The following is a 115,343-nucleotide window of genomic DNA, read 5'->3' on the forward strand; positions in this document are numbered from 1 at the left end:
GTGGCGTCCACGTTGGTGGGGTTGATAATTTGCAGCACGTCCCTACCCTCCTCCACACGGCCGTGCAGCAGCAGCCAGCGCGGGCTTTCGGGCACCCGAAACAGGAACAGCAGAAACGCCACCGCCGGCGCGGCCTGCACGCCCAGCATCAGGCGCCACGAGTGGTCGCCCACGAACCGGGCCAGCAGGTAGTTGGAGAGGTAGGCGGCCAGAATGCCAAACACGATATTAAACTGAAACAAGCCCACCAGCCGGCCCCGCGAGTCGGCGGGCGAAATCTCGGAGATGTAGAGCGGGGCCGTCACCGACGAGGCCCCTACCCCCAGCCCGCCCAGGAAGCGAAACACCAGAAACGCCACCCAGGCCGGGGCCAGCGCCGCGCCCACCGCCGACACCAGGTAGAGCACCGCAATCCAGCGCAGCGTTTGGCGGCGGCCCAGCCGGTCGCTTGGCAGGCCGCCAAACATGGCACCCAGCACCGTGCCGATGAGGGCAATGGAAATGGTGAAGCCGTGCTCCACGGCGCTCAGGTGCCAGAGCTGCTGAATGGCCTTTTCAGCCCCCGAAATCACGGCCGTGTCGAAGCCAAACAGGAAGCCCCCGAGCGCCGTGACAATGGACCAGAAAAGAACTTTGCGCTTAAGCATGGGGGTAGGAGCCAAAAAATGCTGCCCCAAAAGTCGGCTCTACCCCGCGCCCAGGCTTGCTGGTTTGTTTCAAATACTTGCAGGAATCTTACAAGTCATTTATTTATCGTCAATCGTTTGATAGTTAGCATACTACCTAATAACTCCTACCCCCTCGCCAGCGACTGACTTCCACTAATCCTGCGACACTTGCAGAATTTCATCAGGTGCGTGACGTGAGGTGCAGGGCGCGAAACTCGGAGGGCGACACCTGGTACTTGGCCTTGAAGGCGGTGGAGAAGTAGGAGGGTGACGAGAAGCCCGTTTGGTAGGCCACTTCGGCAATGGTGCCGCCTTCCTGCAGCAGCAGCAGCCGGGCTTTGGTGAGCCGAATGGTCTGCAGGTAGTCCGTGACACCGGTGCCGAGCAGGGCCTTCACCTTGCGGTAGAGCTGCATCTGCGACACGCCAAGGCTGCGGGCAATGTCGTCCACGCTCAGGCCCGGCTGGTCGAGGTTGGCCTCGATAATGGCGGTGAGGTCGGCCAGAAACTTCTGGTCCACGCGCTGCGGGGCCACGGTGGCGGTGTCCACGCTCAGCTCGCGCCGGAAGTGCTCGCGCTGCTGGTCGCGGTTGCGCAGCAGCGTGCGCAGGCTTTCGAGCAAAAAGGTCGGGTTGAAGGGCTTGGTGAGGTAGAGGTCGGCCCCGGCCTGCACGCCGGCCACCTGCTGCTCGGGCGCGCCGTGGGCCGTGAGCAGCACCAGCGGAATGTGCGAGGTGCGCCAGTCGCCCTTGAGCGCAGTGGCCACCTGCAGGCCGCTGAGCTCGGGCAGCGCCACGTCGCACACAATCACGTCGGGAATCGCCTCCGTGGCCAGGCGCAGGCCGGTGGCCCCATCGGCCGCGGTGCTCACCTGAAAATATCCTTGCAGCCTCTCCACCAGGAAGTTGCGCACCTCGTCGTTGTCCTCAATGACGAGCACGGTGGCCGTGGCGGGGGTAGGGGCCACCGGAACGCCGGGCTCGGCGGCGTCCTCTTCCAGCTCAAGGCCTACGTGGGGGGTAGGGGCCGCGCTGGCTTCCTGCCAGCCCGCCGGGCGGGTCAGGGGCAGCGTTATGTCAAAGGTGCTGCCCTGGCCCGGCTGGCTCCGAAACGAGAGCGTGCCCTGGTGCAGCCGCGTGAGGCCCTCGGCCAGCGCCAGGCCCAGTCCCGAGCCATTGGCCGACGGCTGGCGGCCCTGGTAAAACCACTCCAGCACGTGCGCCTGGTCGGCCTCGGCAATGCCCCGGCCGTTGTCTTCCACGCTGATGCGCACGGCGTCGGCGGCTAGCACGGGCTGCATGCTCACCGTAATCCGGCCGCCGTCGGCGGTGTATTTGAAGGCGTTGGAAAGCAGGTTGAACAGCACTTTATCCAGAATGTCGCTATCAAACCAGAGACTGATAACCGGCTCGGCGGGCAAAAACCGGAACGTGATGCCGCGCTGCCGGGCAGGCTTCTCAAACACGTCCATGATTTCGCGCACGAAGCTCACGAGGTTGCCCTCGCTGGCGCGCACGGCCATCTTGCCCACGTCGATTTTGCGAAAATCCAAGAGCTGATTCACCAGTTGCAGCAGGCGCTGGGTGTTGCGGCGCACCAGTTTCAGGTCGTGGCGCTGGGCGGGCGAGAGGTCGGCCGGGCTGGTCAGCAGCTCCTCCACCGGCCCCAGAATGAGGGTGAGCGGCGTGCGCAGCTCGTGCGAGAAGTTGGTAAAAAACCGCAGCTTGGCCTCCGACGAGCGGCGGCCTTCCTCGGCCAGTTCCGCAATCTGGTTGCGCTGGGCGCTGATTTCGGCATTCTGCCCCTCCAGCGTGCGCCGGATGCGCCGGTTGAGACGCGACGAGCGCCAGGCCAGCGCGCCCAGCAGCACGGCCCCCAACAGGCTGGCCAGCAGCAGATACACCGTCGTTTTCTGGGTGGCGTAGCGGTGCAGCTCCAGCTGCAATTGCTGCTGCTGCTGCCGAATATCCTGGCGCTGGGTGGCCAGCTGCTCGGCCTGCGTGCGCACGGCCCGCACGTTGGCCGAGTCAATGACCATCGTGCCCAGCAGCGTTTCCTTCTCGTAGGGCTGGCGGCGCAAAATGCGCAGGGCCGTGCGAATGGCTTGCTCGCCGCCGGGGGGGTAGAGCAGCGTGGCCTTCAGCGCGCCGTCTTCCACCAGCCGCAGGCCGTTGCCAGGTCCCGGCAAGCCATCGACCCCAATAATGCGCAAGCTCTTCATTCCCAGCTGCTGAGCCACCTCGTGGGCGGCCCGCGCCATTGGGTCGTTATGGGCAAAAATCAGGTCCACGTCGGGGTGGGCGCGCAGCAGGGCGGGCAGGCGCTGCCGCACCAGCTCGGGCCGCCAGTTGCCATCGAGCCGGGCCACGAGCTGCAGGGGGGGTAGGCGGCCAGCGCCTCCATAAAGCCCAGGTGGCGGTCGGCGGCCGGCGACGAGCCCGGCGTGCCCAGAATTTCGAGCACCCGGCCGCGCTCGCGCAGCAGCTGCGCGGCGTAGTGGCCGGCCGTGCGGCCCACCTCCAGGTTGTTGCCGCCCACGTAGGCCGTGTAGAGCTGCGAGGTGGTGCGCCGGTCGAGTATCACCACCGGAATACCCTGGTTATAAGCTGCTTCGGCCAGCGCCGTGAGCGGCCCCGACTGGTTGGGGGAGATAATGAGCAAGTCCACTCGCTGCCGAATCAGCTCCTGCACCTGGCGGCGCTGCAAGTCGCTGCTATTGCGCGCGTCCAGCATCTGAAACCGCACGTTTGGGTAAAAGCTCAGCTCCTTTTGCATGCCCGCCAGCATGGCCCGGCGCCAGGCATCGCCGGTGGTGCACTGCGAAAAGCCAATGCGGTACGTAGGCTCTTGCGGCACCGGGGCGCAACCGGTCAGCCCCAGCCCCAACAAGCAGAATAGCCGCCAACAGCGCCAAATGGGTAGAAAACGGGTGTGCAAGGGGATGGTAAAAGACAAGGGATGCGGGCGAAAAGAATAAGCAGCTGATTACGAGCTGATAACCAGCCAAATATCAGCTAGCCAGATGGTCAACTCAGACTATTTGCTGACAGTTGACGGCTCGTAAGATACTATAGAAATAAATTGACCGGAATTTACTTGGCCTTTCATTAGTCAGTAACCACTTACACACTAAGGATGTTGAGTGATACGCTAGCCGCGCCGGCCCGACGGGCGGGCAAGTAAACCGGGTGCCTTCGCGCGCTTACTTTTGGCCTGTTTAGTCCTCGCCAGCTAGCCGGGAGCGCCCGCTGGTCAGCAGCCGGCCCACGCCGCGCTTTACCTTATTCTCGCATGTCCTTTCCCACCTGCTCCCGCTTGCTCGCGGGCCTCTGCGGCCTGTTGCTGCTGGCCGCCCGGCTGCCCCTCGCCGCCCAAACCGCGCCCGACCCCTGGCACATCAGCGCCGACAAAATTGACCCCGCCAACTACTACGGCGTGACCGTGGCCAATGGCATGATTGGCCTGGTGTCGTCGCCGGTGCCTTTTCAATTGAAGAACGTGGTGCTGGCCGGGGCCTACGACCAGTACGGGCGGGGTAGGGTCAGCAATTTTCTCAATAGCTTCAACCTGCTCGATATGTACCTGGAGGTGGACGGCCATCGCCTCAATGCGCAGGATGCCAGCAACTTCCGCCAGGAGCTGGACATGCGGCGCGCGGCCTTCACCACCACTTTCGACTACCAGGACAAGGCCACCATCAGCTACACGTACTACGCCCTGCGCCAGCTGCCGTTCTCGGTGCTGCTCGACGTGCGCATCGTGGCCAAAAAGGACGTGGCCCTCACCGCCGCCAGCGTCATGGATGCCCCCGACGCCCTGCGCGACGTGCAGAACTACTACAACGAAATCGACCGGCCGCACGCCACGCTTAGCCTGCTCACGTCGTCGGCCAAAAGCCCCACCGGCAAGTTGCTGCTGTGCGCCAGCACCAGCTTTTTATTTGAGGAGCCGCACGGCCAGGAACCCCGCATCATTCATGAGATGTGGGACAACAATATGCACCTGATGAAATTCAGCAAGGCGCTGAAGGCCGGCCAGACCTACGCCTACGCCGTGGTGGGCTCCAGCATCACGTCGGCCCAGCACCCCGACCCGCTCAACGAGGCCGAGCGCCTCACCATCTTCGCCCGCCTCGAAGGCCGCCAGCGCCTGCTCGATTTCCACGCCAAAGCCTGGAAAGAGCTGTGGCAGAGCGACATTGAGGTGACCGGCGATGCGCAGGCCCAGCAGGATATCCATTCCATGCTGTATCATCTCTACAGCTTTTCGCGGGCCGGCACCGACTATTCGCCCTCGCCGATGGGCCTCTCGGGCCTGGGCTACAACGGCCACGTGTTCTGGGATGCCGACCTGTGGATGTTCCCGGCCCTGCTGGTGATGCACCCCGAAATCGCGAAATCACTGGTCGAATACCGCTTCCGCCGCCTCGACCTGGCCCGGCGCAATGCCTTTGCCCACGGCTACCAGGGGGCCATGTATCCCTGGGAAAGCGCCGATTCGGGCGTGGAGGAAACGCCGGTGTGGGCGCTCAGCGGGCCGTTCGAGCACCACATCACGGCCGATGTGGCGCTGGCCGCCTGGCAGTACTACTCCGTGACGCAGGACAAGGCCTGGCTGCGCGAGAAGGGCTGGCCCATCCTCTCGGCCACCGCCGACTTCTGGACCAGCCGCGTCGAGCGCAACGGCCCCGGCCACTACGACATCAAGAATGTGGTAGCCGCCGACGAGTGGGCCGAAAACGTAGACAATGACGCTTTTACCAACGCCGCCGCCCAGGTTAATTTGCAAAATGCCACCGCTGCCGCCCGGCTCCTGGGCCTGCCCGCCAACCCCGACTGGCTGCTCGTGGCCCGCAACATCCCGCTTCTAAAGATGCCCGACGGCGTAACCCAGGAGCACGCCACCTACCACGGCGAGGGCATCAAGCAGGGCGACGTGAACCTGCTGGCCTTCCCGCTCAACGTTATCACTACCCCCGCCCAAATCCGCAAAGACCTGGAATATTACTCGGCGCGCGTGCCCAATGAGGGCACGCCGGCCATGACGCAGGCCATCTTCGCGCTGCTCTACGCGCGCCTCGGCGACGGGGCCAAGGCCCAGCATTTTTTCCAGGATGCCTACCTGCCCAATCTCCTGCCCCCCTTCCGCGTCATCGCCGAGACCAAGGGCGGCACCAACCCCTACTTCGCCACGGGCGCGGGCGGCGTGCTGCAGGCCGTGCTTATGGGTTTTGGCGGCCTCGACATCACGCCCACCGGCATCACGCAGCGCAAAACTGCGTTGCCCACCGGCTGGCAATCGGTCAGAATAACGGGAGTAGGGCCGCAGCACAAGACGTATTCTAACGCTAAGTAGCGCAGTAAGTGCCTGCTGTTACGCGGAGGGCGATACGCCGTACGTAACAGCAGATACACCCATCAAGGCCATCAGCAAGGAGAAAGCCCCGCCGGAAAACCCGAACGGGGCGCTTGCCTTTTTCCTGTCAACATGCAGCCGGGCGAAACCAGGTTCGGGCGGGGCGGGCGTATTTTGCTGCCGTGTTATTTCGCCGCCATGCTTCCGCCGTTCCTGCCGCCGTGCTCTCCGACCAGGAAGTGCTGGCGCGCTACCGCCAGGGCGGCGACGTGGCCGCGCTGGGCGTGCTCTATGAGCGGCACCTGCCGGAGGTGTTTGCCGTGTGCCGCCGCTACCTGGCCCCGCCCGACGAAGACGCGCAAGATGCTGCCATGCAGCTCTTTGAGCAATTGGTGGGGAAGCTGCGCAGCCACGCGCCCGACAATTTTCCGGCCTGGCTCTACACCACGGCCCGCAATTTTTGCCTCATGGAGCTGCGGGCGCGGCAGCGCGGCACGGCCAGCGGCGGCCCGCTGGTGCTCATGCCCGAGGCAATCGATGTGGAAAACGCGGCCGCGCGGCATCTGCCCGATGCCGGCACCGAGGCCGAAGCAGCTCAGCAGCACGAGGCCGACCTGCAAGCTTTGGAGTCGGCCATGATGCAGCTGCCGCCCGAGCAGCGCCGCTGCCTGGAGCTGTTTTATCAGGAAGAAAAATCGTATCAGGAAATAGTGGCCGCCACCGGCCTGCCCCTCAACCTCGTGAAAAGCCACCTCCAGAACGGCCGCCGCACGCTCAAGCGCGGCTTGGGCAAGGAACTGAGAATGAAGAATGAAGAATGAGGAATCATGGTTAAGGAAGCTATTTGGGAAATCACCCGTTCGTCATTCCGAGCTTGCCGAGGAATCTCGCGCGCATCGTTCGGATATCGTTCAACAGTGCGGGCGAGATTCCTCGGCAAGCTCGGAATGACGGGCGAGTGACTTTTTTTATTTCCCGAACAGCTTTCCTGTCTTCCTACCCCTTTTGCCACCCATCAGCTCCCAATCTTTAATTCTATAACATGCTGCCCACCAACCCGCTGCTGAACGCCACTGCCCCGGCCGGCCCGCACCTGCCGGTGGCGCTGCTGCGCCAGTATGCGGCGGGCACGCTGGCCCCGGCTGCCCAGCACCGCGTGGAAGCTCACACGCTGGCCTGCGCCCGCTGCGCCGACATTCTGGAGGGACTGTTGCAAACGCCGCCCACCACCACCGACCAGGCCCTGGCCCAGTTGCAGCAGCGGCTGCGGCAGCGCGTGCAGCAGCAGGCGGCCCCGGCGCGGCTGGCCCAGCGGCCCCGGCGGCACCACTGGCTGGCGCCGCAGTTAGCCACGGCGGCGGCCCTGCTGCTGGCCATGCTGGCGGCGGGCTGGTGGGCGTGGCAGCAGCGGCAGCACCCCGCGCCACCCGTGGCCCGCGTGGCACCCCGCCCCGCGCCGGCCCCTACCCCCCCGGCCCCGGCCAACGCCCCCATCCCCGCCGCCGAAGTGGCCTCGGTGCCGCCAGTCGCTATGGCGCGCCCCGCCACGATAGCCGCCACCACGCTCCCGAAGCGGCACGCGACTGCCGCGCCCGTGGCGGCGGGCCGGGTGGCCACGGGCCATCCGAATGCCTCTTTGCCCGCTGCTAGCCAAGCGGTTGCAACTGCTGCCGCACCAGCAGTCGCTACTGCCGACTCAGCAACAAAGTCGCTTTCGGAAGTAGCGGTAGTCCCTACCCCCCCTAGCCCGGCCAGTGAAGCTACCGCGCGGATGCGGGCGGCCATGCCGCCCCCCCCGGCGCTGGCGGCCGCGCCCACGGGGGGCTACGTGGCCCTGCGCGAGTATTTGAAGAAAGAGGCGGCCGAGTTTGAGCCCGACACCCAGGACGGGCCGCGCCGCACCGGCCGCGTGCTGGTGCGCCTGCGCATCGGGGCCGATGGCAAAGTGGAGCAGGCCGAAGCCGTGCGCAAGCTGCGCGCCGACTACGACGCCGAGGCCATCCGCCTGCTGCGGGAAGGGCCGGCCTGGATGCCCGGCATCAGCGGCGGCCGGCGCGCGGCCCAGACGATTGACGTGCCGGTAGAGTTTGAGTAGAAAGGAGCTTAGCACGTCATTCCGCTAGCCCGTCATCCCGCCAGAACGTCATTCCGAGCTTGCCGAGGAATCTCGCGCGCATCGTTCGGGTATCGCTCAACGATGCGAGCGAGATTCCTCGGCAAGCTCGGAATGACGTTCTGGCGGAATGACGGGCTACTGGATTTTCACATCTTCATGCCGGCTTTGAAGGAGCCGTCATTCACCGTTTTCAGGAACTTGGTGAGGCCGGCCATGTAGGTCGGCTGGTCGTCGTACATGGCCATGTGGCTGCCCTGGGGGCAGATGAGCGAAGCGCCCTGCTTGACCTGGGTGGCAATCCAGGCCATGTGCGCCGGGTCCATCGTGTCGTATTTGCCGCCGATGCTGAGGAAGGGAATCGTGAGCTTGGGCAGGTCTTTGGTGCGGTCCCAATGGGTGAGCTTGCCCGAAATACCGAACTCGCTGGGGCCCTGCATAGTCACGTAGAGCGACTGGTTAATCTTGCTCATGGCGCGGGTCACGGGCTCGGGATTGGGCACGATGCGGCACAGGTGCTGGGCGTAGAAATTGGGTTCCAGCAGGCCCATGTAGCGCGGGTTGCTGAAGTCCTTTTTGGCCTCAATCTGCCGGATTTCCTTGAGCACTTCGGGCTTCAGCTGCTTAGCCAGCACCTCGTCGGCGTATTTGCCGTAGGCGGGGCAGCTCATCATCATATTGCTGATGATGAGGCCCTTGAGGTTTTTCTGGTATTTGAACGCGTACTCGGCCGCCAGGATGCCGCCCCAGCTGTGGCCCAGCAGGTAAAAGTTATCCTTGTTCAGATGCAAGGCCTGGCGCACCTGCTCCACCTCCTCCACGTAGCGCGGCAGGCTCCACATGCTGGTGTCGTGGGGGTTGTCGGAGTTGCCGCAGCCAAGCTGGTCGTAGTAGATAAACTCGATGCCCTGCTGCGGCAAAAAGCTCTCCATGCACTCAAAATACTCGTGCGTGGCCCCCGGCCCACCGTTGAGCAGCAGCACTTTAATCTTGGGGTTGTTGCCGAACTTCTTGGTCCAGACGTTGAATTTCCCCTTGGGGGTGGTGATGGGAATGACCTGCACGCCGCCGGTTTTCACCCCGCTTTCCACGGCCGGAAAGTAGTTGGCCGGCATACTCGTGGGCGAGGCCGGGGCTTCGGCGGTAGCGGGGGTTTGCGTTTGGCCGCAGCCGGCCAGCAGCGCGCCGCCGAGCAGCGTGAGCGCCAACTGGCGCAGAGAGAAAAAATTGGTCATCAGACAGTTCACGAAAAAACGAGGGGGTAGGGAATTACAAAAAAACGCCCGGCTCACAGCGCCTTGGGCGTAGCCACCGCCGCCGCCTGTTTCACCTGCCCGGCAAAGCGGTCGATGGCGGCGGCGGTGCGCTGTATCTGCTCGTCGGCCTCGGCCCATTTGCGCTCCTCCACTGCCTCGCGGATGCCGGGCATCGTTTTCACGCCGTAGCCGGTGTAGAAGCCGGGCGCGTAGAGCTGGTGCCGGTACCAGGGCCGGCGCGGCAGGCCTTCTTTGCTTAATAATTGCTGCTCAGCCTGATACAGGAGCTGGTCGAGGGCTTTTTGGCGGTCGGCGGGCAAGGGGTTTTGGCGGGCCTGCTCGTAGGCCTGGGCGCTCTGGGCCAGCTTTTGCAAGGCGGCATCGAGGGGCGCGAAGTTGAGCTGGGGCACCGCCGCCTGGGCTTTGGGGGGTAGGGTGGGCTGGCTGGGATTCGACACGGCCTCGTAGCGGTTTTCGGCCAGCAGCGTGGTTTGCCGGGCGGTTTCGGTGCGCATGTCATCGGCCAGCTTCTTCACCTCGGTGCCGTATTTGGCCACGGTGTTGGAGAAATCCTGAAACTCGAAGGGCAGCACGTCGGCATCGACCAGGCGCAATTCGCAGCGGCCCATCGTCTGGGCCAGGGCCACGCCGTAGGCAAACGTGGGGTCCTTGAAGCGCGTGAAATCATCAAACGAGTCGTAAATCGAATGGTACTCGCCGCCCTCGCCTTCGCCGCCGAAGCCCACGTTCATCGACGGAATACCTAAATGCTGGAGGTAGGGCGAGTAGTCGGAGCCCGCGCCCAGCGCGCCAATGCGCAGGTCGGGCCGCTCGCGGGCATCTTTCTGCACCTCGGGCGTGCCCATCACCAAATCAAACGCCCGCCGCCGCTCCAGGATGGACAGCGGCTTTTCGGGGTCGGGCACGTCGCGGGCCACCTGGTTGAAGAACTTTTCGAGCGTGTGCGAACCCGCCACGTGCAGAAAGCCCCGGTCGCTGTTGTCGGTGTTCAAATACGCCACCACGTGCTGCTGGATGGCCTGGGCGTTGGTTTCGGCCCACTCCGTGGAGCCCAGCAGGCCGGGCTCCTCGCCGTCCCAGGCGCAGAACATGAGCGTGCGGCGGGGCCGCCAGCCGGTTTTCACCAGCTCGCCGATGGCGCGGGCCTCGGCCAGCTCGGCCACCAGGCCGCTGAGCGGGTCGTTGGCCCCGTTCACCCAGGCGTCGTGGTGGTTGCCGCGCAACACCCACTCGTCGGGCAGCTCCCTACCCCGCAGCGTGGCGATGACGTTGTACACGGGCTCGGTTTTCCAGTTAAATTCCAGCTGCAAATGCACTTTGGCCGGCCCCGGCCCGAGGTGGTACGGGATGGGCAGCGCCCCGCGCCAGGCTTCGGGGGCCATCGGCCCGGCCAGTGCCGCGAGCAGGGGTAGGGCGTCGCCGTACGAGATGGGCAGCACCGGTATCTGCGTGATAGTGGGCGCGTGGTGGTAGTCGAGGCGCTTGGCGTTTTTGGTCGAGCCGTAGCCCGGCGTGAGCGGGTCGCCGGGGTAGGTGGGCATGTCGAGCACCGAGCCGCGCTGAGCGCCGGTTTCGGGCTTGAAAGGGCCTTTGGGATACACGTCGCCCTGGGCGTAGCCGTCGTCTTTGGGGTCAGAATAGATGAGGCAGCCGATGGCCCCCATCTCGGCGGCCACCTTGGGCTTGATGCCGCGCCACGAGCCGCCGTACTTGGCAATCACGATTTTACCCGTCACGTCGATGCCCCGGCGGGCCAATTCCTCGTAGTCTTTCGGGATGCCGTAGTTCACGAACACCAGCTCGGCCGTCACGTCGCCGTCCTTCGAGTAGGCGTTGTAGGTGGGCAGCTGCTCGCTGGTCTGGCCCGAGGTAGCGTCCTCAGCCACCGGCTTTTCGGTGAGGCCGGCGGTGAAGGAGGTAGGTGCCACCAGCTCCAGCTTGCGCAGCTTGGGCGTGGGGAAAAGCACGTACGACACGTCGATGCGCGTGGCGTAGCCCCAGCTTTTGAACAGGCCGGCCATGAATTCCGCGTTGTCCTTGTCATAGGGCGAGCCCACATGGTGCGGGTGGGCCGAAAGGCGCTTCATCCACTGCCGCAGCTCGTCGGCCCTGAGCTGGGCGTCGAACCTGGTTTCGAGCTGGTACTCGGTGGCGGCCGTGGCGGGCGCGAAGCCCAGCAGCGGCTGCGGGCTTGGTTGGGCGGTGGCAGTGCGGGCTAGCAGGCTAGCGGCCAACAGCAAGGGGTAGCGTTTCAGCATGAGTATTATTTTTCTGCTAAAGAAACGCACTAATCGGGGTTTTCACCGCGGAAGCCGCGGAGGGCTTTCGCGGAAGCCGCGGAAGAACGACCTCCGCGACTTCCGCGAAAGCCCTCCGCGGCTTCCGCGGTGAAAACTTAGCCGCTATAGCCGCCGCCGCTCTCGGGCTCGGTGGCGCTGCCGCCGGGCTTAGTGGGGGTAGGCAGGTCGGTTTCGGTCTTGATTTCGACGTTTTCGTAGTCGGGCACGCCGTCGCCCTGCACGGGCACGGGCGGTTCGGTGTGGGGGTCGGGGGTAGGCTGGCTCATTAGGAGGTGAGATAGTGAAGTGGTGAACTAGTGAGCTGTGCTTACGCAGCTGGGATAGCAATGGCTGCCGGAGCAGGGGTAGGCGCTGTACTTTTGCGCGTGCCGCCGGGCCTTGCCGCCCGGCCTTCTCCCCAATTCACCACCTCACTATCTCACCCAAATGAGCCAGTTCCGCACCGAAAAAGACACGATGGGCCAGGTGCAAGTGCCCGCCGACGCCTATTGGGGCGCCCAAACCCAGCGCAGCATCGAGAATTTTCCGATTGCGCAGGATATCAACAAGATGCCGAAGGAAATCATCAAAGCCTTCGCCTACCTCAAGAAAGCCGCCGCCCTCACCAACCGCGACGCGGGCGTGCTCGACGCCGACAAAGCCGCCCTCATTGGCCAGGTAGCCGACGAGATTCTGGCCGGCAAGCTGGCCGACCAGTTTCCGCTGGTGGTGTGGCAAACCGGCTCGGGCACGCAGTCGAACATGAATATGAACGAGGTGATTGCCTACCGCGGCCACGTGCTGCACGGCGGCCTGCTGAGCTATGAGAAGAAGTTTCTGGCCCCGAACGACGACGTGAACAAGTCGCAGTCTAGCAACGACACCTTCCCGACGGCCATGCACATCGCGGCCTACAAGATTCTGGTGGAGCTGACGATTCCGGGCATCACCAAGCTGCGCGACACGCTGCGGGCCAAAGCCGTAGAGTTTAAGGATATCGTTAAAATTGGCCGCACCCACTTCATGGATGCCACGCCGCTCACGCTGGGCCAGGAGTTTTCGGGCTATGCCTCGCAGCTCGACCACGGCCTGCGCGCCATCCATAATTCCCTACCCCACCTCAGCGAGCTGGCGCTGGGCGGCACGGCCGTGGGCACGGGCATCAACACGCCGCCCGGCTACGCCGTGAACGTGGCCCGGCACATCGCGGAGCTGACCGGCCTGCCCTTCATCACGGCCGAAAACAAGTTTGAGGCCCTGGCCGCCCACGACGCCATTGTGGAGGCCCACGGCGCGCTCAAAACCGTGGCCGTGAGCCTGATGAAAATCGCCAACGACGTGCGGATGCTCAGCAGCGGCCCGCGCGCGGGCATCGGCGAAATCTCGATTCCTGATAATGAGCCGGGGAGCAGCATCATGCCCGGCAAGGTGAACCCCACGCAGTGCGAGGCCATGACGATGGTGTCGGCGCAGGTGATGGGCAACGACGTGGCCATCACGGTGGGCGGCTCGCTGGGCCACTTCGAGCTGAACGTGTTCAAGCCGATGATGATTTACAATTTCCTGCACTCGGCCCGCCTCCTCGGCGACGTGTGCCTGGCCTTCAACGACAAGTGCGCCGTGGGCATCACGCCCATTTTGCCCAATATCAAGAAGCACGTCGATAGCAGCCTGATGCTCGTGACGGCCCTCAACCCGCACATCGGCTACTACAAAGCCGCCGAAATTGCCCAAACGGCTCACAAAAACAACTCGACCCTCAAGGAAACCGCCGTGCGACTTGGCTACGTCACGCCCGAACAGTTCGACGAGTGGCTGAAACCCGAAGACATGGTGGGCGAAGTCACTATCGGGTAGCCCGCTCTTTAGCGCTTACCGCTAACCACGTGTTGCTTTCTGAAACACTAGTAGAAAAGACATTTCTTCGACTCGACCAGCCTCTGGCTTTGCCGAATTGATGCAACCATCGGCACCAGCGGGTATTCTTTATCCCTGATTCACTTCACGTTACTGACTTGCGGCCCGTTCTTCGCCCCTACCTCGCTACGCTGCTGCTGCTCTGCCTGGTGCGGACGCTGCTGCCGGAGGCATGGGTACTAACGCTGCATGCCCACCAGCACACGGCCGAGGTGGCCACGGCCCGTCGCCAGGGTAAGGCGCTGACCAGCCCCCGCCACACCCACTGCCGCACCGAGCAGTTTTATAACGTGGCCTACGCGGCGGCGGCGCGGGTGATGGTGCCCGCGCCCTGGCGGCAGCCCTGCTACCAGGCGCTGGCCGTGGCTCCGCCCCGTGCCTGCCCGGCGGCGCTGCTGCGGCGCACGGCACTACGCGGGCCACCAAGGGGGTAGGACCCTCGGGTGCTTCGCATTATTTTTTTCAGGATAGCCGCCGCTTTATCAGCTTACTTACTGATTGGCAATTGCTTGCTAACGGGCCTGCGGGCCTGGCCGCTCCGTTTTTTTCTCTGATTTGGTTTTAGAGAAAATGCAAACTGCCCTGGCCGCTGGCCCGGATGCAGCTGCGGCGCGGGGCGGCGCGCCCTTGGGCCACCGTGGCCGGGCGGCTCCTGCCCATCCCCATCTCTTTGTGTTGTAGTATGTTCCGTACCTTTTTGCTGCTGCTGCTGGGCAGCACCGTGGGTTTTCCCATTTCGGCGGTGGCGCAGGCGCCGCCGCGCCGCGCCCAAGCGGCGGCGTTTGGCGGGCGTCTCACCGATGCCACCACCAACGAGCCGCTGCCGGGGGCCAATGTGGTGTTCCCGGACCTCAAGCAGGGCACGGCCACCGACGCCGATGGCCGCTTTAGCTTCAGCAACCTACCGCGCGGGCGGTTTACGGTGCTGATAACTTCGCTGGGGTATAACACCGTGAGCCAGACGATTGACACGGGCAACGGCCAGCCGCTGAACGTGGCGCTGAAGCCGGCGGCCACCGAAATCGGGCAGGTGGTGGTCACGGGCGTGAGCCAGGCCACGCAGCTGCGCCGCTCGCCGGTGCCCACGACCGTGGTGGACCGCACGCGCCTCAACCAGACTTCTTCCACCAACGTCATTGACGCCATTGCCCACACGCCGGGCATCAGCCAGATTACGACCGGCGCGGCCATCAGCAAGCCCGTCGTGCGGGGGCTGGGCTACAACCGCGTGGTGACTCTCAACAACGGGGCCAAGCAGGAGGGCCAGCAGTGGGGCGACGAGCACGGCATCGAGATTGACGAGTTCAGCATCGACCGGGCCGAGATTATCAAGGGGCCGGGCTCTTTGTTATATGGCTCCGACGCGATGGCGGGCGTCATCAATTTCCTAGCCCCCGACCCGGTGGCCGACGGCCGCATCATTGGCACGGCCACGGCCAACTACCAGACCAACAACCACCAGCAGGGCTATTCTTTTGAGAACGCGGGCAACATCAACGGCCTGAACTGGCTGGCGCGCGGCACCCGCAAGGTGGCCGGCGACTACCAAAACCGCTACGACGGCCGGGTTTTCAACTCGGGCTTCAATGAGTGGGATGCCAACGGCTACCTGGGGCTGAACAAAAGCTGGGGCTACTCGCACCTCACGTTCAGCACCTTCAACCAAAACCTGGGCTTGATTGAGGGCGGGCGCGACAGCCTGAGCGGCCGCTTCGTGCGCGACGTGGCGGTGGGCGGCCAAGTGGAATCGCGCATCGTGACCGATAGCGAGCTGGGCGGCTACACGCTGTTCGTGCCGCGCCAGCGCATCAATCACCTGCGCTTTGGCACCGATAATAACTTTATTATCGGCGACCAGGGCGGGCGGCTCACGCTGCAAGTGAACTACCAGCAGAACCTGCGCCGCGAGTTTGGCGACGTGCTCGCGCCCGACACGCCACAGCTGTATTTCCAGCTGCGCACCGTGGACTACGCCGTGCGCTACTACCTGCCCGAGCTAAAGGGCTGGAACCTGGCCGTGGGCACCACCGGCCTGCGCCAGCAAAACCGCAACCTGGCCACCGAATTCCTGATTCCGGCTTACAACATGACCGAGGGCGGCGTGTTTGGGGTGGTGAGGCGGTCGTTTGGCGGGCTCGACCTCAGCGGCGGGCTGCGCTACGACGTGCGCCGCATCGCGGCCCAAAGCCTGTACCTGGACGCCAACGAGCGCCCTACCCCCCCCACCGCGCCCGGTGCCGCGACCAAGTTTCCGGGCTTCCTGAGCACGTTTGATAACTACAGCGGCAGCCTGGGCGCGTCGTATGCCGTCAATGAGCGCCTCACGGTGAAGGGCAATATTTCGCGGGGCTTTCGGGCACCCAACATTGCCGAGCTGGGGGCCAACGGCGTGCACGAGGGCACCATCCGCTATGAAGTGGGTAACACCAATCTAAAGGCCGAAACCAGCCTGCAGGTAGATGCCGGCGTGAGCTACGTGACGGACCACGTGCGCTTTTCGGTCGATGCGTTTGAGAACAGCATCAGCAATTACATCTTTGAGCAGCGCGTGCTGAACCGGGCGGGCACCGACTCGCTGGTGGCGACGGGGCCGCCCGCCATTGGCTTGTTCAACTACGTGCAGGGCCAGGCGCGGCTGATGGGCGGCGAGGTGACGCTCGATTTTCATCCGCACCCGCTCGACTGGCTGCACTTCGAAAACTCATTTTCGATGGTGCGCGCCCGCCAGCTGGACGCGCCCGAAGGCCAGCAGTTTCTGCCCTTCATCCCGGCCGACCGCCTGCAAAGCGAGCTGCGCGGCAATTTCCGCCGCCAGGGCAAGCGCCTCACCAACGTATATGCCCGCTTTCAGCTGGAGCAGACCTTCGCCCAAAACCGCTTCTTCGCCGCCTTCAACACCGAAACCGCTACCCCGGCCTACACCTTGTTCAACGCGGGGGTAGGGACCGACGTGGCCGACGCCAAGGGCCGAACCATGTTCTCGCTCTACCTCGCGGCCAATAACCTGTTCGACGTGGCCTACCAGAGTCACCTCAGCCGCCTCAAGTACGAGGAAACCAACAATGCCACCGGCCGGCGCGGCGTGTATAATCTGGGCCGCACACTGAGCGTGAAAGTGGTGGTGCCGCTGGTGTTTAAGTAGGCGAGCTTCAAGCAGTGCGGAGGCATAGCCAACCAAGCATTCGTTATAAATTTAGCGGACATTTCTGTTTCTGCGCCGCTGCTACCCCGCTGCGGGCAACGGCTCGCTTCCGTTCCTCCTGCCGAACCCATTCCCCACCGGCTTTTTCATGAACAAGGTTTTCTTTTGCCTGGCGGCTACCGTCGCATTAGCCGCCCACGCCACGGTCGCGGTGGCGCAGGTAGTGTTGCCCCCCGACCAAATTATGCAGCCGCACCTTGAAACGGGGGAGCGCTATGGCTTGTGGCTGGGGGCCGCGCTGGGCATGGCCGCCGTGTTGGGCGGGCTCGCGAATCTCTACATCGTGCTCTGGGGCCACCAGCCGCCCGTGGTGGCGGCCCCGGCTCCTGCCCCGACTTCCAGCCGCCGCCAGCGGGCAGGTGGCCTTTCGGTAACCAAACCGGCCACTCCCCCTCGCTATTCGATTTTGCAGGGCGTGCTGGGCGTGCTGGTGGGGGGCTATTTCGTCTGGATGCCGCTCATCTACATCCGGCCGAAGGTGCAGCAGGAAGCCATCCAGCAGCAATGCGAAGACCTGCGCCGCCACCTGGGCAACGACTCGCTGGCGATGTCGCCCGGCCTATATCTGAGCTACGTGCGGGCCGGGGCGGTGGGGCTGAACGAGGACCTGGGCAACGGCACGATGCTGGCGAGCCTGGTAGAAGCCCACCGCCCCGACACCGTGCGCACGCTCTTGGCGGCGGGGGCCGCCCCCGATGCGCACGGCCCCGGCCAGTACACGCCGCTGCTCCAAGCCATTGATAATTTCGACGTGGCCGACGTGCGCCTGCTGCTGGCCGCCGGGGCCAATCCGTCGCTGGCAGCGGACAACCTGCCCATCTTCGATGCGGTTTATCCGGCCCCCAGCGAGGATTCTATCCCCATCAGCCCCCGCCGCGCCGAGGCCCGCCGCCAGATAGTGGCCGCCCTGGTGGCCGCCGGGGCTCAGCTCGACGTGCGCGACAACTCGTACACGCCCCTGATGCTGGCCGCCACCAACGGCCAGTGTGACCTGCTGTCGGTGCTGCTAGCCGGCCACCCCGACCGCACGCTACGCCTGAAAACCGGCGAAACGGCGCTCGACCTGGCCGTGGCCCGGCACCCCGAGTGCGCGCCACTGTTGCGGGCCGCCCACCCCGCCCCGCCCACTGGGCTTTTGCCGGCCCTACCCCCGTTGCGGCCGGCTCCGCTCGCCGTCCGGGCTGCCGGGGACACCATCACGTTCAACCACCAGGAGTACGCGCGCTGGCAGGCCCCCGCAGTGGCGCAGCAGGCGAGCGACTACCACGAGGAGTACCCCTACGGCTGGTTTGGCACCCACGTAGCAGGCGTACTGTTTAATATCCTCTTATCGGTGGTGCTAAGTGCTTTACTCTACTTTTTGCACCGCGCCTACCGCTTCGTGCGGGGCGACCACACCCCGGTGGACTGGTCGTGGATAGGGGTGTCCTCCGGCAGCTCAACCTCCTCTTCCAGTGATGACGACGACCAGCCCGATTCGGAGGGGGTAGCCGGGGGCGGGGGCGAATCGGGGGGCGGGGGCGCAGGGGGCAAGTATTAGCTAGTGGGGCGCATCAAAAGTGCGGGCAGTCCTATCTGGAGTTGAGCTGCTGGCCCTGCGCAGCGGCCACGCCTACCGCCTGGCCCACTTGCATCACCACGCCCGCTACCCCGCCTATACCTTGTTTAACGCGGGGGCAGGCACCGACGTGGCCGACGCCAAGGGCCGGACCATGTTCTCGCTCTACCTCGCGGCCAATAACCTGTTCGACGTGGCCTACCAGAGTCACCTCAGCCGCCTCAAGTACGAGGAAACCAACAATGCCACCGGCCGGCGCGGCGTGTATAACCTGGGCCGCACGCTGAGCGTGAAAGTGGTGGTGCCGCTGGTATTCAAGTAAGTGCGCTCAGCTCACGAAGAAAAGCCGCCGGCCCGAAGTAGGGTCGGCGGCTTTTATTTTGGTCTAAGGCGGGTGATACTTCGGCCCAAACTGGATTACTTAGTATGATGGTTGCTTTTGCTTCTTCTCCCTCACTCTCGCCGGCGGCTACGCTGGGTCAGGACCTGCTGGCCAACCGCGAGCGGGCCCTGGCGCAGCTGTACCGGCGCGCTTTTCCGCTGGTGCGCCGCCACGTGTGCCACCAAGGCGGCACGGCCCAGGATGCGCAGGATGTGTTTCAGGACGCGCTGGTGGTGCTCTACGAGCAGGCCGTGGGCGGCACGCTGGTGCTCACGGCGTCGGCCAGCACCTACTTGCTGGGCATTGGCCGCCACCTGTGGCACCACGAGCAGCGCCGCCGCGCGCGGCACCCGCATGAGGCCCTGCCCGATACCCTGGCGCACCTCGCTACCGAGCCGCCTACCCCCGCCGAACCAACGGTAGCCGTGCTCGACTACGTGGAGCAGCTTGGCGAGAAATGCAAAAGCATCTTGTTGGCTTTCTACTACTTCCAGCAGCCGTTGGCCCAAATCGCCGAAACCCACCACTACCGCAGCGTGCGCTCGGCTACGGTGCAGAAATTCAAGTGCCTGGAGCGCCTGCGCCACTCGGTGCGGCAGGCCCTCACCCTCATCCCTGCCGAAGCCGACTAGCCCCGCCATGCGCCCCGCCCTCGAACGCTTAGCGCTGCTTGAAGAGCAGCTGCGCAATGGCCCGGCCGCGCTGCCCGCCGCTGAGTGGCAGCTGCGCCGCCTGCTCGACCCGGACCTTGATGCCGACGTAGCCGCGCAGCAGCAGCTGTACCAGGGCCTGCGGCTGGCCGGCCGACACCAGTTGCGGCGCGAGCTGACTGCCCTGCACGCGCAGCTCTATGGCCAGCCCCGCTGGCTGGCCTGGGTTCGGCGGCTGGCCGCTCACCTGGGCATTACTACCCCCTGATTTTCCTGGTTTTAGGAATTGTGTCGCTGCCGCCTGAACGGGCGAACGGGCGAAGTCATGTCTTTTGCTTACTACCTTTTTTCCCTTATTCCCATGCTTACTCACCAGGAGTTCCGCAAATTTGCCGTTAAGCACCAGGGTCTTAACGGCCTGGCCGTGGACCAATACGTGCAGCAGCTGGCTGGAGTGGCCCGGCCACTGGTTACCAACATGACCCGCTCGGTTATTGAGGAGCGCCCGCAGAATTTTCGCGAAATTGACGTGTTTTCGCGCCTCATCATGGACCGGATTATCTTTCTGGGCACGGCCGTGGAGGAAACCATCGGCAATATCATCACGGCGCAGTTGTTGTTTCTGGAATCGGCCGACGCCCAGAAAGACATCTTGCTGTACGTTAACTCGCCGGGCGGCTCGGTCTATGCCGGGCTGGGTATTTATGACACGATGCAGCACGTGCGGCCCGACGTAGCCACCATTTGCACGGGCCTGGCCGCTTCAATGGGGGCTTTTTTATTGGCGGGCGGGGCCTTGGGCAAGCGCTCGGCCCTACCCCACGCCCGCGTGATGATTCACCAGCCCAGCGGGGGCGTGCAGGGGCCTTCGGCCGATATTGAGATTACGGCCCGCGAGGTGGTGAAGCTCCGCCACGAACTGTATACTATCTACGCCGAGCGCACCGGCAAAACCTACCAGCAAATTCATGACGACTCGGACCGCGACCGCTGGATGCGCGCCGATGAAGCCAAAGAATACGGTCTGATTGACGAAGTGCTGGTTCGCCAGCCGGCTTAGGGGCTCGAACCCACCCGCAGGGGTAGGCACCCAAATACGTAGCCGCTACGTTATTGGAGCAACCAACTCTGTTTTGCCATGCCCCCCCACGACCACCACGACCACTCCCACGCCGGCCACGCGCACGCCGCGCCGCCGCCCGGCGGGCAGTTCAGCGCTGCCTTTGCCTGGGGCATTGGCCTGAACCTGGCCTTCGTAGTAGCCGAGATTATCGGCGGGCTGTGGGCCAATTCGGCGGCGCTGCTCTCCGATGCAGGCCACAACCTGAGCGACGTGCTGGCCCTGGCCCTGGCCTGGGGCGCGGCCTGGCTGGCGACCCGGCCGGCCACCGCGCGCTACACGTTTGGCTACCGGGGCGCCACTATTCAGGCGGCGTTGCTGAACGCGGCGCTGCTCTACGGCGCACTGGGCTTTATTCTCTGGGAAACCATTGAGCACCTGCGCCACCCCGCGCCCGTTAACGGGGTAGTGGTAATGGGAATAGCCGGGGCGGGCATTCTGGTTAACGGTTTCACGGCCTGGCTGTTCCGGGCCGGACAAAAAGGCGACGTGAACGTGCGCGGCGCTTACCTGCACATGCTCACCGACGCGCTGGTGAGCCTGGGCGTGGTGGTGAGCGGGGCCATCACCTACTTCACGCACTGGACCTGGCTCGACCCCGTGGTGAGCCTGCTGCTGCTGGCCGTGATTGCCGTGGGCTCGTGGGGCCTGCTGCGCGACACCGTGCGCCTGGGTCTGCAAGGCGTGCCCGAAGGCATTGATTTAGTGAAGGTTAAGCAATTTATTCTCGCCCAGCCCGGCGTGCAAAGTCTGCACGACCTGCACATCTGGAACCTGAGCAGCGACGGCCACGACGCCGCCCTAATGACGCACCTCGTGCGCCCCGGCGGGGCCGATGCCGCCTGGCTCGCCAACCTCTCGGCCGGCCTGCTACGCGAGTTTCACATTCACCACAGCACCGTGCAGGTCGAGGACGCGGAATTGGAGCACGGCTGCCAAACCAACTGCGACTACTAATTAGCACGGATTTTAGCGGATTTCACGGATTTTGTGGACGATTCTTTTCGGTGGGCTGCTCCGGCGCGGTTTCAGAGGGTAGGGCGCGGAGTGCGTTGGCAGCGGGCAGAAGCAGCGGGCAACTGGCCGAAAAGTCCGCGCTACGCGCTATTTTTCGCCATGCAAACTCCCACTCGTCCAGAGTCGCCTACAAAATCCGACCAATCCGCAAAATCCGTCGAATCCGTGGTCCAGACAAGCCGCCTGCTTTCGGCGGTGGTCGTGGTGGCTTCGCTGGGCTATTTCGTAGATATTTACGACCTGATTTTGTTCAGCATCGTGCGGGTCAAAAGCCTGGCCGAGCTGGGCATCGTGGATAAAGTCGCGGTCAAAACCCAGGGCGAATACCTGCTCTCGATGCAGATGGGCGGCATGCTGCTGGGCGGAATTCTGTGGGGCATTCTGGGCGATAAGAAAGGCCGGCTTTCGGTGCTGTTCGGCTCCATTCTGATGTATTCGCTGGCCAACCTGGCCAACGCCTACGTGCACACCCTGGACCAATACGCCTGGTTGCGGCTGATTGCGGGGGTAGGGCTGGCCGGCGAGCTGGGCGCGGGCATCACGCTCGTGAGCGAGAGCCTGCCCAAGGAAAAGCGTGGCCTGGGCACCATGATAGTAGCCACCGTGGGCGTGAGCGGGGCCATGCTGGGCTACTGGGTGGGCAGCCGCCTGGGCTGGCGCACTGCCTACCTGGTGGGCGGGGTGTTAGGCTTGGCCCTGCTGGCGCTGCGCGTGAGCGTGTTTGAGTCGGGCATGTTTCAAAAGACCAAGGCGAGTGGTACTTCGCGCGGCAACTTCCTAGCCCTCTTCACCAATGCCGCGCTACTGGGGCGCTACCTACGCTGCCTGCTCATTGGCGTGCCGCTGTGGTTTGTGGTGGGCATTCTCATCACTTTCTCGCCCGAATTTGCCGACGCGCTGGGCGTGCGGGTGCCGGCCGGCGAGGCACCGGTGACGGCTGGCCTGGCGGTATTCTGGTGCTACTTCGGGCTGGTGTTTGGCGATTTTTTCAGCGGCGGCCTCAGCCAATTATTAAAAAGCCGCAACCGGGCCTTGCAAATTTTTCTGGTTTTCTGCACGCTGCTGGTGGGGTTTTATTTGTTTGGATTGCGGGGCGCTACCCCCACTTTTTTCTACGTCGTGTGCTTCGTGCTGGGCATTTCGGTGGGCTTCTGGGCCTTGTTTGTGACGGTGGCGGCCGAGCAGTTTGGCACCAACCTGCGGGCCACGGTGGCCACCACGGCCCCCAACTTTGCGCGGGGCGCGGTGGTGGCGCTGGTGCCGGCCTTCCGCTGGGCCGAGGCGCACCTGGGCGGGCGCATCACGGGCGCGGCGGCGCTGGGCGGCCTCACGCTGGTGGTGGCTTTTTGGGCCGTAAGTACTTTGCCCGAAAGCTTTGGCAAAGACCTCGATTACAGCGAGCCAACGTAGGAACGAACTATCTCACCGCCTGTACGTTTAAGATGAGGTTCTTTTAAGGAACTTCAACCATTACTTATGAAAAAGCTATTTATCGGAGCTGTCTTCGCTCTTGGTGCAGTAGGCGCTACCACTGCTCACGCCCAAACTACTACCCCCGACCCCGCGCCCGCTACCCCCCAAACGGTGCAGGACGCCCGCTCGACCTACGACCAGCAGCGCGACCAGCGCAAAGTAGCCGACCAGTCGGTGACCGATAATCGCCGGATGCTTAAATCCCAAAAAAGCCAGACGCGCGACCTGAAGAGCCAGATGAAGCAGCAGCGCCAGCAGGCCAAGCAGCAAAACGAGCAGCTTAAAATGGCCAAGCAACAGTCGAGAGCGGCTAAGCAAGAGGAAAAGGCATCCAAAATGCAGATGAAGGCTGAAAAAGCCTCTGAAAAGGCCGCCCGCAAGGCTCAATAAACCGTGCATTTGGCTTAGGTCAGGCATCCTTCTTTTTAAGAAAGCTTCGGTTTCAGCCGGAGCTTTTTTTATTTTGCCCGCATGCCGGTTTTTATCCCTTACCCATCATCCTCTGCTGAATGGCCGCCAAAAACCCCGCCCGTTACTACCCCCTGCATCACTATATTCTGCTGCCGCTCACGCTGCTGATGGTGGGCTACACCATTCGGCGCTACGTGGGCGTGGCCGGCGACGACTCCGAAATTTCGCGCCTGTGGTTTTCGCTGGCGGCCGTTACGCTGCTGTTTTTCATCACGCTCGTGATGCTGCGCCAGCACTACGCCCTGCTGCTGCAAGACCGGGTGGCGCGCCTCGAAGTGCGCCAGCGCTATTTTGAGGTGAGCGGTCAGCGCTTCGCCCCGCTCGAAAAGGAGCTTTCGCTCAAGCAAATTCTAACTTTGCGCCTCGCCGGCGACCAGGAACTACCCGCCCTGGCTCAGGCCGCCGCCCGCGAAAAGCTGTCTTCTAAGGACATATTGGCCCGCATCACCGACTTCCAATTTGATACCATGCGTGTGTGATGGCCGGCAAATGAGCGAGCTGGCGGCTGAGTAAGTTAGCTATCTGCCTGATTTTTAACTCATTTACTCACTCACGCAATTACTCATTTACCGTTTATGATTCTATACAACGTCACCACCAGCCTGGAGCCCGGCATCGCCGACGAATGGGTAGCCTACATGCGCGAACACCATATGGCCGAGGTAGTGAGCACCGGCTGCTTTATTCGCAGCGTGCTGCTGCGCCTGCTCAACGAGGAGGACGACGGCGTGACCTACGCCGCGCAGTATTTCAGCGTGAGTCTGGAACAGTTAGAGGCTTATCAACAGCACTTTGCCCCCGCCCTGCGCCAGGAAATGGACGAGAAATTTGCCGGCAAATACCACTCCTTCCGCACCGTGCTGGAAGTAGTAGAGTAATAGCGCCGTTTGTCATTGCGAGCAAAGCGAAGCAATGACAAACGGCGCTATTACTCTACTACTTCCCCATCTCAAAAAGCGTGAAGCTCCACACGTCGGCCCATTCGGCAATCTGGAGCTGCGTGCTTTTACCCGCGCCGTGGCCGGCGTTCACGTCGATGCGGATGAGGACGGGGGTAGGGCCGGCCTGGCAGGCTTGCAGCTCGGCGGCAAATTTGAAGGAGTGCGCCGGCACCACGCGGTCGTCGTGGTCGGCGGTTGTGATGAGCGTGGCGGGGTAGGCAGTGCCGGCTTTTAGCTTATGCAAAGGCGAGTAAGCCAGCAGGTTACGAAACTGCGCCTCGTCGTCGGAGGTGCCGTATTCAGGAGCCCAGTTCCAGCCGATGGTGAATTGCTGGTACTTGAGCATGTCCATGACACCCACGGCGGGCAAGGCCACCCGGCACAGGTCGGGCCGCTGCGTTAGGATGGCCCCGACCAGCAGCCCGCCGTTCGAGCCGCCTGCGATGGCCAGCTTCGCCGGACTGGTGTAGCCGTGGGCAAACAGCGTTTCGGCCGCCGCCGTGAAGTCGTCGAACACGTTTTGCTTGTGCGGCGTCATGCCGGCGCGGTGCCAGGCTTCGCCGTATTCGCCGCCGCCGCGCAGGTTCGGAATAGCCAGCACGCCGCCGCGCTCCAGCCACAGCAGCCGCGCCACCGAAAAACCCGGCGTCACCGACACGTTGAAACCGCCATAGGCGTAGAGGTAGGTCGGGTTCTGCCCATTCAATTCCAGCCCTTTTTTGTGGGTGATGAACATCGGAATCTTCGTCCCGTCCTTGCTCTCGTAAAAAACCTGCGTCGTCTCGTAGTCAGCCGGTTGCACGTCCACCGTCGGCGCGCTGAACACGGTGCTCTCGTTCGTAACCGGGTCGTATTGGTAGATAGTAGTGGGGTAGGTAAACGACGTGAAAGCGTAGTACAGCACCTCATCGGCGCGCCGCCCGCCGAAGCCGCCCGCCGTGCCAATAGCCGGCAGTGCCACATCGTGCCGCCACGCGCCCGCCTCCGAATACACCCGCACCCGCGAGCTGGCATCGTGCAGGTAAGTAGCCAACAGGCAGCCCGCCGCCAAGCTGATGCCTTCGAGCTTTTCGCTGGTTTCGGGCAGCACCTCCTGCCACTCGGTGGGCCGGCGCGGGTCCACGCGCATCACCCGAAAGTTGGGCGCGTGGGCATTCGTATACACTAAAAGCTCGTCGCCAAGGCTACCGATTACGCTCGTCTCAAACTCGTAATCCGGCTGAACAGTCGTCCAAGTCGTGGCCTGCGCGGGGTCGCGCAGGTCGCGCACCAGCAGGCGGTTGCCGTCGCTGAGCCCGTCAGTGAGGCTCAGGCACAGCCAGCGCTCATCCTCCGTCACGTCGGCGATGCGGAAGCCCAGCGCCATGTCCGGGTTTTCGTACACCAACTCGTCGGCACTTTGCGGCGTGCCCAAGCGGTGGTAATACACCTTGTGAAACTCGTTTTTGCCGGCCAGCGCGGCCTCGCCGGGCCGGGGTGCGTCGTAGGCGCTGTAGTAAAAACCGTCGCCCGCCCAGGCTACGCCCGACACCTTCACCCAGTCCAGCTCGTCGGAGAGGGGTAGGCGGCTGGCCATGTCAAGCAGCCGGATTTGCTGCCAGTCCGAGCCGCCGCCGCTGGTCGTGTAGGCCAGGTAGCGGTGGTCGGGGCTGAAGTGCAGGCCCATCAGCGCCGTAGTGCCAGCCGCTGAAAACTGGTTCGGGTCGAGCAGCACCGTGGCCGCGCTCAGCGGTTGGCCGGGGGGTAGGGCATGCACCACTGCCTGGTTTTGCAGCCCATCATTCTTACTGAAAATCAGCAGCTCGCCCTCCTGGCTCGGCACGCCGTAGCGCGCGTAGTTCCAGAGCTGGGTCAGCCGCTCGCGCAATTCTTCGCGGAAGGGAATCTGGTCGAGATACGCGAACGTCACCTCATTCTCAGCCCGCACCCAGGCCGTGGTTTCGGCCGAGTCGGCATCTTCCAGCCAGCGGTAGGGGTCGGGCACTTCGGTGCCAAAGTAGGTATCGGGCCGCGGGTCGCGGCGGGCAGCGGGGTAGGGCAAGGTTAATTATGAATTTAGAATTATTAGGACTTACGCAAAAGACGTTTGTCATTGCGAGCAACGCGAAGCAATCGCACCAGAACGACACTCGAACTATTTCGTTCTGGTGCGATTGCTTCGCGTTGCTCGCAATGACAGACGATTTGCATAAGTACTAATTATGAAGAACGGTCATGCTCCCCTAGCGTACCGAAGGAAGCATCTCTACCGCGTAACTAACCCTAAACGTTGAAGTTACCTGCGCAGAAAAATGCTTCCTTCGGTACGCTAGGTGAGCATGACCGTTCTTCTTTGCTTTTTTCACTTTGAATCAGCGCTGCTTCACGGTAGGCCCCGGCCGCTCCAGCGTCGGCGATTCGGTGACGGTGTGCTTGTTAGAAATCGCGTTGACCCGCACGGCTGCTTTGCGCTCAGTAGAGCGCGGCGCTACCTGGCAGCCGGCCAGCGCCAGCGCGATGCACCCTAGCAAACGTAAAAAAGCACGCATCACTAGTTAACCGCTGCCGGCCCGATTAGTCTCGTAAAAATCAGGAGCTCAAGCACCGGGGTTGGCTTCGCGCAGGGCCTCGGCGACGCGCTGGGCCACCAGCTCCTCGATTTGCTGGCGCTGGGTGGCGGTCAGCTCGCGGCTGGCGGGGGGGGTAGCGGCCCGGCGCAACTCGCGTAGGGTGCGGCCCAGGCCCAGGCGCAGCAACACATACAGCACCAGGCTCAAGATACTGAGAATCAGCGCTAAGGGTGCAAAAAAGCGATTCAGCAGCGGCTCAGCGGCGGCGGCCAAGGCGGCGCGGGGTGCTTGGCCGGAGCCGGTTTCGGCGGTTTCGGCGGGGCCGGGGCCGGGGTTGGTATCGGCGGCTTCGGGGGCGGGCGCGGCTTCGGTGGGGGGTAGGCCGGTTTGCACGTAGTCGGTCAGCTTTTTTTCCAGCACTTGCAGGTTGGCCAGGCGGGCGGGGTCGTGCTGCCGGGCCGGCGAGGCTTTCAGCTTGCTGATAATGGCCTTGGCGAGCGCCGCCAGCCGCGCGGGGTTATCTCTCAGTCCTTTATAAATCCGGCCTTTCTCCTCAATGGGCGCATACAGCACCGAGTAGATGCGCAGGCTGTCGGGGCGCAGGCTGGCCGCCAGGGCCGCCAGGTTGCCGCCCTGGCAGCGCAGGGTGAACTGCAGCTGCGGCCGGCCGGCGTCGGCATACACGTAGCGGGCCGTGGCGCACCAGATTTGCACCTTGGCCTCGTCGAGCGACGGCTGGCCCAGGGGCGTCTGGGCGCGGGCGGCGCCGGCGGCTAGCAGCCAGCCGGCCAGCAAGGCCAGCCGCCAAGGGCTAAGGAGTAGATTTCGCATAGCGAGGGGGGGTAGGCGCAGGGTTAATTGAGGCCGGAAAGTACAACCCGGCCGGCGCTAAATCCTAGCCACCGGCAGGCGGCAGGCTATCTTTACCGGCCGCGTGGCAGGGTAGCAAACTGCCCGCAACGCATACGCTCCAGGTTTTTTGGCGCTATTCATCGGCCGGGGCCTTGGTCACGCGGTTTGGTTTTTAGCCTAAAAAGCAGCCTACCCCTGAGTATATCGCCCTTTCTTCTTTGTCAGCCTCTTTGTTCTGTGAAGCACCTGCTTACCTTCTTAAAATATGCCCTGCTGCTGGGTATCTCCGGGGCGCTGATGTGGTACGCCGTGCGGGGGCAAGACCTGTCGCGCATTGGGCACTACATTCGCACAGCTAATTATATTTGGCTGATAATCAGCTGTTTTTTAGCCACGCTGGGCTACTTCAGCCGAGCCTACCGCTGGCAAATGCAGCTCACGGCCTCGCGCACGCCAGCCCCTTATTGGCACGTGTACCACGCCATGATGGTGGGCTACCTCGCTAACCTGGTGCTGCCGCGCGCGGGCGAGGTCATTCGCTGCTCGGTGCTGCGGCGCACCAGCGGCGTGCCGGTGCAGGTGGCCCTGGGCACCGTGGTGACGGAGCGCGTTATCGATGTGTTGGTGCTGCTGGGGCTGCTGGGCGCCACGCTGCTGCTCGATTTCAAGACCTTCTGGGCCTTCGTTACGGATAAGCTGCTGGGTGGCCAATACGACAGCATTGCCCGCAACCGCACGCCCCTGCTGCTGGCGGCCATCGGCGCGTTGGTGCTGCTGGTGCTGGCCGGCTACACGCTGGTGCGCAACCTGGAGCGCCTGCGCCAGAATGCCTTGTTTAATAAGTTGACCTTGTTTTTGAAGGGCTTGCTGGCGGGCGTGTTCAGCGTGATGCGCCTCGAAAACAAGGGGCTGTTTCTGCTCCACACCTTCTTCACCTGGTTCGTGTATTACCTGCTCGATTACCTGGCTTTTTTCTGCTTTCCCGAAACCTACGACCTCGGGGCGAAGGCCGCGCTGGCCGTGCTCACCTTTGGGGCGTTCGGCATGGCCGCGCCGGTGGCGGGCGGCATTGGGCCGTTTCACGTGCTGGTGCAGGGCATTTTGCTGGCCTACGGGGTGAGCAAGGAGGCGGGCATTGCCTACGCGCTGGTGGTGCACGGCGCCCAAACGCTGCTAGTAGTGCTGCTGGGCGGCATCAGCTTCGTGGCCGTGGCCGGCATCGACAAAGGTAACCTGGTCAGCGAAGCCGAAACGTTGAGCAACGAGCCGCTGGTAAGCGAGTAGGGAGATAGGGTAGGAGGGTAAGGGGGCTGTATAACAAATTTTTTTCTTGTCTTACTACCTGACAGTCATTTTCTTGCTCTATTACAACAAGCTCAAAAATACTGCATATTCCTCCTACCCTCCTACCCCCTCATGACGGCCGATAAAATCCTGACTCCCGCGCAGTTGCCCGCTACGCTGGCCGCCTGGCGCGCCGCCGGCGAGCGCATCGTGTTCAGCAACGGCTGCTTCGATTTGCTGCACCTGGGCCACGTCGATTACCTCGAAAAGGCCCGCGCCCTCGGCGACCGCCTGGTGGTGGGCCTCAATACCGATGCCTCGGTGCGCGTGCTCAAGCCCGGCCGGCCTTTGCAGGACGAAACCTCGCGGGCCCGCGTGCTGGCCGCACTGGCTTTCGTGGATGCCGTGGTGCTGTTTGGCGAGCCTACCCCCCTGCAACTCATCGAAGCCGTGCAGCCCGACGTATTGGTAAAGGGCGACGACTACACGATTGACGGAATTGTGGGCCACGAACTGGTGTTGAACAACGGCGGGCAGGTGCTCACGGTGCCGCTCGTGTCGGGCTACAGCACGTCGGGCATTGTGGCCAAAGCCCGTTTGTCGTAAGTTCCTGGTTGACATCCAAACTATGAACCAGGAACCAGAAACTAAAAAAAGCCATGTTCATCATTCTCATTCTGCTCATGGTCGTTAGCTGGGGCATTCAGCAGCGATTGCGGAGCAAGTTTCGCCAATATGCTCAAATCGGGCTGCGCTCGGGCCTGAGCGGCCGCGAAATCGCCGCCAAGATGCTGGCCGACCACGGCATCCGCGACGTGCAGATTATCAGCACCGACGGCCAGCTGACCGATAACTACAACCCAACCGATAAAACCGTGAACCTCAGCGCCGACGTGTACGCCGGGCGCTCGGCCACGGCCGCCGCCGTGGCGGCCCACGAGTGCGGCCACGCCGTGCAGCACGCGCAGGCCTACAGCTTTTTGCGGCTGCGCTCGGCGTTGGTGCCCGCGCTTTCGTCCGTTTCGCGCGTGATGCCGCTGCTGCTGCTGGCCGGCGTGGTGCTGCTGCGCGTCAGCCTTATTCCGCTGGGGCTGGCCGTGGCCCTGTTCGCGCTGGCCACGCTGTTCGCGTTTATCACGCTGCCGGTCGAGTTCGACGCCTCGCGCCGCGCCCTGGCCTGGATGGACCGCAGCGGGGTAGTAACCACCGATGAGCACGCTGTGGCCAAAGATGCCCTGTGGTGGGCCGCCATGACCTACGTAGTCGCGGCCGTTAGCTCGCTGGCCACGCTGCTCTACTACGGCATGATGCTGTTTGGCGGCCGCCGCAACTAGCGCTTCGCCAAACTGTTTAAGGAACAACGGAGTAGTGTAGCCCGGCCGAAACCGGTTGGCATAACGCCTTTTTTCGGGCTGCTTGTCGGCTTCGCCGTATTTTTGCGGCACCAGACTACTTATCCCCTCTCCCACCCCTCCCTACCCCCTGTTTCTGACATGATGACTTCAACGGCCACCGCCTCCCCCTTTCAGCTTACCGAAGAGCAGCTGGCCGTGCAGGCCGCTGCCCGCGACTTTGCCCAGAGCGAGCTGTGGCAGGGCGTTATCGAGCGCGACGAGCACCAGAAATTTCCCACCGAGCAAATCAAGCGCATGGGCGAGCTGGGCTTTATGGGTATGATGGTGAGCCCCGAATACGGCGGCTCGGGCCTTGACACCATCAGCTACGTGCTGGCGATGGAAGAGATTTCCAAGGTTGATGCCTCGTGCTCGGTTATCATGTCGGTGAATAACTCGCTGGTGTGCTGGGGCTTGGAGAAATACGGCAGCGAGGAGCAGAAGCGCAAGTATCTGCCCGGCCTCACCAGCGGCGAAATCATTGGTGCGTTTGCGCTCTCCGAGCCCGAAGCCGGCTCCGACGCCACCAGTCAGCGCACCACCGCCGAAGACAAAGGCGACTACTACCTGCTGAACGGCACCAAAAACTGGATTACCAACGGCACCACGGCTTCGGTGTATCTGGTTATTGCTCAGACGCATCCCGATTTGAAATCGCGCGGCATCAACGTGCTGATTGTGGACAAGGATATGCCTGGCTTCATTCAGGGTCCGAAAGAGAACAAGCTCGGCATCCGGGGCTCCGACACCTGCTCGCTCATGTTTACCGACGTGCATGTGCCCAAGGAAAACCGCATCGGCGCCGACGGCTTCGGGTTCAAATTTGCGATGCAGGTGCTGGCGGGGGGGCGCATCGGCATCGCGGCGCAGGCGCTGGGCATCGCCTCCGGCTCGCTGGAACTGAGCATCAAATATGCTAAGGAACGCAAAGCGTTTGGCGTTGAAATCGCTAAGCACCAGGCCATTCAGTTCAAGCTGGCCGACATGGCTACCAACATCGACGCCGCCCGCCTGCTGTGCCTGCAAGCCGCCGCCGACAAAGACAACCACGTGGATTATGCCAAAAGCGGCGCGATGGCCAAGCTTTTTGCCTCCAAAGTGGCAATGGACTCGGCCGTGGAGGCTGTCCAGATTCACGGCGGCTATGGTTTTGTGAAAGAATACCACGTGGAGCGTTTCATGCGCGACGCCAAAATCACCCAGATTTACGAGGGTACCTCGGAGATTCAAAAAATCGTCATATCCCGCGAAATTTTGAAATAGCACACTTTCGAAACCCGGTTTTTTCGATTTTGCACAGAACCCAGGTCTAATTGGCCTGGGTTTTTTTATTTAATGAATTTTTTTTAGAATTCATTGCAGTAATTAGTTGTAACTTTAGGCACTTTTACAAGGATTTAGTGCCTATTTTTTGAAAACAACACGTACATAATGGAAGACTACAATAAAGTCATCGAATCGCTGGGCGTCCGCTACATAAAGGCCAAAAACCTGGTGCTACGCCAAGCTTTCACCGTTCGCAATGCCTATGATGTTGGCAACAATCTTATCCTGCTGCACCGGGGCAAAGTAGTGTTTGGGGAGGATGACTCGCCAGTGGAAGAAGGCGAGCTGCTCTTTTTGCCCGGTGGCCGGCCCGCCCGCGTCGGTTATGGTCAGGGTGCGAACGGTCGCATCATTTCCAATGACGATTTAATTACAAATAAGGACCGGTTCTTCACCTCCAACGACAAGCTCGACTATATCGGCGACGCGGAGGAAAGCCACAGCTTCGTAGCCTTCGAAGCCAAGGTGTTCGATTCGGTCAATTTCTTCGCCTCGCTCGACGTGCCGGCCTTCGTTATCCGGGGCAACACGAAGCTGGCCAACCTGGTCATCAAGATAATTGAGGAGTCGATGCAGGACCTGCCCGGCCGCGAGCGCCTCATCAACATCTACACCGAGAACCTGGTGGTAGAAGTGGTGCGCTACATCCTGCGTAACAACCTGTTTGTGGAGCAGTTAGCCACCAACAGCACCTACTTCAAGGACCCGCGCCTCATTGACCTGTTCAACTTCATCAAGGAGAACCTCAGCGGCGACCTCTCGAACAAAGTGCTGGCCACGGTGGCCAACGTGAGCGAGGACTACGTGGGGCAGTATTTCAAGATGCTGACCAACATCAACCCGCAGGATTACATTGAGTATCAGCGCATGGAGCGCGCAGTTTCGCTGTTGCGCACCACCAAAAAGAGCATCCGCGACATCGGCAAGGAAGTGGGCTATAAAGACACCGCCTATTTCTGCCGCCGCTTCAAAATGATGTTTGGCATCCCGGCCGGCAAGATGCGCCGCCGCGAAACCGCCATGAACATTTAATCACGGATTACGCGGATTTTAGCGGATTTCACGGATTTTGTGGACGGGAGAAAGGCTGCCAGTTTGGGCAGCCTTTCTTTGTTTTAGAGGGGGTAGGGGCTGCTTATAGCTTGCCGGCCAGGTAGAGTTTTTGCAGACTGTTGCGCAACTCATTGCAGGCTTTTTCGGCGGCATCGCCGCCTTGGTTGGTCAACACTACGAAGGCCACCTTTTGGCTGGGAAATAAGCTGGTATGACAGTAAAACGTCCCTGCGCTTCCGTTGTGAGAGCTGACAAGTGCGCCCGTAGCAGGCAGCTTTTCAACGCCCCAACCAAAGGCGTAGTCTGGCTTGCCAAAGTGAATAGTTTGATATGTTGCAGCCGATAAATAGTTGACTTTTCCTAGTAGGCCTCGTAAGTGCAGCTGCACCAGCCGGGCAAAATCGGGGAGCGGCATAGCTATGTCACCGGCCGGCGCCACATAGTCGCGCAGCTTGTACGTATGGGTAGGGCCGAGCGGCGTAAACACGCTATCGGTAGGCAGTTGCTGCCAGTGGCCCCAGGGTTGGCGGGCATCAGTCCGGTTAGGAAAGCCCAGCGTATAATGCAGCTTCAGTTTACGAAAAGCCCTGGCTACCAACGCTTCCCACGATTTATGGCTGGCCCGCTCCAGCATGAGCGCCGCCAGGGCGTAGCCCGCGTTGGAGTACACGTAGGACTCGCCGGCGGGGGGTAGGGCAGGTGCCTGCCGCAGCACCACGGCGGCAAATTGCTGCCGCTTCTCCGTCAGCGTGCCGCTGAACTGGGGCAGGTTTTTGTACTCGGCTCCGGCAGTATAGGGCTGGATGCCTGCCCGGTGCGACAGCAAATCGGCCAGCGTCACGTTGGCGTAGGGGGGTAGGGCGGCGGCGCGCAGTTCGGGCACTACGTCGAGCAGCTTGCTGTCCCAGCTGATTTTACCCTGCTCCACCAGCTTGCCGGCGAGTAGACTGGTCACGCCTTTGGTATCGGAGCCGAGGTGAAAATAGTCGTTCAGCGTCACCAGCTCGGGCCGGTCGTTGCGCCGCACGCCACCATACACGTACCGAATGCGGCCCGGCTCGATAATGGCCGCCAGCAGCGCCGGCAACTTGTACCGGGTGCGGATGCTATCCAGCGCCCGCTGCCCGGCCAGCGACTGCGCCGAAGCGCCGCGCCACAGCAGACAATTACTTAGCAAGCAGCAGATTAGTAGAAACCGAAAGCGCATTAGCAGCGAGGAAAGCAGTTAAAAAGAACAACCCGGCTACCGCCGCTTCAAGATATGCTCGGCATTCCAATCAGTAAGATGCGCCGCCGCAGAACCGCCATGAACAGTTAATCACTGCCTTTATATGGCATGATTAATTACCGCCTGCTTAGCTGCATCAAAGCCTCGCTGACAACTGTCAGCGAGGCTTTTTGCTATAAGGCTCCGAGTAAGTAGCGCACCCGTAGCTGTTGCGCCAGTTCGTGGCAAGCTCGGCGCACCGCATTGCTACCCCCAGCATTCGTCAGCACTACAAAGGCTACCCGCTGGCCAGGGTACAGCACGGTGTGGCAGAAGAAAGTCCGGGTTGTGCCATCATGTGAGCTGGTTAATGTCCCTTGGTTAGCCTCGCCACTCACTCCCCAGCCGTACGCATACGCTGTCCGCCCAAAGTGCAGTGTCTGGTAGGTACTGCTTTTGAGGTAGTTATCCTGGCCAAGCAAGCCTCGCAAGTGTAGCTGCACTAAGCGGGCAAAGTCTGGGAGCGGCATCGAAAGCTCCATAGCGGGAGCCATATAATCGTATCCCTGGTAGGTATTGGTGGGTCCAAGCGGGACAAACACGCTATCGGGGCTACCACTACTGATAGCCTTTAGGCGGTGTCCCCAAGGTTGAGTAGATTCGTAGCGGTTGGGAAAGCCAATCAGGTAGCGCAACTTCAATTCGCCGAAGGTGCTCGACACTAGTTGTTCCCACGAGCTGTGGCTAGCCTGCTCCAGCATAAGGGCTGCCAAAACATAGCCGGCATTAGAGTAGGCAAAGTGGTGACCAGGAAGCGGAGCCACCGGCGGCTGGTTGAGCACAAACTGCGCAAACTGCAACCGCTTCTCCGAGACTGTGCCCGTGAGAGGCGGCAGCTGCTTATGGTCGCGCCCATCGGTATAAGGCTGAATACCAGCCCGGTGTGACAACAGCTTATCCAGGGTAATAGCGGCGTACTCAGGCCGAATATTGTCTTTCAGGGCAGGAACCACATCTACCAGCTTACTTTTCCAACTGATTTTGCCTTGCTCCACCAGTTTACCCGCCAGCAGGCTGGTTATTCCCTTGGTTTCGGAGCCAAGGTGAAAATAATCATCCGGCTCAATCAAGGCTGGCTGGTCGTTGCGCTTTACCCCCCCGCCGAAGTATCGAATTTGGTCCGGCTCAATAACAGCTGCTACCAAGGCAGGCAAGTGGTATTGCACTCGCAACGCATCCACTGTTTGCTCAGTAGTGAAGGACTGCGCCCTTACTGGTGCCACCACCAAGCTAGCCAGTAGTATTCCAATTGGCAGCAGGCGACTTATCATCAAGCGATTGGCTAAGGTGCGCATGAGCAATAGTACTCACCATCACCTGTAGCCAAGGTTAAGCTTGGAGCTTTTGCTATTTTACTGGCGCGCCAATACTGGCCCCGCGTACGGCCGCCACCGCCTCGGCCAAGAACAGCGGGTCGCGCTCGATGTGGTTGCCCACTACTACCACATCGGCCCCGGCGGCCAGCGCGGCGTGTATTTTCTCGCCGGTATTGAGGCCACCGCCTACCAGAAGCGGTGTATCCACTACTTCGCGCACGGCCCGAATCATGGCCGCCGACACGGGATGCTGCGCGCCGCTGCCGCCATCGAGGTACATGAGGCGCAGGCCGAGCTGCTCACCGGCCATCGCCGTGGCCGCCGCGATGCTGGGTTTATTGTGGGGTAGGGGGGCCGTGCCGCTGATATAGGACGCCGTAGTTGGTCGCCCGCTATCCACCAGCATATAGCCGGTGGGCAGTAGCTGCAAGCCGCTCTGGCGCAGGCGCGGGGCCGCCACCACGTGCTGCCCAATCAGGAAATCCGGGTTTCGGCCCGAAATCAGCGAGAGCAATAAAATACCATCGGCGGCGGCATCTACGTGCAGCGCGTGGCTTGGAAAAAGCAGCACCGGCACCTGCGGCGCTTCGGCCTTGAGCAACGCGATGAGGGCAGCCTGGTGCTCCGTAAGCACCAGACTGCCCCCAACTAGGAAAAAATCAACGGGATGCTGCCGCGTCAGGCGCAGCAAATGGCGCAGGCGGCCGGGCTCGAAGTCATCGGGGTCGAGCAGCACGGCCAGGGCCTTGCGCCCACGCAGCCGTAGGCCGGCCAGCGTGTCAAGCAAGCGGTTCGCGAGGGGTAAGGGTGTCGTCGTGGTGAGCGGCGGCAGTGGCATCCTGAGCGGCAGAAGTAGCGGGCCACGCAATGGGCTGAGCGCCCTTGGTAGCCGATGAAGCCGCAAGGTCGGCATTTTTGCCGGTTTCGTCCGCATGCTTGGGCATAATATCCTGCACGGCCTTGGTCACCATTGCCAGGGCCACGGCGGCGGCCTGCGCCACTATCACCCGGCCAGTTTCGCTCTTGGCGAATGCCAGCACGGTCGGACCCACGAAGCTGAGCGCGGAGCTGGACTTCTTGCCCGCCTTGCCTGGCTTGGGAGCAGCTGCCTGCTGCTCGGCGGCGGGCTCGTCAAACTGCTCGGAGTGGGACAGGCGGCGGCTATCGTCGTAAGGATGAGCCTCAAACGAGCTGGGCGAAGTAGCATCATCTTCGGGACCTTCGTCCTGGCCGTGGTCCTCGCCCACGTGGTAAGCATCTTCGGTAGCGTCGGAGTCGAAGCCGTGCGTGGCACTGGAATGCGCCGGAAAATCCGGCTCCTGGCCCAAGCCATTGTCGTCTAGCTCTTCCCCGCTATCCGACGTGCTGTGGTAGTAGAAACCATCGTCGCCGCCCACGGGCACGTAGTTGCCGTCCTCGTCGTAGGTGTAGTCAGTGGCCTGAGAATCAGTGCCAAATTCATTCGAATCCTGGTCGTTTTTGTCAAAGCCATCGAAGCCCGCGTAGTCTTCGAAAGAAGACCGCCGGTTCTTTTTAGACTTTTTCTTGGGCTTGCGGCCGCTAAAAGCTTTCACCAGCAGCCACACGCCGCTCACCACGCCCGCGCCAATGAGCGCCACTTTGCCGGCCTGCACGGTATTCTCCTTTATTTCCTGCACGTCGCCCCGCAACGCTCGCTCATACTCCAGCTTTTTGCGCAGTAGGAAATCTTTTTCGTCCTCAAACAGGGGGTTAGTAGGCTCGGTCATGGTCGGTGCGGGTTGCGAGGTAATCTCAGAAAATAGTAAGTGGCAGCCTACGAACGCTTATCGGATTTGTAGATGGTATTGTTGAGCAGCTTATCGGCCACGCCCTGGAATACCTTTTTATCGACGCCCACAAAAAACAGGACGGCCAGCACCAGATACAGCGCGGCTACCAGGCCAAAACCGGCCGAGGGGCTATTCAGCACATCATTGAGCAGGAAGCCCAGGTAAATGGAGCCGAACAGGACAAACAGGAAGCCCAGCAAGCCCAGCGCCACCGCATGCACAGTGCTGACAAAGACGGTTTTGGCTTTTTCCTGTGCTTCCAGGCGTACCAGGTCAATGCGCGTATCGATATAGCCAGTCAGGTTGCCGATAAGACTGTCGTTGCGCGGCGTTTTGTCGTCAGTAAGGGTAGCCATGCGAGCGGAAATATTTAGCGAAGAAATTCGGTTAAAAGTGCGGCCGGCGGTAACACCCTGCCTGCCCAAGGCGTTCTTTACGCAAAATCTGGCACGAAGGCTGCCTCCGTTCCCCGCTTTAGGTTAAATTTTTGTGGCGTGAGTCAAAATCATTACCAGGTGCTGGGGGTGCCGGCCACGGCCCCCGCTGCCGACATAAAACGCGCCTACCGCCGCCTGGCGACCGAGCTGCACCCCGACAAGCACGGGGGCGACCGCCAGTTTGAGGAGCAGTTTAAGGCCGTAGCCGTGGCCTACGGCGTGCTATCCAGCCCCGACCGCCGGGCCCAGTACGACTACAGGCTGCGGCTCGAAGCGCGCCAGGCCGCCGAGCTGCACCGCACTGCGGCCGATGCTGCCGCGAGCGGCCCGTCAGCATATAAGATGCCGGGCGCGGTCCCTACCCCCCCGCTGCGCACGCGCCCCCCGGCGGGCCGGCGCGAGCGCCACTACCAGCAGCGCGTGCCCCGGCAGCAGGCCCGCTTCAACCGCCAGGATTCTTGGCTCGTGGGCGGCTTGGTCTTTTTAATTTTTCTCTTCGGCATTTCGGCCAAAGTCGTGATGGACCGCGTGGAGGCGAAGCTTTATTACCAGGATGCGCGCACTGCTTTCGCGCAGGGCCAGTGGCGCGAGGCCGAGCGCCAGCTCGACCAGGCCCTGGATTTTCGCGACAACCACATTGCCGCGTTGCGGCTGCGGGGCCAGCTGCGCCAGGACATCAACCACGATTTATTGGCCGCCCGCACCGACTATGAGGCGGCGCTTTTGGCCACTGCCGAAGAGCCCCTACCCCCCCCCGAAGCCGCCAGCCTGTTCTATCGCCTGGGCCGCTGCCAGGCGGGCCTGCACCAGCCCGCCGCCGCCGAGCTGAGCTATACCCGCGCCATCGGGTTCGATAGTACACTGGCCGAAGCCCGCCTGGCCCGCGGCGAAAACCGCCTGCTCGACCTGCACCAGCTCCACCCTGGCTTGGCCGACCTGCGCCAGGGCCGCCACCAGCTTCAGCGCATCGGCCGCCCCGTGCCCCTACCCTACCTGCAGGCCGAAGGTGCCGCCCTCACCCGCCTGGCCCGTTTCGACGATGCGCGCCTCGTTTACTTCCAGGCCCTGCGCAACGCGCCCAAAGACGGCCGCACGCTGTTTTTATTGGGCCGCCTGGCCCAGCAGACGGGCGACTCGGCCAGTGGCTGCGAGTTTTTTCGCCGGGGTGCCGCCGTCGGCTATTCGTATGCGCAAGCGGCGGCGGCAGGCTGCCGCTAAGTAAGTTATTGAAAATTATGATTTTACGAAGGTTTCCGCCAGCGCGGCCGCGATGAGCTGCGCGTGGTGGCGGCCATTCTCAATAAACCAGCGGCTGGTAGCCAAACCGCCGCAGACGGTGCCGGCCACGTACACGCCGGGGCGGGCCGTTTCGTGGGTCGTCACGTCAAAAATGGGGGGTAAAGCTGGGTCTTTTTCATTGAGTGGCAGCGCCAGCATATCGACCAGCAGCGAATAATCGGGCCGGTAGCCCGTGAGCGCATACACGTAGTCGGCCGGAATGCTGTGCGGGCCAGCGGGGGTAGTAACCTCCACCGAGTGCGGCGTAATGGCGTCGATAGTGGTGTTGAAATACGCCTGGATGCGCCCTTCCTTGATGCGATTGAGCAAGTCGGGGCGAATCCAGTACTTGACCGTTTCAGCCACCTCCGAGCCCCGCACCACCATAGTCACGCGCGCGCCGGCGCGGGTAAGCGCCAGCGCCGCCTTGGCCGACGAGTTTTTGGCCCCAATAACCACTACGTCGCGGTCGGCGTGGGCGTAGGGCTCCTTGTAGTAATGGTTGACGTGGGGCAATTCCTCGCCCGGAATGTTCATTAGATTGGGCACGTCGAAAAAGCCCGTGGCCACCACCACAGCGCGGGTTGCCAGCTCGCCCTTGCTGGTTTCAACCACAAAATCACCCGCCTGGCCGCGCAGGCCGGTTACTCGCTCGTAGAGACGCAGGTCGAGCTTTTCGGCCACGGCCACGCGCTGGTAGTAGTCCAGCGCATCCTCGCGGTGGGGCTTATAAGAGGCCATCGGGAAGGGATAACCACCGATTTCGAGCAGCTCGGGCGTCGAAAAAAACTCCATTTGGGTAGGATAACCCACCAGCGAGTTCACGAGCGCCCCTTTGTCTATCACCGCCACGGTGAGGCCCTGCCGCTGAATTTCGAGGGCGCAGGCCAGGCCCACGGGCCCGGCGCCAATGACAACGGCATCTAATTTTTCAAGTATCATGTAGCAAGTATCGGTCAGAATGCTCTATCAACCAACGCGGACGCTGCTGGTTGTGTTCTGTTGCGGACCTTTACGGGTAGAATCAGCAGCATTTGTCGGCCAGTCGCTCAACTGATACTTGATAAATGTTAGCTGATAATTGAAAAAAGATGCGCCACTGCGACCTGTGCGGAGCTACCAGCTTCCTACCCCTGCCTTTTTATTATATCTTCGATGGCCAGCGCCTGCAAGGCACCCGCTGCACCCGCTGCGACTTGGCCTTTCTGGACCCGCAGCCCACGCCCGCGCAATTAGAAAAGCTCTACGGCAAAGAGTATTTCACCGACCGCCCCAACTACGACCGCACCGAGAAAGACAAGGCCTTTATTGAAGAAGGCAAATCGCTGGACCTCAGCCAGGTGCGGCCCGACAAATTCACTACTTACATGCAGCGGCACTACCCCGGCCGCCGCTTTCGGTACTTAGAAGTGGGCTGCGGCCCCGGCTACACCCTCAAAAGCCTGCAAAGCCTGGGCTGGGAAACCCACGGCCTCGAAATATCCGAGCACGCGGCCGACTATGCCCGCCGCGAGCTGCACCTGCCCGTGGTAACCGGCAACATCGAAACCACCGAGGATTTTCACGAGAGCCAATTCGACCTCGCCTATCTGGGCGACGTGCTGGAGCATCTGCTCTCCCCGGCGGCGGCCATCCGCAAGTTTGGCCGCATTCTGAGTCCTGGCGGCCTGTTGGTGCTCGCCCTGCCCAGCGTGACCAACCTGCCCAGCATGCGCCTGGGCTTTGCCGCCTACCGCCTGCTGGGCCGCCAGCGTCGCATGGATATTCCGCCCTACCACCTCTATGAATTTACGCCAGCTACCATCCGCAAGATGCTGGCAAAGAACGGCTTCTCCGTCGTCGATTTGCAAAACCCGGTGAAGGCTCCGGCCCACATTCGCCTGGGTGGCAACGTGGTGGAGCAAGCCGCCAAACTCAGCACGCACTACCCCACCTACTGGCTGAACCAGCTCACCGGTCGCTTCGGCGACCGCATGTTCGTGGTGGCCCGGAATGAGAAGTAGCTACCCCAGGTTGCAGAAATATCGAAAGTCTAAGAAAGTCTGCTCTTCCAAGCAGGTTTTTTTAGGCTCAACGAGGTGCCCGGTGCGGACAGCCAGAAGCAGGGGTAACGGTGAAGCAGGAAACAGAGGTAGGCGGCCAGCCGGGCCGCCCACCTCTGGCTATGCCGTAAATACGTAGTGCGTGTCGCGATAAACACGTATTAATTAGAAATTGGACAAAATAGGCAAAACAGTTCAGCATGAATGGGGTTGCAGCTAACAAACGAATGAACCTCTCGCTACTTACTCATTAACACCTCCTAACACTTATTTTTTCGCCCATTTTACCTCTATGCATACTCTATTACTAGCCGCTGGAATGCTGTCTCCTGACTTGCATTTTTCCGAGAACGATTTGACTGGTTACACATTTTTCTACAGCACGTTTGCCTTGCTGGGCGCGGCGCTATTCTTTTTGTTGGAGCGCAACAACGTGCCCAAGCGCTGGCGCGTGAACCTGACGGTGGCGGGGCTTATTTGTCTGATTGCGGCCATTAGCTACTGCTATATGCAGGCCATATATGTGGGGCAGGAGAAGGCGCTCACGCGCTTTCGCTACTCCGAATGGTTCTTCACGGTGCCGCTGATGTGCACGCAGTTCTACCTACTGGTGCGCCCGGCCGGTGCCCCCACCGGCTCGCTGTGGCGGCTGCTGCTGGGCGGGATATGGATGATTGGCTGCGGATATTTTGGCGAAAACGCGGCCCTCAATAAGACGATTATCTGGGGTGCGATTTCAACGCTGGGCTACCTGCTAGTGCTCTACGAAGTATGGTTTGGGCCGCTGGCCAAGGCCGTGGACCGCTCAACCGACCGCGACGTGGTGCGGGCTTTTACTTACCTCTCCTACTTCGTGCTCATTGGTTGGGCCGTGTACCCGATGGGCTACATGACGCTGCCTTTCAACCTGTTTGCCGTCCTGCGTCTGGACCGCAACCTAATCTACAATTTCGGCGATGTCATCAATAAGGTAGGGTTTGGGCTGGTCGTGTACGTGATGGCCCGCAAGTCGGCGGCCCGCAAGGCCGCTGCCCGGCACGCGCGTCGGCCCGAAGCTGTGCTGGGGTAGGCCCCGGCCGGCTCCTGGGCTCACACGTTCTCACCCACTACCCCCTACCAAGCTTAGCGGTCAGCTAGCCGCGCTCTTTTTGATGAATTCTTTTGATAACCAATTATTTAAGCCTGGCACGCGGGAGTTGTTGCCCGCCACCCGCGACGCGTATCTGCAAAGTAACCTGCTTCCGGCCGAAGCCCAGGCGGTAGAGCGTCTATTGGAAAATGACCGCGTGGAGCGCGGCGTGACCTTGGCCCGCTACCACGAGCTGCACCAGACGGCGCGCGTGGCCAGCCCCCCGGAATGGGTGCGCCAGCAGTTGCTGCGGCAACCCAGCGTTTCGGCCTGGGGGCCGCTGCGGCGGCCCGTGGTGCAGTTGGCGCTGGCCCTGCTGCTGCTGCTGGGGGGCTTCAGCGCCGTGCGGTGGATGCGCAACCAGCCCCTGGTGCCGGTGCCGGTGGTGGTAGCTTTCGAGCGCACCGTCAACTCGGCGGCCCAGGGCCTAGGCCAGCCCGTGGTATATACTTCTACCGAAATAGCGGCTACCCTGGCTCCCGAACAGCCGGCACCGGCCGCGCCGGCCCGGCCCGCCAACGCGCCGCGGCCCAGCAGCCCCTCCCAGCGCTTGCGCGCTCGCGGACAGGCGGTTCAGCCCATTGCCACCATTCCTGTGCCGACTCCCCCCGCCGCCGCCCCTGATTCGCTGAGTCCAAGCGGCGTGCCATCGGCGGCTAGCAAGAGTGCCAGCCCAGTGGCCCGCGTGGTGCGGGGCTATGTATATGACCCCCTGGGTAAGCCCCTGGCCGGCGCTACCATACTGATAAAAGGAACTACCCAGGCGGCGGTCACCAACGCTACGGGTGTTTATGAGCTAACCGTGCCCCTGGGAGCAGTGCTGGAAGTTGGCTACGCGGGCTATCAGGACGAACTCACTCAGACTGGCCAGGAAACAGTGGTTGATGTGACCCTCCAGCCCCTGGGCCGGCGTGAGCGCCGGAAAATCCGGGGGGCGCACCCGCTATAAAGCGGGCTGGCCGTTTACCCGGCCGGGGGGCTAGCTTTGCGGCCGGCCGTACTCACGGCTTTCTCCCTAGCCCCTTTCTCCGATGCACCCTGCCGACCTCCCCAAACAGCAGCTTTTTCGAGACATTGCCCAGCGCCTGCACGAGCAGGGCTTTCGCGTGGAGCGGCAGGACCCTACCCGGCCCTGGGGCGGCTTTTTTGTGCTTGATGAAAGCCAGGCCCAGCAGTTTGCTGATGTCTATTTCAACGGCCTCGATGTGAGCAAGCTGCGCATTTCGGGCCAGCTGAGCCCCAAGGTGCTGCTGGTGGCGCCGCACCAGCGTCTGAGCTGGCAGTACCACTTCCGGCGCGCCGAAATATGGCAGGTGGTGGAAGGCCCGGTGGGCGTGGCCATCAGCGACACCGACGAGCAAACGGAGGTGAAATCGTACCAGCCCGGCGAGCGCATCGTGCTCAAGCAGGGCGAGCGCCACCGCCTGGTGGGCCTGGCCGGCTGGGGCGTCATTGCCGAAATCTGGCAGCACACCGACGCCAGCCAGCCCTCGGACGAGGATGACATCGTGCGCGTGCAGGACGATTTCGGCCGCTAAGCCGGGCTGTGTAAGGCGGGGCGGGGTAGGGCGTCTGACCGGGCGGCCTACCCCGCTTTTCTATGGTGGGCCGTGGGGGTAGGAGACGGGTTGCGGCTCTTACGGATAAGCCGTCGCAACTTTGTGGCCGGTGGCACCGCCGTTTTCTGGCGGGTCGTCTTTTTTTCGCGTGTATGAGAAGTGTTTTCGTTGGCCTGCCCGGCCGTAACTGGCTGTTTTTTTTGCCCTTGCTGAGCTTACTGCTCGGCCTGGCTGCCCCCGCGGCGGCCCAGATTGAGCGGCCCGTGACCTGGAAATTTGCTGCTTCACCGGCCGATAAATCTGGCGAATCCACGCTTACGTTTTCCGCCACCATCGCGGGCAACTGGCACATCTACTCGCAGTTTATTGAGGAAGGCGGGCCCGAGCCCACGAGCTTCAAGTTCGTGCCCTCGCCCGACTACGAGCTGGTGGGCAAGGTCACGGAGAGCCCCGAGCCGGTGAAAGCTTTCGAAAAAGCCTTCAACATGAACATCGCCTATTTCCCCAAGCGGGCGGTGTTCAGCCAGAAAATCCGCCTCAAGGCCCCGCAAGCCACCGTGAAAGGCACGCTCACCTTCATGGTCTGCAACGACGAGAAGTGCCTGCCGCCCGACGACCTGGACTTCAGCCTCGACGTGAAAGGCACCGCCGCCCCGGCCGCTAAAACCACGCCTCCCCCCCCCACGCCGACCAAAGCCGCGCCGGTGGCGGCCGCTGCTGCCGTAGTCACTGCTCCCGCGCCGACCGCCGCCGCGCCGACCGCCGCCGCGCCGACCGCCCCCGATACGGCCGTCTTCCGGCCCGAGGCCGGCGCTGCGCCGATGCTGGCACCGGCCGCCGCGTCGGACTCGGTAGTGGCGGCCGATGCGCCGGCGGTGCCGGCGGCTACGGCCGCAGCGGTGGCCGCGCCGGCCGCCACGCAGTCGCTGTGGGCCATTTTTCTGGCGGGCTTTGTGGGCGGGCTGGCGGCTTTGCTCATGCCGTGCATTTTCCCGCTGCTGCCGTTCACGGTCAGCTATTTTACCAAAGGCGAGTATTCGAAGGCCGGCTCGGTGGGCCGGGCAGCGTTTTATGGCCTGAGTATCATTGTGATATACGTGGCGCTGGGCCTGCTCGTGACTGTCGCTTTCGGGGCCGATGCGCTCAATAATCTGGCTACCAACGGCATATTTAACCTCGTGTTTTTTGTCCTGCTGGTGGTGTTCGCGGCCTCGTTTCTGGGTGCGTTCGAGCTGACGCTGCCCAACTCCTGGATTGCCAAAACCGACACCCAGGCCGACAAGGGCGGGCTACTGGGCATCTTTTTTATGGCGGCCACGCTGTCGCTGGTGTCGTTTTCATGCACCGGACCTATCATCGGCACCTTGTTGGTGCAGGCGGCCAGCACGGGGCACTTGCTGTCGCCGGCGCTGGGCATGTTTGGCTTCTCGCTGGCGTTGGCGCTGCCGTTCACGGTGTTCGCGGCGTTTCCGGCGCTGCTGAAATCCTTGCCCAAGTCGGGCGGCTGGCTGAACTCGGTGAAGGTGGTGCTGGGCTTTCTGGAGCTGGCGCTAGCGCTGAAATTTTTGTCGAACGTGGACCTGGCCTACCACTGGCAATGGTTTGACCGCGAGGTATTTCTCTCGCTCTGGATTATTATTTTCGCGCTGCTGGGCTTTTACCTGCTGGGCAAAATCCGGTTCTCGCACGACAGTCCGGTGGACTACGTGTCGCTGCCCCGGCTGTTTATGGCCATCATCGTGCTGGCCTTTACTACCTACCTGGTGCCCGGCTTGTGGGGCGCGCCGCTGCAAGCCGTGGCGGGTTTCCTACCCCCCCAGCACACCCAGGACTTCGACCTCTACACCCCCACGCTGGGCGGCGGGGGCAGCGCGGCCGCCACGCCCCACGAGCAGCACAAGTATGGCGATATTTTCCACGCGCCGCTGGGGCTCGATGCGTATTTCGATTACGACGAGGCCCGCGCCTACGCCCAAAAAGTAAACAAGCCGATTCTCATCGACTTCACCGGCAATGCCTGCGTGAACTGCCGCAAAATGGAAGCCACCGTGTGGCCCGACCCGCGCGTGCTGCAACGCCTGCGCAACGATTTCGTGCTGGTGCAGCTCTACGTGGACGACAAAACCGAGCTGCCCGAAACCGAGCAAACCGTGTCGAAATTCAGCGGCAAGAAGCTGAAAACCATCGGCAACAAGTGGAGCGATTTCCAGGCCACGCGCTACAACGCCAACTCGCAGCCCTTCTACGTGCAGCTCGACCCGGCCACCGAAAAGGTGCTCGCTACCCCCCAGGGCGCGAACTACGACCCCGACAACTTCGTACGCTTCCTCGATAGCGGCCTGGCGGCGATGCGCGCCGGCCGCCGCTAGCCGTGCCTACCCCCGCCGCGCCGGCCGGCCGCCGCTGGCTGCGCATCGGGCTGGCGTTGCTGTTTGTGGGCGCGGGCGCGCTGCATTTTATTCACCCCGAAACCTTCGAGCGCATTGTGCCGCCGGCCCTGCCCGCGCCCCGGCTGCTGGTGCTGCTGAGCGGCGCGGCCGAGGTGGCCGGCGGGCTGGGCCTGCTGCGGCCCGCCACCCGGCGCTGGGCCGCCTGGGGCCTGCTGGCGCTGCTGGTGGCGGTGTTTCCGGCCAATGTGTATATGGTGGGGCTAGCGGCTGCGCTGCACATTCCGGCGTGGGTGCTGTGGGCGCGCCTACCCCTACAGCCGCTGCTGATGTGGGCGGTGTGGCGGGTGGGGAAGTAGGCGCGCTCAGCGGACACTCAGCGCACCTCAGCGCACCTCAGCGGTAACTTCCCGAGGCAACACCTTGTGCAATTGCGGGCGCTCCGGCATCAGCAGGATAAGTCTCTCACTTACCCCTCGCCGTTGCCATGAAAAAGCTTCTTCCCGCGCTGCTCCTGCCTTTTGGGCTGCTGGCCGTTTGCCCGCCCGCTGCTGCGCAAAAGCCGAAGCCGGTTGCCCCCGCCAGCGCCGCTACCCGCACCCTGAGTGGTCGCGTTACTGACACCACAGGCCAGGGCCTACCCGGTGTTACGGTGCTGCTCAAGGGCACCCGCACGGGTGTCAGCACCGATGCCAGCGGCTACTACGTGCTGGCCGGCCGGCCGGCCGGCGCGGGGCGCGCGGCTGCTATTCAGCTTTGTGGGTTTTATCACCCAGGAAGTCGCCGTGCCCGCCGGCTCCGCCCCGCTGAACGTGGTGCTGCGCGCCGACACCAGAAGCCTGAACGAAGTAGTGACTACGGGCTTGGACGGCCGGGCGGCCGGCGTGCAAATGAGCCGGGCCAGCCGTAATTCGCGGCTTACCAGACCGTTGCCCGCTGCGGCAATGCGTGATAAATCAGCTGCCTATGATATGGCCGGGGCCGGTTACCTCGCGCCTACCCTCGCGCCCTACCCTGCCCGCGCCGAGGCCGGCGCAGGCGATACCTACGCCACTATTCAGGAAAACGCCTTTCATCCCGTCAGCAAAGAGCCGCTGAGCACGTTTTCGCTCGACGTGGACAACGCCAGCTACACTAACGTGCGGCGCTTTCTCAACGAAGGCCAGCTGCCCCCGCGCGATGCCGTGCGGGTGGAGGAAATGCTCAATTACTTCCACTACGCGTTGCCCGCGCCCGCCGCCAGCAGCCCCGACCCGGTGCGCATCAGCGCCGAGCTGAGCGACTGCCCCTGGGACGCCGGTCACCAGCTGGCCCGCATCGGTATTCAGGCCAAAAAGATTGAAACGGCTAGCCTGCCCCCCGCCAACCTGGTGTTTCTGGTCGATGTGTCGGGCTCGATGATGGGCGACGACCGCCTGCCGCTGGTGCAGGCCGGCCTGCGGCTGCTGGTGCGCCAGCTGCGGCCCCAGGACCACGTGGCGCTGGTGGCCTACGCCGGCGCGGCCGGCCTGGTGCTGCCGCCTACCCCCGGCTCGCAGCAAAATGCCATTCTGGAAGCCATTGACCGGCTCGAAGCGGGCGGCTCCACGGCCGGCGGCGCGGGCCTGCGCCTGGCATATTCCACTGCGCAGCAATATTTCAAGAAGGAAGCTAACAACCGCGTTATTCTGGCTACTGATGGTGACTTCAATGTGGGCGAAAGCTCGGACGCAGCGATGAAGCAACTAATTGTCAATCAGCGCGAAACGGGCGTGTTTTTGACCGTGCTGGGCGTGGGGCGCGGCAACCTGCGCGACAGCCGCATGGAGCTGCTGGCCGACAAAGGCAACGGCAACTACGCCTACCTCGACAACCTCGACGAGGCCCGCCGCACGCTGGTGGCGCAGTTTGGCGGCACGCTCTTCACGGTGGCCAAAGACGTGAAGCTGCAAGTCGAGTTCAACCCCGCCCGCGTGGCCGGCTACCGCCTCATTGGCTACGAAAACCGCCTGCTGGCCAACGAGGATTTCAACAACGACCGCAAAGACGCCGGCGAGCTGGGCGCGGGCCACACCGTGACGGCCCTCTACGAAATCGTGCCCGTCAATTCCAGCAACCCACTGATTGATAAGCTGAAATATCAGCCCGCCACCTACCAGCCCGGCCAGGATGTGCTGGCCCGGTCGGCGGGCCTCACCACCGAGCTGCTCACCGTGAAGCTGCGCTACAAGGAGCCGCAGGGCAACACCAGCCGGCTGCTGGCCCAGCCCCTGGCCGGGGCAGCCCTACCCCTCGCCCAGGCCTCAGCCGACCAGCAGTTTGCCGCCGCCGTGGCCGAGTTTGGAATGCTGCTGCGCCAGAGCGAGCAGCGCGGCACCGCCACCTACGCCAGCGCCGCCCGACTGGCCCAGGCCGGCCGCGGCCCCGACGCCGAAGGCTACCGCGCCGAGCTGGTGCGGCTGGTAGGATTGGCCGAAGGAATGACGCCGACCGACCAAACCGTCGGCCTGCGGTAGGGTTTGTAGCGCGGGCTCTACGAGTCCGCGCGTGGTGCCGTTCGGCAATTGTGCTACGCGCGGACCCGGCAGAGTCCGCGCTACCAGTACCTTCGTCGCCTATGTCGCAACCATCTCTACAGCGCCGTTTGGGCCTGGTGCAAGCCACTGCCCTCAACATGATTGACATGGTGGGCATCGGCCCCTTTGTCACGCTGCCGCTGGTGATGGGGTTTATGGGGCCTAACTTCCTGTTGGCCTGGATGGTGGGCGCGGCGCTGGCCGCCGTGGACGGCCTCATCTGGAGCGAGCTGGGGGCGGCCTACCCCGAGGCAGGCGGCTCATACCGCTTCCTCAAGCTGGCCTATGGCGAGCAGAAGTGGGGGCGGTTCATGTCGTTTCTCTACGTCTGGCAAACGCTCATTCAATCGCCGCTGGTGCTGGCATCGGGGGCCATCGGCTTCGCCCAATACTTCGGCTACCTCGTGCCCATGACCGAGTGGTGGCAGCCCAAAGTGGTGGCCGGCTCGGTCGTTTTGCTGCTGGTGGCGCTGCTCTACCGCCGCATCGAGGACATTGGCAAGCTGGGCGTGGCGCTGTGGGTGGGCGTGCTGAGCCTCATGGGCTGGCTGATTTTCGGGGGCCTCACCCACGCCAACCACCCGGTGGCCTGGCTGCCGGTGGGGGGGGTAGGGAAATTACCCGGCCTGCTCCTTTCGGTGGCGATGGGCCAGGCGGCCGTCAAAACCATTTATTCCTACCTCGGCTACTATAATGTGTGCCACCTGGGGGCCGAAATCGTGCGGCCCGAGAAGGTCATTCCGCGCAGCATTTTTCTAAGCATCCTGGGCATCGCGGTGCTTTATTTATCGCTGAACTGGAGCGTGGGCACCGTCATTCCGTGGGAGGAAGTGCAGAGCTGGCAGGCCGGCGCGAGCGACAAGTCGCAGTTCATTATCAGCGTGTTTATGGAGCGGCTCTACGGGCACGCGGCGGCCACCGTGGCCACCGGCATGGTGCTGCTGGTGGCGTTCGCGTCGCTGTTTGCGGTGCTGCTCGGCTACTCGCGCATTCCCTACGCGGCGGCGGCCGATGGCGAATTTCTGCCCATTTTTGGTAAGCTCCATCCTACCAAGCACTTCCCCTACGTGTCGCTGCTGCTGCTGGGGGGGTAGGGTTCGTGTTCAGCCTGCTGTTTCGGCTGGGCGAGGTGATTTCGGCCATCCTGGCGATGCGCATTCTGGTGCAGTTCGTGGGGCAGGCGGTGGGGCTGATGCTGCTGCGCCGCCGGCGCGGCACGGCGTCGCTGCCCTTCAAAATGCCCCTCTACCCGCTGCCCGTCATCGTGGCGGTTATCGTGTGGCTGGCCGTGTTCGCGGGCATCGCGCCGCTGGAGGTGAACTGGGGTGGCGTGCATTTCCGGCTGTATTTTCAGCTCGCCGCCCTGGGCATGATGGCCTTGGGTACGGTCGCGTTTCTGCTCTGGAGCCGCCGCGAGGCCAAGTGGCCGTTTGCCAGGTAAAACTATTTCGCGGGCTGTTATTTACCTTTTCGCAGCGCGTGCCAGGCTCCGGTTGACCACAGGGCTACCCCCATCAATACGGGCTGAAAAAACAGCCGCGCCAGGCGCTTGGCGTCGGTGTCGAGGCCAAAGGCCGAGCGGTGGTGGCTGTATTGCGACCAATTGCCCGGAAAAATCAGCGCGTAAAACACAGCTAGCCCTACCCCCATCCGCACCCTGTTTTTCCCCTTTAAGGCAAGCAGGGCCACTCCTAACCCAATTTCTATCACTCCCGAGAGCAGCACGACCGTGTCTTTATCCAGCGGCACCCAGTCGGGCACCTGGGCTTGAAAATCTTTCCGCACGAAGGTGAGGTGGCCCGTGCCAGCCGCCACCATGAAAGTACCCAGCAGCCCGCGGGCCACATTTTGCAGGGTAGTGGGTTGAGTTTTACGTAGCATGGCTTGGGGGTAGGGTTTGAAGTTGAGCTTACGCATACGGCCAGCCAGCGGCCAGGGTGCGCCTACCCGTGGTCAGCTCACGGCTTCTACTTGAATTTTTTTGCCATTAAAAACCACTTCTTCCCCGGCCTTTTTGCCGTTCAGGGCTGCTGCTGCCGGCGCGGCGGGCGACACGGCCAGAAACTCCCGGCCCTCGGCAGTCGTCAGCTTGCCCGCGCCGATGCTGATGTAGAATAGCCCGAGGCTGGTGCTGGCCAGCGCCCCGGTGCGCACGGTATCGCTGGGTAGCTCGGGGTTTAGTTTTTGCAGCGCGGCCAGCAGCTGCTGCGCTTCGTGGAGTTGGGCGGCGTGGCGGTCGCGCTCCTGCTGGGCCATCGCGCGGCCGGTTTCATACTTGTCGCCGGCGCTGCTCTTGGTTTCGGAATTGCTGGATTCCTGGGCGGCGGCCATGCCGGCGCGGGCCGCGTCGAGGCGGGCGTGTACGTAGGCGAGGCAGGCGGCGTGGCAGGCGGGTTTGGGAGGTAGCATCAGGCAAAAGTATGCGGCGCCCGACGAGCGGACAGCCAGCCAAAAAGCCGGCAGCCCGCCCCGGTCAATACCCCATAAAATCGGTATTTTTCCAGCATAAAATAGACCAAAACCGGCCTGAATCGCTTTCACCAAAAACCCAGGCCTATTTTAGCCTTTGCGGTAGTCGGCTCACCTTCGTCGTCGGCGTGCGGTTTTTTTATGCGTAATGTTTTCATAATATGCACTTTGCTGGCCGTGAGCGACGGCGCGGCGCGGCCGGCCCTGGCCGCCGACCCCATTTACCAGGTGCGGGGGCAAGCCGTGAGTGTGCATACCAGCACGATTAACCTGGAAATTCAGGTGTACGCGCCCGGCACGGTGCGCGTGTGGCGCGCCCCAATGGGCGCGAAGTTCCAGAAAACCAGCCTCTCGGTTATCAAAGCGCCGGAGGCAACGGCCAAATTTGAGGTGGCCGAAAGCCCGACCGAGCTAACCATTAAAACCAGCCGCCTGCGCGTGGTGCTGGATGTACGCAGCGGGGCCGTGCGCTTTGCTACCCTGGCGGGCGCGGCGCTGCTGCGCGAGGCCGAGCTGGTTGACTCGCTCTTCACGCCGACGCTGGACGTGGGCAAGCCGGCCTTCGTGGTGCGGCAGCGCTTCGCGCTGAGTGCGGGCGAGGGGCTGTACGGGCTGGGTCAGTTTCAGGACGGGGTGATGAACTGGCGCGGCCACCAGGTGAAGCTGCGGCAGAACAACCAGTTCGTGGCCAACCCCTTCTTGGTGTCCACGGCCGGCTACGGGGTGCTGTGGGATAATTACTCGACTACCACGTTCCGCGACAACGCGGCGGGCGCGTCGTTTGCCTCCGAGGTGGGCGATTACATTGATTATTACTTCGTGTACGGCCCGGCCCTGGACGCCGTGGTGGCGGGCTACCGCGACCTGACCGGGCCGGCCCCGCTCTTCGGCAAGTGGGCGCTGGGCTTTTGGCAGAGCCGCGAGCGCTACAAAAGCCAGCAGGAACTGGTGGACGTGGTGCGGGAATACCGCCGCCGCCACGTGCCGCTCGATAACATCGTGCAGGACTGGCAGTATTGGGGCACCGACAACCACTACTGGAACTCCACCGAATTCGGCAACACCAATTTCCCCAAGCCGCAGGCAATGGTGGACCAGGTACACGCCCTGAACGCCCATTTTATGCTATCGGTGTGGCCGTCGTTCGGCGATAAAACGGCCATTTTCCAGCAATTGAAGCAGGAAAATCTGCTGTTCGATTTCAAGAACTGGCCGCCCGATGGTGGGGTGCGGGTGTATGATGCTTTCAACCCCAAGGCCCGCGACATTTACTGGAGTTATTTGAATAAAAACCTGTTTTCCAAAGGCGTAGATGCCTGGTGGCTCGACGCCTCGGAGCCAGAGCAGTTTGACCGTGAGGGCCGCATGGACTCGACCCAAACCGCGCTGGGCAGCTTCAAGAGCGTGCGCAACGCTTTTCCGCTGGAGCACATCAAGGGCGTGTACACGCACCAGCGGGCCGCCACTTCCGATAAGCGCGTGTTTATCCTGACGCGCTCGGCCTTTGCCGGGCAGCAGCGCTACGCGGCCGCCACCTGGTCGGGCGATATTCAGGGCAGCTGGGCAGTATTGCGCAAGCAGATTTCGGGCGGCCTGAACTTCTGCCTGGCCGGCATCCCATACTGGACCACCGACATCGGGGGTTTTTTCACGGGCAAAACCTACCCCCTGGGCGTGGCCGACCCGGCGTTTCGGGAGCTGTACGTGCGCTGGTTTCAGTTCGGGGCGTTCTCGCCGCTGTTCCGCTCGCACGGCACCGACACGCCCCGCGAGATATATCAGTTTGGTAATAAAGGCGATTGGGCCTACGACGCGCAGGCCCGCTACGTGAACCTGCGCTACCGAATGCTGCCCTACCTCTACTCGCTGTCGTGGCGCGTCACCAACCAGGGCTACACCCTGATGCGCGGCCTGGCAATGGATTTCCCCCGCGACCCGAAAGTGTACGGCATTGATAACCAGTACATGTTCGGCCCCGCGCTGCTCGTGAACCCGGTGACGGAAGCGCAGTACAGCCAGCGCTCCCCGGATGGCAAACAGCCGGGCGCGCTCGATTTCAGCACCATCAAAACCCAAAGCCAATACCTGCCCGCCGGCACCGGCTGGTACGATTTCTGGACCGGCGAGCGCCTGGCCGGCGGCCAAACCGTGACGCGCCCCACGCCCATCGACGTGCTGCCGCTCTACGTGCGGGCCGGCTCCATCCTGCCCCTCGGCCCGGTGGTGCAGTACGCCGCCCAAAAAACCACCGCCCCCGTAGAGTTGCGCATCTACCCCGGTGCCGACGCGGATTTCACACTCTACGAGGATGAAAACGACACCTACAACTACGAGAAAGGGGCTTACGCCACCATCCCGCTGCATTGGAATGAAAAGACGCAGCAGCTGACCATCGGCCGCCGCGCCGGTCGCTACCCCGGTATGGCGGCGGCGCGCAGCTTCCGGGTCGTGTTCGTGAGCAAGGGCCAGGGCGCAGGCGACGGCCCGGCCGCGAAGACCGCGCGCGTGGTGCCGTACCAGGGTAGCGCGGTGGCGGTGGGCCGGCGATAGGGGGACTCGTTCTGGCGTTCACCTCACCCCCTAGCCCCCTCTCCTGTGGAGAGGGGGGACTAGTTTTAGTCTTAGTTTTTAAAAATCGATTGATTAGAGCTAATGCTAGAACTAGTTCCCCCCTCTCCACGGGAGAGGGGGCTAGGGGGTGAGGTGAACGCCCGAACGAAACGCCAGGCTTACGGCAGCCGGTGCAGCCGCAACACCTGCCCGCCACCCGCCGCCAGCGCCAGTGGCAGCGTGGTTTGGCGGTTCACGGTCAGCGTTTGCTTCCGCAAATGATTGGGCTCCGTAGCTACGTCGGGCGCGTCGGCCCACAGCGTGGCTTCGTACTGGCCGGGGGGTAGGAAATCGAGTTTCAAAGAGAGCGAGCGGGCCTGGCTGTTGTTGAGCGCGCCCACGAACCAGTCGGCCCCCTTGCGGCGGGCGATGCACACGTACTGCGCCACCTCGGCCAGCGGCACGCGGGTTTCGTCCCACACGGTGGGTAGGGCGCGAATAAACTCGAAGCCCGGCTGGCCCTCGTAGGCGGCGGGGTAGTCGCAGACCATGCCCAGGTAGCTTTCCAGCACCACATACATGGCCAGCATGTGGGCGCGCGTCCCAATCATCAGCGGCCGGGTGTACTGCACCTGGAACTGCGCGGGCGGCACCGCCCGGAAGCCGCCCAGGTGGTAGTCAGTCGGCCCGGCCAGCAGCCGCGTGAAGGGCATGTTGATATCGTGGTCGGGCGTAATGGCCGGTCCCCACTTGTTGTTTTCGTAGTTAAACGTGCCCTCGCGGGTCAGTTCATTCGGGTAGGTGCGGGCGAGGCCGGTGGGCTTGGCCGCGCCGTGAAACTGGATGTGGATGTGGTGGTCGGCGGCTTTGCGCAGCATTTCTTCCTGCATTTGAATCATCTGCTGGTCGTCGCGGTCCATAAAATCCACCATCATGCCCTGCACGCCCCACGCCTGAAACTGCGCCAGCGCCTGGTCCAGCTGCGCGTAAAACGGCTGCCAATGCACCCACACCCGCAGCCCTACCCCCTGGCTTTTGGCGTAGTCGCCGATGCGCTGCATATCCAGGCCCGCCACGGGCTTAGTCACGTCCGTGTTCGGGCCGGGCGCGTAGCCCTCGCCGTCGTTCTGGTACCAGGCCGCGTTGCCGTAGCCGATAACCGTGTGGTAGGCGATGCCGTGCCGGGCGCAAAAGTCAATGTAGTATTTATTGAAATCAAAATTGCGGCCCGGCGCGAACGTGGTATCGGGCGAGATATCTCCGTTCCACCAGTGAAAATCGCTCATTCCCGGCTTCAGCCAGCCAAAATCCTGGGTGGGCGGGTCGTTGAGGCTGGTAATAATATTGGATTCGAGCAGCGCCCCTACCCGCTGGCCCAGCAGCAACACCCGCCAGGGCGAGCGGCCGGGCCGCGCGGCCCGCACTTTTACTTCAGTCTGGCCGGGCAGCGGCGAGAGCCGACTGGTCAAAACCCCCTCTTGCTTAGCCAGATACATACTGGCATAGTCGCGCAAGGCCGCCTCGGTAATGGCCAGGAAAGGCCCGCCGGAATACTCAAACAGCGTCGGCAAATCCAGCAGCGTATCGGCCTTGACTTGCGCCAGCGGCAGCCGGCTGTAGAAGCCCTCGTGCGAGGTCAGGTAGCCTTCCCGAAACAGCGTCAGCACCGTGGGGTTGCCGGCCAGCCGGAAGGTCGAGTTTTCCTCGGTGAGCACGTATTCCGCTCGTTTTTCCGGCTTGGGAAACTCGTAGCGGAAGGCCAGCCCGTCGTCGTAGGCCCGCACCACCAAGTTCACCGGCCGCCCTACCCCCCCCTTTTCGCGCAAGGCCACGGTTAGCTGGTGGTAATGGTTGCGCACCCGGCTGGCCTTGCCCATCGGTAGGTTATAGTACTCATCCACCGCAGTTTGGCGGGCGCTTAGCAGCATCAAGCCCGCGCCCCAGGCCCCGCCGGCCTCAAACACCAGCCCCAACGGCGATGCCTCCACCATCGGCTTGCCGTGGAAAACGACATCATATACCGGCGCTTGCGGCGTGAGGCGCAGGCGGTACGTCAGCTGCCCGTCGGGCGAGCGGAGCGTGAGCGTTTTTTGGGCAAAGGCACTGGTAGTCAACAGCCAAGCGGCTAGTAGTAGCAGGGAGCGGGTAAGCATGGGCGGGAGAAGGTAGGGTAGGGCAAAGTACGCCGCCAACCGCCAATCGCGCCGGCCGCCTACTCCTCCCGCAGCCACTGCGAGGCCCGGTACTCGCCCGGCCCGAAGAACAGCGTCAGCACTTCATCCACCAGTTGGGGGCCGTTGGCACTGTTGGTGAGCAGTAGCAGGCTTTCTTTTTGGCCGGGCAAAGTCATAAAAAAGCCCTTGAAATTGCCGTTATCGCCCCATTGCCACTGCGCCAATCCTTTACTGGTGGTGGCCAGCCCTACCCCGCAGGCCCAGTCAATGTAGGGGTCGGTGGCCGAAGCCGGCTGCCCACAACGGTTGGCGGGCGTGGCGGGCGTGCGCAGCAGCCGGGCCGTGGCCGGCCGCAAGCCCTCGCCCGTGTGCAGCGCCCGCAGAAACCGGCCATAATCAGCGGCAGTGGAGTAGAGGCTGAACCCGGCGTTGGGCTCGGTAAAATGGTCAATGGGCGAGGACTTACCCGCGTCATCGTGGCCGGCACTGGCTGCGGTGGCAAACGACTCGCGCCACTGGAAGCTGCTGTTTTTCAACTCCAACGGCTTGAATATCTCTTCCGTAGCCAGCGTCTCCCACGGCTTGCCGGTGACATGCTCCAGGGTTTTTTGCAAAAACGTGTAGCCCTCGCCCGAGTAATTCCAGCAGCTGTCGGGGGCATATTTCAGCACCAGGGCCGAGGTTTTCCAACCGGGGCTCGTCGGGTTTTCGGCCCAGTTGGGCAGGCCGGCCGTGTGCGCCAGCACCATGCGCGCCGTGATGCAGGCGGCCCGCGCCTGGCCTTGCAGCCGGGGGTAGGGACCGTAGTGCAGCAGCGGCTTATCCAGGTCGAGCACAGCACGCCCCGGTCATGCAAGCGTAGCGCCACGTAGGCCAGCATTTCCTTGCCTAACGAAGCCGCCTCGAAGATGGTCGTGTCCGTGACGGGCTGGCTGGTGCCGGCCTCGCGCACGCCCAGGCTGTAGGTTTGGGTGGTTTTTCCCTTGGTGTACACGAGCTGCATCCCCGGCACCTGGTGGTGGTGCATGAGGGCGGTGAGGGTGGCGGCGTGCTGGGCGTGGGCTGATAGGGTTGATAGAATAGACTTGTTCCCAAATAGTATTTTTGGGAATGCTTGACGTGAACACGATAACTGATGACCGCCAGATGCGGGCCTTGACGGGGCTGGACCTGGCGACGTTTTGCGACTTAGCCGAGCCGTTTTCGGTCGGCTGCCAACAAGAAGCGGACGCCCGCTTTACCGACCAGCGCCCGCGCAAACGCAAAGCGGGCGGCGGACGTAAAGGCGTGCTGGTCAGTTCGCAGCAGAAATTATTGTTCATTCTCTACTACCTCAAAACGTACCCGACCTTTGACGTACTGGCCGCCACGTTTGGCCTGCCCCGCTCCAAAGCCTGCGAACACGCCCATCGCCTGGCCAAGGCCCTGGAACGCACTCTACGTACGCAAGGGGTGCTGCCGGCCCGCGCCATCGACTCGCTGGCCCAGATGCAGCAGGTCTTCGCCGACGTACCCGTGCTACTGCTCGATGCCACCGAACGCCCCCAGCACCGGCCGCGGGCCGTGGTGGACCGGGCGGCCGATTAGTCGGGTAAAAAAAAGGCTGACGCGTAAAAACACGCTTATCGCCGACTCCAGTCGCTACATTCACTACCTGGGTCCAACGACCTGCGGGTCTGTTCATGACTATCAACTGCTTAAAAACGAATTCGATACCAACCTAGGGTTGCTGGACCTGTTCGAGTTGCTGGCCGATTTGGGCTACCTGGGCTTGGTCACTGACTACGACCTGCCGCCGCAAAGCCTGCCCCACCGCAAGCCGCGCCGCAGTAAAAAGCGCCCCGACGCAGCCCTGAGCGACGCGCAACGGGCCGAAAACGCGGCCCACGCTCGCCGCCGCGTCAAGGTCGAACACGCCATCAGCGGAGCCAAACGATTGGGTTGCGTAGCGCAGACCTGCCGCAACAAGTCCAATGCCTTCAATGACCGGCTCTTGGCCGTGGCATGTGGCATCTGGAATTGGCATCTCAGGAAACGAAAAGAATCTATTTAGGAACAAGTCTAATAATTAGTAGGAGTAGAAAGAGCCTTTTCATAGGCTAAAACTACGGCCCGCTGTCTTCTGCACTACTCTGACACGCTAAGGCAGTTAACCAGTTGATTGACCAATTAACGAACCGCAAATAGCTAAATTATAAGTATATGGCCTAACCAAGTTGGTTAACTCCATTCTATTTATTTAAGTTTCGACCCTACCTTTGGACCGGAACTACCGCAATAACCAGCGTCTGTAACAAATTTTGCGGTAATTATCTTCATCAGTTCGCAGTTTTGCCAGTATTACCCGTTTCCAACTCGGCAGCTATGGAGTTCTCACATCACTTCTTGCGTGAAGCCCTATGTGTCTTTAGGTTTGAAGTTTCTCCAGAGCAATCTGAACCAGCTGTGGAGTACTTCCACCGCTTTTACGTTCAGCTTAAAGAGGATGGTTTTGTCCCGCACCAAAAGCAGCCTTATGAGTTGACAATCAAAATTGGCGATGGTAACGACCCTCATGCCATCCGGCCCGAATTAAATATCGGCCACCATTCCTTGGTATTGCAGAACGAAGCCACCGGCTACGCCATTATTATTGGGGTGGGTCTGATTTCATTCAACTGTCTGAAACCCTACCCTGGCTGGCAGGTGTTCCTACGGGAGCATGTTACCCGCTACTTTCCTGTTTATAATGCCTTGGGCATTCAGCAGAAACTTCAGGCCGCGCAGATGGCTTACATCAACGATTTTTCGCTTGCCGCTGATGAAGCTGCTCCAGAATATCTAGCTCATTTGCCTCAGCTTACCGGGGTAGCAGGCGCTCGGGAAGCCGGTCACGTTTCTCAGGACCAATTCAAAGTGCCTCCGGCTACTACCGTAGCCATCCAGACGCAAGTAACAGTTAGCCAACCCGGCACAGCTACCCGCGTAGTATTAGAATGCAACGCCACTACGCAAGCCGAATCCGCCGCCTTCGACGCGCTGACGCTGGTCAATACCGCTCATACGGCCGCGCGTGCCGCTTTTATGAGCGTCGCCACGCAGAAGTTCAAAGACAGCATTGCATAAATTCTATGTTCTTCTTTCCACCCACCGAACTACCTCTCACCGCTTCCCCCGTCGTGAGCAGCTTGTATAAGAGCCGCAACGAAGAACTAGCGGTAGCTGGTCCCGGTCCTCAGTGGCTAGGTGATAAGTTGCGCGACTGCCCGACTGGCTCCTGCTATATTGAGATGGATAGCCTGCCTTATCTATCAGTACGCCGTGCCCCGCAGGCGGTAGTTGAACCCATTGCCGTATCTCATGCTTTGGCTGAAATATTCCAACTCACGGCCGATAGTCCTGTAGTGGCTGGTGTAGCCACTACATTGTTCGTTGGTTCTCGGCCGCTCACGGGCATTGAATACGATGTACTGAGCGAGTTAGCCGATGAATTAGCATTAGCGCGCACCCAGTCTTCCGTAGCTGGTATGCGCTAGCTTTTCTTCATTACGTCGTTGAGATAGGCATCCTATGGCATTTGAGGCAACGGAAATAGCTCGGCTTTTTCCGGCTTTTCTGACTGATACCGAGAAGGAGCGCATTACGCAGGGATTAAATCAATTTGACAATCCACTAGCTACTTCTCCCCGGCTTTATACCGATTTTTACATGCCCCAGGGACTGGGGTATTTATTGCAAGGCGACTTACTGCCTTCGGTGCGCTTACCCGTCTGGCAAGCCAAGGAAGGCATATTTACCAAAGGTTACTCTAACGCGCTGTTAATTGCGAATACGTGCGATGTAGATGTTACTGGTAACGTGCGGAACATTTCCAAAGAGGTTGGTTTTGTACAGTTGATTCCTTTCGACTTATATCGGGAGCAACTCACGTATCGTCTTGCGCAGGAATTCTCTCAACAAACCGTCCAAAGCAAGATGCGCAGTCTGGAAAGTGAATTGCGTAACCAGCTAATTACTAATGTATTTTATTTACCGGCCGTGCCGGGTGGCCTTTCCGAGCAAGTAGCCTTGCTCGACCGGCCATTCTGGTTTCCTGCTTCCGAGTTGAAGCAAGTAGGCGAGGCCCTTCGTACTGACCGACTGGCTTCGCTTAGTATTTGGGGCTATTACTTGTTCATCCTGAAGTTGTCTTACCACCTATGCCGCTTACCGGAAGAGCGCGACTATAGGGGGCAACCCAGTGCCTAATGCGCCTTCAGCCAGTTATCCCCTACCCCCACCTCCACTTCCAGCGGCACGCCGCGGGGTAGCAGTAGCGCCTGGGTCATCAGCTCGCGGATTTTGGGCGTAATAAATTCCACTTCCTCCTGCACGGCATCGAACACGAGTTCGTCGTGGACTTGCAGTATCATCTTGGTGCCCAGGCGCTCCTGTTCCAGCCAGGCGTGGATGTTTATCATCGCCTTTTTGATGATGTCGGCGGCCGTGCCCTGGATGGGGGCGTTGATGGCGTTGCGCTCGGTATAGCCGCGCAGGGTGGCGTTGCGCGAGTTGATGTCGCGCAAGTAGCGGCGGCGCTTGAGCAGGGTTTCGGCGTATTCCAGCTCGCGGGCGCGGTTGATGCTGTCGTCCATGAACTGCTTCACGCTCGGGAATTCCTGGAAATAGGTGTCAATAATATCCGTGGCCTCCTTGCGGCTGATGCCGATGCGCTGCGCCAGGCCAAAGGCCGAGATGCCGTAGATGATACCGAAGTTCACGGTCTTGGCCTTGCGGCGCATCTCGCCATCTACTTCATTAATAGGCACGTGAAAAACCTTGCTGGCGGTGCTGGCGTGCACGTCCTGGCCCAGCCGGAAGGCTTCAATCATGGTTTTATCACCCGAAAAATCGGCCATGATGCGCAGCTCCACCTGCGAGTAGTCGGCAGCTAATAGCAGATGGCCGGCATCCCTGGGCACGAAGGCTTTGCGGATTTCGCGGCCCTTCTCGGTGCGGATGGGGATGTTTTGCAGGTTCGGGTTGGTGCTGGATAAGCGCCCGGTGGCCGTCACGGCCTGGTTGAAGCTGGTGTGCACGCGGCCATCCACGGGGCTCACGAGTTGGGGTAGGGCCTCCACGTAGGTGCTGCGCAGCTTGCTGAGCTGGCGGTATTCCAGGATGAGGCCCGCGATGGGATTGTCGGCCGCGAGCTGGCTCAGGATTTCCTCGCCGGTGGCGTACTGGCCGGTTTTGGTTTTCTTGATTTTGCCCCGGCCGATGTCCATTTTATCGAACAGCACCTCGCCGAGCTGCTTGGGCGAGCCGATGTTGAACTCCTGCCCGGCCTCCTTATAAATCTGCGTTTCCAGCTCCTGTACGTAGCCTTGCAGCTCAGCCGAGTACTCGGTCATGGCCGCCGAGTCAATCTTCACGCCGGCAAATTCCACAGCGGCCAGCACCGGCACCAGCGGGTTTTCTACCTCGTTCAGCAATTCCAGCAAGCCCAAATCCTTGAGCATCGGCTCGAAGACGTGGCGCAGCTGCAAGGTCACATCGGCATCTTCGCAGGCGTAGTCGCTGACGGCGGCAGGGTCGAGGTCGGCCATCGTTTTCTGGTTCTTGCCCTTGGGGCCGATGAGGTCCGTGATGGGCACTGGCGAGTAGTGCAGGTAGGTTTCAGCCAGCACGTCCATGTTGTGGCGCATGTCGGGCTCGATGAGGTAGTGGGCCAGCATCGTGTCGAAGAACGGCCCGTTCACCCGCACCCGGTAGTTCTTGAGCATCAGCAAATCATACTTAATGTTCTGCCCGATTTTCAGAATCCCGCTCTCGAAAAATGGACAGAATTCCTCTATCAGTGCCTGGGCGGTGTCGTTCTGCGGCACGGGCACGTAGTACGCCTCGCCCGCGAGCCAGCTGAAACTCAGCCCCACCAGCCGCGCCGTCATAGTGTTCAGGCCGGTAGTTTCGGTGTCGAAGCTCACTTCCATCTGCTGCAACAGGAACGCCAGCAGCGACTTGCGCAATTCCGGCGTATTTACCAGGTGGTACTGGTGCGGCACGTCGGCCAGCGTTTTGGTCGTGCCGTGGTACTCCGCGCCCGCCTCGCCGGGTAGGAACTCGCCGTTTTCGGCCGCGATGATGACGCCCGCGCTACCCTCACCAAACAACGAGCCCTGGCCCGCCGGGGCCGCTACTTTCGGCCGCCGCGCCCCGCGCCCCACCGGCCCGGCCGGCGGGCGGCTACCCCCCGCCACGGCGTCGGTGCCCAGCACCCGCACGGCCAATTGCCGGAATTCCAACTCCTCGAACAGCGCCCGCAGGCGCGGGGCATCGGGTGCTTCCAGCAGGAGCTTATCCGGCTCAAAATCAATCGGCACGTTGACGTGAATCGTCGCCAGCTCCTTACTCAAAAGGCCTTGCTCGGCGAAGTTGCGCACGTTTTCCTGCTGCTTACCCTTGAGTTCGTCCACATTAGCAATCAGGTTTTCGACCGAGCCGTACTTCTGAATTAGCGTCTTGGCCGTCTTCTCGCCGATGCCCGGAATGCCGGGAATGTTGTCGCTCGCGTCGCCCTGCAAGCCCAGAATATCAATGACTTGCTCCACGCGCTCAATCTCGAAGCGGGCCAGCACGTGCGCCACGTCGAGCACCTCGGCGGCGTTGCCCATGAAGGCTGGCTTGTAGATTTTGATGTTTTCCGTCACCAACTGGCAATAGTCCTTGTCGGGTGTCATCATAAACACCTCGAAACCAGCTGCCTCCGCCCGCTGCGCCAGCGTGCCGATTACGTCGTCGGCCTCAAAGCCGGCTTGCAGCAGAATCGGGATGCGGAATGCATCCACCACCTGCTTGATATAAGGAATGGCAATGCCGATATCCTCGGGCATGGCCTGGCGGTTGGCCTTGTAGTTCTCATCCTTCTCGTGCCGGAAGGTCTTGCCGGCGTCGAAGCACACGCCGATGTGGGTGGGTTTTTCCTTGAGCAGCACCTCCACCAGCGTGTTCGTGAAGCCCAGCACGGCCCCGGTGTTCATTCCCTTCGAGTTGATGCGCGGGTTCTTGGCAAAGGCGAAGTGCGAGCGGTAAATCAGGGCAAAAGCGTCGAGCAGAAACAGCTTTTTGGCGGGCGCGGCGGTGGGTTCAGACATGGTAGGGCAAAGTACGGGCAGTTTCCCCTAAGCGCCGCCCTGACCCATTAGTTCGGCGCAGCCTGCCCGGCGTCGCTCAATGATAACCGACTTACGCCATAAGGCTGAAAACAGCGGGGTAGGGTGCGCGGCGCGCGCGGGTTTCCGGCAACGCCGGGAGGTGGTCACGAAGCGGCAGCAGCATATAATGGCTGAGAATTATTATAATCGCTTCTTGACTGAGCTTACTGCCGAGACTGATTGCGTTAAGGCAGGCGCTGCCGCAAAGTACTCGCTCCCTGACTTTTGGCAAGAGCGCCGGTCCACCCTATTTAGGGCTCCACAGACAAGACGAGAAACAACTGATTTATCGCTTGTTAGCATGAGTTTTAATATCTTATTTATATATTATAATAGTTGGAAGTGATATTGGGCGAAAAAAGCTGGTGACGATTAGGTAAGCCGCGACTTTTACAGGCTCTAAAAGCCCTGTTTTTCTCTAAATTATGCTATTCACCCTCGTATGAAAAACGCTATTCTACCTTTACTCTGCTGGCTTTGGCGCTGCCAGCCGTGCCCGCGCTGGCCCAGGTTCCGGAAACTACCAGCCAGACTACTCGCATAGCGGCGTTGGGCGGCACCGTGCATACCGAGCAGGGCGCACCGCTGGCGGGGGCCACACTGGTGGCGCTGCACCTGCCGTCGGGCATCCGGCGCACCATTATCACCAACCAGCAGGGCTTCCTGAACCTGACCGGCGAGGTGGACTACCGCGACCGCACCACCACTAAAAACTACCAGCGCGACCTGAACTCATGGCCGGTATTCAGCAGCAACCAAGTCTCGGAAGACTCGTTTCTGCTGGCCAACCGCAAGACATATAAGGACTACCGTCAGTACAACGGCGACGCCCGCATCCTGAACGTGCGGGCGGTGTTCAACGCCGGCCTGCCGCTTTCCAAGCGGGTACGGCTGTACTCGTTTGGCACCTACAACTACCGGCGCGGGCAGGCCGTGGCCCCCTGGGTGCTGCCCAGCACCAATCTCCTCGACCTCACCACCAAGCCCGGTTTCAGCCTGGGCTACCAGCCAAACATCAATACCCATTTGCAGGACACCTCGGGCGTGCTGGGGGCTATGGTGAAGCTCGGCGACTGGAACCTGGACCTGAGCCAGAGCTTCGGCACGGACTACCTGCGCCACGACGGCAGCAACACCGTGAATCCCACGCTGAGCGCTAGCTCGCCTACTACGTTCAAAGACGGCGGCCTGCGCTTCAACCAGGCCATCAGCAATGCCACGGTCAGCCGGCTGTTCAGGCCAAGAAATAGAAGCGTTGCAAGCTGTGAGTCAATATTTTACGAAGAAGAAACGGTTAGACTGAGCTTGTCGGATAGAGCTCACGCAAACCGTTTGGCATGGCAACAGTTTCAGGAAATAACCCGCAAACAAAGAAGCCGGACGTTTCCGTCCGGCTTCTTTGTTTGTAAGTAGGGGGGTAGGGCCTAGAAATTTGGCGACAATGAGTACTTGTGGTAAAAATCATCGATGATTTTTACCGCCTCGCTGGCGTCGTCCACGATTTGCACGAGGTCCAGGTCTTCGGCCGAGATGTTGTGCTCGTCGCCCAGCATCACGTTTTTAATCCACTCAAAGAGGCCGCCCCAGTAGGCCACGCCCACCAGCACGATGGGGAAGCGCCCGATTTTCTTGGTCTGAATCAGGGTCAGCGCCTCAAACAGTTCATCGATGGTGCCGAAGCCGCCGGGCATGCCCACGAAAGCCTGCGCATACTTCACAAACATCACTTTGCGCACAAAAAAGTAATCGAAGTTGATGCACTTATCCTGGTCGATGTAGATGTTGTGGGTCTGCTCGAAGGGCAGCTCAATGTTGAGGCCCACCGACTTGCCGCCCTCGGCGCGGGCACCCTTGTTGCCGGCTTCCATGATGCCGGGGCCGCCGCCCGTGATGACGCCGTAGCCGTGGCGCACCAGCTTGGAAGCCAGCTCCTCGGCTTGTTGGTAGTAGGGGTTGTCGGGCTTGGTGCGGGCCGAGCCGAAGATGCTGACGCAAGGGCCGATTTTGGACATCTTCTCGAAGCCCTCCACAAACTCGGCCATCACCTTGAAAATCTGCCAGCTATCGGCAATTTTAATCTCGTTCCAGTCTTTGTCAACGAAGGCTTTGCGGATGCGCTGCTCGTCGGGGTCCTGGCCGGTTTTGGCCACGCCGCCGGTTTGCTGGCGCAGCTCCGTGATGCTGGTCAGCTTGTTATCGTTCACGTTGGGCTGCACGATGGTCTTGCCGGAGCCTGCGTTCAGGTTATCGTCGGAAGACTTGGTCTTGCTGGTTTTTTTGAGTTTGGACATATCTAGCCAGGGTGGGGAAAAAACGAAACCGCCCCGGCTCCAAAAAGCGGGGCGGCCAAAAGTAGGGGCGCGAAGATAGGGAAAATTGGTGCTTGGTGCTTGGGTGTTTAGGAAGTTTTGAACAACCCAAGCACTACGCACCAACACCCAAGCACCAATTCACTTGGCCCTTATCGCGATAACGGGGTCCAGATTGGCCGCCATCACCGCCGGAATGATGCCGGCCAGAATGCCGATGCCCACCGATACCAGCAGGCCCAGCGAAATATTGCCCGCGCTCAGCGTCAGGGTCAGCGAATCTTGTGGGATAAGGGTGATGAGCCAGACCAGAAAAATGCCCGCCGCCCCGCCTAGCAGGCACAAAAACACGGCCTCAAACAGAAACTGGAACAGGATAAAGTAATTTTTAGCCCCCAGCGACTTCTGAATTCCGATGATGTTGGTGCGCTCGCGCACCGACACAAACATGATATTGGCAATGCCGAAGCCACCCACCAACATGGCGAAAGAGCCGATGATGCCGCCGGCTATCCCGATGACGCTGAAGAGCTTGCCAATCATATCGGCCAGCATTTCGGGGCGGTTCAGGGCAAAGTTGTCTTCCTCGCGGGGCTTGAGGCCGCGGATAATGCGCATGTCGCCCTGCATCTCGGCTTCGAGGTTGAGCAGGCCGGGGTCGTCGTCGCGGCCCTTCACACCGAGCTGCGGCGAGGGGCCGCTCATGCCCGTGCTGCTCATGGCAAAGATACTGGCGAAGGAACCGAAAGGAATCAGGCAGTTAGCGTCGTTGCTGGGCGTGCCGAGCAGGTTTTTGCCTTCCTTTTTCATTACCCCAATGACCGTAAAGTAACGGCCCTGGGTCTTGAACTGGCGGCCCACCGGCTCGCCCTGGGGGTAGAGATTTTCGGCAATGGTGGCCCCGATGATGGCCACCGGCCTACCCCCATCCATTTCCTGCACCGTGAAGTAGCGGCCCTGCTCGATGGGCACGCTGGAGATGGCGCGGTAGTCGTAGCTTACGCCTTGCAAGGTGCAGTCGCTCACCGAGTTGACGCCCGCCTTGAGCGTGTTGCCGCCCTTGGGCACGAAGATGGCGACGCCCTTTTGGCTGTTGGCGGGCAGCATGCGCTGGAGCTGCCTAAACTCGCGCAGCGTGGGCACGGGGCGGTTGAAATACTTCCACCAGGGGCGGTCGGAGTCGAAGACCCAGGGCCACTTGCCCACGTACACTACCTTGTCGCCCAGGAAGTTCATGCTGCTGCGCACGTTGCTTTCGAGCGAATCGACTACCATAAAAACGGCGATAATCGAAAAGATGCCCACCGTGACGCCCAGCAGCGACAGAATGGTGCGGAGCAGGTTGGCCCGCAGCGCCTGCCAGGCAAAGGCAAAGCTCTCGAGAACCAGGCGAATAGTAAGAAACATAATGAGTTACCTGTGCGGTAAGCTTCAGCTTACCGGATAATGTGCGGTAAGCTTCAGCTGGCACCGCAGGGCCGGATAATGTAGAGTAAGCTTTAGCCTGCTGCCGAAAGAATACAACAAGCGAACGCCCCCACTTCGTCATTAATACTACGAAGGTGGTGGAAAATTACCAGTCCTTCACCTGGCCCTGCGGTGCCAGCTAAAGCTTACCGCACATAAAAGCACACCCTCAAAAAAAACGCGTACCTTTGCCCCCCGAATTTTCGGTAACTTCCCCCTAGTACTGCCCATCATGGCGATGAAACTGCATGAGTTCAAGTTCGAACTCCCCGAAGAGCTGATTGCCAGTCACCCTGCCCGCCACCGCGACGAATCGCGCCTGATGGTGGTAAACCGCGCCACCGGCCAGTTTGAACACAAGATGTTCAAGGACGTGCTGGATTATTTTGTGGAGGGCGACGTCTTCGTTTTCAACGATACCAAAGTATTTCCGGCCCGCATGTACGGCCAAAAAGAGCGCACCGGCGCTCAGATTGAGGTTTTTCTGCTGCGTGAGCTCAACAAGGAAGGCCGTCTGTGGGACGTGCTCGTGGACCCGGCCCGCAAAATCCGGGTGGGCAACAAGCTTTATTTTGGCGAGTCGGATATCGTGGCCGAGGTAATTGACAACACCACTTCGCGCGGGCGCACCATCAAGTTTTTGTTTGATGGCACCGACGAGGAGTTCCGCAAGGCGCTGCACGAGCTGGGCGAAACGCCCGTGCCGAAAGACGTGCTGAAGCGCGAAACCGAGCCTGCCGATAAGGAGCGCTACCAGACCATTTTTGCCGAAAACATCGGGGCCGTGGCCGCGCCGAGCGCCGGCCTGCACTTCTCGCGCGAGGTGATGAAGCGCATGGAAATCAAGGGGGTAGAGAAAGCCTACATCACGCTGCACGTGGGCCTGGGCACCTACCGCAACGTGGACGTGGAGGACCTCACCAAGCACAAGATGGACTCGGAGCAGTTCTTCGTGAATGCCGAAGCCGTGCAGGTCGTCAACAAGGCGATGGACACCAAAAAGCAGATTTGCGCCATTGGTACCACCACCATGCGGGCCCTCGACGCCTCGGTGTCGGCCAACAGCCGCATCAAGGTGACCTCGGGCTGGAACGACAAGTTTATCTACCCGCCCTACGATTTCAAAATCGCTAACTCGCTGCTAACTAACTTCCACCTGCCCGAAAGCACGCTGGTGATGATGGCCTCGGCCTTCGCCGGCTACAAGCTGCTGATGGAAGCCTACCAGGAAGCCATCAAGGAAAAGTACCGCTTCTTCGCCTATGGCGACGCGATGCTGATTCTATAAGACACCTAGGCAAAGCTGTAAAACGTCTGTCATTGCGAGCGTAACGAAGTGGAGCGCGGCAATCTTTCCTTGTCGTCCATGTCATTGGATTACTAACCCTAGCGGGAAGGAAAGATTGCCGCGCTTCATCTCTGCTTGATGCGCAGAGTGTTACGCTCGCCATGACAGACGATTTTATGCTTCCTTCTACGAGCCCTACCCCCCCCCGCTACGCCATTGTGGTGGCCGGGGGCAGCGGGCTGCGCATGGGTGCCGACCGGCCCAAGCAGTTTCTGCTGCTGCGGGGCGAGCCGGTGCTGCTGCACACGCTGCGACGCTTTGCCGGGCCGGCGCTGGGCGTGGCGCAGCTGGTGGTAGTGCTGCCGTTTGACCAGCTTGCTTACTGGCAGCAACTCCTTGAGGAATACCACGTTGTTATTCCGCACCAGCTAGTGGCGGGCGGCGCGACGCGCTGGGCATCGGTGAAGGCGGGGCTGGCTGCCCTACCCCCCGATGCGCCGGCGGGCGCGCTGGTGGCGGTGCACGATGGCGTGCGCCCGCTCATCACGCCGGCCGTGATTGAGGCTGCTTACCAGGCGGCGGCTATTCACGGGGCGGTGGCCGTGGCAGTGCCGCCCAAAGACTCGGTGCGGCTGCTGGGCGCGGCTGGCTCGTCGCCGCTCGACCGCCGCCGCCTGCGCCTCATGCAAACGCCCCAAACCTTCGACCTGGCGCTGCTGCGCCGCGCCTACCGCCTGCCCGAGCTGCCCACTTTCACCGACGACGCCAGCGTGGTCGATGACCTGCACCCCGTGCAGCTGGTGGAGGGCGACTACCGCAATCTGAAAATCACCACGCCCGAGGATTTGCTGCTGGCTGAGGCCCTGCTGGCCCCCTGATTGGCGCGGATTTCAACTTCGTTGCTCTTCGGTTGTGAATGGCTTAGCCAACTCCCTACCCCTGCGTTTAATGGTAAGGCTGTTACAGTGGAAGTTCCGCGCAATTCGGTCAAAAGGTGCTGCGAACCTGCGCGAGCTTTGCGCGAAATGCCAGTTGCCGGCGGGGGCGTAAGTTCTCACCTGTTGTTCTTGGCCCACCACCCCGGCGGGCTACCCCCGCCGCGAAGCCCGGACATAACGCCCCGCTGGGGCTGGCTGTTAACCATTTTGCGTGAGTCCTATGTAGTAAGACAAAAGTAATAAGCAGCAGGATTGAGCTTATCTTATTGATTGCCAGTTTTCTAAGCCCTGATTACTTGTTACTGGCTATTTACTACCTGCTGTTACGCACTCCCTTGTTCGAGATGGCAACGGGGAGTAGCGCGAACTTGGTAGTTCGCGTCCCCGCGCCGTTGCAATGGCTTTAACGGCGCGGGGACGCGAACTACAAAGTTCGCGCTACTCCCCGCTACGTAACAGCAGTTACTTATCAAATAACCTCCACCAGCGTTTCGAGGCCCATGCCGCGGCTGCCTTTGAGCAGCACGAGCTGGCCGGCGAGCGGGTGCTGGGTCAGCCATTCTACGGCATCCGCTTTGGTGGGCACGTGCTGGGCGAGGGGGTAGGCGGCGGCGGCGGCCTGCATGAGCGGGCCTACCAGCAGCACCTGCGTTAGTTGGAGCGTGGCTAATAATTCGCCCAGCGCCCAGTGCTCGGCGGTGGCGCTGCTGCCCAGCTCCAGCATGTCGCCTAGGATGGCTACCCTGCCCTGCCCGGCGGCCACGGGCCGCTGCGCGAAGCTGCGCAGCGCGGCGGCCATGCTGCTGGGGTTGGCGTTGTAGGCGTCGAGGATGAGGTCGTTGCCGCGGGCCGTGCGCACGAGCTGCGAGCGGTTATTTTGCGGGTTGTAGGCGGCCAGGGCGGCGGCGATGCGCTCGGCCGGCACCCGAAAAAACGCCCCTACGGCGGCGGCGGCGGCCATATTCGGAAAATTGTAGCTGCCCGTGAGTTGGGCCATCACCTCGGGGCCATCGCCCAGGCGCAGGTGCAGCGCCGGCGCGGCTTCCAGCAGCGTGGCGGGGTAGGCGTCGGCGGGGCCGGGAAAGGTGGCGCGCTGCGGCACGGCGGCGGCCAGGCCGGGCAGCCGGGCATCGAGGGTGTTCACAAACGCTACCCCCCCGTTTTGGGCCAGGTAATCGAACAGCTCACCCTTGCCCTTGGCAATGCCTTCCACGCCGCCAAAGCCTTCGAGGTGGGCCTTGCCGATGTTGGTGATGAGGCCGTGGGTCGGGGCGGCCCACTGGCAGTAGCTGGCAATTTCCCCCTGGTGGTTGGCCCCCATCTCGATGATGGCAAAGTTGTGCTCGGCCAGGCGCAGGCGCAGCAGCGTGAGCGGCACGCCGATGTGGTTGTTGAGATTGCCGCTGGTAGCCAGCACCTTATACTTCTGCCCCAGCACGGCGGCCAGCAATTCCTTGGTGGTGGTTTTGCCGTTGGAGCCGGTCACGGCCAGCACGGGGCCCACGAAGCGGCGGCGGTGCTCCTGCGCCAGCGCTTGCAGGGCGGCCAGCGGGTCGGGGGCGTAGGTGTAGTGCGCGGGGTCGCAGGCAGCTAGCACTTCATCATCGACCACGGCGTGGCGAGCGCCTTTCTCGAGGGCGAGGGCGGCAAAATCGACCCCGCGAAAAGTGGGGCCGTTGAGGGCGAAAAACAGAGTGCCCGGCTGGGGCTGGCGCGAGTCGGTACTGACCTGGCCTTTGGCGGCGCGGTAGTGGTCGTAGAGGGTCATGACGGGTGGCCGAGGGGGTAGGGTTACGTTCTGGCGGCTCGCCCTCCGGGGCACCTCACCCCCTAGCCCCCTCTCCGGTGGAGAGGGGGGACTAATTTCTAACTATAGCTTCAATCAATTGGTTTTTAGAAGACTAAAACTAGAGCTAGTTCCTCCTCTCCGCAGGAGAGGGGGCTAGGGGGTGAGGTGCCCCGTAGCGGGGCTAAGCTGACAGCCACAAAGTAACGGGCAATTTTTACGCCGCGCCGTAAACTATGGGCGCGGCCTGCGCTGTTAGTATATTTCCCGTCTGCTCATCTTTTATGCTGAATCTTTTATCGCGCGGCGCGCTGCTGCTGGCGCTGTTGGCGGGGCTGCTGCCCGGCCGGCTTTGGGCCCAAACGCCCGGTACGCAGTTTGGCTTTGCCTTCGGGAGCGTGGCCAAAATCGTGCAGGGCACCGACACGCTGCGCCAGGCGTGGACGGGTGGCCTCAACACGCCGCAGTTCAGCAGCATCGACCTCAATGGCGACGGGCAGCCTGACCTGTTCGCCTTCGACCGCCAGACTTCGCGCTGCTATACCTTTCTGAGCGTGGCAGGGGTAGGCGGCGCGGGCCGCAGCTGGCAGTACGCGCCCGACTATGAGTGGGCGTTTCCGAGGGACCTCAGCGGCTGGGCGCTGCTGCGCGACTATGATTGCGACGGCCGGCCCGACTTGTTCACCTTTGCCAGCGGCGGCGACATCCGGGTGTTTCGCAACGTGGCCGACGCCAGCGGGCACGCTACTTTCGTGCTGATTAATAATCAGTTGACTTTTCCGATTGGCAACGGCTACACCAGCAACCTCAACATTGGCTCCTATAACCTACCCTGCATTCAGGACGTGAACGGCGACGGGCGGCTCGATATTCTGACCTATGATTTCGTGGCCTCCACCGTGCTGGAGCTGTACCTGAACACCAGCACGGATGCCTGCGGCGGCATCAGCTCCTTCACCCAAAGCAGCAACTACTGGGGCCAGCTCGTGGCCTGCGTCGATTGCGCCAGCTACCAGCTGCAGAGCGCGCCGGCCTGCGTCAGCTTTCGCACCCAGCACAGCACCGGCCACAACGTGCTGCTGATTGACCTCAACGGCGACGGCAAGCTCGACCTGCTCGATGGCCGCGACAACTGCGCGCTGCTCACGCGCCTGCTCAACTCGGGGCCTTCAACCATTGATGCGCTGCTGGCCCCGGCGGGCGTGAGCAGCGCGTTTCCGTCGGCCGCCGCGCCGGTGAATCTGCCGGTTTTTCCGGCCCCGTATTACTTTGATGCCAACTTCGACGGCGTGCCTGATTTGGTGGTGGCACCCGACATGACCGACAACTCGCTCGACCGCGTGAGCATGCGCCACAGCATCCGGCAGTATCAGAACGGGGCGGCCAGCGCTGCGGCCGTGCCCAGCTTCAGCCTGGTGAATGACGGTTTTTTGCAAAATGACATGCTCGATGCCAGCGAAGGGAGCGTGCCGGCCTTCGGCGACATCGACGGCGACGGGCTGACCGATATGCTGGTGGGCAACCAGGCCGACCTGGTGAACGGCTACTACCGCGCCAGCATCTACTACTACCGCAACGTGGGCACCGCCCGCCGCCCGGTGTTCCGGCTCGTGACGGAAGACTACCTGGGCCTGGCCGCCAAAGCCGCCCTTACCCCCACTGTCAAGTTCGAGTCCTTGCGCCTGGCGCTGGCCGACCTTAACCGCGACGGCGCCCTCGACTTGGTGTACTCGGTGTATGATGGCACGACCAACCACATCAACTACCTGCTGAACGCCGCGCCGGCCGGCCAGGCCGTGCGCTTTGATATCAGCAAAGTCAGCTACTTTCGGCCGCAGGGCGCGGCGGGCACTGGCGTGCTGCCCGCCAAGCAGGGCGACACGCCGTGCTTTTTCGACGTGGATGGCGATGGCTACGTGGATATGCTGCTGGGCACCAACGATATAAATGAGGCGGGCGGCAGCCTACGCTACTTCCGCAACCAGGGCCCGGCGGCCGGCGGCAACGTGGATAATCTCTTCGTGCTGGCCAACAACGACTATGGCAAGCTGCTGGACGGGGGGAGCCGCCCGCCCTACCTGAGCCCGGCCGTGGCCGACTTCGACGGCGACGGCGCGCCCGACCTGCTGACGCTGGACGGCATCGGCACGATGAGTCTATACAGCAATTTCCGGGGCCAGGGCAGCAATTTTATTGGCCGCACCGAGCTGTTTTACGACACCTTTAGCGGGCTGTATGAGCCGGCGCGGCTGGGCCACGGCTACGTGCTGCGCTTTGCCGCCGCCGCCGCCGACCTGAACCACGATGGCCACCCCGAGCTGTATATCGGCACCGAAACCGGCGGCGTCGTGAGCTTCCTGGTGCGCAGCCCCAGCGTGCTGGCCACCCGCGCCGGGGCCGCCGCCACGCTGGGCCTCAGCCTCTACCCCAACCCCGCCAGCCAGGCCGCCACCGCCGAAACCGCCCAGCCTACCCGCCTGGTATTGTTCGACCTAGCCGGCCGCCAGGTGCGCGCCGACGCCACCCTTTCCCGCACCCACACCCTCGACCTGCGCGGCCTGGCCCCCGGCCTCTACGTGGTGCGCGCCACCGCCGCCGACGGCACCGCCACCAGCCAGCGCCTGGCCGTGGGCCAGTAGCGCGGGCAAACGGGGTTCCGGCTCCCTTTGGCGCGGCCGGGGGGGGTAGGGAGAGCCGCTGAGCGCCAGCGTCTCGCCCTGCGCGTGACCATGCAGATAATTACTTTGCTGCTGGCACGCAGTGCTTTCGGACAAGCGACTGCGTGCCAGCAGCTACTTAAGCTCCCCAAAATCAGCGTCTATCGCCTAGCTTCCGGGGGCGGGCGGCCCAACAAGCAGCAGCTGCCGCGCCTCGGCGGCGGTGCTGCCCTCCCAAATGCCGCGGATAGTAGCCCCTTGGTCGTCGAGGTCAGCCCGGTAGTCGCGCACGGGCTGGCCCGGCACGGCCACTACTCGAAAGCCCGGCATCTGCAGATACACATTCGGGTCGAGCTGCCGCACGCGGGCCGCCGCGTACACCAGCCATTTGCTACGATAAGCCGGCGACTGGTTGGCAAACCACGATATTTCATCCATGCCCCACACGAAGGGCGGCTGGCCGGGCCGGCCGGGCACCGCGCCTCCGCAATTATCAAATTCTACTAGCCCCGGCAGGTGCCGGCAATACCAGCCGCTGGGCGTGCGGCCCCCGGCGCTCAGGCCGTAGAGCGCCGCATCGGGCTGCACCCAGACGGCATAGTCGAGCCGGGCCCCGTGGGTACCGTGGCGCAGCGTGTCGGTTTCGGTGGGCCGCAGGGGGGTAGCGTGAAAATCGAACAGCAGCTGGCGCACCGAATCGGGCAGCGGGTGGGCGGGGTCGGGGTCGTAGAATTCGCCGTGCGTGTGGGCATCGCAGAGCACGAAGCCCCGGTTGCGGGTGCGGGCATAGCGGCGCACCCGCGCCAGCATTTGCCACCAGGCGTGGTGGCCGGGGTCGCGGTTGTCCATGAGGCGCACCTGGCCAAAGTGCAGCGCTTCGCACCCCGCATCGAGCTGGCGGAAAGCACAAAAACAGAACCACAGCCGCGTTTCGGGCCGGCTCATGTCGGGCACGCCGGCGGCCTGGCCGGGCGGGCGGTTTTCGAGGCGATAGTGCGCCGGGTCGGGGCCAGCAAAATACGCGGGGTACATCATGCTGTCCAGGCAAAAATGCCGCCGGGCGAGCCGCACGGTATCTTCGCCAAACTCGGCCCGGAGGCGGTTGGGCACCATCAGGTTGTTCACGCCCGGATATACTATCTCAAACACCGCCCCCTGCACTATCATGTCGGGCTGGCCCGCCCGCAGGCGCGCCACGGTTTGCCGGGTCGAGTCGTACCAGGCCTGCTCGGCGGCATCCGAGCTGGGCGTCAGCCAGAAGCCACCCACCCGGCCGGCGAAACGAGTGCCCAGCTGGGCGGCCCAGGGCAGCAGCGGCTGCCGGGCGGAGCTGGGAATCCCCACGATGCCCTGCAAGGTGAGGGCCCGGCTCAGGTAGTAGCGAAGCCGGGCTTCGGTGAGGCCCACGCGAATGGAGTCGGGTAGGGGCGCGGCTGATTGTGCCCGCGCCGGCGGGCTGGCTAGCCCCAGGCTCCATAGTAGCAGCAGCACTAGCCGCCAAGCAGCACGTCGTAGCTTCGACATTAAAAAGGCAGCTTTTGAATTTAGCAGCCAGGAGATGTGGCCCTACCCCGCCCCCTGTACGGCGCAGACGCGGGCGCGGGAGAGTAAGTTCGCGCTACTATTCAACGGTAAATTTAAAAATACATTCCGCAGCTTGCTATGACACTACCCCGATTGCTGGCCCGCGACAGCCGCTGGCGGCACTGGCTGGTCGGCCTTTGCCTGGGCGGACTGCTGGTGCTGGGCCTGGCCACCGTGCGCGACTACGGCATATCGTATGACGCCCAGCCCAGCCGGGAAATCGGCATGACCAGCCTGCGCTACGTGGCTGACAAGGTGAACCCTGGCTTCGTGACTCAGCCCAGCCAGTGGGGCAATTTTGCTTATTTCAACGTGCCGCTGGCGCAGTTCAAGGACCGCGACTACGGTGTGGCGTATGAGCTGCCCGTGACGCTGGCCGAACGCCTGTTGGAGCTGCCGGATACGCGCTCGGTTTTCATTTTCCGGCACTTATGCACTTTTCTGGTTAGCTGGGTGGGCGTGCTGGCGCTGTATGGGCTAGGCCGGCGGCGCTACGGCGGCGACTGGCGGGCGGGCCTGGCGGCGGCGGCCTTGCTGGTGCTGAGTCCCCGGCTATTCGGGGAGTTTTTTTATAATGACAAGGATGCCGTTTTTCTGGCCGTGAGCACGGTAGCTACTTACACCACCGTGCGCTTCGTGGAGCGGCCCACCTGGCGCTGGGCCTGCCTCCACGCGCTGGCCTGCGCGCTGGCCATCGACGTGCGGCTGATGGCCGTGCTCTGGCCCCTGGCTACGCTGGTGCTGGTGGCGTGGCAGTCGGCGCGGGGCGAGTACCGGGCGGTCGTCAGCGCCCGGCAGCGGGTGGGCGGGCTGCTCAGCTACGCGCTGTTGCTGCCGCTGCTGGTGGTGGCCTGCTGGCCCTTTCTCTGGGCTGCCCCCTGGACCAACTTCGTGCAGGCGTTTCATAATATGCAGCACTTTCGCTGGGATGGGCCCATCCTGTACCGGGGCAAAGTTATCTACGCCTTCGACCTGCCCTGGCACTATGTGCCGCAATGGATACTCATCACTACCCCCCTGGCGCAGCTGGCCCTGCTGGGGCTGGGGCTGGGGGTCGTTGTCCGGCAGGCCGTGCGCCGGGGCTGGCTCCTGTACGGGGCCGGCACCCGCGAGTGGCAGGACCTGCTGTTTTTGGGCCTGGGCCTGAGCCCGTTGCTAGCCGTTATCGTGCTGCATTCGGTGCTGTACGACGGCTGGCGGCAAACGTATTTTATCTACCCCCCCCTGCTGCTGGTGGCGCTGCGGGGGCTGGTGGCGCTGTGGCGCTGGCTGCCCGGCCGCGCCTGGTGGCAGCAGCGGCTGGTGGCGGGGGCGCTGGCAATAGGCGCGCTCAGCTCCGCGGTTCAGATAGTCTGGATGTACCCGCTCGAAAGCCTCTACTTTAACGTGCTGGCCGGCCCAAACCCCAAGGCCCGCTTCGAGCAGGACTACTGGGGCATCAGCTACCTGCGGGGCCTGGAATGGGTGCTCGCGCACGATGACCGGCCCGTTATTCGGGTCTGCACCGACCCCGGCATGTCGCCGCCCCTGCGCGACAACAGCCAGATGCTACCCCCTGGCAGCAAGGAGCGCATCCAGGTAGTATATAAGCCGGAGGAAGCCGACTACTTTTTAGCCAACTACCGCTGCCACCCCGCCCCCTACGACCTGCCCCACGAAACGGGGACTATTCGGGCGGGCAATGAGGTGGTCTTGTCTATTTTTCGGCTTAAATGGTGAGCCGCTTTTTTGCTTCGCGCACCACCTGCCTTTCCGCATGACTAATTCTTCCCGTTGGGCCGCCTGGCTACCCCAACTCGGCTGGTTGCTGCTATGCAGCCTGATTTGCCTCTCGGCGGCCCTCTACAACGGGTTTCCGCTGGTCACCTCCGACTCGGGGGCCTACATCAATTCGGCCATTCACCAGGAAGTCCCCTCCGACCGGCCCATCACCTACGGCCTGTTCATGCTGGTGACGAGCCTGCGGTTTTCGTACTGGTTTATTATCTGGGCGCAAAGCTTGCTGCTGGCCGCCCTGCTGCTGCGCTGCGTGGTGGAGTTCGTGCCCTGGCTGCGGAGCTGGCCGCTCCGGCTGGCCCTGGTGGGGGTAGTGGCCTGGGCCACGGGCTTTTCGTGGTATTGCAGCCAGCTGATGCCCGATATTTTTACGGCCATCGGCCTGCTGGCGCTGGGCTTGCTGGTGCTGGGGCGGTTCCGGTCGGGCCTGGAGCAGGGGCTGCTGCTGGCGCTGCTGCTGCTGAGCGCGATTATGCACTCCTCCAACTTGTTGTCTTTTAGCATTACCGCGCTGGGCTTTGGCGTGGCCGCCTGGCAGCAGCGGCTCTTTGCCCGCCGGCTGCTGCGGCGGGCGCACTGGCTGGCCGCCACGGCCGTGGTGCTGGCGGGCTGGGTGGTGCTGCCCACCCTGCACGCGGCTTTTGGGGGCGGGTTTACCATCACGCGGGCCGCCCCGATATTTTTAATGGGCCGGCTGGTGGAGGCGGGCATCCTGGATGCCTACCTGGCCGACCACTGCGGCGACCCCGACGCAACCTGGCTGTGCGCCTACCGCGACCGGCTGCCCAACGACGCCGTTGGCTTTTTGTGGGGCCAGGACAGTCCGTATCAAATCACGGGCGGCCTGGAGGCCAACCTGGCCGGCTATCGCCGCATCGTGCGCGCCATTCTGACCTCCCCGCGCTACTACCCCCGGCTGGCCGCGATGGCCGTGCAGAGCACGCTGCGCCAGCTCACCCACATCGCCCACGGCGATGGCCTGTGGGCTTACCGCGAAAACAGCAGTCCCTACTGGCGCATTCCCGACCTGGCCGCCTACGAGATGAAGCCCTACCTTTCGTCGCTGCAAAACCACAACGCGCTTCATTTTGAGGACCTCAACGCGCGCGCTTACGCCGCGCAGCTGCTGGCGCTGCTGGTCGTGCTGGGGGGGGTAGCCGCCAAGCGCCGGGGCCAATGGGCGGCCGGGCGCGCGCCCGTGCTCCTGCTACTCGCGCTGTGGGGGCTGGGGCTGGTGGCCAATGCGTTTGCCGCCGGAGCCCTGGCCAACGTGCTGGACCGCCTGCAGGGCCGCGTGGCCTGGCTGCTCCCCTTCGGCGCGGTGCTGCTGCTGGCCGAGCAAGGGCCCGTGCTGGCCGCCTGGGTGCGAACGCGCCTGCCGCGCCGCGCCGGGTTGCCCGCCCCCGCTCCGCCCGCCCGCCCCGACTAGGGAGGTTTGTTTCTAGCTTAGCGCGATTTTTTCCGCCTTTTCTTTTTCGTATATGCCTACCCCTACCTTTCGTTTCTGGCTGGCTCCCCTCGCGGGGCTCAGCTTACTGGCTGCCACCAGCTGCAAGCAGGATTCAACCACTGACGGCACCAGCACGCTGCTGGCATTCAACGACTACGAGGCGGTGGTGGGCTGGGTGCCCAATCCCTCCCCGTCGGTTACGAGTGAGCGCGCGCATTCCGGCCACTACTGCGTGAAGGTGGGCCCGCAGGACGAGTTTGGGATGGGCTACGCGATGGTGCTGGAAAAAATTATTGACCACCGCCCCCGCAAGCTGCGCGTAGAAGCCTGGGGCTTCATGACGGACGCCAACGCAACGGCCAAAATAGGCTTTCAGCTATTTAACGCGGCGCAGGACAAGGTGCTCTTTAGCGATGGCATCGAATATGCCGACGCCATTAAAACTCCGGGTAAGTGGGTGAAAATCAGCAAGGACATTACCCTGCCGGCTGATGTTGCCGGCAACCAGCAAATACGGGTATTCCTGTGGCGGTCGGTGGCGGGCAGCCCGGCTTACGTGGATGATTTAAAAATATCGGAAGTACAATAGGCCACTGGCTCCCCGGCTTGCGCCCGCGTGGCAGTCGCGCGGGGGCCGGCGTAGCCCTACCCCCCTCTTATGTCCTTCTTCCCCCCGCATCCTTCTCGCTTGCTTATTGCCCTGCTGGGGCTGGCTACTGCGTGCCACCAGGCCGCCCCTGCCCCCGCCGCTTCTGATGCCAACACCTTGATGAGCAACGACTTTGAGCACAGCCTGGGCTGGGGCGGCGAGCAGCCCTCGCTGACCACGGCGCGGGCCCACAGCGGGCGGGCGGCCGTGCTGGCCAGCCCGCAGCAGCCGTTCAGCTACACGTTTGCCCGCCCGCTGGGCGAGCTGTGCCCCGGCGCCCTACCCCACCGCCTGGAGCTGACGGGCTGGGTGCTGCGCACGGCGGCCGGCAGCACGGCCCGGCTGGTGGTGCAAGTAGTGGCCAGCCGCACCGACGACACAGGCGTGGCCTACGCCGCGCTGCCGCTGGCCTCGGCCACGCCCAGGTTTGGCGAGTGGGTGGCCGTGAAGCTACCCGTGGAGCTGCCGGCCACGGCCACCGGCACCAACCTGCTCAAGGTATATCTCTGGAACGACCAGGGTACCTCGCCCGCCTACCTCGACGACGTGGTGCTGCGGCGCGGGGCCGAGTAGCGCGGCGTTATTCGCGGCGGCTTTTTTTGACCTTCTTATTCGCTATGCAAGACGCTACTTCGCTGGGCGCGCCGCCCTCGGCGCGCGGACCTATTTCGCTGGCGGCGGTGCTGGTGCTGTTCGTGCTGCTGCTGCAGGCCCGCCTGTGGGCGCCGTACTGGGACACGCACAACGTGCAGGCCATCCTGACCTGGGACGTGATGGGCTACTACCTCTACCTGCCGGCCCGGTTTATCTACCACGACCTGGGCCGGCTGGAGTTTGTCCCCGACATTCTGCGCGAATACTCGCCCACGGGCTCGTTCTACCAGGCGTTTCAGGTGCCGGGCGCGGCGACGGGGCAGCTCGTGATGAAGTACCCGATTGGCCTGGCGCTGCTCTGGACGCCCTTTTTCTGGCTTGGGCACTGGGCCGCCGGCTGGTGGGGCTACCCGCAGGATGGCTTTTCGGCCCCCTATCAGCTTGCCATTGCCTTCGGCGGCCTGCTCTACGCGCTGCTGGGCCTGGGGCTGCTGCGCCGCCTGCTGCTGCACTACTTCACCGACGCCGTGGCGACGCTGGTGCTGGTGACGCTGGTGCTGGGCACCAACTACTTCCAGTACGCGGTGTACGACACGGCCATGCCGCACAACTACCTCTTCACTGGCTACGCCGCGCTGCTGCTGCTGACGCGGCGCTGGCACCGGCGGCCCACGCGGGGGGTAGCGTTTGCCATTGGGCTGGTGCTGGGGCTGCTGGTGCTCATCCGGCCCTCGGAGGCGGTGGCGGCGACGTTGCCGGTCTTGTGGGGGGTAGGGAGCCTGGCCGCCGCCCGCGCCAGGCTGGCGCTGCTGCGCACCCGCTGGCCCGATGTGGCGCTGCTGGTGCTGGGCGGCGTGCTGGGCGTGTTGCCGCAGGGCTTATATTGGGAATGGGCCACCGGGCACTGGCTGTTTTACAGCTACGGCGACCAGCATTTCAGCTTTTTGCGGCCGCACGTGTGGGCCATTTTATTCAGCTTTCGCAAGGGCTGGCTCATTTATTCGCCCATCTTGGTGCTGGTGCTGCTGGGCTTTGGGCCGCTGTGGCGGCGGCACCGCGGGCTGGCCGTGCCGGTGCTGGCATACGTTATCCTGAACCTGTGGGTGGTGTCGGCCTGGGACATCTGGTGGTATGGCGGCAGCATCGGGTGCCGGGCGCTGGTGCCCAGCTACGCCGCGCTGGCGCTGCCCTGGGGCGCGGGCGTGGCGTGGCTGCTGGTGCCCGGCCGGCGGCGGCGCTGGGCCATTGGGGCGGCGGCGGCCGCGGTGCTGCTCATCGACCTGAGCTTGTTTCAGCACTGGCAATACCAGCGCTCCATCATTCACCCCGAGGAGATGAACCGCGCCTACTACTTCGCGGTCTTCAACAAAACCATGCCTACCCAGGCCGACTACGCCAAGCTCGACGAGCCGCACACCGGCCTGCCCCGCGCCGAGCGCTACTACCACGCCCGCTCCTTGGGCAAGCTCGACTTTGACCAGGCCCCGGCCGGCCCCGACAACATCAGCGCCGAGCAGGGCTACTTCAGCCGGCAGTCGTACCACGCTACCCCCGACCATCCCTACGGCCCGGCCCTGACCGTGGCGCTGGGGGCGGCCGGCGTGTGGCCCGACGACTACGTGCGGGCCTCGTGCCGCGTGTTTTCCGACTACGGCGCCTGGGGCGATAAGCTGGTGCTGAGCATCGAGCGCGACGGCAAGGCCCTGGCCTGGTACGGCGTGCGCCTCCAAAACCCCGGCAGCGTGCCCCGCAGCTGGAACCAGGCTCACTTCGAAGCCCGCGTGCCCGCCGACGCCCGCCCCACCGACGTGCTCAAGGTTTACGTGCTCAGCGAAGGCGGGGCCGCCTGCTTTATTGACGACGTGGAAGCCTCCGTGCTGGAGCCGGTGAAGTAGGGGGTAGGGATTTGCAATGAGTCAGACCATCTCCATCAGGTCGCCGTCGCTGACAAAGCTGGTCAGGAGCGCTCGCAGCTCCTCATCTGCCAGGCTGGCACTTTCCCCGAGGTAATTCTTATCGTTGGGGTTGATGTAGCCGGTCAGTTTCTTCACATCGGCCGAATTGCTGGCGCGGAACCCCATCGACCACTGCGTAAATAAGCGGTGAGCGGCCGGGCCATCGGCCAGTTTTATAATGTTGGTGTGGCGCGGGTCGTGCACGATGCGGCCAAAAACCGCGCGCACGTTGGCTTCGCTGCCTTCCAGCAGCTGCACGATGGTGCCGTGGCTATAGAGCAGCACCCCCGTCAGGCCATGCGCCGCGTTGAAGGCGCGGGATTGGGTGAGCAGCTTCGCCAGCTGCACGTCGCCAAACGGCACCGTGGCGTAGCTCTGATACACCAGATAATGGAGGCCGCCCGGCAGGATAGCCTCCGCGTGGCCGGGCCCATTAACTTCCCGGTGCAGGCGCAGCATTCGGGATACCACGCTCATATCCAAGGGCTTCGTAAAATAGCCCGCCACGGCCTGGTGCCGGGCCGCTCTCGCGCGGTCTTCCAAATTAATCGAGGAAGTCAGCAGCAGCACGCATACCGGGTGCGTGAGGGGTAGGCAGGCGAAGGCGTCTAAAAACTCCCAGCCATCCATCAGCGGCATGTTCAGGTCCAGCAGAATGAGGTCCGGCAGGGCATTCCCCGCTCGCAGCGCCGCCGTGAGCTGGCTCAGCGCCCGCTGGCCATTGGAATAAAGCTGCACCTGAGCTTCCCGCAGGTTTTTTTCTACCAACATCTTCGTGGTAGTAGCCGTGATGAGGTCATCCTCAATCACATAGATAAGCTTCAAGTCGAATTTACTCATACCTGGGACTAGTAAGCGCTGGTTCGGCCAGGCTGGCAGGCAGCCAACCGGGAACCTGGCTTGATAAAAGGTTAATTAATTGGGTAACGCAGATGAATAGCAGCTAAGTAACTGACGTTGCGCAGTGAACAGTAGCGCGATTTTTGTAAATCGCGTCCCCGCGCCGTTGGAATGGCTTTAACGGCGCGGGGACGCGATTTACAAAAATCGCGCTACCCCCCAGCGGCGCTCTAGCGAAGGAACCGCGTAACAGCAGCAAGTAAGTAGCCGGAATTAAGTAGCAAGTAGCAAGACCATAGAAAACTGATAATCAGAAAATTAGGACTAATTTTATCACTTCTATTTTACTACTTAGCACACCAGCCCTCTAAAATTGAATAATGCAGGGAAGGGATAAGTCAGGAAGTCTCCCGTAAGAGTTGCGCGGCGCTGTTTCCCCCACCTATTTTCGGTTTGTTCTTGCCGGCGCGCCAGTTGCCCGCGTCCAGGGCCACGCTCACCAGCAGCGCGTGCGGCAGGGTCAGGATAGCGGCCGTGAGCACCGCGATTCCCAACAGCGTGTCGCGCGCGGCCAGCCTGGCTGGCACGAGCAGATACAAGCCTGCGGGCACGGCCAGGCTGACCAGCAACAGGGGGAAGGCCCGCCGAATAAAAAAAGCGACCTCCCGGCCCAGCGTGGCCCAGGCCCTACGGTGGCCGCCCAGGGCTTCGTAGCCAAACACCCGATTGAGGCGCAGCATGTGCCGCAAGCTGTGCCAGAACACAAAATAAACCCCCAGCGCCAGCAGCGGCGGCACGGCCAGAAACAGAACGGTTAGCAGCAGCACTTCTCCAGCGTCGGTGCGCAAGCGCCTGATTTCCCGGCGCTTGGCATAGCAGGCCCACAGTGCCAGGTGCCCAGCGCCTACCAGCAGCCAGAGCCCCGGCACCGCGCCGGCCGACCAGGCCGGGCCAAGCGGCGCGGCCCCGGCAAACGCCAGCAGGCCGTTGACGCTGTGCTGCGTCTCGGCGGGCCACCACCGGGCCGGAACGGCAAACAAGAGCGCCCCGCGCAACAAGCTGTGCGCCAGCCATAGCAGCGGCTGGCCGGGCTGCGCCGGCGCGTCGGCCGAGCCCCAGTGCCAGGCGGTGAGCAGAAAAAACAAGCCCACCGCTACCCCCGGCCAGTGCCACCAGCCCAGCCCCGCCGCCGCCGCCAAACCCAGGTAGCCCAGCACGAACCGGCCCAGATAGGCCCGCTGGCCGCGGCGTATTTGGCCCGTGGCCGGCAGCACGAGCTGGTCGCAAGCGCCGTGCGCCAGGCCCAGCACCACCAGGCCCACCACCAGTATCGGCCCCAGCACGGCGGGCGCTACCCCCGGAAAAGCCAGCCCCAACCCGCTGGCACCAGCCACGGCCAAATAAGAAAAATAGGGCGGAAACGTGTTCGCGACTGACGAAGCAGACATAGCAGCGGGAGAAAAAACAGCGCCCGCCCGCCCAGGCACCCCGCCTTGGGGAAACAACCAAAAAGGACGCGCTTTATCCATAAAAGGCTTGCTGGAGCTACTCGCCCGCATCCCGAAGCAAGGACTTCATCCGCTGCACGTTCACCTTGCCCAACGGCTTTGAGAAGTAGCCTTTTACTTCTTTGTAGTGCGTAGATTTTTCTATGTCTTCGGGTTGGATGGACGACGTGAGGATAAACACGCGCACGCCTTCCTGAGCCAGGGGTAGGGTGCCGAACGCGTCCAAAAACTCCCAGCCATCCATCTGCGGCATGTTCAGGTCCAGCAAAATCAGGTCGGGAATGCTACCCCCCGTGCGCACCACTTCCCGCAGCTGGTTGAAGGCCAGTTGCCCGTTGCCAAACGTTTGGACCGCGCGATAGTGCAGGTCCTTTTTGACGATAAATTCCGTGATAACGGCCGTAATCCGGTCGTCCTCGACCACGTAGGCCAGGCTAGGAACTTTCATGGAACTGGATGGTAAAGGTGGAGCCCACGCCGACTTCGCTATCGACCGTAATAGTGCCTTGCATGGCTTCCACCTGGTTTTTTGTGATGAACAGGCCTACCCCGCGCGCGTCTTCGTTGTCGTGAAACGTTTTGTACATCCCAAAGAGCTTCGAACGGTACCTAACTGTATCAATTCCCAGGCCGTTGTCCTGCACCGTCAGCACTACCCCCCCTGGGTTGGCCTGCGCCTGAAGCCGAATGAAGGCGGGCCGGTCCAGGGCCCGGTATTTGACCGCGTTACTAATCAGGTTGAGCAAAATGCTGTCTAAGTACGCCGGCACTACGGTCACGGTCAGGGCCGGGGGCACCGCCACTTCCACCGCAATGTGGTGCTGCCGGATGAGCACGCTCAGCGCTTCCAGGGTTTTGTCAATCTCTGCTTTGAGCGCGCGCGACGCTTTGGGCTTGCTGACATTGTTGTTGATGGTGACAATATCGTTGAGGTTCACGATGGTTTCGGCCAGCTGCTCGGTGCTGGTGGCCAGCATCTGCAAAAACATGGTTTTCTGCTCTTTGCCCTTGGCTTCGGACAGCAGCTGCACGAGCGACGTCAGGTTGGCGGAATGCGAGCGAATGTTGTGCGAGATAATGTAGGCGAAGTTTTGCAGCCGCAGGTTCTGCTGGCTCGTCACGTCGAGCAGGTGCTGCGCCTGGTGGAGGTTTTCCAGCAGCAGCGTCACGTCGTAGCCAACGCACAGAATTTCCGTCAGCTCCCCGCCTTCCCCCGCGATACCTTTAAACTCCCAGTGGTTGGACTTGATGGAGCCGTCGCGGTAGGGCTTGCGCAAAATCACCTGGTGCGGCACTTCCGGCGCCTGAAAGCACTGCATCACCACTTCCAGGCACTTGGGCCGGTCTTCTTCCACGATGCTGAGCAGCGACGAGGTGCCGATTAGGTCGTGCTCCAGGCCAAAGCGCTCGTAGAAAAAGTCGTTAACGTAAGTATAGTTGCCCTGCGGGTCAGTTTTCAGAATGTAAACCGACTGATTGCTCAGAATGGAGCTGTAGTGGGTCGCCACTTCCTGGGCATACGCTTCCCGGTGCTTTTCCTTCGTCACGTCGAACAGCGCCCCTACCAGCCAGGAGGGCTTGCCCCCGTCGCCGCGCAGCACCACCCCCCGGCAGCGCAGCCACGCGGGCGAGCCCTCGCGGCACGTGCATAGCAGCACCAGGTCGAACGCCTGGGCGGGGTCTTGCACGCAGGCTTCGGCGCGCTGCCAGGCGGTGGCCAAATCGGCGGGGTCCATGTGGGCGCGCCAGGCGGCGGGGTCGGCCGGCACCTGGTCTGCCGCATAGCCCAGCGTTTGCCAGAACGTCGCATTCACCCAGCCTTCGGTGGGCACTTGTAAATTCCAGTACCAGAGGCCATCCGTCAGGGAGTTTTGCAGAAAGTCATACACTACGGGGTTGTAGGCGATTGACGCGGCTAGCTCGGGATGCTGTTCAAGAAGAGTTGACACGAATAATGGCTGAATAAAGTCCTTACCTTAATTAAGACGCGCGCTGCTAGGATTGTTGGGTCGCGTAAAGTCGCTTTGCCCTGGTGCTGGCCCCGGCCAGCTGCACGAACTGCTGCATCCAGGCCACGCTGTTGCTATCTAAGGGCTTGGGAAAGAAGCCTTTCACGATGTTGTAGCCCTTGGCTTTCTCGCGGTCGTCGGGGTGAATGGAGGAGGTCAACACAAACACGCACACCTGCTTGCCGATGGGAAGTTTCATAAACGCATCCAGAAATTCCCAGCCGTCCATGACGGGCATATTCAGGTCCAGCAAAATCAAATCAGGGATGTCCACATTTTCTTTTGCCTTCAGCAGCAAGTGATTAAATGCTAGTTTGCCGTTGACAAAGTGCTGCACTTCCCCCCGCCGCAGGTTTTTGCGCAGCACCAGCTCTGTGACGACAGCCGTGATGTGGTCGTTCTCGATTATATAAGCTAAGTGCGACATTTTTTAGGATATAATGACCTGGAGCATTCGCCAGGGTAACGAATTAAGTAGTAGCTATCACCAGATTAGGCCACCAGAATTGGGGCGGTGAAAACCCACGTTTTTGGCGCTGGCCAGCCGATAAAAAAGTAATTTTAATTGTCAATTTACATTAGCAAAGTACCATAATCATGCCGCTTGTTTGACATTTACACCAATAAAGGTAAGCATAAATTACATTTTATGTTGGTCACCTTCTGAATGATTGCTTTTGCTCGCTTAACAGCACGAAATAGCCGGTGAACAGTTTTCGCTATTCATTAAAATTATTTTTTATAATATATTATATTTTCAAGCCCACAGGATTGAAAGGCCCGCGCGTTGCCGCCCGCCGCCCGCCAGCACTACCTACCCAGGCACGCCGGCGCGCCGCCTACTCGGCCGGTTGCAGCACCACGTAGCCCCGCACCACCTGCTCGCGGTAGCCGGCGGGCAGCAGCGTGCGCAGCAGCTGCTGCCCGCCGGCTGCCCCCGAAACGGCGGATGCACCACAAACACCGCTCCCCGGTAGCGCGCCCAAAACGCCCGCACCTGCGCGGGCCGCAGGGGGGGTAGGCGGGCCAGCGAATCGGGGTGCTGCTGGGCCAGCAGCAGCGCGCGCAGCACTGGCTCGCGGGCGAAGGCGGCAAAAGTGGCGGCCGGCACCCGCGAGATGTAGGCACCCGGCAGCGCCTTGTGGTGCTGGGTTTGGTAGAACAATTCGGCGGGGTCCATGCGGCCGATTTCGCGGTAGCCGTCGAGCAGGCCGAAGGGAATGGGGAACAGCACCGGGCCGGGCCGGGCGGCGGCCACCCGGTAGGCCAGCGGCACATCGGCTGCCCGAATGAGGGGGTAGGCGGTGGGCTGAAATTCGAAGAATAAAACCAGCCCTACCCCCCCGGCCACGAGCCAGCCCCGCCCGGCGGGCATGCGCCGCAGCCAGCCATCGAGCCGGATGAAAACCACCAGCGGCAGCAGCAGCGACAGCAGCAGCACCAGCCGCGTGGGGCAGCGAATGTTGTTCAGAAACGGCACAAAATGCACCAGGCTGGTGGGCAGGCGCAGCAGGTCGCGGCCCAGCCAGCGCAGCTCGGGCATGGTGAGCAGGGCAAACAGCAGCGCCAGCGCCGCGAAGGGCCGCGTTTCGGCGGGCACGGCGGGGCCGGGCGCACCGGCCGGCCGGCGCCGCCACGCGCCAATGCCCAGCCCCAGCGCCAGCAGCGGCAGCAGGTAGCCCAGAAACGTGACGTTCTCGACCGAGCCCGGATTGTGGAAGTGCGGGCTGCGCCAGAGCGCCTCGGTGGCGGCGGTGGCCAGCCAGCGGTTGCCGAGGGGCGGCACGAGGTAGCCGGCCAGGTCGCCGCCCCACCACAGGCCCGCCTTGTCGTCGAGCCCCAGCAGCGCCAGGCCGCGCGAAAGGAAGTGCGACAGCGCGAGAATAATCCCTACCCCCCCCCACGGCCGCCACGTGCGCCAGTTAATTTCTCCCAGCCGCAGGCCCCACCACGCCGCGTAGCCCACCGAGAAATACACCAGTCCCGCCAGCGTGTAATAATCACTGAGCAAAGTGATTAGCAAAAGCAAAGCGGCCCAGGCCACCTGCCGCCGGCTGCGCACCAGCGGCCGCCAGCGGCCCGGCGCAAAGGCCAGGCCATCCAGAAAAGCCAGGATATAAAACGGCACCGTGGCCGTGAGCAGCAGGTGGTAGTGCTCGGGCCAGTGCGCCAGCTTGCAGGGCGAAAACGCGAACACGAAGCCCACCAGCGCGGCCAGCAGCGGCCGCCGCACCCAGCGCCCCGCCAGCCGCGCCGCCCCTGCCCCACTCAACACAAAGCTCAGCAGCAGGCCCAGGTTTACGGCCCAGAATTCCTGGCGCAGCGCCACGTTCAGCAGGCCCAGCACCGGCGTGTAGGTGTGCAGCCACAGGCCCGTGCCCTGGGGGTAGAGCAGCAGGGGCGTGAAAAACGGGTTGTGCCCGGCTGCCACCTGGCGCTGAAAATTCCAGGCGTTCCAGATGTACTGGTTGGCGTCGCCGTGCGGGGTGCCCACGGAGGCCGTACTCCACGCCTGGCTCAGCGGCCACGAGTACCAGACGGACAGTCCCGCGTAGGCCAGGGCGGCCAGCAGCAAGCCGCGCCAACCCAGGGCATTGGCGGCAAAGGGGGGGTAGGGAACATGCGGCAACGGGCCGCGCGCTTGCCGCCCGGCCCCAACAAAAGTAGCCCGGCCGCAGTAGCTAGCTTTACCGCTTCACTTTTTTGCGCTTCGTCATGCCCATTGCCCGCCCCTTCCATTTTCAGCAGTGGATTGCCGACCACCGCCACCTGCTCAAGCCGCCCGTGGGCAATCAGCAGGTATATAAAGACAACAAAGACTTTATCGTGATGGTGGTGGGCGGCCCCAACGCCCGCAAAGACTACCACGTGGACGCGGGCGAGGAATTATTCTTCCAGCAGGAAGGCACGATGACCGTCAAAATCATCGAAGACGGCCAGCCGGTGGACATCGAAATCAAGGCCGGTGAGATGTTCTTGCTGCCCGCCGGCGTGCCGCACTCGCCGCGCCGCCCGGCCGGCACCATCGGCCTGGTGCTGGAGCGCTACCGCCAGCCCGGCGAGCTGGACGGCTTCCAGTGGTACTGCGAAAACTGCGGCCACAAGCTCTACGAGGAGTTTGCCGAGATTACCGACATCGTGGCCCAGCTCCCCCCCATCATGGACCGCTTCTGGGCCAACGACGCCCTGCGCACCTGCAAAGTTTGCGGCACTTATATGGAAGCCCCGGCCAAGGTGCCAGCAGCCTGACGCAAGCGCAAAGCCTTGCTTGCAAGTAAGTTATAAGAAGGAACGTCCTTCCGAGCTTGCCGAGGAATCTCGCGTGCGTTGTGGGGGCGAAACCCGAACGATGCGGGCGAGACTCCTCGGCAAGCTCGGAAGGACGTTCCCTTTCGTGACGCGCATAAGTAACTTCCTTTCTTACTTTTAGCTTAACCTTTTCCCTACCCCCATGCCCCTACCCCAGTTCAAGCGCCCGGCGGCCGACCAGCTGCCCCCCAAGTCCAAATCCCAGTCGCGGGAATGGGCCAATTCGCTGCTGTTTGCGGTGGTGGTGGCCACGCTCATTCGCTGGTCGGCGGTGGAGGCGTACGTTATTCCGTCCGAGAGCATGGAGCATACGCTGCTGGTGGGCGACTACCTGTTTGTGAGCAAGCTGCACTACGGGCCCATCACGCCCCAGACGCCGCTGCAACTGCCGCTCACGCACCAAACGGTGCCGGTGCTGGGCATTAAGAGCTATTCGGACCTCATTCGGCTGCCTACCTACCGGTTTCCGGGCTTCAGCTCCATTCAGCGTAATGACGTGATAGTCTTTCACGTACCGCACGAGCAGCAGCGCCCGGCCGACCTGCGGACCTTCCTCATCAAGCGCTGCATCGCGGTGGCTGGTGACACGCTGGAGCTGCGCCAGGGCCAGGTGTTTCTGAACGGCCGGCCCGGCAGCATCGGCGGGCAGCCCCAGATGACCTACTTCATGGCGGTGGCCAGCCCCAACGACGAGGTGCGCCAGGCTCTGCACGACCAGCAAATAGTTGATTATAACCAGCCCGACGGCCTGCCGGCGGCCACCACCGACCCCGAAACGGGCAAAGCGGGCTACGTTATCAGCTGCCCGGCCAGCGTGGCCGCTTTTTTCCGCCGCCAGCCCTACGTGCAGGCCCTCACCTTGACGGGCGGCATCCTGCCGGCCAACACGTTGTTTCCAGACGCGGCCGACTTCCACGTTTCGGGCGCCGTGAGCGCCGTGCCGCGCCACTGGCAGCTCGATAATTACGGCCCGCTGGCGGTGCCCAAAAAGGGTCAAACTATTCAGCTGACGCCGGCCAACGCGGCGATATACTATAAAATAGTAGCCCAATACGAACACAACCAAGGCATTACCTGGAAGGATGGCCTGATACAGCAGCACGGCCGGCCACTCACGCAGTACACGGTTAAGCAGAACTATTACTTCATGATGGGGGACAACCGGCACAACTCGGAAGACTCCCGGTTCTGGGGCTTCGTGCCCGAAGACCACCTTGTGGGCAAAGCCGTGCTGGTCTGGCTCTCGCTCGACCCAAATGCCGATTTCTTCCATAAAGTTCGCTGGAATCGGCTGTTTCGTCCGGTTAGCTAGGCGCTGCTGCTGGGTGTGCATAAGGCCTTATTTTTGGGACACATGCTCCATTTTAGTGCTGCCAATTGCCTTGCTGCTACCCGACGAAACCGGCATCGGATTTTGGGGCCTGTAGTCGAGGCAGGAGGGGGTAGGGATTCCTTCCAAACTGTTCTTCCTCATCGGGCAAAATATAATTTCGGGTAAAGTTGGGGGCAGTTCTTTTTTCCTTTGGTTCCGAAAAAAGTCCTTTTACATAACAAGTGTTATAAGCGACACCTTGGAAAAGCGGCGGTTTTTATCCCTTCCGGTCGCTGCGCCCAACATGGTACTTTGCACAGATTAGCTTCCCCAATAACGCTTGTTAACTAATATCTTAGCGAGGTAAAGTCATTAGATTTCTTTTCACAGTACATTCATCATTATAGTACTAAACGACTATGGACTGTAAGTCCATAGGTTTGAAAGCGAATGGAATTCGGCGGTTTCGGCTAAAGCCGACTGAAAGAAGCCACTGAAAGTGGGTCGCTTTAGAATAAAATTCTGCTGGCTAAACGCTGGCGTCGGTCATTGAGCAAATAGCAATAACTAACTGACAATCAAAAATTAAACAGCCTTGCCTGAACAAGACCGGCAAAAGTGAGTAGCAACTAAAGTCTTGCCCTAAAGGGCATAGCTTTAACTAGCGTACTTGAAAAGTAAATAGCAAGACCTTTCCTATTTGGCCTTCTTATAGTAGCGAGGGGGTAAAATTACTGTAAGCTGTTTCGAAACAGGTCCGGAAAGCCGTAACTTATTGACCCTGTAAGTCTTGCAGCCCACTTAGCTAATTAGTCCAGCAAACAGGGTTCAGAAAGACAGTCCAAAAAGAAACAGCCAGTTGGTTTATTAAACCTAGCTTTTTGGGCCGCATGAAAATGACATCTGCTTAAAATTCAGCGACATATTATATATGATATGTCCTTAGAGTAAGTTTGACTCCTTGCTGCTATAAGAAGGCCTATTTAAGTATGACCGTTCAACATTTTTTTATTCCAAACATGAGAAAGATTTCCAATGCAGGTTTTAAAGTGCTAGCTAATGCAGCGTTACTTACTATTCTGGGTAGTTGCCAACGACAGGAGTTACCAGCACCCGTTTTATCTTCACCTTCCCCTACTACTACTCACAGCACCAATGATGTTGCTTTAGGCCCAGTAATTGTCATCGGTCACCGGCCAATAGAAACTAAGGTTCCCCCTCCTAGTGGAGATGACGGAGGTGGAGGAAGTGGAGGGGGTCAAGGAGGTGGTGGAACTGGCGGAGGGAGTGGCGGGGGGAGTTATGGCGGTAGCGCTGGCGGAAACACGAGCTTCCCTACAGGTATTGCTACTATGTCTGCCTCGGTTACGCCTCAGACACCTAAAATAGGTACTTACGCGGCTGTTCTTGCTATTAAACCAAGTTTATACCAAGTTGTAAACGTGTATGTGGACGTTGATACAAATACTCATCAACTCAATGAGGTTCAAGTGACTCTAAATGGAGTAGTATGGCTCACTAAGTTAACCCAAATAGGCGATGGGACACTAACAGGATATGATGCAAACTCAGACACTTATTACTTCACTGTGACTTATCAAAAAGTCGTAGGAGACATATGGAGTAGCCAAGTAACTTTGACAGGTACCCTATCTCCTAGTCATGGCGTAGGAACCTTAACTATCCCTTAATTAATCTTCCCTACCGAACTATGGTTTTCCTATTTTCAACCTCCTATTGGGTTAGTTCTTTTGGTTACACATTGGTGTTACTAATCAGCCTAGGTATAGCTTTCCTATTACTAAGGCTATTGATTCGTTTAAATCATTTTAATAGAAAATAAGGCTATAGTAGGGCTTACACATCGAAACTTCTAGACATCAGCTAGTGTAATCTGTAAAGTCGTAAGCTCTTTTACATGATGCAAACGGTCGTTTACAAGATGTAAAAAGCAGGCGCCGCCGCTACGCCAGCGCCTTGCGTGGCTTGGGCACTGACCCGGCTTGCGCAAATAGCTCGCGCAGCCGCTCAGTCGTCAGCCCGGTATAGTCGTTAATGACGGTGAGCGGGGCCTGAAAGTCCTTCGCTTTCAGCGTAGTAAGTACGCCTACGCAGGCCATTTTGGCGCGGTAGGCGGCTTGTTCGCCCAAGGTGGCGTCTTCGAAAACCAGGCAGTGGGCGGGCCCTACCCCCAGCTTGCGGGCCACTACGGCGTAGGTGTCGGCGTGGGGCTTGCCCTGGCGCACGTCGTCTTTGCCCACCACCACGTCGAAGTGGCGGCGCAGGTCGAGGTGGTCGAGGATGTAGGCGAGGGTAGGGCCGCCCGAGCCGGTGCCGAGGCCGATTTTGAGGCCGGCGGCTCGGGCGGCGGTCAGAAATTCGACCAGGCCGGCCAGCGGCTGGCGCTGGCTCCAGTAGAGGGTGCGGTAGAGAAATTCGCGCTGGGCAGCGTATTCTTCTAACTGCTTTTTGGGCACTTCGTGGCGGAAAACGCTTTGCAGAATTTCGGTGGCGGGCATGCCGTTGAGACAGCGCAGCAGGCGGCGGGCGTTGGTGGTAAGGCCCAGGTCGCGGAACAGCAGTTGAAAGGCGCGGGCCTGCACGGGCGTGTTGTGGATGAGCACGCCATCCATGTCAAAAATGAGCGCTTGTAAGTCAGGCATAGTCGGGTAACGAAAGGGAAACGTGCGCCGCTGTACGGCCCGGCGGCCGGCGGGTATCTTTGCGAGCCGCATTTTATTGGCTTTCGCATGAAAAAACTCGGATTGCTGCTATTGCTGGCCCTGCCGGCCCTGCCCGCGCTGGCGCAGAAAAAAGGCCCGGCCCTACCCCGCCCCAAGCTGGTGGTGGGCATCGTAATCGACCAGATGCGCTACGACTACCTCTACCGCTACTGGGATAAGTTTGGCAGCGGCGGCTTCAAACGACTTCTGGGCGAGGGCTTTAGCTACGAGAGCTGCCACTACAACTACGTGCCCACCTACACCGGGCCGGGCCACACCAGCATCTACACGGGCACTACCCCCTCGACCCACGGCATCGTGGGCAACAACTGGTATGAGCGCGAAACGGGCCACACCGTCTATGTGACCGACGACAAAACCGTGCAGGCCGTGGGCGGCACGGCGGCGGCGGGGCAGATGTCGCCGCGCCACAACCTGGCCACCACCATCACCGACGAGCTGCGGCTGGCCACCAATTTTCAGAGCAAGGTCATTGGCGTCTGCATCAAGGACCGGGGTAGCATTCTGCCCGCCGGCCACGCCGCCAACGCCGCCTACTGGTACGATGGCAGCAACGGCGCTTTTATCAGCAGCACGTTTTACACCCAGGCGTTGCCCGACTGGGTGAACAAGTTCAACGGCGCCGGCCACGCGGCCGAGTACCTCAGCAAGCCCTGGAACACGCTGCTGCCCATTGCGGACTACACCGAAAGCACGCCCGACGACGTGCCCTGGGAGGCGGCTTTCAAGGGCGAAACCCGGCCGGTTTTTCCGCACGACCTGCCCGCGCTGAGCGCCGTGACGCCCGCCGCCGTGAAGGCTGCCGAAAAGGCTTCGGGTGAAAACCGGCCCGCCTCCACCGCCCCCACCCGCAACCTCGACCTCATCCGCTCCACGCCCTTCGGCAACTCGCTCACCGCCGACTTTGCCATCGAAACCCTGCGCCAGGAGCAGATGGGCCAGCGCGGCCAGACCGATTTTCTGGCCCTCAGCTTCAGCAGCACCGACTACGTGGGGCACCAGTTTGGCACCACGGCCATCGAAACCGAAGACACCTACCTGCGCCTCGACCGCGACCTGGCCCGCCTGCTCGATGTTATTGACAAACAGGTGGGTAAGAGCGAGGCGCTGGTGTTCCTGACTGCCGACCACGGGGCCGACCAAGCCGCCGGCTTTTTGGAGGCGCACCAGCTGCCGGGCGGCGGCGTGGGCGTGGCCCCGCTGCGCGACTCGGTGCAGCGCGCCCTGGTGCGCGCCCACGGCCCCGGCAAATGGGTAGTGGACCTGGAAAACCAGCAGGTGTACCTCAACCGGCCCTTGCTGGCGGAGAAAAAGCTGGAGCTGGCCAAGGTGCAGAACGAGGTAGCCGAAGTGCTGCGCCAGCAGCTGCACATCGCGCAGGCCATTTCGGCCATCGACTTGCAGCGCAATTCCTGGCCGGTGGGCCTGGGCATGTATCAGGCCAACGGCTTCTACGCCCCGCGCTCGGGCGACGTGCTGTTTGTGCTGTCGCCGGGCTGGCTCGAAGCCTACTCCTACCCCGTCATCAAGGGCACGACGCACGGCGCGTCCTGGGCCTACGATACCCACGTGCCGCTGCTGTGGTGGGGCTGGCACGTGCGCCACGGCGAGTCGGCCGAGGAGGTCAAAATCGTGGATATCGCGCCCACCGTGGCCCGCTACCTGCACATTCAGGAGCCCAGCGGCACCAGCGGCACGCCGTTGCTGGAGGTGCTTCGCTAGGCAGTTCGGCGATTAGTCGCGTTCTTTCGTAACGTAGTTTTTTTTAGTTTACTCTTCCCTCCTCCTTCCAAGTGTCCCAATTCAACCCCTGGCACGACGTTTCGCGCGGCGAAAACCTCCCTACTACCGTCACCGGCGTCATCGAAATTCCCAAAGGCAGCAAGGGCAAATACGAGCTCGATAAAGAAAGCGGCCTGCTCAAGCTTGACCGCGTGCTGTTTTCGGCCGTGCACTACCCCGCCGCCTACGGCTTTATTCCGCAGACGTACTGCGACGACCACGACCCGCTCGATATTCTGGTGCTGTGCTCGGTCGATATTCCGCATATGTGCTTGGTCGAGGCCAAGGTTATCGGCGTGATGCAGATGCTGGACCAGGACGAGGAGGATGACAAAATCATCGCCGTGGCCGCCCACGATGTGTCGGTGAACCACTACAACGAGCTGGCCGACCTGCCGCCCTACATGATGCTGGAAATGCAGCGCTTTTTTGAAGACTACAAAGCCCTGGAAAACAAGCAGGTAGTGGTGAAGCAGTTCTTGGGACGCGAAGATGCTTACCGCATCATCGACGCCAGCATTACGCTGTATGAGGAAACGTTTGGCGACCGCGCCAAAAAGTAAGGTCCCGTTGCCGGCCCGGCTGGCTCGCCAGTTGGCCTACCCCCGAACGTCATGCTGAGCAAGGTGCAGCAGCTCTACCGCATCGTTGGATGGACCAGTAGAGCTGCCGCGCTTTGTCCGGCATGACGTTTTTTCGGGTTGCTACCCTCATTTTTTCCCGCCGAATGCCCGCCGCCCGCCGCGCCCTACCCCTGCGCCTGCTCGACGCCCTGCTTTACAGCAGTGCCTGGCTGGCGGCCGCCGCCGCCGCCCAAACGGCGACTACGCTGCGCCAGTGGCCGGGCCTGGGCGGCCCGGCCGGCCCGCACGTGGTGGTGCTGGTGTTCGCGGCCACGCTGCTCACCTATAATCTCGACGCGGCGCTGCCTTTCAAGCATCGGCAGCCGCCGGGCACCTCGGGACGCAAGGCCTGGCAGCAGCACCACCGCCCGGCCATGCTGGTGCTGGCCGGCGCGGCCGCCCTGGTCGATGCCTACCTGCTGCTCACCGACGGCTGGCTGCGTTTCCTACCCCTGCTGGTGCCGCTCACGGCGCTGGCCGTGGGCTACTCGTGGCCGCTGCTGCCGTGGCGGGGCCGCTGGCGCGCCATCCGGGAGGTGCCGCTGCTGAAGGTGTTTCTGATTGCGGGCGTGTGGACGGCCGTGACCGGCGGCCTGCCCGCGCTGGCCCTGCACCAGCCGCTGGCCGACGTGCAGGGCTTGCTGGCCCAGCGGTTTTGCTTGGTAACGGCCCTGGCCATCGTGTTTGACATTCGGGACTACAGCCGCGACCAGCTGGCGGGCCTGCGCACCTTCCCTACCCAGCTGGGGGTAGGCGGGTCCAAGGTCGTGGCCTTGGGCTTTTTGGCCGGTGCCGCGGCGCTGGGCCTGGCGCGCGGGGCCGCGCCGCTGGCGGTGCTGCTGCCGACCGCGCTGGCGGCGGCCGTTATCCTGGCCGCGCGAGAGGCGCGGGGCGACTACTTTTTTGCCCTGCTCACTGATGGCGTGCTGGTGGTGCAGGCAGTGGCCTACTTTGTGCTTTAGCGCCGGTGGGCGGGGGTAGGGTGGGCAAGCTGGTGCCTCTGCCGGGCGGAGTATTCGCCCAAGCAATTTTAACAAGCTAGCCATGCTTAAAGATAAGGCGCTCAAAAAAAACAGCATACGGCTTCGCCACTGTTCTGCCTATCTACGTAAGCCAGGGCACACCTCACTTTCACCCTTGTTTACCTATGAGTCAGAACCTGTTAGACCTCGTTCAGAACTACTTTACCAGCGATACCGTGCGCCAGACGAGCGCCGCCCTGGGCGAGAGCGAAAGCTCGGTTGGCACCGCGCTGCGCAGTGTGGTGCCGCTGGCGCTGGGTGGGCTGCTGGCCCACGCGCAGCAGCCCGGCGGGGCCGCCAACCTCCTGGGCATGGCCCAGCAAGCGCACAGCAGCGGCCTGCTCGGCAACCTGAGCGGCTTGCTGGGCGGGCTGGGCAACACCCCCGCCACTACCCCCACCGCCGATGGCGGGCTGCTGAGCCGGGGCGGCGACCTGCTGCGCTCGGTGATGGGCAGTGGCTACACGCCCGCCGTGGCGGCCGTGGGCCAGCAGGCCGGGGTTGGCTCCTCTACCGTGAGCAGCTTGCTGAGCATGGCAGTGCCGGTGGTGCTGGGCCTGCTGGGCCGCCACGCCAGCCAGAACAACCTGGATGCCAACGGCCTGGGCAGCTACCTGGGCGAGCAGCGCGGCAGTATTACGAGCGCGCTCGGCAACTTGCCGGGTGGCCTAAGCCCGATGCTATCGGGCCTGGGCCTGGGCACGGCCGCTACTAATACCGCCGGCCAGGTGGGTAGCACGGTAGCCGCCGCAGCCAACCGCACCGGCGACGCCGTGCGCAACACAACCCGCGACGTGGAAACCGCCGTGGCCAGCCCCAACCGCTGGCCCTGGATTTTGCTGGCGCTGGCGGCGCTGGCGGCGGTGCTGTACTTTGTGCGCAGCCGCAACCAAACGCCCGAGGCCCCGGCAGCCACCACCATGCCCGCCGACACGGCCCGGACCGTGGCCGCCGCCCCGGCAGCCGCGCCCACTGGCCGCTACGATGAGAAAACCGGCAACTACGTTTACGACACCGGCGCCGCTACTACCGTGAAGCTGCCCGATGGCACGGTGCTGAACGTGGGTGGCAGCTCGACCGAGGCGCGCCTGTTTAACTTCCTCAACGACAACGGCCAGACGGTGAGCACCGACAAAACCCAGGGCTGGATTAGCCTCGACCGGGTGTACTTCAACACGGGCAAGGCCACGCTCACCAACGAGTCGCTGGTGCAGCTCCAGAACCTGGCGGCCATCCTCAAGGCCTTCCCCAACGCCGCCATTAAGCTGGGTGGCTACACCGATAACACCGGCGTGGCTGACAAGAACGTGCTGCTGAGTGCCGACCGCGCCAACGCCGCCCGCATGACCGTAGTTGCCCACGGCATCGCGCCGGGCCGCGTCATGGCCGAAGGCTACGGCCAGGAGCACCCGCTCACGAGCAACGACACGCCCGCCGGCCGCGCCCAAAACCGCCGCGTCGATGTGCGGGTAACCAAGAAGTAGCCCGCCGCCTTGGGTCTAGCTACGCAAAAGTGCCTTCCTGAGCCTCGGGAAGGCATTTTTCGCGTAGCTGGGAGTATCTTGGCACGCAGCCCTACCCCTGCCCGCACGGCCGAAGCTGCTGGCGGGCCGACGGGCCTGGAAAGCACCCTGCACCCTTACCAAGTTGCATTCAGGCACGATTATGTAGCATTTTGCGGGAAACGCTAAAAACCTGGCAAATTCAGCTGGTAGCCAGCCGGCTACGTAATCTGCCTGCGCCTCATTTCTTTTGCCTGTTCCATGAGCCCAGATTTGCTTGAGCTTACGCACAACTATTTTATTGGCAGCACCTTGCGGCAGATTAGCACGGCCCTGGGCGAGAGCGAGAGCAGCGTGAGCACGGCGCTGCACCGGGTGGTGCCGGTGGCCCTGGGTGCCCTGCTGGCACGCACGCGCCAGCCCGGCGGGGCGGCCGACTTGTTTGCCCGCGTGTATCGGGTGCATCGCCGCGACCCGCTGGCCAACTTTAGCGACCTGCTTGGGGAAGTGAATGACCCGGCGGGCGCTCCTGCCAGCAGCGAGGGTAGCCTGCCTGGCCCCGGCCCTGGCCTGCTGCGCACGGTGCTGGGGCCGAACTACGACGCGATGGTGGCGCACATCAGCCAGCAGGCCGGGGTGCGGCTCGCCACCGTGCCCAAGCTCCTGGGCCTGGCGGTGCCGGTGGGCCTGGGCTTGCTGGGCCGCTACGCGGTGCAGCACACCCTGGATGCACCCGGCCTGGCCAGCTGCTTGGCTAGCCAGGCCCCGCCCATTGTGGGCGCGCTGAGTAACCTGCCCGAGGGCATGGGCCAGGACCTGGCCGGCCGGGCGGCGGGCGCGGCGGTTCCCCTTCATCGCCCCGCCCAAGCGCCCGCGGCGGCCCCTGCCCCGCCGCCCGCCCCAACGTCCGGCAGCCCACAAAGCCCTACCCCCCCGCCACGCCCCAAGCCGCGGCCGGGGCCGCCTACCCTCATTGCTGCCCCTCGCGGGCCGTGGCTGCTGGCGCTGCTCGCCCTGGTGCTCGGGATTGCCGCCACGCAGCTGTATCTGCTGCGGAGCCCCGGCACGCCCCCGCCGGCGCGCCCCGCGCCAACACCCCCGGCCACGCCCGCCCGCCCCGAAGCGGCCGGCAACGACCCCGTGGTGTACATCGCGGGGCGCGCTACCCTGCCGCTCGCGGGCGGTGCCGGGCTGCGCGTGAGCAACAACTCGGCCGAGGCCCGGCTGTATCATTTTCTCAAAGACCCCGCTCAAACGGTGAGCCTTGATAAAACCCAGGGCTGGCTGCTGCTCGGCCAGGTGCATTTTACCCCCGGCGCGGCCACGCTCACGCGCGAGTCGGAGGTGCAGCTTCAAAACCTGGCGGCTATTCTGAAGACTTTTCCTCACGCCGCTCTCAAGCTCGGCGGCTATACCGACGACCAAAGCAGCGCTGATAAAAACCTGTTAGTCAGTGCCGATTGTGCCAATGCCGCCCGCCGGGAGCTGCTAAAACTGGGGGTCGCGCCGGGTCGCGTGGCCGCCGAGGGCTACGGCCAGGCCCCGACCCGCACCGCGCCCCCGGCCGGCCACCCGCAAAGCCGCCGCGTGTACGTGCGAGTCAGCAAGAAATACTGAGCAGGTTCAGCACCCTTTTGCGAACACTTTTTGAGTCATAAATAGCTGTATTCAAACTAATTTCTTCGTCACGCACGCCCACTTTTCCGGCCCGCGGCGACTACTTCCGCGGTGCCCTACCCCCGGCGCGGTCGCAATGCATTGGAGCATTTGCAACCATCGGAGAACCGGGCCGCTCTTTCTGTTAATCTTCCTTCTATTTTGATAAACAAATGAAGCTTCTTATTCCTCTCGCGCTCGGGGCGCTGGCTATTCCCCTGCTCGGCCACGCCCAGGCGGGGTCGTCCGTGCGGTTTGGCCTCAAGGCCGGGGCCACCCTCTCCACCATCACGGGCCCCGGCACCAGCGACTACCCCGTTTCGCCCCTGGTAGGGGGGGTAGGCGGGGTGTTTGCCACGGTGCCGCTGGGCACCGCGCAGCGCTGGTTTTTCCAGCCCGAGCTGCTCTATAGCCAGCAGGGCTACCGGTTCAATCACTCCGCTACTGATTACAAGTCTTCCCTCCGCTCCGACTTTATTAAGCTGCCGCTGCTGCTGGGCTTCACGCACGGCGGCTTTTTTGCGGTGGTAGGGCCGCAGGTGGGCTACCTGGTGCACGCGCGCAATGTGTTTCGCTTTCATGATTATTCCAACACCACCGGGTTCTCGCCGGATATTACCGAAAACGTGAATACCGACCTGCGCTTCTACCAGCGCTGGGAGTTTTCGGCAGTGGCGGCCGTAGGCTACCGCTGGCACTGCGGCGCGGGCATCGAGCTGCGCTACGCCGACACCCTTTTCAACCAGTCGCACGACAATTTATATAGCACCTACGGCTACCGCGATGCCTACAGCCTGAGCGGGCAGGTGCAGGCCAGCTACCTACTGCCCTGGCACTAGGCGGCTAGCGCGTGAGGGCCTGCAAAGCCGGGCCGAGGTACGTTACCAGGTCTTCGGCTATCATGCCGGCTTCGCCGGTGTGGGCCACGGCGAGGTCGCCGGCGTGGCCGTGGGCCAGCACGGCGAGGCGGGCGGCGGTGAGGGCGTCGAGGCGCTGGTCGGCGCGCAGGGCCAGCGTGAGGCCGGTGAGCACGTCGCCGCTGCCGCCGGTGCCCATGCCAGGGTTGCCGGTGGTGTTGAAATACACCTGGCCATCGGGCGCGGCCACGGCCGTGTAGGCGCCTTTCAGAATGACCACGCACTGGTGCTTTCGCACGAATTCACGCAGCAAATCGAGGCGGTGGTAGTCGTCCTGGGTCTTCTCGGTGAGGCGCGCAAACTCGCCGATGTGGGGCGTGAGCACGGTGCCGGGGGGTAGCAAATCGAGCAGCTCGCGGTGCGCCCCGAGCAGGTTGAGCGCGTCGGCATCGATGACGAGCGGCACGGTAGCCGTGCGCAGAATCTTCTCCAGCACGGTGCGGCTGGCATCTTCCTGGCCCAGGCCGGGGCCGATGCCAATGGCCTGGTAATCTTTTATTTCTGGTAATTCGCTGATGAAGTCAGCCTGGGGGTCGGGCAGGCACATGGCCTCGGGCCGGGTGGTCTGGATGATGTCGTAGCCGCAGCCGGGCACGGCCACCGTCAGCAGCCCTACCCCCCCGCGCAGGCACGAGCCCGCCGCCAACACGGCCGCACCCACTTTGCCCCGGCTGCCGGCCAGCAGCAGCGCGTGGCCAAAGGTATTTTTGTAAGCAAACTTGCCGCGCTTGGGCAGCGTCACATCGGGCGCGGGCGCGGCCAGCGCGGCGTCGAAGCCGCCTACCCCCGGCATGCGGGTGAGGTGCCAGGGCGTATCGGCTTGCGCAATAAAATCGGGGCTCAGGCCAATATCCACCACGTGCCACTCGCCCACGAACTCCGCATTTTGCGGCAGCAGAAACGCCAGCTTGGGCAGCCCGAAGCTGATGGTGTGCGCGGCCCGCACCACGGGTGCGGCCGGGTCGGGCTGCGGCGCGTCGGCCAGCAGACCGCTGGGCAAATCCACGGCCACCACGCGGGCCTGGCTGTCGTTCAGGTGCTTGACCACGGCGGCGGCCACGCCAGCGAGCGGGCGGCTGAGGCCGGTGCCAAACAGCGCATCCACGACCAGCGTGCCGGGCTGGATGGGGGGTAGGGCTTCGGCGCTCAGCTCGATGATGGGGATGACTTTGGGCAGCACGTGGTGGTTGTACTCGTAGTCGTCGGAGTATTTCGGGGCGGGCAGCAGGCCCAGGCGCACGGCGTAGCCGGCCCCGTGGAGCAGGCGGGCTAGGGCCAGGCCGTCGCCACCGTTGTTGCCGGGGCCGCACAGCAACAGGATTTTGCCGGCCTCGGCGGGGGTGAAGTGCTGGGAGAGCCAGCCGGCCAGGGCAATGGCCGCGCGCTCCATCAGGGCCGTGGAGGTGGTGCGCTGCTCGCGGATGGTGGCCTGGTCGAGTTCCCGGATTTGGGCGGCGGAGAGGAGTTTCATAAGCAGAATTTTACGCAAAACAGCCTCGGCAGGCTACTTTTAGCGATGCAAAGAACAACACGCTTTTTTATCGTGCCGGGCCTGGGCAGTTCGGGGCCGGCGCATTGGCAGACGTACTTCGAGCGGGAAAACCCGGCTTTCACCCGCATTCAGCAGCGCGAATGGGACGCCCCGGACCGCACCGAATGGGTAGCTACCCTGGAGCAGGCGCTGGCCGGCGAGGACCTGGCCAACGTGGTGCTCGTGGCCCACAGCCTGGGCTGCGCCACGGTGGCGCATTGGGCGGCCGCGCATGGGCACCGCATCAAGGGCGCGCTGCTGGTGGCACCCAGCGACGTAGATACGGCGCGCTACGCCACCTTTCCTACCACCGGCTTTGGGCCGATGCCGTTGCAGCGGCTGCCTTTTCCGAGCATCGTGGTGGCCAGCACCACCGACGAGTGGGCGAGCCTGGCGCGCACCCGGCAGTTTGCCGAGGCCTGGGGCAGTGAGCTGGTGAACATTGGCCCGGCCGGCCACATCAACGCCGCCAGCGGCTTCGGTGACTGGCCGGCGGGGTTGGCGCTGGCTGAAAAATGGGCCTGACCACCGGAAATGAACCCTGCGCTACCGCATACGTTTTACCCTTAACACACCCTAGCACGTAATTTTATGCAAACCTGGAACGACGTTATCCGCCTGGCCAACCACGCCCCTACCCCCCCCCGCCGCGTCGAAAAGACCCCGGCCGAATGGAAAGCCCAGCTCACCCCCGAGCAGTACCACGTAACCCGCGAGCACGGCACCGAGCGCGCCTTCACCGGCGAATATTGCGAAGCCCACGAGGCCGGCCTCTACGCCTGCGTGTGCTGCGGCACGCCGCTCTACGACTCGCGCACCAAGTTTGAGAGCGGCACCGGCTGGCCCAGCTTCACGCAGCCCGTGGAGGAAGATGCCATCAAATACAAAAAAGACACCAGCTACGGCATGACCCGCGTGGAGGTGCTTTGCAACGTGTGTGACGCGCACCAGGGCCACGCGTTTCCCGACGGCCCGGCGCCCAGCGGCCTGCGTCTGTGCATCAATTCGGCCAGCATCAAGCTGGTAACGACCAAGGAGCCAGCCGCGTAGCAAGCGCACTTTTTAATTAAGAACGTCCTGCTGAAAGAACGTCATGCTGAGCTTGTCGAAGCATCTCGCTCGCGTCGTTGGAGTACTAGTTCAACGATGCGAGCGAGATGCTTCGGCAGGCTCAGCATGACGTTCTGCGTTTAACGAACCAGCCATTCTTTTTTATCTTTCATCTCGTTTATCTTTCATCCCGCTAACCTTTTCCTACCCCCTCCCACCCCGTCATGTCGCTCTTATTCACTGATTTTGCCTCGTGGCAGGCGCACTGCGCGGCTACCGGCGAGCCGCTTTACCAGCCCGTGCTGGCCTACGAGATTGAGCAGAAGGGCGCTACCGAGGAGGCCATTTGGCCTACTTTGCAACGGGCCTACGACGTGATGCGCGAGGCCGTGCACGAGGGCCAGACCGGCAACATGACTTCGCGCTCGGGCATGATAAATAACGGGGCCAAGAAAATTGCCGCTTCGCCCATCACGGTGCTTTCGCCAGAATTTAAGCAGTTGATAATAAGCGCATTGGGAGCCAAAGAAGTGAACTCGTGCATGGGCCGCGTGGTGGCCGCGCCCACGGCCGGCGCGTCGGGCATTTTGCCGGGCGTGCTCACCACCATCCAGCGCATTCATGGGCTGACCGACCACAAGATTTTAGAAGGCCTGCTGGTGGCGGCCGGCATCGCGCTCATTATTGAGCAAAATGCCTCGCTGGCCGGGGCCGTGGGCGGCTGCCAGGCCGAAACCGGCTCGGCGGCCGCGATGGGCGCGGGTGCCATCGTGTATTGCCTGGGGGGTAGCGTGGACGAAACGTTCGCCGCCGTGGCCATCACCATCCAGTGCATGCTGGGGCTGGTGTGCGACCCGGTGGCGGGCCTCGTGGAGGTGCCCTGCGTGGTGCGCAACGCCTCGGCGGCGGCCATCGCGTTTTCGTCGGCGCAGATTGCCATCGCGGGCGTTGACCCGGTTATTCCCGTTGACCAATGCGTGGCCGCCCTCGGCGAAGTGGGCCAGAGCATGGAAACCCGCTACAAGGAAACCGCTCTCGGCGGCCTGGCCAACACGAAGAGGGGTAGGGAAATTGAGAAGCTGGTGCTGGTGCAGGACGTGAACATTCTGCCCGACGAGTAGGCCGGTAGTAGCGCGAACTTTCCGGTTCGCGCTACTCAATTCGCGCTACTCCAGCGTAGGCGGCGTCATCAGCAGCGCGCCCAGAAACTTGAGGGATGGCTCGTAGCGCATCCGGCGCTCCTGGTAGTGTTGCCAGGCGGCTTCTTCGCTGGTGCGTAGGGGTAGGCCGGCCGTGCGCAGGGCCTGCCAGGCATCGGCAAATTCGGCGCGGCCGGGGGTAGTGGCGGCCATTTCTTCGGGCGTGCGCAGCTCGGCGGGCGCGGTGCCCGACTTGCGGTCGAAGAAGCGATGCACCCGATTCAGAGCCAGCACGCCGGCCGCGAACGTGAGCTCGACCTGCCGCGAGCGGGGCACGTCGAGGGCCGAAAACAGCAGGTTGGCTGCGTCTAGGATGAGGCCGGCGGCCAGCACCCACGAGCGGCCTGCCTGCGGCGAGCGAAAAAAGGCCAGCACCGGCAGCGAGGTATGGCTTTCGTCAATCTCGACCAGCCACTGCTCCCAGTGCAGCCACTGGGCGTCGTCGTTCAAAAAATCCTGGTCGTGCCCCAGCCACAGCACCAGGCCCGCCGCCGAGGCGGGCACGCCGGCCCGCAATTCCAGCTGGGCCACTACGACTTCGCGGCGCGAAAATGCTTGGTAAATGGTGGGCAGATACGAGATAAGCAGCGTGAGCAGCAACAGTCCCAGCGTGGCTTCGGAGTAGCTGAACACGTTGACCAAGAAGCCGTTTTGCTTGGCCGTACCCAATGTAAGTAGCGAGCTGCCGCTCAGCTCATAGCTCTTGGTGAAGTCGGCTACGCCCAGCGACCAGTAGATGCCCGTGTAGCCCAGGCCTACCAGCGCTAGCCAGCCAATGGGCAGCGCCACCAGCCCCACTGGCGCGTAGTGCGCCAGAATGCGGTCGCGCCGGGCATAGTTGCGCGCATGGCGCGCCGCGAAGTTGAACAGGGCCCGCAACCCGCCAAACACGAAGACATTGAGCCGCACCGACTCATTGCGCGGCAGCACAAACGAGCGAATAGCCGCCGACACGGTAGTAATAATCAGCACGCCGCCCGCCAGCCCGGCCAGCCCGCGCAGTCCTTGTTCAAAAAATAAAAACATGGGCCGTTGTACGGACCAATGCCGCGCTTAGCTGCTACCCGCCAGCGAATAGCGCAGGCGCTGGCGGCGCGCGGCCAGGCTGGCGGCGTAGGCATCCTGCATGGCGGGCGTCAGAAAGGAGCGGCGCAGCAGCTTGTCGGTAGCGTCTTCGTGGCCGGCCATGTCGGCCAGCACCCGGCGCACACGGCTGGGCGGCAGCCCTATGCGCCGGCCAAATTCCAGGAAGTCATCGCAGGCTAGAAAGGCATTGGCCACAAAGCTGGGCGTCTCATAATCGTCGGCAAACAGGTCGAGGGCCAGGCCGTTGCCATCGTTCACGTGCAGGCTGGTGTTGAGCAGGTCGTAGCCGGGCGTGAGGCCGTATTCGCCATCGGGCTGGCGGTAGAGCGAGAAGTTTTTGAGGTGCGCGTCGCCGTTGCTGACCAGGTAGTTGAAGAGGATGAGACGAAAAAAAAGAGTTAATTCTGCGACGTAATTAGTTGGCAAATGCTGGCGAATAAGATGAGCCATTTGCTCGTGGCTGAAATCGTACTTATAATTATCGCCGTGCTCCTGCTCAGTGCGCCCACCTAGCTGCGCAAAGTCTTCCTGGGCCAGCCGCAGGCCATCGGGCTGCACATCGAAGCGCCGAGTGAGGTAGGCCGGGCTACCATCGGCAAAGTGCATTACTGCGCAAGCAGCAGTAGGCAGCTTAAATACCTGCCGGGCCAGCTGCATGGTAAAATGCTCATTAGCTGGCAATTCCTTCACATCGCGAAAGGGGCTGGGCGGCACTGGTTTCAAAATATATTGGCCGCCCCGCGCCGTTAGGGCTAAGTGCGGTGCATCCGGTTCCCTCACCAGCCGGAGCGAAAATTTTTCCTGCACCCCTGATACCGAAATCTGGCGCGTCAACTCACGTAGCTGCTGCTGTTCTTCATAAGTCGCCTTAGCGGGCGGGGTAAAAGACAATTCTGCCAGTATCGCGGACCCGTCGAAAAGCTCTTGGCAGCAAGCAGCACAGAAATCTATTTCTGCCTTCTTAAGGCGGCGCAGGCAGCCGGCACAGGTGTTCATAAATCAGGTAAAATCTCGCGTATCGTAACTGCCCCTATGGTTTCGGTATGCGCCGTGCGGAGCAGCCGCGTAAAGTGGTCACGCTCATCAATTTTCAATTCCCGACATTGAATTTGCTTGGCTATCCCTTCAGCCAGCAAGCCGTAGAAAAAACTGAACAGAACGGGCGACACAAATGCCTCGGGGCGCTTGGGTAGCGTGAGGCTGATAGGGGGTAGGCCGGCCTGCAAGTACGCCTCGTGGTAGCGAAAAGAATATTGCGCGCCCGTGCGCCGCAATATGCCCGCCAACCGGCCATTAAACAGTACCTCAGCGGCTTGCGGTTTCATTAGCTTTAGGCGTGAGCGTGAGCGTCAGATTCAGCACCGCCGCGATTTTCTCCAGTTGGCGCAAGCCGGGGTTGGCGCGGCCGGCTTCCAGCTCACGTAGTAAGCGCACTGAAACTCCACTCAACTCCGCTACTTCCTGCTGAGTCAGGTCAAGATGAAATCTTTGCTCACGCAACACCTGAAAAACATCCGGCATTATTTTGCCTTAAATAGTAATTGATTGGGCTAATTTATGAATCAATTCACAAATTAGGCAAAATACTTCCGGTTTTTAAATCAAATTTTAGTGGCTGGCACGCCACAATTCCCGAAACGACTTCTCAGCCACTTGCAGGCTTTCGCGGCGCTTGCGCCAGCCGGCCTGGTCGAGCAGGTAGCCGAGGCTGAAATCTTTGAGGCGGCCGGGCAGCACGTCGAGGGCCCAGCGGTGGCGCATGCTCCAGCGCCACAGGCTGATGGCCAGCTTCTCCATCGGCGCGTTGTAGCCCTCGGCCACGCTTTGCTGGCGGTTGAGCAGCAAGAGGTTGTGCAGGTTGATGCGCACCGGGCACACGCTGGTGCAGGCCCCGCACAGGCTGCTGGCAAAGCTCAGGTGCTGGTGTTCTTTGAGGCCGCTCAGGTGCGGGCTGATGACCGAGCCGATGGGGCCGGAATAGGTGGTTTCGTAGGTGTGGCCGCCGATGTTTTTATACACCGGGCACACGTTGAGGCAGGCCCCGCAGCGAATGCAACGCAGCGCCTCGCGGCGGTCGGGCTTAGCGAGTAGGTTGGTACGGCCATTGTCGAGCAGAATAACGACCATCTCCTCCGGCCCGTCGGGTTCGCCAGGCTGGCGCGGGCCGAAGTACACGGTGTTATAAACCGTGACTTGCTGGCCGGTGCCGCTGGTGCTGAGCAGCGGCCAAAACAGGTCGAGGTCGGTGAGCTGCGGGATGATTTTTTCGATGCCCACCACCGCAATGTGCAGGCCGGGAAAGGTGGCCGAGAGGCGGGCGTTGCCTTCGTTTTCGGTCACCGCTACCCCCCCTTCTTTGGCCAATAAGAAGTTACCGCCCGTGATGCCGACTTCGGCCGCCGTGTACTTGTCGCGCAGCAGGTGGCGGGCGGTGAGCACGAGCTGCTGGGCGTCGTCGGTGTGCGCGATGCCGAGGTGCTTGACGAAGATATCGGCGATGTCGGCCTTGCTCAGGTGCATGGCGGGCGTCACGATGTGGTAGGGCCGCTCGCCGTTGAGCTGCACGATGTACTCGCCCAGGTCCGTTTCGACCGACTCGATGCCCCTACCCTTCAGATAGTGGTTGACGTGGATTTCCTCGGTGGTCATGCTCTTGGCCTTCACCACGGTGTGCGCCCCGCGCGCCTCGGTGAAGCGGCCGATTTCGGCCAGGGCTTCCTGGGCGTCGTTGGCCCACACCACCCTACCCCCCCTGGCAGTGAAGGCGGCCTCGAACTGGAGCAGGTACTCATCGAGCTTTTCGAGCACCTGGGCCTTGCGGTAGGCGGCGCGGGCGCGGGCCAGCTCGTGGTCCTGGTAGTGGAGCAGGCCGGCGCTCACGGCCGCATCGTACTTGCCGATGTTGAAGCGGATTTTGCGGCGGTGCTCGAGGTCGAAGGCCTTTTTATCCGCGTCTTTGAGAAATTGTTCGGACTTCATTTTCGCACGGAGTTCACGGAGTTACATAGAGTTTAGTTTACGAGGCGCACAATTTGGTCGCGCAGAGATATCGTATTGAAGTTGAGTAACAAGCCAGCTGGCAGCCCGGTTAGTTTTAAGTAGTTTAGGAGTTGTTTGGAATGAATGGGGGCTAATGCCTGCACAGATTTTAATTCCAGAATCACTCGCTCATTCACAATTATATCGGCTCTAAAAGAGAGCCCCAAATCAACTCCTTCATACAGCACCGGAATAGTTACTTCAGTAGCTACCAGCAATCCTCTCTTATTCAACTCATAGGCCAAGGCCGCAGCATAAACAGACTCCAGTAAGCCCGGACCCAGCACAGTATGCACCCGAAAAGCTGCCGATAAGATACTCTCCGTTAGCTTATTTAATTCCATAAAAACTCTGTGTAACTCCGTGAACTCTGTGCGAAAACTCCCCTACTGCTTATTCGAATCCACCACCGGCCGGGCATCCCGATTCGCCAAATCCCAGGCCAGGAAGAATACCAGCCGCGCCCGCGCCTCCAGCTTGTTGAACTCGATTTTGGAAATCTCGTCGCTGGCCTGGTGGTAATCGGGATGCACGCCGTTGAAAAAGAACGCCACCGGAATGCCCTTTTTGGCGAAGTTGTAGTGGTCCGAGCGGTAGTAAAACCGGTTGGGGTCGGCGGGGTCGTTGAAGCGGAAGTCGAGGTCGATGTTGCCGTGGGCGCGGTTGGCCTCCTGTAAGGCTGCGTGCAGCTGCGACGATAATTTGTCGCTGCCAATCACGTACACGTAGTCGGGCTTGCCGGCGTGCGCCGCGTCGGTGCGGCCAATCATGTCGATGTTGAGGTCCGTGACGGTGTTGGCCAGCGGAAACACCGGGTGGTCGGTGTAATACTCGGAGCCCAGCAGGCCCTTTTCCTCGCCCGTGTTGGCCAAAAACAGAATGCTGCGGCGCGGCGCGTGCCCGCTGCGGGAAGCCTTGGCGAAGGCCTGCGCAATGCTGAGCATGCCCACCGTGCCCGAGCCGTCGTCGTCGGCCCCGTTATACACCTCGCCGCCAATGATGCCGAGATGGTCGTAGTGCGCCGACACGACCAGAATCTCGTCTTTTAAATCGGTGCCCGGCAAGAAGCCCAGCACGTTTTCGGTAGTCACGATGCTGCGCTGCTGCGGCGCGCTGAGGCTGAACTTGACGGGCCGAAACTTGCTGGCCACCGGCTTTTGCGCGGCGGCCGTAGCAGTGGCGTATTGCTGCACGGCGGCTTCACTGGCACCCAACAGCTTGAGGCCCAGCGCCGGCGACAGGAAAAAAGCCGGTGCCCTACCCCCCGGCTGGTCGGCAAAGGCAATGGTGGGCTGCATCACGCGCGGGGCGAGGCGGGCCGTAGTTTTCTCAAATTTATCAGCCGTTTCCTGGCTCACGAAGAAAATGCTGCGCGCACCTTTTTGGGCGGCCAGCGCGGCCTTGGCCCGGAAATCGACGCTCCACTTGGTGGGGCTGCCGTCGGGGCTGAGCACCGACTTGCCGTCGGCCGTGCGGGGCTCGCCGAGCAGCACAATGATGTCTTTCCCGGTCACGTCGCGCCCGGCGTAGTCAGAATACACGCCCTGCTCAATGCCGTAGCCCAGGAAAATGGGCTGCACCGCCGTGGCCTGTTCGAAGGGCGAGCGGCCAAAGGCGTAAAAATCCTTGAGCCACTCGTAGGCCTTGCCGCCCGCCGTGAGCGTGCCGCCCGGCTGCCAGGCGCTGCGCTCCAGGCCGAAGGTCTGGAGGTAGGGATTGGCCGGGTTGGCCGTCACGGGTGCTACCAGGCTGTCGGCGGCAAACTGCTTGCTGATGTAGGCAGCCGCCATTTTCTGGCCTTTGGTGCCGGTTTCGCGGCCTTCGTACTCATCCGAAGCCAGCACCGAAAGGTCGCGCCGCAGGTGTTCCTGCGTGATGTAGCGGTCGGCGTAGGGCACGGCGTAGTCGGTGGGTGGTGCCGGCACCGGGCCATGCGGCCGGATGCCCACGTCTTTTGGGTCGGTCAGCGGGTAGGGCACGGGCACGGAGCCGTGCGGCGCGATGCCGTCCGGGTATTGCCCCACGGGCTGGGCTTTCGTCTTGACTTTAACCTTCACCTTGTCGGTTTGGGCCAGCGCGGCGCCGGGCAGGGCCAGGGCAGCTAGTACTAACAGCGTGTACTTCATAAGAATCTAGGGTAGGCTTCAGCCTGCCAGGAATGAGAAATATGCGGCAAGCTAAAGCTTACCCTACGCGGTGGATGAGCACCGTAGCATAGGCCGCTACCCCCTCCTGCCGGCCCACGAAGCCCAGCTTTTCGGTGGTGGTGGCCTTGATGGAAATAGCATCTTCGCCTACCCCCATCACCTGGGCCAACGCCGTGCGCATGGCCGGGATGTGCGGGTTCACCTTGGGCTTTTCGAGGCAGATGGTCGAGTCGATATTGCCCAGCTCGTAGCCCTGTTCGCGCAGCAGGCGCATGGTGTGGGCCAACAGTTTTTTGCTGTCGATGCCCTTGTATTGCGGGTCGGTGTCGGGGAAGTGGAAGCCAATGTCGCGCAGGTTGGCGGCACCCAGCAGCGCATCGCAAAGGACGTGGATGAGCACGTCGGCATCGGAGTGGCCGAGCGCGCCGTGGGTGTGCGGCACCTCAATGCCGCCGAGCCAGAAGGGTAGGCCGGGCTGCAATTGGTGAACGTCGTAGCCGAAGCCAACGCGGATTTTCATACGGATTGAGTAAATGCGGAGATGGCCGCAAAGGTATTGCCTGCGCTCACGCATTAGTGGCCATCTCAGATAAGCCAAAAATATTAGCAATTATCTCTTGGATGTTATTGCCAATTTAATTAGCTTTGTGCGCGTAAGCAACTCAGCCCCAGCCGCCAGCCGCTGCACGTATTTTTTTTAGCCGCGCTTAAAGTAAACGCGGCCTGAACCCGTCACGGTAACCGCAGCCCAGCCGATTGGAAAAAGGCAAAAGAAACTTTGGAAACTTTGGAATCACCAGAAGTTTCCGTCGTATCTTTGCCGGGCCAATCATGGAAAATAAAGACCGCATCATTACCCGCGCCGCCGCACTCTTCCTGCGCAACGGCATCAAGAGCGTGAGCATGGACGACGTGGCCGCCGACCTGGGCATGTCAAAGAAAACCCTTTACAAAACCTTCACCAACAAGGACGAAATAGTGCTGGGCGTGATGACTAACCACCTCTGCCAGGCGCAGGGCGAATGCGCCCGGTTCGCGAGCAGCGCGGGCGACGCGGTGCAGGAGATGCTGACTATTTCGGCCTGGGCCGACCAGCAGTTCAGCAACATCCACCCCAGCATTTTCCACGACTTGCGCAAGTACTACCCCTCGGCCTGGGCCCTGTTTTCGGCCCACAAAACCACGTTCATTCTTGACCAGATAACCCGCAACCTGCGCCGGGGCATCGCCGAAGGCCTCTTTCGGCCCGACCTCGACGTGGAGGTGCTGGCCCGCCTCAACCTGGCTCAGATTGAGCTGGCCTTCGACCCCGACCTGTACCCACCCGCCCAGTTTGCGCCCGTGCGGGTGAACAAGGTGTTTGACGAACATTTTCTACTCGGCGTTGCCACGCTCAAAGGGCACCGGCTTTTCAATAAGTATCAACACATTACGGAGGAAGAATAGGCTGTTTAGCAGGCCTTTTTAGTAGCATTCTTCTTTTAAAAAACCATGAAAAACCTTACTCTGGGGGCTTTGCTGGCCGCTGCGGCGCTGGCGCTCGGGCCGGGCACCCCGGCCCTGGCCCAAGTCCCGGCGGCCCTGCACGCCCAGCCCATTAGCGGCCCGATGGCCCTGAGCCTCACGCAGGCCGTGCATTATGCCGTGCAGAACAAGTCGAGCCTGCTGGCCACGCGGCTGGCCGAGCAAACGGCCGCGGCTAAAGTGGGCGAGGTAAAGGCCCAAGGCCTGCCGCAACTCAACCTGGGAGCCAACGTGGCCGACAACTTCAAGCTGCAAAAGAGCCTGGTGAACTTTGGAAGCTTTGCCGGGCCGCTACTCAATGGTACTACCCTCACGCCGGCCGACATTGCCAGTGCCCAGGCCGGGCAAAACGTGACGCTGACACCGGCCTACGGCGCGGCACCCGTTACGGCCCCTACCCCCGTGGCCTTCGGCCTGCAATACGCGGGCAACACCTCGGCCTCGCTCACGCAGCAGCTTTTCAATGGCGGTTATCTCATTGGTTTGAAGGCAGCTAAGGTATATACTGACCTGGCCAAGAAGCAGACGCAGCAGGCCGAGATTGACGTGGTGGAGCAGGTGAGCAAGGCCTATTACAGCACCCTGGTGGCCCGCTCGCGGCTGGCGCTGCTGGCCCGCAACGTGCAGCGCCTCGACACAGTGCTCTACCAAACCAACCAGACCTTCAAAGCAGGCTTCGCCGAGAAGCTCGACGTGGACCGCCTGCGCGTGCAGCGCAACAACTTGGTGGTGGAGCAGCAGAAAGCCCAGCGCCTCACCGAGCTGAGCGTGGCGCTGCTCAAGTTTCAGATGGGCCTGCCCCAGGCGCAGCCCATTCAGCTGACTGATTCGCTGGGCGCGGCTGTGGTGGATGCCGCCGCGCTGCGCCAGCGCCTGGGCGTGGCTAGCTTCAACACCGGCGGGGGCGTGGACGGGGCCAGCCCGCTGCCCGCCCAGCCCGCCGCTACTCCCGCCGACAACAACGCGCCGCCTACCCCCGGCCTCAACACTGGCCAGCCGATTCAGGCCCAGGCGCTGTTTAATTACAACAACCGCATCGAGTTTTCGACCCTGCAAACCCAGCAGGCGCTAGCCGGGCTGGATTTGCGCAACCGCCTCGCCGGGGCCTACCCCTCCCTCAACTTTACGGCCGCCTACGGCTTCAGCGGCTCGGGACTCACGGCGAAGGACTTTCTGGCGTTTCGCGGACCTAACTCCACCAACTCGGCGGGGCAGATTAATCAGAACTGGTTTGGCTTTGGCAACGTGGGTCTGGCCCTGAACATTCCGGTGTTTGATGGCTTTCGGCGCAAGTACCAGGTGCAACAGGCCCGCATTGCGCAGCAAACGCTGGAGCGCGGCTTCGAGACGCTGCGCCAAAGCATTGACCTACAGGACGCGCAGAGCCGCACCACGCTCATCAACGCCCTCGACGTGCTCGACAACCAGAAGGCTAACCTCGACCTGGCCGCCGACGTGGCCCGCGTCACGCGCATCAAGTTCAACGCGGGGGTAGGCTCCAACATCGAAGTCATCACGGCCGAAACCTCGCTGCGTGAGTCGCAAACCAACTACTACGCCGCCATCTACGATGTGCTGGTGGCCAAGGTTGACCGCGACAAGGCCACTGGCGAGCTGTACACGCAGTCCAAATAACTTACCTAAGCTCTTAGCTGACAAGTAGTAACTGTTGGCTTTTTCCTGAAAAGACTTTCTTTTATATGACGCGCACTCTCACAAAAGCTATCAGCTTTCCGCTACTGGCTATCAGCTTATTTTCCTGCGGCGGCACGAAAGACCCCAACGCCGAGCTGGCCAAGCTCAAGGCTGACCAGGCCGCTACCCAGGCCAAAATCACGGACCTCGAAGCCAAAACCGGGGCCGACAAAACGGCGGCCGCCAACGCCGCCGTGCCCGTGTCGGTGCTGAAGGTGGCCCCCCAGAACTTTAACGGTTACCTCGAAGTGCAGGGCCGCGTCGATTTTGACCAGAACGCGACCGTGAGCGCCCGCGCCGCCGGCACGCTTACCAGCATGCGGGTGCAGCGCGGCGACCACGTGCGCAAAGGCCAGGTGCTGGCCACCGTAGATGCCAGCATCCTGGATGCCAGCATTGCCGAGCTGCGCACGCGCCTGGACCTGGCCCGCATCGTGTATGAAAAGCAGGCCGGCCTCTGGAAGCAGCAGATTGGCACCGAAATTCAGTATCTGCAAGCTAAGAATGCTTACGAAGGCTTGCAGCGCAATCTCGTGACCCTCAATCAGCAGCGGGCTTTGTATAATGTAGTGGCGCCCTACGCGGGGGTAGTCGATAACGTGCTGCCTAAGCTGGGCGAAACCGTGGCACCCGGCGCGCCGGTGGTGCAGCTCAACAGCGGCAAGGGCGGCAAAATTCTGGCCGACGTGTCGGAAGCCTACGCGGGCAGCATCAAGGCCGGCGACAAGGCTCTGGTGACGCTGCCCGACCTGAGCAATGAGGAAATCCCGAGCACCGTGCGCACCGTGAGCCGCACCATTTCGGCCACCAGCCGCACGTTTACCGTGGAGCTGCGCCTGCCCGACAACCCGGCCGCCCGGCTGCGCCCCAACATGGTGGCCACCGTGCGCATCCAGAACTATGGCAAGCAGAACGCGACCGTGCTGCCCGTGGATTTGATTCAGCACGACGAGCAAAACGCCTACGTGCTGGTAGTGGGCCAGGCCGGCGGCAAGCCCGTGGCTGAGAAGCGCGTCATCAAAACCGGCCAGACCTACGCCGGCAAGCAGGAAGTTACCAGCGGGCTGAAAGACGGCGATGAAGTTATCTCGGCCGGCTACCAAACGCTTAACGCCGGACAACTAGTAAAAGTCAGCTAGTAGCGCCAGGCTCCGCTTCGCGGCGCGCCGGTACGACTTGTTCCACAGACTCGCGAGGCCAGGCCTCGCGCTACTACTCTACTATAAAGCTTACCCTTATGCAAGACGTTGAGAAGGAATTTGGGCCCACCAGCTGGTCCATTGACAACAAAACCAGCATTTACGTCATCGTCTTCATTCTGACGCTGATAGGCTTGTTTGCCTACGTGAAGCTGGGCAAGGAGAAATT

General features: G+C 62.2%; 94 protein-coding genes and 3 pseudogenes (2 of these 97 only partly in view). 58 read left to right on the top strand and 39 right to left on the bottom strand.

The features are described 5' to 3' along the window. From A0257_12660 to A0257_12670, 3 genes are all read right to left on the bottom strand, one after another. Window positions 1-647, bottom strand: the 5' portion of a protein-coding gene (locus tag A0257_12660) for an MFS transporter (GenBank protein AMR27855.1). It extends 673 nt beyond the left edge of the window; 647 of the gene's 1,320 nt are visible here — the first part of the coding sequence; its start codon is at window positions 645-647; its stop codon lies beyond the left edge, outside the window. A 202-nt stretch (window positions 648-849) separates the two neighbouring features. Further along, complete coding sequence (locus A0257_12665) at window positions 850-3,036, bottom strand: hypothetical protein (protein ID AMR27856.1); 2,187 nt, start codon at window positions 3,034-3,036, stop codon at window positions 850-852. Continuing rightward, a complete protein-coding gene (locus tag A0257_12670; protein AMR27857.1) occupies window positions 2,949-3,554 on the bottom strand; it encodes a hypothetical protein in 606 nt (201 codons plus the stop codon). Before A0257_12670 ends, A0257_12665 begins: the two co-directional genes overlap by 88 nt. 429 nt (window positions 3,555-3,983) lie before the next feature. Between A0257_12670 and A0257_12675 the strand changes: the two genes are divergently transcribed. The 3 genes from A0257_12675 to A0257_12685 all read left to right on the top strand — a co-directional run bounded on the left by A0257_12675 (window position 3,984) and on the right by A0257_12685 (window position 8,118). Next, on the top strand, window positions 3,984-6,023 hold the full coding sequence (locus A0257_12675) for a glycosyl hydrolase family 65 (GenBank protein ID AMR29748.1): 2,040 nt from the start codon (window positions 3,984-3,986) through the stop codon (window positions 6,021-6,023). Between the two features lie 221 nt (window positions 6,024-6,244). After that, entirely contained in the window at window positions 6,245-6,844 is a 600-nt protein-coding gene (locus A0257_12680) for a hypothetical protein (GenBank protein ID AMR27858.1), read from the top strand. A 221-nt stretch (window positions 6,845-7,065) separates the two neighbouring features. Next, complete coding sequence (locus A0257_12685; protein AMR27859.1) at window positions 7,066-8,118, top strand: hypothetical protein; 1,053 nt, start codon at window positions 7,066-7,068, stop codon at window positions 8,116-8,118. Between the two features lie 167 nt (window positions 8,119-8,285). On the opposite strand, the gene A0257_12690 is transcribed toward A0257_12685, so the two are convergent. Both A0257_12690 and A0257_12695 read right to left on the bottom strand, forming a co-directional pair. Next, on the bottom strand, window positions 8,286-9,317 hold the full coding sequence (locus tag A0257_12690) for a proline iminopeptidase (protein AMR29749.1): 1,032 nt from the start codon (window positions 9,315-9,317) through the stop codon (window positions 8,286-8,288). Window positions 9,318-9,424: 107 nt separating this feature from the next. Continuing rightward, window positions 9,425-11,671 (bottom strand): folate hydrolase, encoded by a 2,247-nt coding sequence (locus tag A0257_12695; GenBank protein AMR27860.1) that lies wholly within the window; start codon window positions 11,669-11,671, stop codon window positions 9,425-9,427. 468 nt (window positions 11,672-12,139) lie between these two features. On the opposite strand from A0257_12695, the gene fumC reads away from it, so the two are divergent. The 13 genes from fumC (at window position 12,140) to A0257_12760 (ending at window position 24,360) form a co-directional block, all read left to right on the top strand. Continuing rightward, complete coding sequence (gene fumC, locus A0257_12700; GenBank protein AMR27861.1) at window positions 12,140-13,549, top strand: class II fumarate hydratase; 1,410 nt, start codon at window positions 12,140-12,142, stop codon at window positions 13,547-13,549. Window positions 13,550-13,707: 158 nt separating this feature from the next. Then, window positions 13,708-14,043, top strand: a complete 336-nt coding sequence (locus A0257_12705; GenBank protein ID AMR27862.1) for a hypothetical protein — start codon at window positions 13,708-13,710, stop codon at window positions 14,041-14,043. 248 nt (window positions 14,044-14,291) lie between these two features. Next, window positions 14,292-16,751: an energy transducer TonB gene (locus A0257_12710; GenBank protein AMR27863.1), complete on the top strand. Its 2,460-nt coding sequence runs from the start codon at window positions 14,292-14,294 to the stop codon at window positions 16,749-16,751. A gap of 148 nt (window positions 16,752-16,899) precedes the next feature. Further along, window positions 16,900-18,351 carry a hypothetical protein gene (locus tag A0257_12715; GenBank protein AMR27864.1) on the top strand — a complete coding sequence of 484 codons (1,452 nt, stop codon included), beginning with the start codon at window positions 16,900-16,902 and terminating at the stop codon, window positions 18,349-18,351. 19 nt (window positions 18,352-18,370) lie between these two features. Next, complete coding sequence (locus A0257_12720) at window positions 18,371-18,691, top strand: hypothetical protein (protein ID AMR27865.1); 321 nt, start codon at window positions 18,371-18,373, stop codon at window positions 18,689-18,691. A 107-nt stretch (window positions 18,692-18,798) separates the two neighbouring features. Then, a complete protein-coding gene (locus tag A0257_12725; protein AMR27866.1) occupies window positions 18,799-19,383 on the top strand; it encodes a hypothetical protein in 585 nt (194 codons plus the stop codon). A 7-nt stretch (window positions 19,384-19,390) separates the two neighbouring features. Beyond that, window positions 19,391-19,669, top strand: a complete 279-nt coding sequence (locus A0257_12730) for a hypothetical protein (protein AMR27867.1) — start codon at window positions 19,391-19,393, stop codon at window positions 19,667-19,669. A 93-nt stretch (window positions 19,670-19,762) separates the two neighbouring features. Then, window positions 19,763-20,461, top strand: a complete 699-nt coding sequence (locus A0257_12735; protein AMR27868.1) for an ATP-dependent Clp protease proteolytic subunit — start codon at window positions 19,763-19,765, stop codon at window positions 20,459-20,461. 78 nt (window positions 20,462-20,539) lie between these two features. Further along, window positions 20,540-21,478: a hypothetical protein gene (locus tag A0257_12740; GenBank protein ID AMR27869.1), complete on the top strand. Its 939-nt coding sequence runs from the start codon at window positions 20,540-20,542 to the stop codon at window positions 21,476-21,478. A 159-nt stretch (window positions 21,479-21,637) separates the two neighbouring features. Beyond that, the gene (locus A0257_12745; protein ID AMR27870.1) at window positions 21,638-22,948 is read left to right on the top strand and encodes an MFS transporter; all 1,311 of its coding nucleotides are present in this window, start codon (window positions 21,638-21,640) and stop codon (window positions 22,946-22,948) included. Window positions 22,949-23,014: 66 nt separating this feature from the next. Next, a complete protein-coding gene (locus tag A0257_12750; protein ID AMR27871.1) occupies window positions 23,015-23,401 on the top strand; it encodes a hypothetical protein in 387 nt (128 codons plus the stop codon). A 119-nt stretch (window positions 23,402-23,520) separates the two neighbouring features. Then, window positions 23,521-23,961, top strand: coding sequence for a hypothetical protein (locus tag A0257_12755; protein ID AMR27872.1), 441 nt, complete (start codon window positions 23,521-23,523; stop codon window positions 23,959-23,961). Between the two features lie 96 nt (window positions 23,962-24,057). Next, window positions 24,058-24,360 carry a hypothetical protein gene (locus tag A0257_12760; GenBank protein AMR27873.1) on the top strand — a complete coding sequence of 101 codons (303 nt, stop codon included), beginning with the start codon at window positions 24,058-24,060 and terminating at the stop codon, window positions 24,358-24,360. Window positions 24,361-24,418: 58 nt separating this feature from the next. Here A0257_12760 and A0257_12765 read toward each other — a convergent pair whose 3' ends face one another. Both A0257_12765 and A0257_12770 read right to left on the bottom strand, forming a co-directional pair. After that, window positions 24,419-26,464, bottom strand: coding sequence for a prolyl endopeptidase (locus tag A0257_12765; GenBank protein AMR27874.1), 2,046 nt, complete (start codon window positions 26,462-26,464; stop codon window positions 24,419-24,421). Window positions 26,465-26,999: 535 nt separating this feature from the next. Further along, window positions 27,000-27,767: a hypothetical protein gene (locus A0257_12770; GenBank protein ID AMR27875.1), complete on the bottom strand. Its 768-nt coding sequence runs from the start codon at window positions 27,765-27,767 to the stop codon at window positions 27,000-27,002. 294 nt (window positions 27,768-28,061) lie between these two features. Between A0257_12770 and A0257_12775 the strand changes: the two genes are divergently transcribed. The 5 genes from A0257_12775 to A0257_12795 all read left to right on the top strand — a co-directional run bounded on the left by A0257_12775 (window position 28,062) and on the right by A0257_12795 (window position 32,860). Further along, complete coding sequence (locus A0257_12775) at window positions 28,062-29,108, top strand: hypothetical protein (protein ID AMR27876.1); 1,047 nt, start codon at window positions 28,062-28,064, stop codon at window positions 29,106-29,108. A 132-nt stretch (window positions 29,109-29,240) separates the two neighbouring features. Further along, entirely contained in the window at window positions 29,241-29,714 is a 474-nt protein-coding gene (locus tag A0257_12780; protein ID AMR27877.1) for a D-beta-D-heptose 1-phosphate adenosyltransferase, read from the top strand. Between the two features lie 53 nt (window positions 29,715-29,767). Further along, window positions 29,768-30,442, top strand: coding sequence for a hypothetical protein (locus A0257_12785; GenBank protein AMR27878.1), 675 nt, complete (start codon window positions 29,768-29,770; stop codon window positions 30,440-30,442). A gap of 162 nt (window positions 30,443-30,604) precedes the next feature. Continuing rightward, entirely contained in the window at window positions 30,605-31,765 is a 1,161-nt protein-coding gene (locus tag A0257_12790) for an acyl-CoA dehydrogenase (GenBank protein AMR29750.1), read from the top strand. 168 nt (window positions 31,766-31,933) lie between these two features. Then, on the top strand, window positions 31,934-32,860 hold the full coding sequence (locus A0257_12795) for an AraC family transcriptional regulator (protein ID AMR27879.1): 927 nt from the start codon (window positions 31,934-31,936) through the stop codon (window positions 32,858-32,860). 103 nt (window positions 32,861-32,963) lie between these two features. Here the strand turns inward: A0257_12795 and A0257_12800 are convergent, their stop codons facing one another. The 5 genes from A0257_12800 to A0257_12820 form a co-directional block, all read right to left on the bottom strand. Beyond that, entirely contained in the window at window positions 32,964-34,088 is a 1,125-nt protein-coding gene (locus A0257_12800; protein AMR27880.1) for a hypothetical protein, read from the bottom strand. 194 nt (window positions 34,089-34,282) lie between these two features. Continuing rightward, the gene (locus A0257_12805) at window positions 34,283-35,449 is read right to left on the bottom strand and encodes a hypothetical protein (protein ID AMR27881.1); all 1,167 of its coding nucleotides are present in this window, start codon (window positions 35,447-35,449) and stop codon (window positions 34,283-34,285) included. A 46-nt stretch (window positions 35,450-35,495) separates the two neighbouring features. Further along, window positions 35,496-36,239, bottom strand: a complete 744-nt coding sequence (locus A0257_12810) for a geranylgeranylglyceryl/heptaprenylglyceryl phosphate synthase (protein AMR29751.1) — start codon at window positions 36,237-36,239, stop codon at window positions 35,496-35,498. A gap of 4 nt (window positions 36,240-36,243) precedes the next feature. Next, on the bottom strand, window positions 36,244-37,212 hold the full coding sequence (locus A0257_12815) for a hypothetical protein (protein ID AMR27882.1): 969 nt from the start codon (window positions 37,210-37,212) through the stop codon (window positions 36,244-36,246). A 47-nt stretch (window positions 37,213-37,259) separates the two neighbouring features. Next, window positions 37,260-37,631 (bottom strand): hypothetical protein, encoded by a 372-nt coding sequence (locus A0257_12820; GenBank protein AMR27883.1) that lies wholly within the window; start codon window positions 37,629-37,631, stop codon window positions 37,260-37,262. Window positions 37,632-37,769: 138 nt separating this feature from the next. Here A0257_12820 and A0257_12825 point away from each other — a divergent pair, with 138 nt between their 5' ends. Continuing rightward, window positions 37,770-38,930, top strand: a complete 1,161-nt coding sequence (locus tag A0257_12825; GenBank protein ID AMR27884.1) for a hypothetical protein — start codon at window positions 37,770-37,772, stop codon at window positions 38,928-38,930. Window positions 38,931-38,945: 15 nt separating this feature from the next. Here the strand turns inward: A0257_12825 and A0257_12830 are convergent, their stop codons facing one another. After that, window positions 38,946-39,932 (bottom strand): hypothetical protein, encoded by a 987-nt coding sequence (locus A0257_12830; GenBank protein ID AMR27885.1) that lies wholly within the window; start codon window positions 39,930-39,932, stop codon window positions 38,946-38,948. A gap of 149 nt (window positions 39,933-40,081) precedes the next feature. On the opposite strand from A0257_12830, the gene A0257_12835 reads away from it, so the two are divergent. From A0257_12835 to A0257_12870, 8 genes and pseudogenes are all read left to right on the top strand, one after another. After that, window positions 40,082-40,993, top strand: a complete 912-nt coding sequence (locus tag A0257_12835) for a hypothetical protein (protein AMR27886.1) — start codon at window positions 40,082-40,084, stop codon at window positions 40,991-40,993. A gap of 373 nt (window positions 40,994-41,366) precedes the next feature. Next, complete coding sequence (locus A0257_12840) at window positions 41,367-42,101, top strand: hypothetical protein (GenBank protein ID AMR27887.1); 735 nt, start codon at window positions 41,367-41,369, stop codon at window positions 42,099-42,101. A gap of 82 nt (window positions 42,102-42,183) precedes the next feature. Further along, entirely contained in the window at window positions 42,184-43,110 is a 927-nt protein-coding gene (locus A0257_12845) for a hypothetical protein (protein ID AMR27888.1), read from the top strand. Between the two features lie 82 nt (window positions 43,111-43,192). Then, window positions 43,193-43,699 (top strand): phosphoheptose isomerase, encoded by a 507-nt coding sequence (locus tag A0257_12850; GenBank protein ID AMR27889.1) that lies wholly within the window; start codon window positions 43,193-43,195, stop codon window positions 43,697-43,699. A 173-nt stretch (window positions 43,700-43,872) separates the two neighbouring features. After that, window positions 43,873-46,089 carry a disulfide bond formation protein DsbD gene (locus A0257_12855; protein ID AMR27890.1) on the top strand — a complete coding sequence of 739 codons (2,217 nt, stop codon included), beginning with the start codon at window positions 43,873-43,875 and terminating at the stop codon, window positions 46,087-46,089. Window positions 46,090-46,127: 38 nt separating this feature from the next. After that, window positions 46,128-46,466: a hypothetical protein gene (locus A0257_12860; protein AMR29752.1), complete on the top strand. Its 339-nt coding sequence runs from the start codon at window positions 46,128-46,130 to the stop codon at window positions 46,464-46,466. Window positions 46,467-46,594: 128 nt separating this feature from the next. Beyond that, window positions 46,595-48,602 (top strand): annotated as a pseudogene (locus A0257_12865) (hypothetical protein). Window positions 48,603-48,703: 101 nt separating this feature from the next. Next, window positions 48,704-50,103, top strand: a pseudogene (locus tag A0257_12870) (amino acid permease). Between the two features lie 17 nt (window positions 50,104-50,120). Here A0257_12870 and A0257_12875 read toward each other — a convergent pair. After that, window positions 50,121-50,543, bottom strand: coding sequence for a hypothetical protein (locus A0257_12875; protein AMR27891.1), 423 nt, complete (start codon window positions 50,541-50,543; stop codon window positions 50,121-50,123). A 72-nt stretch (window positions 50,544-50,615) separates the two neighbouring features. After that, window positions 50,616-51,071: a 3-oxoacyl-ACP synthase gene (locus A0257_12880; GenBank protein ID AMR27892.1), complete on the bottom strand. Its 456-nt coding sequence runs from the start codon at window positions 51,069-51,071 to the stop codon at window positions 50,616-50,618. 201 nt (window positions 51,072-51,272) lie between these two features. Between A0257_12880 and A0257_12885 the strand changes: the two genes are divergently transcribed. Then, a complete protein-coding gene (locus A0257_12885; protein ID AMR27893.1) occupies window positions 51,273-53,681 on the top strand; it encodes a xylosidase in 2,409 nt (802 codons plus the stop codon). Window positions 53,682-53,860: 179 nt separating this feature from the next. On the opposite strand, the gene A0257_12890 is transcribed toward A0257_12885, so the two are convergent. Both A0257_12890 and A0257_12895 read right to left on the bottom strand, forming a co-directional pair. Then, window positions 53,861-55,834, bottom strand: a complete 1,974-nt coding sequence (locus A0257_12890) for a glycoside hydrolase (protein ID AMR27894.1) — start codon at window positions 55,832-55,834, stop codon at window positions 53,861-53,863. 59 nt (window positions 55,835-55,893) lie between these two features. Next, a complete protein-coding gene (locus A0257_12895; protein AMR27895.1) occupies window positions 55,894-56,691 on the bottom strand; it encodes a hypothetical protein in 798 nt (265 codons plus the stop codon). A gap of 274 nt (window positions 56,692-56,965) precedes the next feature. On the opposite strand from A0257_12895, the gene A0257_12900 reads away from it, so the two are divergent. Next, a complete protein-coding gene (locus tag A0257_12900; protein ID AMR27896.1) occupies window positions 56,966-57,442 on the top strand; it encodes a hypothetical protein in 477 nt (158 codons plus the stop codon). Between the two features lie 133 nt (window positions 57,443-57,575). Here A0257_12900 and A0257_12905 read toward each other — a convergent pair whose 3' ends face one another. After that, the gene (locus A0257_12905; protein AMR27897.1) at window positions 57,576-57,881 is read right to left on the bottom strand and encodes a hypothetical protein; all 306 of its coding nucleotides are present in this window, start codon (window positions 57,879-57,881) and stop codon (window positions 57,576-57,578) included. Between the two features lie 338 nt (window positions 57,882-58,219). Here A0257_12905 and A0257_12910 point away from each other — a divergent pair, with 338 nt between their 5' ends. Both A0257_12910 and A0257_12915 read left to right on the top strand, forming a co-directional pair. Then, the gene (locus A0257_12910) at window positions 58,220-58,960 is read left to right on the top strand and encodes a hypothetical protein (GenBank protein ID AMR27898.1); all 741 of its coding nucleotides are present in this window, start codon (window positions 58,220-58,222) and stop codon (window positions 58,958-58,960) included. Window positions 58,961-59,404: 444 nt separating this feature from the next. Then, complete coding sequence (locus tag A0257_12915; GenBank protein ID AMR27899.1) at window positions 59,405-60,082, top strand: hypothetical protein; 678 nt, start codon at window positions 59,405-59,407, stop codon at window positions 60,080-60,082. Here A0257_12915 and A0257_12920 read toward each other — a convergent pair. After that, the gene (locus tag A0257_12920; GenBank protein ID AMR27900.1) at window positions 60,079-62,967 is read right to left on the bottom strand and encodes a DNA polymerase I; all 2,889 of its coding nucleotides are present in this window, start codon (window positions 62,965-62,967) and stop codon (window positions 60,079-60,081) included. The two genes, A0257_12915 and A0257_12920, sit on opposite strands and share 4 nt — an antisense overlap. A gap of 537 nt (window positions 62,968-63,504) precedes the next feature. On the opposite strand from A0257_12920, the gene A0257_12925 reads away from it, so the two are divergent. Beyond that, a complete protein-coding gene (locus A0257_12925; GenBank protein AMR27901.1) occupies window positions 63,505-64,440 on the top strand; it encodes a hypothetical protein in 936 nt (311 codons plus the stop codon). Between the two features lie 11 nt (window positions 64,441-64,451). Here the strand turns inward: A0257_12925 and A0257_12930 are convergent, their stop codons facing one another. Both A0257_12930 and A0257_12935 read right to left on the bottom strand, forming a co-directional pair. Beyond that, window positions 64,452-65,216 (bottom strand): TIGR00730 family Rossman fold protein, encoded by a 765-nt coding sequence (locus A0257_12930; protein ID AMR29753.1) that lies wholly within the window; start codon window positions 65,214-65,216, stop codon window positions 64,452-64,454. 261 nt (window positions 65,217-65,477) lie between these two features. Next, window positions 65,478-66,743 (bottom strand): ABC transporter, encoded by a 1,266-nt coding sequence (locus A0257_12935; protein AMR27902.1) that lies wholly within the window; start codon window positions 66,741-66,743, stop codon window positions 65,478-65,480. A gap of 298 nt (window positions 66,744-67,041) precedes the next feature. Between A0257_12935 and A0257_12940 the strand changes: the two genes are divergently transcribed. Both A0257_12940 and A0257_12945 read left to right on the top strand, forming a co-directional pair. Beyond that, a complete protein-coding gene (locus tag A0257_12940) occupies window positions 67,042-68,091 on the top strand; it encodes an S-adenosylmethionine:tRNA ribosyltransferase-isomerase (GenBank protein AMR27903.1) in 1,050 nt (349 codons plus the stop codon). A 176-nt stretch (window positions 68,092-68,267) separates the two neighbouring features. After that, window positions 68,268-68,969: a 2-C-methyl-D-erythritol 4-phosphate cytidylyltransferase gene (locus tag A0257_12945; GenBank protein AMR29754.1), complete on the top strand. Its 702-nt coding sequence runs from the start codon at window positions 68,268-68,270 to the stop codon at window positions 68,967-68,969. Window positions 68,970-69,498: 529 nt separating this feature from the next. Here the strand turns inward: A0257_12945 and A0257_12950 are convergent. Then, window positions 69,499-70,797, bottom strand: a complete 1,299-nt coding sequence (locus A0257_12950) for a UDP-N-acetylmuramoyl-tripeptide--D-alanyl-D-alanine ligase (GenBank protein ID AMR27904.1) — start codon at window positions 70,795-70,797, stop codon at window positions 69,499-69,501. Between the two features lie 302 nt (window positions 70,798-71,099). On the opposite strand from A0257_12950, the gene A0257_12955 reads away from it, so the two are divergent. After that, window positions 71,100-73,454 carry a hypothetical protein gene (locus A0257_12955; GenBank protein ID AMR27905.1) on the top strand — a complete coding sequence of 785 codons (2,355 nt, stop codon included), beginning with the start codon at window positions 71,100-71,102 and terminating at the stop codon, window positions 73,452-73,454. A 186-nt stretch (window positions 73,455-73,640) separates the two neighbouring features. Here the strand turns inward: A0257_12955 and A0257_12960 are convergent, their stop codons facing one another. Further along, window positions 73,641-74,963 (bottom strand): hypothetical protein, encoded by a 1,323-nt coding sequence (locus A0257_12960; GenBank protein AMR27906.1) that lies wholly within the window; start codon window positions 74,961-74,963, stop codon window positions 73,641-73,643. A 186-nt stretch (window positions 74,964-75,149) separates the two neighbouring features. On the opposite strand from A0257_12960, the gene A0257_12965 reads away from it, so the two are divergent. The 5 genes from A0257_12965 (at window position 75,150) to A0257_12985 (ending at window position 81,420) form a co-directional block, all read left to right on the top strand. After that, on the top strand, window positions 75,150-76,775 hold the full coding sequence (locus A0257_12965) for a hypothetical protein (GenBank protein AMR27907.1): 1,626 nt from the start codon (window positions 75,150-75,152) through the stop codon (window positions 76,773-76,775). Between the two features lie 37 nt (window positions 76,776-76,812). Beyond that, window positions 76,813-78,261 carry a hypothetical protein gene (locus A0257_12970; protein AMR27908.1) on the top strand — a complete coding sequence of 483 codons (1,449 nt, stop codon included), beginning with the start codon at window positions 76,813-76,815 and terminating at the stop codon, window positions 78,259-78,261. A 52-nt stretch (window positions 78,262-78,313) separates the two neighbouring features. Further along, window positions 78,314-78,871: a hypothetical protein gene (locus A0257_12975; GenBank protein ID AMR27909.1), complete on the top strand. Its 558-nt coding sequence runs from the start codon at window positions 78,314-78,316 to the stop codon at window positions 78,869-78,871. Between the two features lie 99 nt (window positions 78,872-78,970). Continuing rightward, window positions 78,971-79,504, top strand: coding sequence for a hypothetical protein (locus tag A0257_12980; GenBank protein AMR27910.1), 534 nt, complete (start codon window positions 78,971-78,973; stop codon window positions 79,502-79,504). A gap of 44 nt (window positions 79,505-79,548) precedes the next feature. Continuing rightward, entirely contained in the window at window positions 79,549-81,420 is a 1,872-nt protein-coding gene (locus A0257_12985) for a hypothetical protein (GenBank protein AMR27911.1), read from the top strand. A 21-nt stretch (window positions 81,421-81,441) separates the two neighbouring features. Here the strand turns inward: A0257_12985 and A0257_12990 are convergent, their stop codons facing one another. From A0257_12990 to A0257_13015, 6 genes are all read right to left on the bottom strand, one after another. After that, window positions 81,442-82,320 carry a hypothetical protein gene (locus A0257_12990; protein AMR27912.1) on the bottom strand — a complete coding sequence of 293 codons (879 nt, stop codon included), beginning with the start codon at window positions 82,318-82,320 and terminating at the stop codon, window positions 81,442-81,444. Between the two features lie 398 nt (window positions 82,321-82,718). Beyond that, window positions 82,719-83,720 carry a hypothetical protein gene (locus A0257_12995; protein AMR27913.1) on the bottom strand — a complete coding sequence of 334 codons (1,002 nt, stop codon included), beginning with the start codon at window positions 83,718-83,720 and terminating at the stop codon, window positions 82,719-82,721. A gap of 145 nt (window positions 83,721-83,865) precedes the next feature. After that, window positions 83,866-84,276 carry a hypothetical protein gene (locus A0257_13000; GenBank protein ID AMR27914.1) on the bottom strand — a complete coding sequence of 137 codons (411 nt, stop codon included), beginning with the start codon at window positions 84,274-84,276 and terminating at the stop codon, window positions 83,866-83,868. Next, window positions 84,263-85,717 carry a hypothetical protein gene (locus A0257_13005; GenBank protein AMR27915.1) on the bottom strand — a complete coding sequence of 485 codons (1,455 nt, stop codon included), beginning with the start codon at window positions 85,715-85,717 and terminating at the stop codon, window positions 84,263-84,265. Before A0257_13005 ends, A0257_13000 begins: the two co-directional genes overlap by 14 nt. A 106-nt stretch (window positions 85,718-85,823) precedes the next feature. Further along, the gene (locus A0257_13010; GenBank protein ID AMR27916.1) at window positions 85,824-86,264 is read right to left on the bottom strand and encodes a hypothetical protein; all 441 of its coding nucleotides are present in this window, start codon (window positions 86,262-86,264) and stop codon (window positions 85,824-85,826) included. A gap of 387 nt (window positions 86,265-86,651) precedes the next feature. Continuing rightward, entirely contained in the window at window positions 86,652-88,466 is a 1,815-nt protein-coding gene (locus A0257_13015) for a hypothetical protein (GenBank protein ID AMR27917.1), read from the bottom strand. Window positions 88,467-88,552: 86 nt separating this feature from the next. On the opposite strand from A0257_13015, the gene A0257_13020 reads away from it, so the two are divergent. Both A0257_13020 and A0257_13025 read left to right on the top strand, forming a co-directional pair. Then, the gene (locus A0257_13020) at window positions 88,553-89,086 is read left to right on the top strand and encodes a 3-hydroxyanthranilate 3,4-dioxygenase (GenBank protein ID AMR27918.1); all 534 of its coding nucleotides are present in this window, start codon (window positions 88,553-88,555) and stop codon (window positions 89,084-89,086) included. Window positions 89,087-89,288: 202 nt separating this feature from the next. After that, window positions 89,289-90,458, top strand: a complete 1,170-nt coding sequence (locus A0257_13025) for a S26 family signal peptidase (GenBank protein AMR27919.1) — start codon at window positions 89,289-89,291, stop codon at window positions 90,456-90,458. Between the two features lie 1,964 nt (window positions 90,459-92,422). Here the strand turns inward: A0257_13025 and A0257_13030 are convergent. After that, window positions 92,423-93,193 (bottom strand): hypothetical protein, encoded by a 771-nt coding sequence (locus A0257_13030; GenBank protein ID AMR27920.1) that lies wholly within the window; start codon window positions 93,191-93,193, stop codon window positions 92,423-92,425. Window positions 93,194-93,208: 15 nt separating this feature from the next. Between A0257_13030 and A0257_13035 the strand changes: the two genes are divergently transcribed. From A0257_13035 to A0257_13060, 6 genes are all read left to right on the top strand, one after another. Continuing rightward, the gene (locus A0257_13035) at window positions 93,209-94,924 is read left to right on the top strand and encodes an alkaline phosphatase (protein ID AMR27921.1); all 1,716 of its coding nucleotides are present in this window, start codon (window positions 93,209-93,211) and stop codon (window positions 94,922-94,924) included. 71 nt (window positions 94,925-94,995) lie between these two features. After that, entirely contained in the window at window positions 94,996-95,547 is a 552-nt protein-coding gene (locus A0257_13040; protein ID AMR27922.1) for an inorganic pyrophosphatase, read from the top strand. A gap of 122 nt (window positions 95,548-95,669) precedes the next feature. Next, window positions 95,670-96,569: a hypothetical protein gene (locus A0257_13045; GenBank protein AMR27923.1), complete on the top strand. Its 900-nt coding sequence runs from the start codon at window positions 95,670-95,672 to the stop codon at window positions 96,567-96,569. Window positions 96,570-96,754: 185 nt separating this feature from the next. Continuing rightward, the gene (locus A0257_13050) at window positions 96,755-98,113 is read left to right on the top strand and encodes a hypothetical protein (protein ID AMR27924.1); all 1,359 of its coding nucleotides are present in this window, start codon (window positions 96,755-96,757) and stop codon (window positions 98,111-98,113) included. Window positions 98,114-98,392: 279 nt separating this feature from the next. Next, window positions 98,393-99,748 (top strand): hypothetical protein, encoded by a 1,356-nt coding sequence (locus A0257_13055; protein ID AMR27925.1) that lies wholly within the window; start codon window positions 98,393-98,395, stop codon window positions 99,746-99,748. 212 nt (window positions 99,749-99,960) lie between these two features. Beyond that, window positions 99,961-100,626, top strand: coding sequence for a hypothetical protein (locus A0257_13060; protein AMR27926.1), 666 nt, complete (start codon window positions 99,961-99,963; stop codon window positions 100,624-100,626). Window positions 100,627-100,630: 4 nt separating this feature from the next. Here A0257_13060 and A0257_13065 read toward each other — a convergent pair whose 3' ends face one another. Then, on the bottom strand, window positions 100,631-102,175 hold the full coding sequence (locus A0257_13065; GenBank protein ID AMR27927.1) for a hypothetical protein: 1,545 nt from the start codon (window positions 102,173-102,175) through the stop codon (window positions 100,631-100,633). A gap of 45 nt (window positions 102,176-102,220) precedes the next feature. Between A0257_13065 and A0257_13070 the strand changes: the two genes are divergently transcribed. The 3 genes from A0257_13070 (at window position 102,221) to A0257_13080 (ending at window position 104,406) form a co-directional block, all read left to right on the top strand. Beyond that, complete coding sequence (locus A0257_13070; protein ID AMR27928.1) at window positions 102,221-102,760, top strand: alpha/beta hydrolase; 540 nt, start codon at window positions 102,221-102,223, stop codon at window positions 102,758-102,760. A gap of 66 nt (window positions 102,761-102,826) precedes the next feature. After that, window positions 102,827-103,285 (top strand): peptide-methionine (R)-S-oxide reductase, encoded by a 459-nt coding sequence (locus A0257_13075; GenBank protein ID AMR27929.1) that lies wholly within the window; start codon window positions 102,827-102,829, stop codon window positions 103,283-103,285. 224 nt (window positions 103,286-103,509) lie between these two features. Continuing rightward, complete coding sequence (locus A0257_13080; GenBank protein AMR27930.1) at window positions 103,510-104,406, top strand: serine dehydratase; 897 nt, start codon at window positions 103,510-103,512, stop codon at window positions 104,404-104,406. Window positions 104,407-104,451: 45 nt separating this feature from the next. Here A0257_13080 and A0257_13085 read toward each other — a convergent pair whose 3' ends face one another. From A0257_13085 to A0257_13120, 8 genes are all read right to left on the bottom strand, one after another. Further along, window positions 104,452-105,510, bottom strand: coding sequence for a hypothetical protein (locus tag A0257_13085; protein ID AMR27931.1), 1,059 nt, complete (start codon window positions 105,508-105,510; stop codon window positions 104,452-104,454). A 27-nt stretch (window positions 105,511-105,537) separates the two neighbouring features. Next, on the bottom strand, window positions 105,538-106,404 hold the full coding sequence (locus A0257_13090) for a hypothetical protein (GenBank protein AMR27932.1): 867 nt from the start codon (window positions 106,402-106,404) through the stop codon (window positions 105,538-105,540). A 158-nt stretch (window positions 106,405-106,562) separates the two neighbouring features. Then, window positions 106,563-106,895, bottom strand: a complete 333-nt coding sequence (locus A0257_13095) for a hypothetical protein (protein AMR27933.1) — start codon at window positions 106,893-106,895, stop codon at window positions 106,563-106,565. Beyond that, the gene (locus A0257_13100) at window positions 106,876-107,091 is read right to left on the bottom strand and encodes a hypothetical protein (GenBank protein AMR27934.1); all 216 of its coding nucleotides are present in this window, start codon (window positions 107,089-107,091) and stop codon (window positions 106,876-106,878) included. Before A0257_13100 ends, A0257_13095 begins: the two co-directional genes overlap by 20 nt. Before the next feature lie 87 nt (window positions 107,092-107,178). Then, a complete protein-coding gene (locus A0257_13105) occupies window positions 107,179-108,549 on the bottom strand; it encodes a [Fe-S]-binding protein (GenBank protein AMR27935.1) in 1,371 nt (456 codons plus the stop codon). A 32-nt stretch (window positions 108,550-108,581) separates the two neighbouring features. Then, window positions 108,582-108,953: a GxxExxY protein gene (locus tag A0257_13110; protein AMR27936.1), complete on the bottom strand. Its 372-nt coding sequence runs from the start codon at window positions 108,951-108,953 to the stop codon at window positions 108,582-108,584. Window positions 108,954-108,995: 42 nt separating this feature from the next. Next, window positions 108,996-110,735, bottom strand: a complete 1,740-nt coding sequence (locus tag A0257_13115; protein AMR27937.1) for a peptidase M28 — start codon at window positions 110,733-110,735, stop codon at window positions 108,996-108,998. Between the two features lie 58 nt (window positions 110,736-110,793). Further along, entirely contained in the window at window positions 110,794-111,276 is a 483-nt protein-coding gene (locus A0257_13120; GenBank protein AMR27938.1) for a 2-C-methyl-D-erythritol 2,4-cyclodiphosphate synthase, read from the bottom strand. Between the two features lie 311 nt (window positions 111,277-111,587). On the opposite strand from A0257_13120, the gene A0257_13125 reads away from it, so the two are divergent. The 4 genes and pseudogenes from A0257_13125 to A0257_13140 form a co-directional block, all read left to right on the top strand. Next, window positions 111,588-112,202 carry a TetR family transcriptional regulator gene (locus A0257_13125; GenBank protein AMR27939.1) on the top strand — a complete coding sequence of 205 codons (615 nt, stop codon included), beginning with the start codon at window positions 111,588-111,590 and terminating at the stop codon, window positions 112,200-112,202. A 45-nt stretch (window positions 112,203-112,247) separates the two neighbouring features. After that, window positions 112,248-113,915 carry a hypothetical protein gene (locus A0257_13130; protein ID AMR27940.1) on the top strand — a complete coding sequence of 556 codons (1,668 nt, stop codon included), beginning with the start codon at window positions 112,248-112,250 and terminating at the stop codon, window positions 113,913-113,915. Window positions 113,916-113,980: 65 nt separating this feature from the next. Beyond that, complete coding sequence (locus A0257_13135; protein AMR27941.1) at window positions 113,981-115,114, top strand: hypothetical protein; 1,134 nt, start codon at window positions 113,981-113,983, stop codon at window positions 115,112-115,114. A 98-nt stretch (window positions 115,115-115,212) separates the two neighbouring features. Beyond that, window positions 115,213-115,343, top strand: a pseudogene (locus A0257_13140) (copper transporter); it runs 3,321 nt beyond the window's last position.

This window comes from Hymenobacter psoromatis (assembly GCA_001596155.1).
GTDB lineage: Bacteria > Bacteroidota > Bacteroidia > Cytophagales > Hymenobacteraceae > Hymenobacter.

What these genes read in the sequence shown, in the direction of transcription:
- A0257_12740 (AMR27869.1), top strand. Translation starts at nt 20,540, where the DNA reads ATGCCCCCCCACGACCACCACGACCACTCCCACGCCGGCCACGCGCAC.
- A0257_12970 (AMR27908.1), top strand. Translation starts at nt 76,813, where the DNA reads ATGACTAATTCTTCCCGTTGGGCCGCCTGGCTACCCCAACTCGGCTGG.
- A0257_13085 (AMR27931.1), bottom strand. Translation starts at nt 105,510, where the DNA reads ATGTTTTTATTTTTTGAACAAGGACTGCGCGGGCTGGCCGGGCTGGCG.
- A0257_13070 (AMR27928.1), top strand. Translation starts at nt 102,221, where the DNA reads ATGCAAAGAACAACACGCTTTTTTATCGTGCCGGGCCTGGGCAGTTCG.
- A0257_12945 (AMR29754.1), top strand. Translation starts at nt 68,268, where the DNA reads ATGCTTCCTTCTACGAGCCCTACCCCCCCCCGCTACGCCATTGTGGTG.
- A0257_13100 (AMR27934.1), bottom strand. Translation starts at nt 107,091, where the DNA reads ATGCCGGATGTTTTTCAGGTGTTGCGTGAGCAAAGATTTCATCTTGAC.
- A0257_12750 (AMR27871.1), top strand. Translation starts at nt 23,015, where the DNA reads ATGAAAAAGCTATTTATCGGAGCTGTCTTCGCTCTTGGTGCAGTAGGC.
- A0257_12820 (AMR27883.1), bottom strand. Translation starts at nt 37,631, where the DNA reads ATGGCTACCCTTACTGACGACAAAACGCCGCGCAACGACAGTCTTATC.
- A0257_13115 (AMR27937.1), bottom strand. Translation starts at nt 110,735, where the DNA reads ATGAAGTACACGCTGTTAGTACTAGCTGCCCTGGCCCTGCCCGGCGCC.
- A0257_12975 (AMR27909.1), top strand. Translation starts at nt 78,314, where the DNA reads ATGCCTACCCCTACCTTTCGTTTCTGGCTGGCTCCCCTCGCGGGGCTC.
- A0257_13105 (AMR27935.1), bottom strand. Translation starts at nt 108,549, where the DNA reads ATGAAGTCCGAACAATTTCTCAAAGACGCGGATAAAAAGGCCTTCGAC.
- A0257_13000 (AMR27914.1), bottom strand. Translation starts at nt 84,276, where the DNA reads ATGAAAGTTCCTAGCCTGGCCTACGTGGTCGAGGACGACCGGATTACG.
- A0257_12850 (AMR27889.1), top strand. Translation starts at nt 43,193, where the DNA reads ATGCACCCTGCCGACCTCCCCAAACAGCAGCTTTTTCGAGACATTGCC.
- A0257_12755 (AMR27872.1), top strand. Translation starts at nt 23,521, where the DNA reads ATGGCCGCCAAAAACCCCGCCCGTTACTACCCCCTGCATCACTATATT.
- A0257_12900 (AMR27896.1), top strand. Translation starts at nt 56,966, where the DNA reads ATGCTTGACGTGAACACGATAACTGATGACCGCCAGATGCGGGCCTTG.
- A0257_12730 (AMR27867.1), top strand. Translation starts at nt 19,391, where the DNA reads ATGCGCCCCGCCCTCGAACGCTTAGCGCTGCTTGAAGAGCAGCTGCGC.
- A0257_12715 (AMR27864.1), top strand. Translation starts at nt 16,900, where the DNA reads ATGAACAAGGTTTTCTTTTGCCTGGCGGCTACCGTCGCATTAGCCGCC.
- A0257_12835 (AMR27886.1), top strand. Translation starts at nt 40,082, where the DNA reads ATGCGCCACTGCGACCTGTGCGGAGCTACCAGCTTCCTACCCCTGCCT.
- A0257_12725 (AMR27866.1), top strand. Translation starts at nt 18,799, where the DNA reads ATGGTTGCTTTTGCTTCTTCTCCCTCACTCTCGCCGGCGGCTACGCTG.
- A0257_12855 (AMR27890.1), top strand. Translation starts at nt 43,873, where the DNA reads ATGAGAAGTGTTTTCGTTGGCCTGCCCGGCCGTAACTGGCTGTTTTTT.
- A0257_13110 (AMR27936.1), bottom strand. Translation starts at nt 108,953, where the DNA reads ATGGAATTAAATAAGCTAACGGAGAGTATCTTATCGGCAGCTTTTCGG.
- A0257_12920 (AMR27900.1), bottom strand. Translation starts at nt 62,967, where the DNA reads ATGTCTGAACCCACCGCCGCGCCCGCCAAAAAGCTGTTTCTGCTCGAC.
- A0257_12710 (AMR27863.1), top strand. Translation starts at nt 14,292, where the DNA reads ATGTTCCGTACCTTTTTGCTGCTGCTGCTGGGCAGCACCGTGGGTTTT.
- A0257_12790 (AMR29750.1), top strand. Translation starts at nt 30,605, where the DNA reads ATGACTTCAACGGCCACCGCCTCCCCCTTTCAGCTTACCGAAGAGCAG.
- A0257_13135 (AMR27941.1), top strand. Translation starts at nt 113,981, where the DNA reads ATGACGCGCACTCTCACAAAAGCTATCAGCTTTCCGCTACTGGCTATC.
- A0257_12800 (AMR27880.1), bottom strand. Translation starts at nt 34,088, where the DNA reads ATGCGCTTTCGGTTTCTACTAATCTGCTGCTTGCTAAGTAATTGTCTG.
- A0257_13055 (AMR27925.1), top strand. Translation starts at nt 98,393, where the DNA reads ATGAGCCCAGATTTGCTTGAGCTTACGCACAACTATTTTATTGGCAGC.
- A0257_12760 (AMR27873.1), top strand. Translation starts at nt 24,058, where the DNA reads ATGATTCTATACAACGTCACCACCAGCCTGGAGCCCGGCATCGCCGAC.
- A0257_13065 (AMR27927.1), bottom strand. Translation starts at nt 102,175, where the DNA reads ATGAAACTCCTCTCCGCCGCCCAAATCCGGGAACTCGACCAGGCCACC.
- A0257_12735 (AMR27868.1), top strand. Translation starts at nt 19,763, where the DNA reads ATGCTTACTCACCAGGAGTTCCGCAAATTTGCCGTTAAGCACCAGGGT.
- A0257_13020 (AMR27918.1), top strand. Translation starts at nt 88,553, where the DNA reads ATGCCCATTGCCCGCCCCTTCCATTTTCAGCAGTGGATTGCCGACCAC.
- A0257_12780 (AMR27877.1), top strand. Translation starts at nt 29,241, where the DNA reads ATGACGGCCGATAAAATCCTGACTCCCGCGCAGTTGCCCGCTACGCTG.
- A0257_12940 (AMR27903.1), top strand. Translation starts at nt 67,042, where the DNA reads ATGAAACTGCATGAGTTCAAGTTCGAACTCCCCGAAGAGCTGATTGCC.
- A0257_12695 (AMR27860.1), bottom strand. Translation starts at nt 11,671, where the DNA reads ATGCTGAAACGCTACCCCTTGCTGTTGGCCGCTAGCCTGCTAGCCCGC.
- A0257_12985 (AMR27911.1), top strand. Translation starts at nt 79,549, where the DNA reads ATGCAAGACGCTACTTCGCTGGGCGCGCCGCCCTCGGCGCGCGGACCT.
- A0257_12795 (AMR27879.1), top strand. Translation starts at nt 31,934, where the DNA reads ATGGAAGACTACAATAAAGTCATCGAATCGCTGGGCGTCCGCTACATA.
- A0257_13125 (AMR27939.1), top strand. Translation starts at nt 111,588, where the DNA reads ATGGAAAATAAAGACCGCATCATTACCCGCGCCGCCGCACTCTTCCTG.
- A0257_13075 (AMR27929.1), top strand. Translation starts at nt 102,827, where the DNA reads ATGCAAACCTGGAACGACGTTATCCGCCTGGCCAACCACGCCCCTACC.
- A0257_13025 (AMR27919.1), top strand. Translation starts at nt 89,289, where the DNA reads ATGCCCCTACCCCAGTTCAAGCGCCCGGCGGCCGACCAGCTGCCCCCC.
- A0257_12915 (AMR27899.1), top strand. Translation starts at nt 59,405, where the DNA reads ATGGCATTTGAGGCAACGGAAATAGCTCGGCTTTTTCCGGCTTTTCTG.
- A0257_12830 (AMR27885.1), bottom strand. Translation starts at nt 39,932, where the DNA reads ATGATACTTGAAAAATTAGATGCCGTTGTCATTGGCGCCGGGCCCGTG.
- A0257_12905 (AMR27897.1), bottom strand. Translation starts at nt 57,881, where the DNA reads ATGCCAATTCCAGATGCCACATGCCACGGCCAAGAGCCGGTCATTGAA.
- A0257_12745 (AMR27870.1), top strand. Translation starts at nt 21,638, where the DNA reads ATGCAAACTCCCACTCGTCCAGAGTCGCCTACAAAATCCGACCAATCC.
- A0257_13080 (AMR27930.1), top strand. Translation starts at nt 103,510, where the DNA reads ATGTCGCTCTTATTCACTGATTTTGCCTCGTGGCAGGCGCACTGCGCG.
- A0257_13120 (AMR27938.1), bottom strand. Translation starts at nt 111,276, where the DNA reads ATGAAAATCCGCGTTGGCTTCGGCTACGACGTTCACCAATTGCAGCCC.
- A0257_12910 (AMR27898.1), top strand. Translation starts at nt 58,220, where the DNA reads ATGGAGTTCTCACATCACTTCTTGCGTGAAGCCCTATGTGTCTTTAGG.
- A0257_13010 (AMR27916.1), bottom strand. Translation starts at nt 86,264, where the DNA reads ATGTCGCACTTAGCTTATATAATCGAGAACGACCACATCACGGCTGTC.
- A0257_13030 (AMR27920.1), bottom strand. Translation starts at nt 93,193, where the DNA reads ATGCGGCTCGCAAAGATACCCGCCGGCCGCCGGGCCGTACAGCGGCGC.
- A0257_12990 (AMR27912.1), bottom strand. Translation starts at nt 82,320, where the DNA reads ATGAGTAAATTCGACTTGAAGCTTATCTATGTGATTGAGGATGACCTC.
- A0257_13060 (AMR27926.1), top strand. Translation starts at nt 99,961, where the DNA reads ATGAAGCTTCTTATTCCTCTCGCGCTCGGGGCGCTGGCTATTCCCCTG.
- A0257_12845 (AMR27888.1), top strand. Translation starts at nt 42,184, where the DNA reads ATGAATTCTTTTGATAACCAATTATTTAAGCCTGGCACGCGGGAGTTG.
- A0257_13035 (AMR27921.1), top strand. Translation starts at nt 93,209, where the DNA reads ATGAAAAAACTCGGATTGCTGCTATTGCTGGCCCTGCCGGCCCTGCCC.
- A0257_12875 (AMR27891.1), bottom strand. Translation starts at nt 50,543, where the DNA reads ATGCTACGTAAAACTCAACCCACTACCCTGCAAAATGTGGCCCGCGGG.
- A0257_12785 (AMR27878.1), top strand. Translation starts at nt 29,768, where the DNA reads ATGTTCATCATTCTCATTCTGCTCATGGTCGTTAGCTGGGGCATTCAG.
- A0257_12935 (AMR27902.1), bottom strand. Translation starts at nt 66,743, where the DNA reads ATGTTTCTTACTATTCGCCTGGTTCTCGAGAGCTTTGCCTTTGCCTGG.
- A0257_13045 (AMR27923.1), top strand. Translation starts at nt 95,670, where the DNA reads ATGACGTTTTTTCGGGTTGCTACCCTCATTTTTTCCCGCCGAATGCCC.
- A0257_12890 (AMR27894.1), bottom strand. Translation starts at nt 55,834, where the DNA reads ATGCTTACCCGCTCCCTGCTACTACTAGCCGCTTGGCTGTTGACTACC.
- A0257_12955 (AMR27905.1), top strand. Translation starts at nt 71,100, where the DNA reads ATGCTGAATCTTTTATCGCGCGGCGCGCTGCTGCTGGCGCTGTTGGCG.
- A0257_12815 (AMR27882.1), bottom strand. Translation starts at nt 37,212, where the DNA reads ATGACCGAGCCTACTAACCCCCTGTTTGAGGACGAAAAAGATTTCCTA.
- fumC (AMR27861.1), top strand. Translation starts at nt 12,140, where the DNA reads ATGAGCCAGTTCCGCACCGAAAAAGACACGATGGGCCAGGTGCAAGTG.
- A0257_12685 (AMR27859.1), top strand. Translation starts at nt 7,066, where the DNA reads ATGCTGCCCACCAACCCGCTGCTGAACGCCACTGCCCCGGCCGGCCCG.
- A0257_13095 (AMR27933.1), bottom strand. Translation starts at nt 106,895, where the DNA reads ATGAAACCGCAAGCCGCTGAGGTACTGTTTAATGGCCGGTTGGCGGGC.
- A0257_12950 (AMR27904.1), bottom strand. Translation starts at nt 70,797, where the DNA reads ATGACCCTCTACGACCACTACCGCGCCGCCAAAGGCCAGGTCAGTACC.
- A0257_13050 (AMR27924.1), top strand. Translation starts at nt 96,755, where the DNA reads ATGAGTCAGAACCTGTTAGACCTCGTTCAGAACTACTTTACCAGCGAT.
- A0257_12880 (AMR27892.1), bottom strand. Translation starts at nt 51,071, where the DNA reads ATGCTACCTCCCAAACCCGCCTGCCACGCCGCCTGCCTCGCCTACGTA.
- A0257_13130 (AMR27940.1), top strand. Translation starts at nt 112,248, where the DNA reads ATGAAAAACCTTACTCTGGGGGCTTTGCTGGCCGCTGCGGCGCTGGCG.
- A0257_12885 (AMR27893.1), top strand. Translation starts at nt 51,273, where the DNA reads ATGCGTAATGTTTTCATAATATGCACTTTGCTGGCCGTGAGCGACGGC.